This window comes from Achromobacter sp. MFA1 R4, assembly GCF_900156745.1.
GTDB lineage: Bacteria > Pseudomonadota > Gammaproteobacteria > Burkholderiales > Burkholderiaceae_B > Achromobacter.
This window is the reverse complement of sequence record NZ_LT707065.1, coordinates 3692072-3803759: the sequence shown is the minus strand read 5'-3', so window position 1 is coordinate 3803759 and position 111688 is coordinate 3692072. Positions and strand designations below refer to the sequence as shown.

The following is a 111688-nucleotide window of genomic DNA, read 5'->3' as shown; positions in this document are numbered from 1 at the left end:
GCTTTTCGATCTGCGAAAGCGCCGCGGCAAGCGCCTTGGCCTTTTCCGAAGCGGCGGCCTTGGTGGTTTTGTCGTCCATGAGGAGTCCTGTCTGTAACGTATCTGGAAGTCGGGAAAATGCGGTTCTGACAGCGAAGTCAGACGGTCGAATCTGGCGGCCGGAGCGGACGGTTCCGTCGGCGCCTTGAGCTACGGGTCAGATTATGGCATCGGATTGTACTGGACAAAAACCCAGTGTGCCAGTCTTTTGCACGTATACCCTGAGTGGCAAGCCCCGCGCCATATGACAGAATCCAGAGCGATCCCGGTATTTTCCCCTTTTTCCGCCGCCGGGCCGCCCCAGGCGGAAAGCGCGCCGCCCAGCGGCGGAAGGCGCGGCGGGTTTCATTCTTGCAGCAGCCCATGCGTATCCTGATCGCCGAAGACGACAGCATCCTGGCCGACGGCCTGTCCCGCTCGTTGCGCCACAACGGCTATGCCGTCGACGCCGTGCGCGACGGGCTGGCCGCGGACTCCGCGCTGGCCGCCCAGGCCTTCGACCTGCTCATCCTGGACCTCGGGCTGCCGCAACTGGCGGGTCTGGAAGTGCTGCGCCGCCTGCGCGCCCGCAATTCCGCCCTGCCCGTTCTCATCCTGACCGCCGCCGACAGCATCGAGCAGCGCGTCAAGGGCCTGGACCTGGGCGCGGACGACTACATGGCCAAACCCTTTGCGCTGTCCGAGCTCGAAGCCCGAGTCCGGGCGTTGACCCGGCGCGGCGCGGGCGGCGGCGCCACCATGATCAAGCACGGCCGGCTGCTGTTCGACCAGACCGGCCGCGTCGCCATCGTGGACGACCAGACGCTGGACCTGTCGGCGCGCGAGGTCAGCCTGCTCGAAATCCTCCTGACCCGCAGCGGTCGCATGGTCAGCAAGACCCAGCTCGTGGACCACCTCTGCGAGTGGGGAGAGGAAGTCAGCACCAATGCCATCGAGGTCTACGTGCATCGCCTGCGCAAGAAGCTCGAACCCAGCGGCGTGAAGATCGTCACCGTGCGCGGCCTGGGCTACTGTCTTGAGCGGGACCAGGGTGCGGCGTACCTCGCAAGCTGAGCCCTCGCCGGAGCCGCTCAACCAGGAAGCCCTGGATATCATGCAAGCCGGGTCCAAGGGCCCGAGCTTCGCGCCCCCGCAGCGTTCGCTGCTGGGCGAGATCCTGGACTGGATGCTGGCGCCCCTGTTTCTCCTTTGGCCGATGAGCGTCGCCATCACGTACGTGGTCGCGCAGAACATCGCCAATGTCCCGTATGACCGCGCGCTGGCCAACAACCTGCACGTCCTGACCCGGCAGGTCCACGCCCAGGACGGGCGCGCGGTGCTGAAGATGACCGATGCCGCGCGCGACGTGTTGCGCGCCGACGAGACCGACAGCGTGTTCTGGCTGGCGCTGGGCAGCCGGGGCGAATACCTGGGCGGCGACCGCGCGCTGCCCCTGCCGACCACCGTGGGACAGCCCCGGCCCGGCGAGGTGCAGTACGAAGACGACACGCTGCGCGGCTTCGGCATCCGGCTCGCGTTCACGTGGGTGGACCTGCACCTGCCCGGCACGCAACCCGCGCTGCTGATCGTGGCCGAGACCGTCGAAAAGCGCACGCAGCTGGCCAACGACATCATCAAGGGCGTGATCATTCCGCAGTTCGTGGTGCTGCCCATCGCCGTGCTGCTGGTCTGGTTCGGCCTGTCGCGCGGAGTCGCGCCGCTGAATGCGCTGCAGCAGCGGCTGCGGGCGCGGCGGCCCGACGACCTCTCGCCCATCGACGAGCGCGCCGCGCCGTCCGAGATCGCGCCGCTGGTCGCGGCCATGAACGACCTGCTGGACCGCCTGTCCGCCAACGTGCAGGCGCAGCGCCGCTTCGTGGCCGACGCCGCGCACCAACTGAAAACGCCGCTGGCCGGATTGCGCACGCAGGCCGAACTGGCGCTGCGCGATGCCAGCCCCGAGGAAATGCAATCCAGCCTGCGCCAACTGGTGACCGGCTCGGAACGCGCGACGCGGCTCGTCAACCAGTTGCTGCTGCTGGCGCGCGCCGAGAATCCCAGCGCCATCGGCCTGACGCGCACCGACATCAACGCCATCGCCTACGAACAGACCATGCACTGGGTCCCGCTGGCGCTGTCGCTCAGCACCGACCTGGGCTTCGAGGGCTCGGATACCCCGGTCGAAATCAATGGCAACCCCCTGCTGCTCGCCGAACTGCTCAACAACCTGGTGGACAACGCCTTGCGCTACACGCCCAGCGGCGGCCACATCACCGTGCGCGTACTGCAGGCGGACGGCCAGGGCGTGCTCGAAGTCGAGGACTCGGGCCCGGGCATCCCGCCCGACGAGCGCGAGCGCGTGTTCGACCGCTTCTATCGCGTATTGGGCACGTCGTCCGATGGCAGCGGCCTGGGCCTGGCCATCGTGCGCGAGATCTCCCAGAAGCACCGGGCGACGGTTGTGATCGGCGACCACCCCACCGAATATTCCGACCTGCCCGGGACCCGGATCCGCGTCGCTTTCCCCCTGTATTCCCCGGCTTCCGAGCCGCTGGAAAGCTAAGGACTATCCCTAGCCTCCCCAGGAGCGATTACTATTTGTTTCAATTTTAAGATTCAAGTAAGGGTCACGTCAGAACCTCGTCAGCGTCGCCCCGCAATGTGACGCATAGCTCGATGTCGGCCCCGCCGGCGGAGGGTGATGCACGGCGGAAAACCGCCGGCCAAAAACGAGGAGACATCATGAGCACAACTACCATGGCAGGCCGCGGTCCATCCGCGGAACCGCGTCCGATGACCAAGGAGGAGCGCAAGGTCATCTTCGCGTCATCGCTCGGCACGGTGTTCGAGTGGTATGACTTTTATCTGTATGGCTCGCTCGCGGCCATCATTGCCCAACACTTTTTCTCTGGCGTAAATCCCACCGCGGGGTTCATCTTCGCGCTGCTGGCCTTCGCAGCCGGTTTCGCGGTGCGTCCTTTCGGCGCGCTGGTGTTCGGCCGGCTAGGCGACCTGGTCGGACGTAAGTACACCTTCCTGGTCACGATCGTGATCATGGGCCTGTCCACGTTCCTCGTGGGCATCCTGCCCAGCTACGCCAGCATCGGCCTGGCGGCCCCCGCCATCCTGATCGTCCTGCGCCTGCTGCAAGGCCTGGCGCTGGGCGGCGAATACGGCGGCGCGGCCACCTACGTCGCCGAGCACGCCCCGCACGGACGCCGCGGTTTCTACACGTCGTGGATCCAGACCACCGCAACGCTGGGCCTGTTCCTGTCGCTGCTGGTCATCCTGGGCATCCGCACGTTCATGGGCGAAGACGAGTTCAAGGCCTGGGGCTGGCGCATTCCGTTCCTGATCTCGGTGGTGCTCCTGGGCATCTCGGTGTGGATCCGGCTGCAACTGAACGAATCCCCCACCTTCAAGCGCATGAAAGAAGAAGGCAAGGGCTCCAAGGCGCCGATCGCCGAATCGTTCGGCCAATGGAAGAACCTGAAGGTCGTGCTGCTGGCGCTGCTTGGCCTGACCGCCGGCCAGGCCGTGGTCTGGTACACGGGCCAGTTCTATGCCCTGTTCTTCCTGACGCAGACGCTGAAGGTCGACGCCAACACCGCCAACATCATGATCGCCATTGCGCTCCTGATCGGCACGCCGTTCTTCGTGGTGTTCGGCGCGCTGTCCGACAGGATCGGCCGCAAGCCCATCATCATGGCGGGCTGCCTGATCGCCGCAGCGACCTACTTCCCGATCTTCCAGGGCCTCACGCACTTCGCCAATCCGGCGCTGGCAAAGGCGCAAGCCACCGCGCCGGTCACGGTGATCGCCGATCCCAGCACCTGCTCGTTCCAGTTCAACCCGGTGGGCACGGCGTCGTTCACCAGCTCGTGCGACGTGGTCAAGTCGTTCATGGCCCGCAACTCGGTGAACTACCGCAACGAAGCGGCCCCCGCCGGCTCGGTGGCCCGCGTGAAGATCGGCAACGATGAGTTCGCGTCGTTCGACGGCAAGTCGATGGCCCCGGCCGAATTCAAGGCCAAGGCCGCTGAACTCGACAAGGCGCTGACGGCAGCCATCCGCAGCCACGGTTACCCGGCCAAGGCCGACCCCGCCCAGACCAACAGCGTCATGGTCGTGGTGCTGCTGACCATCCTGGTCCTGTTCGTGACCATGGTGTACGGCCCCATCGCCGCCATGCTGGTCGAAATGTTCCCGACGCGCATCCGCTACACGTCGATGAGCCTGCCGTACCACATCGGCAACGGCTGGTTCGGCGGCTTCCTGCCTCCCGTCGCATTCGCGGTGGTGGCGGCCACCGGCAACATCTACGATGGCCTGTGGTACCCGATCATCATCGCGGTCATGACCCTGGTCATCGGCACGCTCTTCGTGCGCGAATCCAAGGACAACGACATCAACGCCTGATAGACCATCCCCCGCCGGGCGGGACTGCTGCGCCTGCCCGGCCTTTCAAAAGCTCCTTATGGAGCTTTTTTTTTGCGCCCCACTTTCAGGACCATGTCAGACCGGCGCCGGTAGACTGAGCGCTCAGATTACGGCCTTGCGCAAGATTGCCTGACGATTGATCCCCCTGTCAGACGATTGCAGGGCTGGTGTTCTGACACCGATACCGCGTTCCCCGCGAGCCTTTTATGACGCGGTATTGCGTGCTCCCGTACCGGCCCGACTCTTCACTGAGCCGGGCCGCTTTTTTGGGCCCGCGCAAAAGAATGGCGGCCGCAAACGCAGCCGCCACCATCTCGCCTCGATCCTCGCAGCCGGCCTGGGGGCCGGCGTCGATCATCGACGCATGCCCACGCCGATCGCCACCACGCCCGCCACGATGGCGGCAATGCCTGCCCAGGTCGGGATCGGCACCGACTTCTCGGTTTCCGCGGTTGCCTTCACGGAACCGATCTGCAGGACCGTTTCCTCGGACTTGTAGCTGAAGCCCTTGTACGCCAGGGCGGCCACGCCCAGGACGATCAGGATCGCGCCAATGATTTTCATGTTTTCTCTCCAAGTGCACGCTGGTGCGCCGGACATTACCGGATAGGCCGACCCGTGTCAGTGACAGAACGTGTCGCCTGTTGCCGGTGCGTCAAGCCGCTTCGGCAAAGCGGCCGCGTCGTATAGAATCAACCCTTTTGGCCGACGCTCATGTGGTTCAAGAATCTCAAGATTTATCGCCTCTCCTCGCCCTGGACTCTGACGGGCGAACAGCTTGAAGAAACGCTGGCGCGGCATGCCTACCAAGCCGGCAACAACCTGGAAATGCAAAGCCTCGGATGGGTTCCTCCGCGCGAAAACGGCGGGCTTGCCCACGAGGTCAACGGCCAGATACTGCTTAGCCTGCGCGCGGAAAAGAAGCTGCTGCCCGGCACCGTGATCAACCAGGTCGCCAAAGCGCGCGCCCAGGAGATCGAAGAGCAGCAAGGCTACAAGCCGGGCCGCAAGCAGATGAAGGAAATCAAGGAACGCGTCACGGACGAGCTCCTGCCGCGCGCCTTCAGCGTGTATCGCGACACGCGCGTGTGGATCGACCCGAAGAACAACTGGCTGGTCATCGACGCGGCCGCCTCGGCCAAGGCCGACGAAGTCATCGGCCTGCTGGCCAAGTGCGTCGATCCCTTCCCGCTGGAAAACCTGTACGTGGCCCAATCGCCCGCCTCGGCCATGACCGGCTGGTTGGCCGAAGACGAGGCCCCGACCAACTTCACCATCGACCAGGACACCGAACTGCGCTCGTCCGGAGAAAGCGGCGCGGCGATCCGCTACGTCAAGCACTCCATCGATGCCGATGACGTGCGCCGTCACATCCAGTCGGGCAAGCAGTGCACCCGCCTGGCCATGACCTGGGCCGACCGCGTGTCGTTCGTGCTGACCGAGGGGCTGGACGTCAAGCGCGTTGCGCCGCTGGACGTGCTGAAGGAAGGCAACGAAGGCATCGCCGCGAACGACGACGAGAAGTTCGATTCCGACATGATGCTCATGACCGGCGAGCTGGCCAAGATGATGGCCGAGCTGGTCGAAGCGCTGGGCGGCGAAAAGAAGGTCTGATCCTTCCCCCCGCGTGGACATGCACAGGGCCGCCCCTTTCGGGGCGGCCTTTTTCATGCGGCGACGCTGCGGTCGCGACCAGCCTGCTTGGCGCGGTACAGCGCCTGGTCGGCGCGATCGATCAGATAGGCGTAGTCGGGATGCCCATCGAAAGTCGCCACGCCGATGCTGGCCGTCACGGGCAGCGCGCCGGACTCGGCAATCGTGAAGCGGTGCCGACGGATCTCGGCGTTGAGCTTTTTGGCGGCGGCGAGCGCCGCCTCTCCTCCGGTGTCCACCAGCACCACGAGAAACTCTTCGCCGCCATATCGGAACACGAAGTCGCTCGAGCGACAGGTCTGGTGCACCAGCTCGGCGAACTGGCGCAGAATCTGGTCGCCGCCCGAATGGCCGTACTCGTCATTGATGGCCTTGAAGTGATCGATGTCCAGCAACAGCACCGAAAAGTCCGAGCGCTGGCGCCGCGCAATCGAGATCTCGCGCCCGATGACCGACGGCAGGAAACGCCGGTTGAGCACGTTGGTGAGCGGATCGCTGCCGCTTTCGATCTCGGCCACCATGTCGAACAGACCGTTGAGCAGATGCTTGATGCGCGCCACCAGCTCCTGCAGTTCCCGCACCTGGTCCGGCAGCGAGCCTTGCCCCGGCGCATCGCCGTGCATCATCCGGGGCAGCACCGTGTCGTCCAGGCGCGCCACGGCGTCCATGATCTGGCGCAGGGCCGGGGCGCTCTCGAAGAGCACCGCGCCCTTGTGCTGCAGCCACAGGCCGAATTCGGATGCGGCCAGGCGCGGCAGCGCCTGCTCGGGCGTCCGGTAGTGCAGGCCGATAAGCACCGCCTGGCTCCATTCGAGCAGCGCGGCCCGTTGCCGTTCCCGCTCGGTGGATATGTTCTGCCCCAACGCGAAGAGACGATAGGCCTCGTCGTTGCGGGCCCCGCGGTTGATGTCGCGCATGAAGGCGCGGCTCATCTGCTCGATCGCGAGGTCGAAGAGATTGCAGACATATTGCGTCGCCACGGATGCGGCCTTGCCGTCCAGGTCGCTGGCGCGCAGGCGCTGAGCGATCTCGTTCTTCAGGACGCGGGCGCCGGCCATCACCAGATGGATCGGAATGTGGACGCGCGCATGGACCTCGCCGACCTTCTTCTGCGTGGCCATCAGGACGTCGATATCGCCCTGGTCGCGCACACAGAGCAGGCCGTGCAGCCAGTGCTTCATGCCGCTGTGCAGGCGGGTCGAGACGATTTCATGGGAGAGCCGCGGCCCCGCCTCGGCATCGGCGAGCAAGGTGGAATAAAAGGCGTCCACCAGTTGCGTCGCGCTGTCGGCCACCACCGCCGCGACCTGCCCGCGCGTATAAGGATCGACCGACTGATAGACGGCTTCCCAGGCTTGCGCGTTGGATGCGCTCAGGTAGCAATCCTGGCCGCTGGGCGCAGCGACGCCGGCCGGAGAAGGAGGAACATCGGTACTGCTCGAAGACATAAGCTCATCCGCCCAAGAACTGCCTGCGCGCGCGGTTGGGGCACGCGCCTGAAAACCAGGGCGGATTATGCTTGAATTCTCCGTGGCAAGGCCGCTGGCGCGGCCTCGCCACGGGCGGACCCCGTCAATCCAGGCCGTGGAAGACGGAATCGTCCGGGCCGATGTGCGACGGATGTTGCCAGGTCACGTCGCGCAGCGAATGCTGCACCAGGCCCTCCACGCCCAGCAGCACCGCGAAGATCGCCATGCGGATGGGAATGCCGTTGTCGGTCTGGCGGAAGATCGCCAGGCGGGGGTCATGGTTCAGGTCCACGCTCAGGTCGTTGGCGCCCGGCCGGCTGTCGCGCGGCAGCGGGTGCATCACGATCGTCTCGGGGCTGCAATAGGCGTCGATGATGGCGCGGTTGATCTGGAAGTCCGGCGTGTAGCCTTCGTTCTCTTCGTTGGCGAAGCGCTCTTTCTGCACGCGCGTCGCGTAGATCACGTCGGCGCCCGCCAGGCCTTCGGCCAGCGAGGACTTCTGTTCGATGATGTTGCCGTTGCGGCTCGCCTGCTCGACGACGTAGGTCGGCATCTCCAGGCCCTTGGGCGACACCAGCGAGAATTTCACGTTCTTGTACAGCGCCATCAGCTTGATGAGCGAGTGCACGGTGCGGCCGTACTTCAGGTCGCCGACCATGGCAATGTGCGCGCCGTCCAGCAACTTACCCAGGCGCGAAAACTCGGTCAGGATGGTGTAGAGATCCAGCAGGGCCTGGCTGGGGTGCTCGCCGGGGCCGTCGCCGCCGTTGACCACGGGAATGTTCGTGGCCCGAGCGAATTCGGCGACCGAACCCTGGTCGGGGTGGCGGATCACCATGGCGTCGACGTAGCCGCTCATGACGCGGCTGGTGTCGTAAATGGACTCGCCCTTGGCCATCGAGGAAAACGTGAAGCCGGTCGTGTCGCAGACCGAACCGCCCAGGCGGCAGAACGCGGATCCGAAGCTCACGCGCGTGCGGGTGCTGGCCTCGAAGAACAGGTTGCCCAGCACGGCGCCTTCCAGGACGCGCGACACCTTCTGGCGGCGCGCGATGGGCTGCATCATGTCGGCCACGCGGAACAGGTCTTCCACGGAATCGCGCGTGAACTGGTCCACCGACAGCAATTGGTGCTTGCCTTCGACGGCAATGCGGTCACGCAGGGGACCGTCTTGTACGCTTTGCGTATATTTTTCCAGCAAAACGCCGTTCTGCACGATCTCACTGACGAATCGCTGCACCACTTCCGGCATGGCGCGGAATTCCTGCGAGCCTTCTGGCAACAGCCAGGTATCGAGGGCGCGGCGCTTGACGCCGATGCGGGTCGCGAACACGTCGCGGGTGAGGTTGAGGCGGCGCATGGCGTCGCGCAGAAAGGCTTGCTGGGAGATGCTCATGACGGGCCCCAAGAAGAGGAGTTATATACGCAGTGCGCATATTATTCCGTGCAACTACACAAGTCCAACAATTTTGCGCACTCGGGTTAACCCGAGTATTTTCAGCGTTGCGCGTACACCGCAGCCTGCGGCGCATCCGTGACCGCCTGCCCGGCCGCAAGCCAGCACGCGCCACAGAACGCCAGCGCGCTGGCCAGGTAACACAGCACGGCCAACAGCTGCGCAGGCCAATGGCCGCGCGTCAGGTGTCCGGTGTAGCCCTGACGCAACAGGCTGACCTGCGCCAGATAGGCGAACACCACGCCCAGGCAGGCCAGCAGCAGGCCGGCCAGAAAGAGCACCAGGGGAATCTGCAGGTCGGGCGCGGCGATGTCGGCGCCCACGATCCCCAATGAAAATCCGACCAGGATCAGGGCTGCGCCCCCGTTCAGCCACCCGAGAAACCGGAACGCACCCGAAAACAGCGCAAAAGCCATGCCGCTGGCGCGGATCTGCTGGGTGCGAGGATCCATGGGTCAGCCGCCGCGGGCGCTACGGCAAACCGGCGTGGCGCTCTGGATCGACTTGCGCGCCGCTTCGATCTCGGCCTCATCCCAGCGCCCTTCGCCCAGCACCGTCACCGTGACCTTGGCATTGGCGGGCCCATCGGCCTCCGCCGAAATCAGCTCCAGCACCGTGGCGGGCTGGCCGACCTTGTAGAGCTGGATTTCGTCCGGCGCGCCTTTCTCGCCCAGGGTGTGGCGCCATGCATAGGACACGCCATAGGGGTGCTGGACCTGCGTGTGGCACGCGCGCACGTATTCACCGGCGCGGCGGAAGGCCGCCTGGTAATTGGTGTCGACGCTGAAGGTTTCCTTCTTTGCGGTTTCGGACTCGTAGACCCCGGTGCTGGCGCAGCCGGCCAGCATGGCCGCCAACGTTACACCCACCCACACAGACTTGCGCATGATTCTTCCCGCCATTGCTATTCGGACTTTCGCGATTATGCCAGCGGCTGCAAAAAGGCCACGCCCGAAATGCCGTTTACATTTCTCGCGTGGCCTGGGGGCCGTCATGGCGGCAGCGGCGTGCGCCGCCCTACTTCTTTTCAGCAGCCTGTTCGATCTTTTCGCCGCCACGCTGGATATCTTTTCCGGCGCCGGCGACGGTGTTGCATCCCGCCGAAAGCGCAGCAATCGAAAGCAACATGACGAGAAAGACTCTGTTCTTCATGGACTTCTCCTGTCTGGGCATGGAACCGAAGCCCAGCATACCTCAAGGGCCGCGATTTGCGCAGATGCCGGGTCGGGGCGAAACCTGTAACAACGCCGAAGGAAAACCGTCACCACCCTTACGCGCCGGTCACACAAAACTGGCATTTCCGCCTGTCGCGCATTTGCCGCCAATGGATTAGGATGCGCACATGACGAAGACACACGCATCGCAAACCGCCGGCGCCGGCCCGCAACGCTGGGGCTGGGAGCAGCCGCAATGTCGCGGACAGGCCGCATTGGCGCTGTTCATCGACGACCTGCATCGCATTCTGCAGGCGCATGCCGCGGGCAAGCTGGCTGACAGCAGCACCCTCGAGGACGCGCAGGAACAGGTCAATGAATTGTTGGCGCGGTATAACGAAACCGCCGCCGCGCCGGATATTTTCCTTGGGCAGTCAGTCCAACTCAAAGAAGGCGTCGACCGCAGCGGCGTCGCGCATACGGTGCCGATATTTTCGCCGCGCCTGAAGCAATCGCTGGTGTCGATGCTGGGACAAGGTCCCGGTTGAACACCAGGCAATCAGCCCCCCCCACCGGCGATCGATCAGAACAGCCCCCGAAGGAGACCACAAGATGAGCACGGATAACGTCGTAGAGTTTCTCCGCCTGCTGTCCCTGGACGTTACGCTGGGCACCGCCGCGCAGCACGCCGCCAGTCAGGCTGACGCGCCGCTGGCTCTCGCGCGCCTGGCCACGTCCCATGGACTGCCGTGTAGCGCCTCGGATTGGTCGTCCTTTGCGCGCAACTGCCTGGACAACCTCGATCTCACCGAGGGCGATACCGGCATGGCCAACGCCACGATCTGGCAATTGGTGCAGGATCCCGCGCACGGCACAGCCGTTCCGGCCAGCGCCATCACCCGCGTCATCGGCATCATCTCCCAGCCGGAGGGCACGCCCCCGGTCGTAGGCCACGTCGTCGGCGACCTCGCGCCGCGGGCGCCGATGGTCACCATGGCGCCGCATCCGTCAGGTTCGTGACGCCCCCAGTGCGGCGGCCCGCGTAGGGCGGCCCGCGCAGGGTCTCCGATTACGGGCGCCCGTTCAGGAAATCGATGACGCCGGCCGCGCCAAAGGCGCCGCTGGCCATGCAGGCCGTCAACAGGTAGCCGCCCGTCGGCGCCTCCCAATCCAGCATCTCCCCGACACAGAAAACGCCCGGCACGGCCGTGAGCATCAAGCCGGCGGTCAGCCCGTCGAACGACACCCCGCCGGCAGTGCTGATCGCCTCATCGATCGGCCGGGGCCGCCGCAGCGTCAGCGGCAGCGCCTTGATCCGCCGGCCCAGGCGCGCCGGGTCTTTGAAGTCGTCGGCGCTGGCGCATTCGCGCAGCAGGCCCGCCTTGACACCCGTAAGTCCCAGCCTGCTCTGCAGATGGCTGGACATGGACCGCGCGCCGCGCGGATGCGTCACCGCGGCCATCACCTTCTCGTCGGACCAATCCGGCGCAAGATCGAGCATCGCCACTGCGCTGCCGTCGGCGTCGATGCGGTCCCGCACGACCGCGGACAGCGCATAGACGAGGCTGCCTTCGATGCCGGTCTCGGAAACGACGAACTCGCCCTGCCGCGCCGGTCCGCCGCAGGCCATGGACACGGACTTGACCGGCTGCCCGGCAAAGCGGCTGCGAAAGTGATCCGACCAGTCCACGTCGAAACCGCAATTGGCCGGCCGCAGCGGCGCGACGGGCACGCCGAGCGCCTGCAATCCCGGCGCCCAGGCGCCATCCGACCCCAGCTTGGCCCAACTGCCGCCTCCCAAGGCAAGGACGACGGCGTCGGCGGCGTGGCAGACCGGACCGGCGGGCGTGTCGAATCGCAGCGCCTGCGCGCCCGGCGCGTCATCGCGCCAGCCCAGCCACCGGTGCCGCATGTGAAAGCGCACGCCCTGCCCGCGCAGCCGGGCCAGCCAGGCCCGCAACAGCGGCGCCGCCTTCATTTCCTGTGGAAACACCCGGCCCGACGAGCCGACGAATGTCTGGATGCCCAATTCATGCGCCCAGTCCCGCAGGCGGGTGGCGTCCATCATGCGCAGCCACGGCGCCACGGCCGCGGCCCGGTCGCCGTAGCGGGCGAGGAACGGCCCCGCTGGCTCGCTATGCGTCAGGTTCAGGCCACCTCGCCCGGCCATCAGGAATTTCCTGCCGACCGAAGGCATGGCGTCGAACACGTCCACCTGCGCCCCCGCCTCGCTCAACTTTTCCGCCGCCATCAGGCCGGCGGGGCCGCCGCCGATGACGGCAACACGTCGGGCCGCCAGGCTCATGGCGCCTTCGCCTTGATGGCGGGACAAGGAACGGGTGAAGCGAAATGCATGGGGAGGAATCGGGACAAGAAGGGACGAACAGGCGCTCGGGCCACAAGACGCTGATTGTCTCACGGCGGCCCCGGCCGGGCGGCGGCAGGGATACGCGGGGCGTGGTCACGAGGTGGGGGTAACAGGGACGTGGATACTCTGGTGCGGACGCCAGGATGCGGACCCAAAAAAGACCGGCGCCGGCCAATTGTTGACCGCAGGCGCCAAGTCTTTGTATTTACAGGGGAAATCGAATATACGCAGCAACTATCCCAAGGCTTTTCCACAATCCCTGTGGGTAACTGCCCTTCCCCTTGCCGAGCGCCTCAGGCGCGCTCGGCGGCCTGCATCGGCCCGGACCAGGGTTCGGCGTCGAGCTGGAAGCGCAGCTCCTGGTACTCGCCATCGACCGCGACGGTGCGCAGCAGCCCGGCATTGAGCGCCTGCCCCAGCGCACGGCGGCACAGGGTTTCGGGATCGTCCGGCAGGGACTGGAACACGCCGTCCGGGATACGCAGCCGCAACAGGGCATGGGGATCACCGCGGTCAGCCGGTCGGCCGATATGGATATGGGCAGGATAGCCGTGCGGACACCAGATGCCCACGTGGTACTGGCCGTCGGCGCCCGTGTCGGCAACATAGCCGGGATGATCGTATTTTGCGGTTCCCATGGACACTCCTTCGGTGCGGCAACGTAGCGCGCGTGACCCATGGTAGCGCAGCGTTGCGCACGTGTGCGTCCGCCGCACCCCGGGAAACTCCGGACGACGGGGCGGGATGACCCAGCGCAACCGACGGACGAAAAAAAGCCGCGACAGTGTCGCGGCTTTTTTGGCGGGACCTGCCCGGCTGCGCTTGAAACACATGCGCCGGCAGATCCGGTACTGCTTGAAACTGGTTGCGGGGGCAGGATTTGAACCTACGACCTTCGGGTTATGAGCCCGACGAGCTGCCAGACTGCTCCACCCCGCGTCTGATGTGTGAATCATACATCATTTTGAAATCTTGTGCAGCGCACCCACGCGGATGTTTCCGGTTTTCGACAAAATTCGATGAAAAAAGGCGCCGCCGCGGCGCAGGAATGAGGTCACCGGGCCGGCCGCGTCCAGGCATATCACCTGCGCGCCGCCGATCGCCGTGAGACGCACCGCGCCGCCGTACGACACCCCGTGGGCTTCCCCCGCATTGAGACGGACCGACACCACGCGATGCAGTCCTCCTGCGGCCTCGCAGCCATTGGCAGCTTCTTCGACGCGCATGCTGCCTGAGGTGCAGATCAAGGTGGCGCCGGCACGCAGGGCGAACAGGCGGCTGGCGCCGGACGGAAGATCCAGGCGCAGTCCAGGGGTGTCGGGGGCGGTGTGGGGGGTCATGGTCATCTCCAAACGGACCCTCACAGGCTACGCGCGCCCTGCTTTGCGCAACAGCCACACAAGCCGGCTTTCTGTACCGATGCAGAGACTCGATTTTGCCGCTGTTATGGTGTACTTTGCCTACATCTGTGCCTACCCACAGCCCAACCCCGGGGAGCAAGATCGGCGCATGGAAGCACAACCCCTGTACCTACGCCTGGCCAATCACTATCGGCGGGCGATCCAGACCGGCGTCCTTGCCCCGGCCCAGCGCATGCCTTCGGTCCGCACGCTGGTGCGCACGCATCACGTCAGCCTGTCCACCGCGTTGCAGGCCTGCCGCCAACTGGAGGACGACGGCCTGATCGAGGCCCGGCCCCGCTCGGGATACTTCGTCCTCAAGCCCCGGCGCAACAGCATTCCGCCCGTCGGCGAGCCCGACATCCGCCAGACGCTCGGAGCCGCGCAGTACGTGGGCATCCACGACCGCGTCTCGGACTTCATCGCGAAGTGCGGGGCGCACCCGGTCAGCGCCAACTTCGCCCTGGCGGCGGCCGTGCCGCAGGCCTATCCGATGGACGCGCTCAAGCAGGCGATGACGCGCGCCTTGCGGCAGGCCCCCGAGGTGCTGGTGAGCCCGGTGCCGCCTCAAGGACATCCCGACCTGCGCGGCGTGCTGGCCCGCCGCGCGCTCGCCAACGGCATCAACGCCACGCCCGACGACGTGATCGTCACGCATGGCTGCATCGAGGCCCTGAATCTGGCGCTGCGCGCGGTCGCGCGGCCCGGCGACACCATCGCCGTGGAATCGCCCGCGTATTTCGGCCTGCTGCAGATCCTGGAAAGCCTGGGCATGCGCGCGCTCGAGATTCCCACCAGCCCTCAGCATGGACTGTCGATCGAAGCCCTGGACCTGGCTTTCCAGACCCACGGCAACATCCGCGCCGTGGTCGTGGTGCCGAACTTCCACAATCCGCTGGGGTGCGTCATGCCCGATGGCCACAAGGCGCGGCTCGTGGCGCTGTGCGAACGCCAGCAGGTGCCGCTCATCGAGGACGACACCTACGGCGCCCTGACCGACGACGACGCGCCCCTGGCGGCCGCCAAGTCCTGGGACGCCACCGGCAACGTCATCTACTGCTCATCCATGCACAAGACGCTGGCGCCCGGGATGCGGCTGGGCTGGCTGCTGGGCGGCCGCTGGAAGGCCCGCATTGCCATGCTCAAGTTCGCGCAGAGCCGCCCCAATGAACCGCTGGCGCAGATCGCCGTGGCCGAATTCATGGGCTCGCGCGCCTATGACCGTCACCTGACGCGGCTGCGGCGGGAACTGAAGACGCAGCGCGACCTGACCGCGGAGGCGATCGCCGCGCATTTTCCACGGGGCACGCGCCTGAGCGTGCCGCAAGGCGGCATGCTGCTCTGGGTGGAGATGCCCGAAGGTGTGTCGGGAATGGAGGTCTTCGAGGCCGGGCTGCGGCAAGGGATACGCGTGGCGCCCGGGGCCATGTTTTCGAATGGCACGCGGTACGACCATTTCCTGCGCATCAGTTGCGGGCAACGCATCACGCCCGAGGTCTCGCGCGCGCTGGTGACGCTGGCGCGTATCGTGGAAGAACGGACAGCATGAATCCGGCCCTGCATCAGTTCATCGCCGACTACGGCTTGTGGGCCGTACTGGGCGGCACCTTCCTGGAAGGCGAGAGCGTGGTGGTATTCGCCGGCTTCCTGGCGCACCAGGGGCTGTTTCTCCTGCCCCACGTCATGCTCTGCGCGTTCGCCGGGTCGTTCCTGGCGGACCAGTTGCTGTTTTATGTGGGCCGTCGCTACCGCGATCATCGCTACGTGCGGCGCATCCGCGAAAAGCCCGCCTTCGACAAGGCGCTGGCCGCCATCGACCGCTATCCGAACGGCTTCATCCTGACTCTGCGCTTTTTGTACGGCTTGCGCACGGTCGGGCCCGCGGCCCTGGGCGTATCCAGGGTGTCGCCACTGCGCTATCTGGTACTGAATGCCGTGGCCGCGGCGATCTGGGCGGCGTGCTTCAGCCTGCTGGGCTATGTGTTCGGGCGGACGATCGAGGCGTTGCTCGGACGCATCCAAGGCGTGGAAATCAAACTGGCCATCGCGGCCGCGCTGGGCATCCTGGTCTGGCTGGCCTACTGGTTCCACGCGCGCCGGCGCCGCTAGCGCAGACCGCGCTTTCAGAAGACCAGCTTGCCGCTCGCCCGCAGTACGTGCCGCCGGCGCGCCTTGCGATACAGGGCGCCAATGAACGGCAGCCGCGCGAAGCGACGCAGGATCGGGTGCCGCTGGTCGAAGTCGTGCCACGCCTTGAAGCCATGCCCCATGCGCTCCCAGCTCTCGCGCGCCTTGGGCGAGAGCCTGCCGGGGTCGAACGCCGCCAGCTTTGCCGCTTCCGAAACACGCGCCTTCAAGACGAGGTTCCGGCCTTCCAATGAATACTGATTCCGCATGGGGGCGCATATTACCCGGGCTTGGCGTCCCGTGGCGCCGCGCGGCATGCGTTCGCCGGGGAGCTCAGGGAGCGGCCTTTGACCGCTCCGCCCAAGCCCTTGTAATCAAAGGGATTTGTGCATCTATGCCCGGACTATCCCAAGGCTTGTCCACAGAAGCTGTGGGTAACTGGGAGCGCCCACGTCACGTTGGGCCGCCCCCATCACTTCAGGGCGGCCACGATCATGTCGCGCACGCTTTCGAAACCCGCGACGTATTGCGGATTCTCGGAACGCGCCAGCAGGCTGGAATAGTTTTGCTCCAACTGCGCTTCGATGGCTTCGCGCAGGCCCGGCGAGCCCTTCACCAGATGCAGCATCGATACCAGCGTGGAATTGAGCGCATCGATGCGGCCGCCCTGGTGCGAGATGGTGTGCACGACGACGGCGATTTGTTCCTGGATATCCATGATGTAAGCCTCCTGGCATTGAATGACGGCGCAAATCCTAGCATGGCGCTCCCGCGCTGCCGGGCCTGCCCGCCCGGCAGCGATCGGCCCCGGGCGGCTAGGCAAGCGCCGGGGGCGGCGCTAGCATGAAGCGTAGCCGCACGGGCACCGCGGCGCATGCCGCCGGCGCTGCTTCGGGGCGCCCGGCACAACCGGAGCGCAGTCATGAAAACGATCCAGAACTACGTCCCGCCCAACGCCCAGTCGCTGCGGCGTCTCCAGGACAGACTGGGCTTCAGTGACGCCAGGATGGCCGAGCTGGCCGGGCTGGACGCATCGACCCCTTGGCCCAGCTTCGTGGGCGGCCCGGAGCCGCGCACGCTGGGGCGGCAGCGTCTCTTCTACATGATGGCCCGCCTGACGCTGGAGGATCAGGAATGGCAGCGGGTGTTGGACGCGATGCGCGAAGCCGGCGCGCACTTCGACTGCAAGGACGCGCAGGCGAACGACGCCCCGCCGCCGCCGGAGCCGATGGCGGACGAAGAGCGCAAGTTCGGCATGCTGCTGGTCAGCCGCAACGGCTCGTTCCACGAGATGGAGCAATTGCGCGAGTTCGCGCATTTCGCGCACGAGGCGGACGTGAGCCGCTTCGTGCACAGCGCGTTCTACGACAGCGACATCGACCTGTGCCGCTTCAGCTTCGCGGACCACGACGGCCTGGACGACGCCAGCCGCGACCGCATCTTCGATGCCGCGCACAAGACCATCACGCGCTTCGAGTTCGACGGCCGCATCTATCACGGCGGCATCCCGCCCGAGTCGGACGGCTAGCCGACGCATTGACGCCGGCACGCCGACGCCTGTACCGTCGCCACTTCGCCCTTCGGCCCAACGCCACCGCCTGCGCGCATGAACGAACGACTCGACGACATCGACCGGCAATTGCTCAGCCTGCTGCAGGCCAATGCGCGCGAACCCGCCGCCATCCTGGCGCGCAAGCTGGGCCTGGCGCGCACGACGGTGGTCGCGCGCATCGCGCGGCTGGAGCGCGAGAGCATCGTGGCGGGCTATGGCGTGCGCCTGGGACGGCGGCTGGAAGAGGCCGCGGTGCGCGCTTATTGCTTCATCAGCGTGCTGCCCAAGACGCCGGCGGCGGTGATCCGGGAGCTGGAAAAGATGCCCGAGGTCGAGGAAGTGTCGTCGGTCAGCGGCCCCTACGATTACCTGATCTTCCTGCGCTGCGAAACGCACGAACAACTGGATGCGCTGCTGGACCGCATCGGCCTGATCGACGGCGTCAAGCAAACGCAGACATCCATCGTGCTCAGCCGCAAGGTCGACCGCCGCAGCGCGGTCGGCGCGCCCTGAAACGGCGGTCTACGGCCCGGCCCGCCTTTCCCGCTGGCGCGACATGGTGGTGTAATGGGGCCTGTCGCGAATCCTGGACTTTTCATGCTTGCACGCCTTGCCCCCGCCGCCGCCCTCCTCGCCCTGCTGACCGCTTGTTCCAGCATGAGCGAAGTCACGTCCGTCGACAAGGACCTCTACAGCGTCACCTACAGCTCGGGCACGCAATTGCTGAGCTGGGTCGAAATCAAGAACCAGGCTTTGCAACGCGCCGACCAATACTGCCAGTCGCTGGGCCGCAAGCTGGTCAAGCCCAAGGTGACGTCCAATCACGCGACGGGCCTGGGCTCCAAGCGCGCCACGGTCACGTTCGAATGCGCCGCCATCGATCCGCCCAAGAACGCGGCCCAGTAAGCGCGCGCGGCCCTGCCCGGGATCGGGTGTAGCATTGTCCGCATCCCTTTAGCCCTCTTGCCTGCACCGTGAACACTCCCCAACCCGTGGGCGTCACCATGGGCGATGCCGCCGGCATCGGTCCCGAAATTGTCGTCAAGGCCTACGCGCATGGCTTGAATGCGCCCTGTGTGGTGTACGGCGATGCCGGCGCGTTGCGACGGGCGGCGGCCCAGCTCGGCGCCCGGCTGAACATCGCCGAGATCGCCAGCATCGACCAGGCGCGGCCCGATCCGGGCTGCATCCAGGTGGTGGCCTGCAGCCCTGCCCTGCCCGCCGACCTGGCCCTGGGCAAGGTCAGCGCCCTGGCGGGGCGCGCCGCCTACGACTACGTCTGCGCCGCCATCGACGACGCGCAGGCCGGACGCATCCGCGCCATCGTGACCGCGCCGCTGAACAAGAAATCCATGCACGAGGCCGGCATCGACTTTCCGGGCCACACCGAAATCCTGGCGGACCGCTCGGCCACGCAGGACTTCGCCATGATGCTGGCCAACGATGAACTGCGCGTGCTGCTGGTGACCATCCACGTCGCGCTGGCCGACGTCATCGCGCGCATCACGCCCCAGGCCGAACTGACCGCGATGCGCCTTGCCGACCGGGCCTGCCGGCAGATGGGCATCGCGCGCCCGCGCGTCGCCGTCGCGGGCCTGAATCCGCACGCGGGCGAAGGCGGCAAGTTCGGCCGCGAAGACGTCGACATCATCGAACCGGCCATCGCCGCCGCGCGCGCCGAAGGCATCGACGCCAGCGGCCCCTGGCCGGGAGACACCGTCTTCATGCGCGCCCGCCGCGGCGAATTCGACATCGTCGTCGCCCAGTACCATGACCAGGGCCTCATCCCCGTGAAGTACCTGGGCCTGGACCACGGCGTGAACGTGACCGTCGGGCTGCCCTTCGTGCGCACCAGCGTGGACCACGGCACCGCGTTCGACATCGCCGGCAAGGGACTGGCGGACCACGCCTCGCTGGTCGCGGCGTTCGACCTGGCGCTGGCGATGACGCCCTGACCCGACACATCTGCTGCCTGCCTCGGCGCCTGGACGCTCGAGGGCCGCCGCAGCGCGGGCCGCGCCGTACCGGGTCTACAATACGCCCCGTTTCCGGCGCCCCGCGCCGCCGCTTTCTGTCTTCCCTTCCATCCTCATGTCCCGCCTCGTTCGACTCCTGCCCGACCGCTTCACCCTCTATCTGATCTGCACCGTCATCATCGCCAGCATCGTGCCCGCGCACGGGCAAGGCGTGGTCGTCTTCGGCTGGATCACCAACGTCGCCGTCGGCCTCCTGTTCTTCCTGCACGGCGCGCGCCTGTCCCGCGAGGCCATCATTGCGGGTCTGACGCACTGGAAGCTGCACCTGACCATTTTCTCGGCCACGTTCCTGATGTTCCCGCTGCTGGGCCTGGCGCTCAAGCCGGTGCTGGAACCGCTGGTCACGCCCGAGCTCTATCTGGGCATCCTGTTCCTGTGCTGCCTGCCGGCCACCGTGCAGTCGGCCATCGCGTTCACCTCGATGGCGCGCGGCAATGTCCCCGCCGCGGTATGCAGCGCCTCGGCCTCCAGCCTGCTGGGCATCTTCATCACGCCGCTTCTGGTCGGCACCGTCGTGGCCAATGCCGGCAGTGCGCCGATCTCGTTCGACGCGGTCGGCAAGATCATGCTGCAGTTGCTCCTGCCCTTCGTGCTGGGCCAGTTCGCGCGCCGCTGGATTGGCGCCTGGGTGCACAAGCGCAAGGCGATGCTGAAATTCGTGGACCAGGGTTCCATCCTGCTGGTGGTCTACACGGCCTTCTCCGAAGCCATCAACGAGGGGCTGTGGAGCAGCACGCCCATCCCCGCGCTGGTCGGCCTGGTCGTGAGCTGCTGCGTCATCCTGGCGCTGGCGCTGGGCCTGTCGGCCCTGGCGGGCAGGGTCTTCGGGTTCAAGATCGAGGACCGCATCACGCTGCTGTTCTGCGGCTCGAAAAAGAGCCTGGCCAGCGGCATTCCCATGGCCCAGGTGCTGTTCGCCGGCCACGCCGTGGGCGCGGTGGTGCTGCCGCTGATGCTGTTCCACCAGATCCAGCTCATGGTCTGCGGCGTCCTCGCCGCGCGCTATGGCAAGCGGCCGGAAACCACCCACTGACCGGGTCAGCAATAAAAAAACCGCGCTTCACACATGAAGCGCGGTTTTTTATTTGGGCGCCGCCGAGGCAGGATCAGTACATGTCCCGCGGCTGCGCGCCGGAGAAGTTCAAGAAGCGCGTGCTGGACCCCTGGAACGTCAGGCGCACGGTTCCGATGGGGCCGTTACGCTGCTTGCCGATGATGATCTCGGCCGTGCCCTTGTCCGGCGAATCGGGGTTGTAGACCTCGTCGCGGTAGATGAACAGGATCACGTCCGCGTCCTGTTCGATGGCGCCGGATTCGCGCAGGTCGCTCATCACGGGACGCTTGTTGGGACGTTGTTCCAGGCTTCGGTTGAGCTGGGACAGCGCGATCAGCGGGCAGTTCAGCTCCTTGGCCAGACCCTTGAGCGAACGGCTGATTTCAGACACTTCGGTGGCCCGGTTTTCGCCGGAACCGTTGCCTGACATGAGCTGCAGGTAGTCGATGATGATGAGCCCGAGCTGGCCGCACTGGCGCGCCAGACGGCGCGCGCGGGCGCGCACTTCCATGGGACTGAGCGCCGGCGATTCGTCGATGTAGACCTGGGCGTCCTGCATGAGCTGCACGGCGTGCGTGACGCGCGGCCAGTCTTCGGCGATGAGCTTGCCGGTACGCATCCGGTGCTGGTCCAGCAGGCCCACGGAACCCAGCATACGCATGGCAAGCTGCACGGCGCCCATTTCCATGGAGAACACCGCCACGGGCAAGCCTTCTTCGATGGCGACGTGCTCGCCGATGTTCATGGAGAACGAGGTCTTGCCCATGGACGGGCGGCCGGCCACGATGATCAGGTCGCCGCCCTGCATGCCGGACGTCATCTTGTCCAGGTCCGTGAAGCCCGTGGGCACGCCCGTCACATCGGAGGTGCCCTCGCGGTGATAGAGCTCGTCGATACGCTCGACCACCTGGGTCAGGAGCGGCTGGATCTCCTGGAAGCCCGCGGCGCCGCGCGCGCCTTCCTGCGCGATCTGGAAGACCTTGGATTCGGCCTCGTCCAGCAGTTGCCGCGCCTCCTTGCCCTGCGGGTTCATGGCCGCCGAGGAGATTTCGTCGGCGATGGACACCAGCTTGCGCAGCATGGCGCGCTCTCGCACGATCTCGCCGTAGCGCCGGATGTTGGCCGCCGACGGCGTGTTGTGCGCCAGCGCATTCAGATAGGCCAGCCCGCCGGCGTCGTCGGCCTTGCCCGCGCTGACCAGCGACTCGTGCACGGTAATCACGTCGGCCGGCCGCGCCAGGCCGATCAAGCGAGCGATGTGGTGCCAGATCAGCCGATGGTCGTGGCGGTAGAAATCCTCTTCGATCAGCACGTCCGCGATGCGGTCCCATGCCGCATTGTCCAGCAGCAGTCCGCCGAGGACCGACTGTTCCGCCTCGATGGAATGGGGAGGGACGCGCAGGTATTCGAGCTGGGAATCGGCGGGTGTGGTCATGGCTTCAATAGTAACGGCTGCAGGATATCCGCGACGCGGAAAAACCCTTGGATATCGCGCGAGGGGAAGCGGCTCAGGATGGGGCGCAACGGCATCGCAAAGGCGCAGAGCACGCGCGCCAGGCGCCTGAGGCACGCCCTGACCTCGGGATCGGGGTTGCTGTCCAGGTAGACGTCCAGCGCCAGCTTGCCCAGCGTCCTGGCGTCGCGGTCGCCCAGCTTGCGCAGGGACACCAGCGAGGCAAGCATCTGGAACATGTCATAGGCCTGCGCCAGCGGGCGCGACAGCGTCGCGCCGATGTTTTCCTCGAAGTCGATACGCCAGATCTCGCCATCGCGCAGCGTCAGGTTTCGGATCTGCGCACCGCCGTGCCACATGCCGCGCCCATGAAAGGCCGCCAGGTCGGCCGCGGCCGCGCGCGTCAGCCACAGGCGCGAGGTGGAGTCTTCTTTGCGGATCAGGTCCGCCAGGTCTTCGCCTACGAACTCCAGCACGAGCAGGTTCTGCTCCTGCCACCAGACCTCGGGGACACGGCAGCCGGCCTCCAGCAATTGCGACAGGCGCCGGGCTTCATGGGCCAGGCCATTGCGCAGCAGTACGCCGGGCCGCGGAAACTCGCCCAGGAAAATCTTGCATCCCACGGCGAGGAACAAGGCGCGCACGTAGCGCAGCACGTAGCTCACGCCTCGCAGGATGCCGGGCCGGCGCCGCTTGATGATGCAGCGCACGCCGTCTATCTTCACATCCCGCACCGAAGGTTCACGCGACGCATCCACGCTGTCGAGCCAGGCTCGCAGGCCGGGCGGCGCGTTGTGATGGACAGGCGGATGAGTCAAGAGGTCCTCTGGATGACAGCGTGAAACGGGCGGCGGGCGTCGCCGGGTCGGGGCGGACCGGGCGCGGCGCCCCAAAAAAGAAAAAAAGCCGGCGCGCGGGCCGGCTTCTTTTTACCGCGACTGCCGGATCAGGACAGTTCGCCTTCGACCACGACCGTGACGTCAACGACGACATCGGCGTGCAGGGCGACCTGGACCGGGTACTCGCCGATGGCCTTCAGTTGGCCATTGGGCAGACGCACCTGGGCCTTTTCGACGGCTTCGAACGAAGCCTTCTTCAGACCTTCGGCGATGTCGGCGTTGGTGACCGAACCGAACAGGCGACCGTCGACGCCAGCCTTCTGGCTGATCTTCAACTGGTAGCCGTTCATGCGCTCGCCCAGGGCTTGGGCGGCAGCCAGCTTTTCAGCCTGGGCCTTTTCCAGCTCGGCGCGGCGGGCTTCGAATTCCTTCAGGGCGGCGTCGGTTGCGCGACGGGCCTTCTTCTGGGGAATCAGGAAGTTGCGGGCGTAGCCATCGCGCACGCGCACGACTTCACCCAGGTTGCCCAGATTCAGGACTTTTTCGAGCAGAATAACTTGCATTTCAGTGCCCCGGATTAGTTGTGGTTGTCGGTGTAAGGCAACAGGGCCAGGAAGCGCGCGCGCTTGATGGCGGTGTCCAGCTGGCGCTGGTAGATTGCCTTGGTGCCGGTCAGGCGAGCCGGGATGATCTTGCCGTTTTCTTGCACGAAGTCGCGCAGGGTGTCCAGATCCTTGTAGTCGATCTCTTCGACGCCGGCTGCGGTGAAGCGGCAGAACTTGCGACGCTTGAAGAGCGGGTTCTGCTGCGTGAATTTGCGTTTTTCTTTGCGTTTTCCGAAGAAAGCCATGATATGTGCCTTTATGTTTGAGGGGACTGGGTCATAACCGGGTTCTTCAATGACCGGGCCCAACTCCCCGTAACCTATCCGTATTCAGAAGGCGCTCTCGCACCCTTGGACTCATTCCCTTCAAGCTACCTGCGGATCGCTTCCAGCGCTTCCGCCAATCTTGCGCGCCTGCTGCAAATGCAGCTTGATCTTCACCGAGTCCTTGCGGGCGGGAGCCAGAAACCCCTGCACCAGCAATTCGGACCCCAAAGCGGTGTTCCTCAAGAGCAGCGCCAGATCTCCCAGTGCCACGGCGGCGATCGTCAATTCGACACGGCGCGGGTGGCCGGCTTCGATGACCTCCGACTCGTGCGCCAGCAGCATTTCCAGCGCTGGCAAACCGGCGGGCGTGTGGCGCAAAGGCTCGCATTCGAGAACGCGGGCGCTGAGTTCCAGCTTGTTCATCCTGCCAGGCACCGAGGGGACTTGAGACAATGAGCTCTGCGTGAGCCCTGCTTACTCGGCCTGAGCCGGGGCAGCTTCCGCCGAAGCCTTGCGGGCTTCTTCGCGTTCGACCGACTTCATCATGATCGACGGAGCGGTCTGGGCCTTCTTGGTCTTGATGACCAGGTGACGCAGAACGGCGTCGTTGTAGCGGAACGAGTGTTCCAGCTCATCCAGCGTGGCTTGGCCGCACTCGATGTTCAGGCACACGTAGTGAGCCTTGACGAGCTTCTGGATCGGGTAGGCCAGTTGACGGCGACCCCAGTCTTCCAGGCGGTGGACCGAGCCGCCTTGGCCCGTGACCAGCGCTTGGTAACGCTCGACCATGGCGGGCACTTGCTCGCTCTGGTCGGGGTGAACGATAAACACTACTTCGTAGTGACGCATGGATAAAACTCCTTGAGGATGTCTTGCCGGCCGGCCGTCTTGCACCCGCGCTTTCCATCATGGGTGGATTTTCATCTTGGAGACGATCGCCGCAAGGGGCAGCCCGCTACCCAAAAAACCATGGGTGGTCGAGCAAGAAAGCTCTCGATTATCGCCGATTGGGCAAACGCTTGCAAGCAGCAAAAAATGGCGCGTCAGGAAATGAGGGACGCGTTATTTGCGGGCACGGCGGCTGGCGCGGCCGGCAGATCGGCCGCCTCGATGGCGCGCGGCCGGTTGACGGCGCTCACCATGACATAGCTGATGATCATCAGCAGGAACCAGGAACCCAGCTTGGCGATGGACACGAGTTGCCAGACCTGCGACTGGTTGGGATAGCGCCAGGCATTGGCGAAGGTGCCGATGTTCTCGGCGAACCAGATGAAGAGCGCCACCAGCACGAAGCCCAGCAACAGCGGCATGCGGCGGTAGACCTGCCAGATGCGGAAGTACACCCAGGTGCGCGCGAACAGCAGCGCCGTCATCGCGAACAACGCCCAGCGCAAATCCATGACGTAATGGTGCGCGAAGAAGTTCAGGTAGATCAGCACCGAAAGCGCCGCCGTGGCGGCAAGCGGCGGATGCGCCCGGAAGCGGAAATCGAAGAGGCGCCACACGCGGGCAAGGTAGCTGCCCACCGCGGCATACATGAAGCCGGTGAATAGCGGCACCCCGCCGATGCGCAGCACGCTCGGCTCGGGGTAGATCCACGAACCGGCGGCGGTCTTGAAGATTTCCATGCAGGTGCCGACGACATGGAACATCAGGATCACGCGCGCCTCGCCCCAGGTTTCCATGCGCAGCGCGAGCAGCGCGGCCTGGATGCCCAGCGCGGCCAGCGTCAGGAAGTCGTAGCGCGCCAGGAACGCGTCCTTGGGATACCACCAGTGCGTGCCCAGCAGCAGCGCGCACATCAGGCCGCCAAAAAGGCATGCCCAGGCCTGCTTTACGCCAAAGCGGAAGAACTCGTAGAGCGCGACGCCGAAACGCCCGCGGCTGGCCAGGTTGCCGGCCAGCCGCGTTTCCCACTGCTGCAGGCCGGCGATGAGCGGCCAGTCGCTGGCCGCCGGATGGCGCATGGGCGCTCAGCCTTCGACGACGGCGTAGGCCGAGTGGTTGTGGATGGATTCGAAGTTTTCGGCTTCGACGCGATAGCGCGCAATGCCGGGATGCGCGTTCAGGCGGGCGGCCACGTCTCGCACCAGGTCCTCGACGAACTTGGGATTGTCGTAGGCGCGTTCGGTCACGAACTTTTCGTCGGGGCGCTTGAGCAGCCCCCACAATTCGCAGGAGCCCTCGTCCTCGACCAGGCGGATCACGCCGTCCATCGAGATATCTTCATCGAGGATGGCCGAGACGGTGACGTGCGAGCGCTGGTTGTGCGCGCCGTATTCGGAAATGGCCTTGGAACACGGGCACAGGCTGGTGACAGGCACCTGCACGACGAGTTCGAACTCGACGTGGCCGGCCTGCGCGCGGGCGATCCACTGGACCTCGTAGTCCAGCAGGCTCTGCACGCCGGAGATCGGCGCGGACTTGTTGATGAAGTACGGGAACGTCGCGGTGAGGTCGCCGCGCTCGGCATGCAGCAGCGGCAGCATGTCGCCCGCCATGGCGCGAAACGCCGCCGGCGTCATGGGCGTGCTGCGATACCGCTCGAGCAGGGCCACGAAGCGGGACATGTGCGTGCCCTTTTCCTCGGGCGGCAGGGCCACGGTCAACGTCCAGTTGGCCACGGTGCCCTGGACCGAGCCATCGCCGCTCTGGACCAGCATGGGATGACGCACGCCGCGGATGCCGACGCGCTGGATCGGGATGTGCCGCGTATCCGTGGCGCTCTGCACGTCGGGCATCACGATGGCGGGGTCGATCGGAGAATTCATTTCGGCTTACCTGTCCGGGCCAGTCTGCCGCACGAACACGGGCAGGCCCAGTAGTCTAGAAAGGCGCTCATTATCGCCCACGCTTGCGCGATCGGACGAGGTACCCCTTCGGATCACATGCCGGCGCGGCCGGAACAGTGTGTTTCATCCTTGCGGCCGAAAGCGTGCGCCCTCGGCCTCAAGGATGAACCCGAAGTCACTTCAGCAGCGCGGCATAGCGCGTGCGGATCGACTGCTCGATGCCGGCCGCGTCCAGCCCCAGTCCGGCCAGCAGGGCCGATTGCTCGCCATGGTCGATGAACTCGTCCGGCAGGCCCAGTTGCAACACGGGGATCAGCACACCGGCGGCGCTCAGGACTTCCAGCACGGCGCTGCCCGCGCCGCCCATGATGCAGGCGTCTTCCAGGGTGACGAGCGCATCGTGGCGGCTCGCCAGGTCGAGGATCAGGTCGCGGTCGATCGGCTTGACGAAGCGCATGTCCGCCACGGTGGCGTCCAGCTTGTCGGCGGCGCCCAGCGCCGCCTGGACCAGCGTACCGAAGCCCACGATGGCGATCTTCTTGCCTTCGCGCCGGATCACGCCCTTGCCCAGTTCGACGGTATCCAGGCCCTCGCCTTCCGCCGCGCCGCAGCCCGCGCCGCGCGGATAGCGCACCGATGCGGGGCCGGGATGCTGATAACAGGTCGACAGCAGCAGACGGGTTTCGTTTTCGTCGGATGGCGTGGCGACCACCATGTTCGGCACGCAGCGCAGGAAGGCGATGTCGTAGTTGCCCGCGTGCGTGGCGCCGTCCGCGCCCACGATGCCGGCGCGGTCCAGCGCGAACGTGACGTCCAGGTTCTGCAACGCGACGTCATGGATGAACTGGTCGTAACCACGCTGCAGGAACGTGGAGTAGATGGCGACAACCGGCTTCTGGCCTTCGCACGCCACGCCAGCGGCGAACGTGACGGCATGCTGTTCGGCGATGCCCACGTCGAAGTACCGCTGCGCAAAGCGCTGCTCAAACTCCACCAGCCCGCTGCCCTCGCGCATGGCCGGCGTGACGGCGACCAGGCGCGTGTCCTGCTGGGCCGTGTCGCAAAGCCACTTGCCGAACACCTGGGTGAACGTGCGCTTGCCCGGCGCCTTGGACTGCTGGATGCCGACCGCCGGATCGAATTTGCCGGGTCCGTGGTAGAGCACCGGATCGGCCTCGGCGAGCTTGTAGCCCTGCCCCTTGCGCGTGACCACATGCAGGAACTGCAGCCCTTCGAGGGCCTTCAGGTTCTGCAGCGTGGGCACCAGCGCATCCAGATCGTGGCCGTCGATGGGACCGACGTAATTGAAGCCGAATTCCTCGAACAGCGTGGCCGGCGTGACCATGCCCTTGGCATGTTCCTCGAAGCGGCGGGCCAGTTCGAGCACGGGCGGCACGTGCTGCAGGACGGCGCGGCCCACGTTCTTGGCCGCGGCATAGAAGCGACCCGACATCAGGCGCGCCAGGTAGCGGTTCAGCGCCCCGACCGGCGGCGAGATCGACATGTCGTTGTCGTTCAGGATCACCAGCAGGTTGATGTTGGGCGTGACGCCCGCGTTGTTCATGGCCTCGAAGGCCATGCCGGCCGACATGGCGCCGTCGCCGATCACGGCGATGTGCTGGCGCTGCACGCCCGCATTGCGCGACGCGACCGCCATGCCCAGGGCCGCGGAGATCGACGTGGACGAATGCGCGGTGCCGAACGCGTCGTACTCGGATTCGCTGCGCTTGGGGAACCCGGAAATGCCGCCCTGCTGGCGCAGCTTGGCCATGCCGGCACGGCGCCCCGTCAGGATCTTGTGCGGATAGGACTGGTGCCCCACGTCCCAGACGATGCGATCGTGCGGCGTATCGAACACCTGGTGCAGCGCCAGCGTGAGCTCGACGGTGCCCAGGTTGGACGACAGGTGTCCGCCCGTTTTGGATACCGACTCCAGCACGAAGCCGCGCAGTTCGTCGGCGAGCTTTTTAAGCTCGCGACGATCCAGGCGCTTGAGGTCAGCCGGCGATTGAATGCGGTCCAGTAAATCTGTCGTCATGCTTTTATGTGGTTCGTTGGCCCGGCCTGCGCGGGCCGGGCTGATCACGGATCAGCGGTCTCGAAGAACGATGAAGTCGGCAAGCTGGGCCAGGCGCGCGCCCGCGTCGCCCAGCGGCGCCAGCGCAGCCAGGGCCGCCACGCGCAGTTCCTCGGCGAAGGCCCGGGCGTCGGCCAGCCCCAGCAAAGACACGTAGGTGGGCTTGTTTTCGGCGGCATCCTTGCCTGGCGTCTTGCCCAGGCTGGCGCTGTCGGCGGTGACATCGAGTATGTCGTCGACCACCTGGAACGCCAACCCCATGGCCTGCGCGTAGGCATCGAGCGCCTGGCGCGACGCCGAGCTTGCGCCCGCCACGATGCCGCCCAGGGCCACGCTGCAAGCCAGCATGGCGCCGGTCTTCATGCCATGCATCATCTGCAGCTCGTCGCGCGACAACGCGCGGCCGACGCTGAAGAGGTCGATAGCCTGGCCCCCCGCCATGCCCTGGCTGCCGGCGGCGCGCGCCAGCGACTGGGTGGCCTGCACGATCAGCGCCGGCGCGATCGGCATGGACGCCACCAGTTCGAAGGCAAGCGGCTGCAGGGCGTCGCCCGCCAGCATGGCCGTGGCCTCGTCGAACTGCACATGCGTGGTGGGCCGGCCTCGGCGCAGGGTGTCGTCGTCCATGCAGGGCAGGTCGTCGTGCACCAGCGAATAGGCATGGATCAGTTCGACGGCCGCGGCGGCGCGGTCGAGCGAGGCTTCGATGGCCAGTACGCTGCCGCTCACGGGGCAGGCCTGTCCTGCGGCATAGACCAGGGCGGCGCGCACGCGCTTGCCGCCGCCGAGCACGGCGTATCGCATGGCCTCATGCAAGCGGGCTGGCGCCTGGTCCGCCGGCGGCAGGAGGTCGTCGAGCACGTCTTCGACGTGCCGCGCACGGCCTTGCAGCCACTCGGGAAAAGCGAGTTGAATTTGCTTCATCGGATGTTTATTCGTCGTCCAGCGCCGCGGGATCCAGGGGCCGGAGCAGGTCGCCCTCGAGCACCTTCACCTGCTGTTCGGCCTGCGCCAGGCGCTCCTGGCAGACCCGCGTGAGCGCCACGCCACGCTTGTAGGCGGCCAGCGATTGCTCAAGCGGCAGCGAGCCGTCTTCCATGGCCGCCACGAGCGATTCCAGTTCGGCCAGCGCCGTTTCGAAATCCTGGGGCAAGGGACGATCGTCGTTCTGCGGATCAGCGGGGATGGGATTGGCCAAACGGGGCCTCCGGGGGCACTAGGGGTGGATTAATCCGTGAATTGTACGAGATAGCCATGCGCGGACCGGATGCGCCCCGCGCCTCAGGCTGGCGCCCCCGCCAGGCCTGCCACCGCGGCCAGCAGCGCCGGCGCCACGCGAGCCCGCAGATGCGACGCTTCGAGCAGGCTGGCCGGTCCGCCGCAGCTCATGACGAAGACGCCCTCGCCCGTGATGGACGTGAAAGGCACCGCCACGGCATTGATGCCGGACTGCCATTCCCCGATGGCGAAGCAGCAGCCTTCCTGGGCCAGTTCCGCACGGGCCCGCGCGATGGCCTCGGGCGCCGGCGCCCCCTCTCCCAGGCGCGCCAGCACGGCCTCGCATTCCTGCTCGGGCAGGCTGGCCAGGTAGGCCCGGCCCATGGCGCTGTCCAGCGTGGCGCGGTAGCCGACCGGCAGCCGCAGATACAGCGCGGACGAGCCGTGAATGGCCTCGACATAGGTCATGGCATCGCCGTCGAACGCCCCCAGCGCGACGGCGCCCCCGGTCTCGCGGGCCAGGTCGGTCATCGAAGCCTTGGCCAGCTCGCGGACCTCCAGCCCGGCCAGCAGCCCGAACCCCAGGGCCAGGACGCCGTATCCGGGCGAGTACTTGCCGGTGTCCGGGTGATAACGCAGGTAGCCCAGTTCGGTCAGCGTGTAGGTGATGCGGCTGATGGTGGGCTTGGGCAGGCCGGTCAGGCGCGCCAGGTCCAGGTTGCCCAGGGCGGTCACGCCGTGCCGAAAGCACCGCAGCACATCCAGCCCGCGCGCCAGGGCGGTGATGAAATCCGGCGACTGGGCGCCGCCCCCCGCGCCCGCGCCCCGTTTGCGGCGCGCGGGCAGGCTCAGTTCGAGCTTCTCGTCGGGCTTGGAGGGGGGATGGGCGGTGCGCCTGGGGTCAGAAAATGATTGCATTTCTATTCGCTTCGTTTTTATAGTTTATTTCGAATGACAAAATTAAATTCCATATAACGGAATTTAAACCATCCAAGGAGACCTGGCAAGCGACGCGACGCGCGGCATCGCACCCGCCAAGCCAGGCCCGGCGATCCACTCCGACCATGCGATTTCAAGGGGAAAACATGATTCGCAACAGCTTCAAACTGCTCGCCACCCTGATGCTCAGCGCCGCCGCGCTGGGAGCCCAGGCCGATACCTATCCCTCACGGCCGATCAAGGTGATTTCGCCCTTCCCGGCCGGCGGCGCCACCGACGTGCTGACGCGCGTGCTGGCCGAGCGGATGGCCAAGAACCTGGGCCAGCCCATGATCGTCGAAAACAAGGCCGGCGCGGGCACCTCCATTGGCGCGGCCTACGTTTCGCGTGAAAACCCCGACGGCTACACCATCCTGATGGCCACCAACTCGACGCTGGTGACCAACCGTTATCTGTATAAGGAACTGCCCTACGACCCGGACAGCTTCGCCAGGATCGGCATGGTGGGCATTGGTCCGCTCGTCCTGTTGTCCTCGCCCAAGCGGCCCTTCAACAGCACGCAGGACGTCGTGGCCTACGCCAAGCAGAATCCGGGCAAGCTGACCTTTGCCACCTTCGGCCCCGGCACGTCTTCGCACCTGGCCGGCGAACTGTTCAAGTCACGCGCGGGCATCGACATCCTGCACGTGCCGTTCAAGGGAGCCACCCAGGCCCTGCCGGCCCTGATCAGCGGCGACGTGGACCTGTTCTTCGACATGGTCGCCACCGGCATGCCGCAGGCAGACGCCGGCAAGGTGAAGGTGTTCGCGATCACCAGCCCCACGCGCCTGGCGACGCAGCCCAACGTGAGCACGCTGGCCGAACAAGGCTATCCCTCGTTCGACATGACCGCCTGGTTCAGTTTCGTGGCCCCCAAGGGCACCCCCGCTCCGGTCGTGGAGCGCCTGCAGGCCGCGCTGACCGAGACCCTGCAGGACGAAGCCGTGAAGAAGCGCCTGCTGGACATGGGCATCGATCCGCGTTCCGGCACGGCGGCGGAACTGGACAAGCAGATCAAGACCGAACAGCCCATCGTGTCGCAGCTCATCAAGCAGGCCAACATCGTCCTGCAATGAGCGTGCACGACCGCCCGGTTTCGTGACAAAACGTTCGCGGACCGCCGGCCCGCGATCGGCCTGTCCGCAGCCCCGGCGCGAACAGGCCTTTTCCCCGACAGCGCCGCCTTGGCCCTGTCGGTTTTTTACGCGCGGCCTAACCCCTGGATACAGAAATCGTCTCGCCCCCGCTGATAAGGTAAGGCCGGAAAAGCCGACCAATCCGCCGACATCCCCGGGAGCCCGATGCCTCAATCCGAAGACCGATATGCCCGCCTGGACTCAGCCCGATGGCTGGCTGCGCTGGCCGTCGTTCTGCTGCACAGCGCCGCCCTCGTCGTGAGCGATCCCGGCGCGCATGGCCGCGGCGCATGGCTGGCCGCCAATCTCTACGATTCCGCCGCGCGCTGGTGCGTGCCCGTCTTCGTGATGGTGAGCGGCGCGCTGCTCCTCGATCCCGGCAAGCCGCAGGACGCCAGGCGCTTCTACAGCCGCCGCATGGCGCGGATCTGCGCGCCGCTGCTGTTCTGGACGATCTTCTACCTGACGTGGCGCACGGGCCTGGACTGGTGGGACGACGGCCGCATCGATTTTTCGTTCTGGCCGCGCAAGGTCGTCCAGGGGGAGCCCTACTATCACCTGTGGTACCTGTACATGATCGTGGGCCTGTACCTGTTCGCGCCGCTGGTCCGCGTGCTCTATTCGCGCAGCACGCCGCGGGCGCGCGCGCTGTGGGTCGTCGGCATCCTGGGCGTGGCGATCCTGGACGCCCTGTACCGCCGCGCGCTGGGCGCGCCGCATGGTTTCTTTTTGACCTGGTTCCTGCCCTACCTGGGCTACTTCGTGGCGGGACGGCTCATTTTCGACGGCGAGATGCGGATTCCGCGCCCCGGCCTGATGCTGGCCGCGACCGTGGCCGCGACCGCGCTGGGCGTGACGATCATGTCCAACGGCCACGTGCTGGACACCTACTTCTACGATTACTTCAGCCTGACGGTGCCGTTCATGTCGCTGGCCGCATTCCAGTGGATCGTGTCCTCGCCCCGATTGCCCAGGCTGGCGGCGCTGGCGCCGCTGACGTTTGGCGTATACCTCATTCATCCGGTGTTCCTGGACATCGCGCGCCGCGCCGGCGCCTTTTCCGGCGACGACCGCGACGCGTGGACCTTGCCCTTGCTCACGATGGCGGTGTTCGCGCTGTCGGCCGCCAGCAGTTGGTTGCTCAGGCGCCATCCGGCCACGCGCCGCCTCGTCTGAAGGGTCTACGGCGCCAAGGTTGATCGCGGTTTACGCCAGCGCAGGACGGCCGGGGGATTTTCCAAAGCAGGCGCGCCGATCCGGACGGGCGGCGCACAAGCCCTTGGGGTACAATTCACGGCTTATTTGATCGGCCAGACACCGATTTTTCTTCGCGCCAGAACGGATTTAGCCAGGCTCGAATTCATGAACAGGCCTTCGCACGCCAGCGGAGGAATACCTGGACTTGAACAAAAGCGCCTGGCAAGGCTCAAACCGTCCTGGCTTTTTCATCCGAGCGGAGGGAATCATGACCGACATCGGTCGGATGGCACATGTCGTGCCAGCTCGCACCCAGCTACCCGTCAGCGCATATTTTGACGAAGCCCTCTTTGCCCGCGAGCAAGAACTCATTTTCAAGCAATCCTCGCTCTACGTCGGCCACCAGAAATTGGTGCCCGAAATCGGGGATTGGCGTACGTTGGTCCAGGAAAACGGAGGGCGCACGCTGGTTCGCAACCAGCACGGCGTCGATCTCATCTCAAATGTCTGCCGCCACCGTCAGGCATTGATGCTTGGCGGCGAAGCCGGCAACGTGGCCGGCAACTGCAACACGCACGGCAACCTGAAGGCCACGGGCGGCAACATCGTCTGCCCGCTGCACCGCTGGACGTACAACAACCGGGGTGAGTTGCTGGGCGCGCCGCAGTTCGAGACCACGCCCTGCATGAACCTGCAGAAGTACCGCCTGCGCGATTGCCATGGGCTGCTCTTCGAAGGCCCGCGCGATCCCGCCGCCGACATGGCGCCGCTGTTCGCGCGACCCGAGTTCGACTTCGGCGATTACGTGCTGGACCATGTCGAGGTCCATCAGTGCAACTACAACTGGAAGACCTTCATCGAGGTCTACCTCGAGGACTACCACGTCGGCCCGTTCCATCCGGGACTGGGGCGCTTCGTCACGTGCGACGACCTGACCTGGGAGTTCAACGACTGGTACAGCCTGCAGAAGGTGGGCGTGCACAATGCGCTGGCGCAGCCGGGTTCCGACGTGTACAAGCAGTGGCACGACCGCCTGCTGTCGTTCCGCGAAGGCGACGCGCCGGACTTCGGCGCCGTGTGGGTCACGTATTTCCCGACGCACATGATCGAGCTCTACCCGCACGTGCTGGTGCTGTCCACGCTGTACCCGAAGGGTCCGCAGGAAACGGTCAACGTCGTCGAGTTCTACTACCCCGAGGAAATCGCCGCCTTCGAGCGCGAGTTCGTCGAGGCGCAGCGCGCGGCCTACATGGAAACGGCCATCGAGGACGACGAGATCGCCGAACGCATGGATGCGGGCCGCAAGGCCCTGATGCTGCGCGGCGTGAACGAGACCGGCCCCTACCAGTCGCCCATGGAAGACGGCATGCAGCATTTCCATGAGTGGTACCGCCGCATCATGCAAGAGGTGTAGGTTCCCTGCTCCCCGCATGCATGACAAAGGGCCTCGCGAAATCCGTTCGGATTCGCGAGGCCCTTTTTTCATCCGGAAGCGGCGGGGCGCTTCAGCGCCCGATCACGCCGGCGACGGTCCGTTCGCCGATCGCCAGGCCCACCGTCATGCCGACGCCGGAATGCATGACCGCCACGGTCGTCGCCGCATCGACCGGCATGACCGAGAACGGCGCCGGCCCATGCGCGCCGTAGACGCCCTGCCACCGCTCAAGCACCCGCAGCCGCGCGCCCAGCGCCTGGGACGCGAGATCCAGCATGGCGTTGTCGACGGCCTCGTCGTTGAACGGCAACGCGTCCTCGCCATACCGGTGCGAGTCGCCGATGATCAGTTCGCCGTAGGGCGTGGGGCTGATCAGCAGGTGAATGCCGTTTTCCAGCAGCATGGGCGTGCGCGCCTGGATCACGTCGCGCAGCGCCTGTGCGGACGGCAGGTCCGAAAATGCGCCGTAGTGCACGCAAGAAAGACCCGTCAGCAGCGGGCGGTCCAGCGCGATGGGATGGGTGTCGAAGGCCGCGCGCAGCATCTGCAGGCGGGTGACCTCCAGGTTCAGCGGCGCGAAGCGTTCGGGCAGCAAGGTGAGGTAGTCGTGGCCGGGGCAGACGAACACATGCGATGCCTTGAAGTCGCCCGCCGTGGTGCTGACTTCGCCGTTCTCCACCGCGCGCGCCAGCGTTCCCGTGATGAAGGCCACGCCCAGCGTGGATTGCAGGTAATGCGTGATGGCCGGCAGCGCCTCGCGCGAATAGATCTGCAGGTCGTCGAGGCCGCGCAGCGCCATGCAGTGGTGCGCGAGCTGTCCGCCGTACAGGCCCGCCACCTCGCGCCCGGACATCAGCTCGGCGCGATACCCTTCCTGCCGCAGCCGCGTGTCCGCGAATTCCTGCAGCACGTCGGCCTCGTCGGCGTTGCGGGCCAGCACCAGCGCACCGTTGGCGCGCACATGAAAGCCCGCCTTGCCGGCCAGGTCGAGCCATAGCTCGCGCGACTGCTGGGCGTGCGACAACATGGTGCCGGGCGCCTGGCCCGTCACGATGACCTGGCCGAAATTGCGGATCGTGGCGCCATGCGCCTGGCGGCTGCGCTCGATGACGGCCACGGACTGGCCGCGCTTGGCGGCGGCCCAGGCATGCGCGATGCCGAGCATGCCCGCGCCCACCACGATTACGTCGAATGTTCTCATCTTCGGAATACTGCAAGAGGGATGACGGGAAGCCCGTCGCGGGCCTCCCGGTGCGCGGCGGCACGTCGCCGCCGCGTGGGTCACGGACTTACTTCTTCTTGGGCTCGGACTTGCCGTCGTAGCGCTTGGTCCACTCGGCGATGATGCGGTCGCGGTTCGTGGCGGCCCAGGTGAAGTCGTTCTTGATCATGCGCGAGGTCAGGTCGGCCGGCAGGTTGGGGTTCGCCGTCGCGATCGACGGAATCGCCAGCACCGCGAAGTTCGCCTTGTACAGCTCGTTGGCCTCGCGGCTGGCCGAAAAGTCGGCCAGCTTGCGGGCGGCGTCCAGGTTCTTGGTGCCCTTCATGATGGCGGTGGCTTCCACTTCCCAGCCCAGGCCCTCGGACGGGAACACGGCCTCGACGGGCGCGCCGTCGGCCTTCAGCTTGGCCGCGCGGTAGTCGAACGAGATGCCGATGGGGAATTCACCCGCGGCGGCCATGTTGCAGGGCTTGGAGCCCGAGTGCGTGTACGAGCCCACGTTCTTGTGCAGGGCGTCCATGTAGGCCCAGCCCTTCTCTTCGCCGAACATCTGCAGCCAGGCGCTCACGTCCAGGAAACCCGTGCCCGAGGACGCCGGGTTCGGCATGACGATCTTGCCGGCGTACACCGGCTTGGTCAGGTCCTGCCACGACGTGGGCTTGGGCAGCTTCTGCTTGTCGGCTTCGATCGTGTTAAAGCAAATGGCGGCGGCGTAGCCGTCCATGCCGACCCACGCGGGTACGGCCTTGGCGTCACGCATGTTGGCGGCGATCTGGTCCAGTCCCTTCGGGGCGTAAGGCTGCAGCATGCCTTCCTTGTCCATCAGGCCCAGCGCGGTGCCGGCCAGGCCCCAGATCACGTCGGCCTTGGGATTGTTTTTCTCGGCCAGCAGCTTGGCGGCGATGATGCCGGTGGAGTCGCGCACCCACTGGATCTTGATGTCGGGATTGGCCTTTTCAAACGCGGCCTGGTAGGCCTTGATCTGGTCGGCTTCCAGCGCGGTGTAGACGGTCAGCGTGGTCTCGGCCGAGGCGGCGCCCATCACGCCCGTCAGGGCGGCGGCCAGTGCAAGCAGCTTGTAGCGATTCATGAACAACTCCGTGGGTGAGCGGAAAACAGGGTGAACGAGGTCCCCACGGCCGGCGGGTGCCGGCTGCGGAGCAGGGAATCAGGGGTGGCCCGGTGCGCCGGGCGGCGGGCGTCTAGATCAAGGGCGTTCGCCTCGCGCCAGACGGGCTTCGATAGCGTCGACCACGGCCGGCAGGTCGGCCACCGTGTCGATCAGGTAGTGCGGAGAAACGGGCGCCAGCGCTTCGCGGGCGGCGGCGCGCGCCGCGGCGCGGGCCGGCTCGTCCAGGGCAAGGTACTCGTCCAGCGTCAGGCCGGCGGCGTTGCCCGACAGGAGCAGGCCCACGGTCCACATGCCGGCGCGGCGGCCCTCTTCGATGCCCGGCGCGGTGTCGTCGACCTTGATGCAGCCGGCCACGTCGGACAGGCCTAGCTCCACCACGTTCTTCAGGGCCATGGCGGGCGCGGGACGCGCGCGCGGCACCTCGTCGCTGGCGACGATGCAGTCCGGGGTCAGCCCCTCGGCGGCGGCGCGCTCGACAACGCGCTGCATGACGCTGCCCGGATAGCCGGAGCACGAGCCAATCTTCAGGCCGCGCTGGCGCAAGGCGTGCAACACGTCGGCGGCGCCCGGAATGGCCGCGGAGTACTGCGCGACCTTTTCCAGCTGCATCGGCAGGAAGCGTTCATAGATGGCGGTCACATCGTCATCGCTCGGCAGGCGGCCGAAGCGGGCCTGGTACTGGGCGGCGATGGCCGGCTGGTCGCACAGGGTCCGGATGTGGTCCCACTTGCCCATGCCCATCGGGCCGCGGGCTTCCTGCAGGGACACGTCCATGCCGAACTGCGCGAACGCATCCACGAACACCTTGGTGGGCGCGAAGGAGCCAAAATCGACCAGCGTGCCGGCCCAGTCGAATATCACCGCCTCGAGACGGACGGGCAAGGGTTGAACAGTCATGGAAATCATCCTGAAAAAAGGGGTCGATCAACGGGCCGCAGGCTGTCGCCAGGCCTGGCTGCGCGCCACCAGGGCGCGGCTTGCCAGGTACAGCAGCAGCGCGGCGGCGGCCGAGCTGGCCATGATGACCGTGCACATGGCGGCGGCCGGTCCGATGAAACCGGCGTCGTCCATGTTGAGCACGGCGACGGCGGCCAGCACCGTGGACGGGCTGTACAGGAACACCACGGCGGACACGGTGGTCATCGCGGAAACGAAGAGATAGCGGGCCACGTCCAGCGCCGCGGGCAGGCACATGGGCAGGGTCACGCGCAGGAAGGTCGTCAGGCGCGGCACCTTCAGGGACGCGGAGGCGGCCTCGAATTCCGGATCCAGCGCATTGAGCGCGGTGGCGGTGGTCAGGTGGGCGCTGGTGTAGAAATGCACGACCGTGCACAGCACCAGCAGCGGCATCGTTCCGTACAGCACGTTCAGCGGATTCGCGGGGCTGTTGAAGAAGAAGATGTAGCCCAGGCCCAGCACCAGTCCCGGCACGGCCATCGGCATCAGCGCCAGCATGCCTGCCATGCCGCGCAGGCCGCGGGCCGTCGCGCCGCGGGCGGGCACTTTCTCCATCATCCATGCGCCGGCGAAGACCACGACGGTGCCCACGAGCGCCGTGCAGAACGCAAGCTGCAGACTGTTGCGCCACGCGAGCCAGCCGCCGCCGTCCATGTTGTCGAAATCGTACGAGCGCAGCGACATCGACAGGTTGTACGGCCACATTTTCACGAACGAGGCCCAGACCGCCACGCCGATGATGACCAGCAGGAAGGCAGCCATCACCCCGGCCAGCGCCAGAAACGCCGCATCACGCCGGCCGTTCGGGGCGGCCGCGTAAGCCTGCGCGCGCCCGCTCATCTGCGCGCCCTGCCGGGCACGCAGGCGCCGGTCCAGCACGAAGGTCAGCAGCGCCGGCAGGAGCAACAGGATGCCGATCGCCGCCCCCTTGGGAAAGTTCTGCTGGCCGACCACCGCCTTGTAGGCTTCCATGGCCAGCACGTTGTAGTCGCCGCCCACCACCTTGGGCACGCCGAAATCGGTGACGGTCAGGGTGAACACCACGCAGCAGGCCGAGAACACCGCGTAGCGCGTGCCCGGCAGCGTGACGGTCAGGAAAGTGCGCCACGGTCCCGCGCCCATGGCGCGCGCCGCGTCGTAGAGGCGGCCGTCCGCCAGCGCCAGGCCGGTCAGCAGGATCATGAGCGCGTGGGGAAACGTGTAGAACGCTTCGCCCACGACGATGCCCCAGAAGCCGTAGATGGTGGCGCCGCCGGTCAGCCCCTTGAGCAGGCCCTGGTTGCCCAGCAGATAGACCAGCGCGATACCGGGCAACAGCGAAGGCGCCAGCAACGGCAGCAGCGCGATCGTGCGCAGCATGCCCTTGCCGGGCAGCCGGGTGCGGGTCAGCGCATAGGCAAACGCATAGGCGCAGGGCACGACCAGCAAGGTCGTCACCACGCCCACGGCAAGGCTGCGTCCCACCATGGCCAGGAAGCCGTCGGCGCCGATGATGCCCGCGATGACCGACAGGCCCGCCCAGCCGCCTTCGGCATCGGTGACGGATTTGACCAGGATCGCCGCCAGCGGCAGCGCCAGGAATATGAGCAGGCCGAGCGCCAGGCCGCCCTGCCCCAGCGTCAGGCCCAGCGCGCCGATCCAGGCGGGCAGCGGGCGCCGTCCCAGCGCGGGCAGCGGCGCGGACGCGGCCAGGGTGGCGGGCCGGGCGGCGGAGGCGGAAATCGGGGCCGGCTGGGCCATGGCGCGGGAATCGTTCATGGCCGGATCAAGCGTAGGCGCGTATCGCATGGCGCGGCAGCTCCACCCAGCAGCGGCTGGCGGCGTGAGGGCCCAACAGGGCGTCTCCGGTTTCAGGGGGCACGATGGAGTGGATGGTGGCGCCGGGCACGCCCTCCAGGCGCAAGGCCAGGCGATAGCTGCGGCCCAGGAACACGCCGTCCAGCACGTCGGCCAGCATGGCGTTGGACGCTTCGGGCCTGGCCATGCTGACGCGCACCGCCTCGGGCCGCACGAAAAGCTTGCCGGCGCCTGCCTCCAGCGCGGCGTCCACCGCCAGTTCCTGGCGGCCCACGCGCGCCCGGTGCGCGTCGATGCGTTCGAACGGCAGCCAGTTGGCCTCGCCCACGAAATCGGCGATGAACGCCGAACCCGGCTGGCGATACAGCTCGCGCGGCGTGCCGTACTGTTCGATGACGCCGCCATTCATGACCGCGATGCGGTCGGCCATCACCATGGCTTCTTCCTGGTCATGCGTCACCATCAGCGTGGTGATGGACAGGCGCTTCTGCAGCGCGCGCAGCTCGATCCGCAGGTGTTCGCGCACCCGCGCATCCAGCGCCGACATGGGCTCATCCAGCAACAGCAGAGACGGCGACGGCGCCAGGGCGCGCGCCAACGCCACGCGCTGCTGCTGGCCGCCGGAGATCTGCCCGGGGTATTTCTGCGCCGCGCCGGCCAGGCCGACCAGCGTCAGCATTTCCTCGACGCGGCTGGCGACGTGGCTGCGATGCGCGCGCTTGCCGCTCAACCCGTAGGCCACGTTCTGGGCCACCGTCAGGTTCGGGAACAGCGCGTAGGACTGGAACAGGATGCCGTAGTCGCGCGCCTGCGGCTCGGCATGGGAGATGTCGCGGCCCGACAGCACGATGGTTCCGCTGTCCTGCCGCTCCAGCCCCGCGATCGCCCGCAGCAGCGTCGTCTTGCCGCAGCCCGAGGGCCCCAGCAGGCACACCAGCTCTCCGGCACGGATATCCAGGGAAACGTCGGCCAGCGCCGTGTGGCTGCCGAATCGCTTCACGAGATTCTGCACGGATAGAAAGGCGGTATCGCGTTGGGCCATGGGGCCTCCGGTCTGGGAACGAAGGCAGTATGGAAGCCGCGTATTGAGCGTTTATGACACTTCGCGCAAATGCAGTAATAAAAACATCAAATTATTTTGGTGTACTGGCGGTCTTGCGCATTGCGTCCAACCATCGCTCCGACCGTGCTTGTCGCCGAACTCAAATCCTTCTACGCCGTGGCCCGCTGCGGCACCGTCACCAAGGCCGCCGCCCAGTTGGGCGTCAGCCAGCCCACCGTGACGGGGCAACTGCGCCAGCTCGAATCGCGCTACGGCATCGAACTGTTCCACCGGCAGGGACGGGGCATGCGGTTGTCGGACGCGGGGCAAAACCTGATGCCCATGGTGGAAAAGCTGGTGCAGCAGGAGACCGAAATCGATTTCCGGCTGCGCGACGCCAGCGACCTGCGCGAAGGCAACCTGCGCATCGGGGCGACGGGCCCCTACTACATCATGGATACCGTGCGCCGCTACAACCAGCGCTATCCCGGCATCGACCTGACCGTCACGATCGGCAACTCGCAATCGATGCTCCAGGCGCTGCAGGATTACCGCATCGAGATTGCCACGTCTTCCTTTCTGATGGATGACAAGCACGTGTACCGGCGCAAGATCGCGGCGGACCCGATCCGCGTCGTGGCGCATCGCGCCCATCCGCTGGCCCGGCGGGGACAGGTCCGGCTGGCCGACCTGGCCGAGCACGCCCTGCTGCTGCGCGAGCCCGGCTCGATGACGCGCCAGCTCACCGAAGAGGCGCTGGCCGCGGCCGGCGTCACCGTGCGCCGCACGCTGGAAATCGGCAGCCGCGAATCGATCCGGCAGGCCATCCTGTGCGAGCTCGGGATCAGCCTGATCCCCTCCCGCGAAATCCCGTCCCATCCCGACCTGGCCGCCCTGGACATCCAGGACGCCGACATCGTGATGAATGAATACCTGTACTGCCTGCGCGAGCGCCAACCGGTGCAGCTCATCGCGCGCTTTCTGGAGATGGCGCCGGCAGCCGGCTGACCTTTCGCGGTCACTGCCCGCCTCTTCCCCTTGCGGCCACTCAGGAGACAACCATGGCCTTGACCCTGCAGGATATCGAACAGATCTTCCTGGAACGCGGACACCGTTCCTATGACGGCGAATCCGTCAGCCATCTGCGCCACGCGCTGCAGACGGCGACCCTGGCCGAGCGGCACGGCGCCAATGCCCATCTCATCACGGCCTGCCTGCTGCACGACCTGGGCCACCTGATCGCCGACCGGCCCGGCACGCCCACGTTGCGCGGCCTCGACGACAAGCACCAGTATTTCGTGCTGCCCTTCCTGCGCGGCCTGTTCAGCGCCGCCGTGCTGGATCCGATCCGGCTGCACGTGGAAGCCAAGCGCTACCTCTGCTACGTCGAGCCGCAGTACGAGGCCACGCTGTCGGAGGACTCGCGGCGCAGCCTGGCGCTGCAGGGCGGCAGTTTCGATGCCGGCCAGGCGGTCGATTTCGCCAGCATGCCCGGGGCGCCCGATGCAATCCGCCTGCGGCGCTGGGACGACATGGCCAAGGTGCCGGGCCTGGCCACGCCGCCGCTGGATCACTTCCTGGAGATCGCCGAAAGCGTGTCCGGACGGGTCAAGCTGGCCGCCGTCTGGTAGCGGCTGACCGGCGTCCATGAAAAAAGCCAGGGCGCGATGCCCTGGCCTGTGCTTTCGCTCACTCGCCCTTGGCCACCGGCCGGGCGGGATCGCTGCACCATTCGCTCCAGGATCCCGGATAGAGGCGCGATCCCGGCAGGCCCGCAATTTCCATGGCCAGCAGGTTGTGGCAGGCCGTAATGCCCGAGCCGCACTGGTGGACGATGGAAGCCGGCTCGCGCCCCGCCAGCAGGCGGGAAAATTCCTCGCGCAGCTGCTCGGCCGTCTTGAATCGGCCGTCCTGCTGGAGGTTTTCGCCGTTCGGCCGGTTCAGCGCGCCCGGGATATGGCCCGCCACCGGGTCCATGGGTTCGACTTCGCCGCGATAGCGGTTGGCCGCGCGCGCATCGATCACGGTAAAGGACGGCTGCGAGAGGTTGGCCAGCACCGCCTGGGCATCCACGGCGCCGGCCAGCGCGGCGCCCGGCTCGACCGGCTGGCCCGGCTGCACGGCCGGCGCGGGTTCGTGGCTGACCGGCAGGCCGGCGGCCGCCCAGGCCTGCCAGCCGCCGTCCAGCACGGCGACACGGTCGTGGCCCAGCCAGCGCAGCATCCACCACAGGTGCGCGGCGTACATGCCGCCGCTTGCGTCGTAGGCCACCACCAGCGTTTGCGGGGTGACGCCGTGCGCGGCCATCAGGGCGCCGAATTGCGCCCGGTCCGGCAGCGGATGCCGGCCGTTCTTGCCCGTGCGGGCGGCGGCCAGCTCGGTTTCGTGGTCCAGGTAGCGGGCGCCGGGAATGTGGCCCGCGTCGTAGGCCTGCCGGCCCGCCGAATGATTGGTCAGGTCATGGCGCACGTCGAACACGCGCACGTCGGACGTGTCGAGGCGAGCGGCCAGATCGGCGGCGGAAATCAGTGTCGTCGTCATTCAGAGGGGCTCCTGGTCGGGATGGCGGCGGGCGCCGGCTTTCAGGCCGGCTTGGGGTCGCGCATGGTGCGCCACACCGACAGCAGGCCCGCGAAGATGATGAGGCCCATGCCGGCCCAGGCCAGGGCGTCCAGATGGTCGCCCCAGAAGCCCATGCCCAGCAGCGCCGCGAAGATGATGGTGCTGTATTGCAAGGCGGCGGTCAGCAGCGCCGATCCCATGCCGAACGCCCGGGTCATGGCGAGCTGGCCGAACAGCCCGGCCAGCCCAACGCCCAGCAGCGACAAGTACCCGGTCCAGTCGGCCGTGCCCCAGCCTTCGACAGCCAGGCCCGCGCCGCTGGACGCGCACACGGCCACCGAAAAGAACAGCACGGTGCGCCATTCGGGTTCGCCGATGCGACCGAGTTCGCGGATCTGCATCATGGCGATCGCGGACATGGCGCCGGCGCCCATGCCCAGCAGGGCCGCGAGCCACTGGTCTTCGGTGATGCTGGGCCGCAGGACGGCGATCACGCCCAGGAATCCCAGCGCCACCGCCAGGATCCGCACGGGATCGCGCTGCGCCCCGCCCCACCCCAGCATCCAACAGGCAATGAAGAGCGGCGCGGTGTAGTTCAGGCTGGTGGCGGTGGCCAGCGGCAGGTGGGAGATGGCGAAAAAACCCAGCCACATCGACGTCACGCCGGACAGGTTGCGCCAGACGTGCAGTTTCCAGCTCGTGGGAATGATGGACTGGCGGCCGGCGCGCGCCCAGATCAGCAACAGGATCACCGAGGGCAGGCCGCGAAAGAGCACGATCTGGGGCAGCGAGGCGCCGTGCTCGGTGCCGAGCTTCACGAACGACCCCATGATGGCGAACATGGCGGACGCCAGCAACATCCAAAGAGCCTGCATGCGGGTCTACGCTAAGGGAAAAGTGGGGGGAGGAATAAGGGAAAGCGATACTATACTCTCCGTCACCGGTAGCGGAGCCGGCGAGTCGGGGAACTGGCGAGGCCCCGCCATGTCGAATTCCGCGTATTTGCCGCTCGCAGAGGAATAAAAAAACATGAAACGCATTGTTCTGTTCGTCATTACCAACCTGGCCGTCATGCTCGTGCTGTCGGCCACGCTGCGCATCCTGGGCGTGGACCGCATCATCACGGCCAACGGGATCAACTTCAACGCCCTCCTGATCTTCTCGGTCGTGGTGGGCTTTACCGGCGCCATCATCTCGCTCCTCATGAGCAAGCCGATGGCCAAATGGAGCACCGGCGCCCAGGTGCTGGACCCCAACGCGCCGCGCAACCAGCGCGAGGCCTGGCTGGTGGACACGGTCCACCAACTGGCCGATCGCGCCGGCATCGGCCGCCCCGAAGTCGCCATCTACGAAGGCGCGCCCAACGCGTTCGCCACGGGCGCCTTCAAGAACGACTCCCTGGTCGCCGTCTCCACGGGCCTGCTCGAAAGCATGACCGAGGAAGAAGTCGCCGCCGTGCTGGCGCACGAGGTCGCGCACATCGCCAACGGCGACATGGTCACCCTGACCCTGATCCAGGGCGTGGTGAACACGTTCGTCATCTTCTTGGCGCGCGTGGTCGGCTACTTCATCGACCGCGTGGTGTTCAAGAACGAGCGCGGCATCGGCCCGGGCTACTTCGTCACCGTGCTGGTCTGTGAAATCATCTTCGGCGTCCTGGCCTCCATCATCGTGGCCTGGTTCTCGCGCCAGCGCGAATACCGCGCCGACGCGGGCTCGGCGCACCTGATGGGCGCGCGCGAACCGATGATCCGTGCCCTGGCCCGCCTGGGCGGCCTGGAGCCGGGCGAACTGCCCAAGTCGTTCGAAGCGTCCGGCATCACCGGCAAGGGCGGCCTGGCGGCCATGTTCGCCTCGCACCCGCCGATCCCGGCCCGCATCGCCGCTCTGCAAAACGCCCGCGTGATCTGATCCGCCCGCCGGCCGCAGTAAAAAAGCCCCGCGAGGGGCTTTTTCATTGGCGGCCGCAAAGCGCGTTCAGCATTCGACGATGTTCACCGCCAGGCCGCCGCGGGCCGTTTCCTTGTATTTGGTCTTCATGTCGGCGCCGGTTTCGCGCATGGTCTTGATGACCGAATCCAGCGACACATAGTGCTGCCCGTCGCCGCGCAGCGCCATGCGGGCGGCATTGACCGCCTTGACCGACGCCATCGCATTGCGCTCGATACAGGGGATCTGCACCAGGCCGCCCACGGGGTCGCAGGTCAGGCCCAGGTTGTGTTCCATGCCGATCTCGGCCGCGTTTTCCACCTGCTCGACCGAGCCGCCCAGGGCGGCGGCCAGTCCGCCGGCGGCCATCGAACAGGCCACGCCCACCTCGCCCTGGCAGCCCACCTCGGCGCCGGACAACGAGGCGTTGTACTTGTAGAGCAGGCCGATGGCCCCGGCGGTCAGCAGGAATTCGCGCACGCCCTCGCGGTTGGCGCCGGGCACGAAGCGGTCGTAGTAATGCAGCACGGCCGGGATGATGCCCGCCGCGCCGTTGGTCGGCGCCGTGACCACGCGGCCACCGGCGGCGTTCTCTTCGTTGACGGCCATCGCGTACAGGTTGACCCAGTCCATGACCGACAGCGGGTCGGACAGCGTGCGTTCCGCGCGCTGCGTCAGGTTGCGGTACAGCTCGGGCGCGCGGCGGCGCACCCGCAGCGGACCGGGCAGTTCGCCATCGGCCTCGGGGTAGTTGATGCCGCAACCGCGCGCCACGCAGTCCTGCATGACCTGCCAAATGCGGTCCAGGCCCGCATTCACTTCGGACGCCTCGCGCCAGGTCAGCTCGTTCTGCATCATGATGCCGGCGACGGTCATGCCGTTTTCCTGGCACATGGCCAGCAATTCGCGGCCCATGCGGAACGGATACGGCAACTGGTCGTGCGCCGCGATGACCTGGCTGTTGGATGCGCCCGCGGTGACCACGAAGCCGCCGCCCACCGACAGGTAACGCGATTCGCGCAGCGTCTGGCCGTCGGCGTCAAACGCGTGGAATTTCATGCCGTTGGGGTGTTCAGCCATCGCTTCGCGGCGGTAGAACATCAGGTGGTCCTTCTCCACGAAGGGCAGCGGGTACTTGCCCAGCAGGGGCAATTGGCGGCTGGCGCGCACGGACGCGATCATGCCGGCGATGGCGGCGGGATCGACGGTGTCTGGCGCCTCGCCCATCAGGCCCAGCAGCACGCCCTTGTCGGTGCCGTGCCCCTTGCCGGTGGCGCCCAGCGACCCGTAGAGTTCGGCCCGCACGCTGGCGACGCGCGGAATCAGGCCGTCACGCTCCAGCCCCTGGGCGAACAGCAGCGCCGCGCGCATCGGGCCCACCGTGTGGGAACTGGATGGGCCTATGCCTACCTTGAACAGATCGAAAACGGAAACGGCCACGCAAAACTCCAGTACATCCACGGTGATGAGGCAATGATACGCGCAGCCCAGGGCGCGCGCAGCAAAGCCCCCCGGGCGTATCCTGTCTCTTCCCGCCGGGTGTCAAAGGCCGCCGGGGCGTGCGATCATTACAGAATTATTACTTGTCATAAAAAGAACGGAACTACGCCTGGATGTCTGGACTCATTATTCTGCTTGACTTCGCCGGCTACGTGGCGCTGCTCCTCTGGGGCGTGCATATGGTCCAAACGGGCGTGCAGCGCGCTTTCGGGGCGGCGCTCGGCGCCGCGCTCGGACGCGCCCTGGGCACGCGGCTGCGCGCATTCGGGGCGGGCCTGGGAATCACGGCCGCCCTGCAGAGCAGCACCGCCACCGGGCTCATGATCACCGGCTTCGCCGCTGGCGGGGTCGTCGGCCTGGCACCGGCCCTGGCGGCCATGCTGGGCGCCAACGTGGGCACCACGCTGATCGTCCAGCTCCTGTCCTTCGACCTGACCGAACTGGCGCCCATCCTGATTCTCGCCGGCGTCTGGATGTTCCGGCGCTATCCGCCAGGCCGCACGCGCGACCTGGGCCGGGTATTCATCGGGCTGGGCCTGTTGCTGTTGTCGCTGCACCAGTTGGTGGAGCTGTTCGCCCCGTTCCAGACCGCCCCGATGCTGGGGGTGATGCTGGATGCCCTGGCCACCCAGCCCGTGGCGGCGGTGCTGCTGTCCGCGGCGTTCACGTGGGCGGCCCACTCCAGCGTGGCCGTGGTGGTGCTGGTGATGTCCCTGGCCAGCCACAACATGGTGGCGCCGCACGTGGCGTTCGCGCTGGTGCTGGGCGCCAACCTGGGCACCGCGATCAACCCGATGATCGAAGGCGTGACGGGAGACGACCCGGCGGCCCGCCGCCTGCCGCTGGGCAACCTGCTGACGCGGGTACTGGGCGTGCTGGCCGGGCTGATGCTGCTGCCTTTCCTGCAACCGTGGATGACCGGGATGGCGAACGATCCCGCGCGCGCGGTCGCCAACTTCCACACCTTGTTCAACGCGGTCATCGCCCTGGTCTTTTTGCCGATCCTGACGCCCTACGCCGCCCTGCTCACCCGCTGGCTGCCCAAGCGCGCCGATCCGAACGACCCGTCCCGCCCCCAATACCTGGACGAATGGGCCCACGATGTGCCCGCCGTGGCCTTGGGCAACGCCGCGCGCGAAGCCTTGCGCATGGCCGACATGCTGCAGACGCTGCTGCTCTACGCGCGGGCCGGCTTCAAGCGCGACAACCGCCACCGCATGGTGCAGGCGCGCCAGCTCGACGGCGCGCTGGACAAGCTGGAGAACGCCATCACGACCTACCTGGCCACGCTGGACCAGGAAAACATGACGCGCGAAGACATTCAACGGCTGGACGACATCCTGGCCTTCACCAGCAACATCGGGCATGCGGGCGACATCGCCCACCACGGGCTTCTCAGCCACGTCGCCAAGCTGCGCAAGCAGGGCTGGGTCTTGTCGCCCGAGCAGCGCGCCAGCCTGGACGACACGCTGGGCCAGCTCATCGCGAACCAGCGCACGGCCGCCGCGCTCTTCGTCAACGACGACCTGCGCCAGGCCCGCGCGCTGGCCGGCGAGAAGGCGCGGTTCCGCAGCATCGAGACGCAGGCTGCCGACACGCACCTGCAGAAGATCAAGGCCGGCGAAGTCGACGCCGCCGAAGTCGGCGCGCTGTACCTGGACATCCTGCGGGACATGAAGGGCATCAATTCCCATCTGGTGGGCGCCGCCGCCTATCCCTTGCTGGCGCGTCACGGCGAGCTGCTGCCGAGCCGGCTGCGCGAAGCCGGCAACTGACAGCCCTAGCCTTCACGCAGAAAAAAGCCGATCCCAGGATCGGCTTTTTGTTTCCGGGCTCAGGATTGCCGGCTCAGAATAGTTGGCTCAGCATTGCCGCCTCACCCCGCCTGGCTCACACATACCGCTTGAACCACTCCAGCATCCGCTTCCAGCCATCCTGGGCAGCTTCGGCGTGGTAGCTGGCGCGGTAGTCCGCCAGGAAAGCATGGTCGGCCTCGGGGTAGACGACGATCTCGGACAGCTTTGCCGCGGCGTTGCCGGCGGCCAGCTTGGCCTTCATGGTTTCGACGTCGGACAGCGGGATGCTGGCATCGCGGCCGCCATAAAGGCCCAGGACGGGGCCCTGCAACTCGTCGACCACGTCGAACGCCACGCGCTTGATGAGGGGGCCATGGCCCACGCTGAGCTTGCCATACCAGGCCACGCCGGCCTTCACGTCGGGATTGTGCGCCGCGTACATCCAGGTCAGCCTTCCGCCCCAGCAAAAGCCCGTCACGGCCACACGGCGCGCGTCTCCGCCATTGGCCGCGGCCCATGCCACGCTGGCGTCCAGGTCGCCGAACACCTGTTCGTCCGGCACCTTGCTGACCAGTTCCGCGATGAGCTTGGGAATGTCGGTATACGCCGACGCGTCGCCCTGGCGCTGGTAAAGATTGGCAGCGACCGCCAGATAGCCCGCCTTGGCAAGGCGGCGGCAGATGTCCTTGATGTGTTCGTGAACGCCGAAGATTTCCTGGATCACCAGCACGATCGGCAGATCGCGCTGGCCCTGCGGCGCGGCATAGTAGGCGTCGATCGGGCCGTCCGTCACGGGAAGCTGGAAATCCCCGTGGACTAGTCCCTGCGTATCGGTGTGGATGACGGTGGCGGCGACATTGCCGGCGGCGGCGGAAAAACTCATGGAGAACTCCTTTGAGGGGTGGACGAAACCGGCCATCCCCCACCGCCCCGTCGGCGCTAGTGCGAGTGGCCGTGCTCCGCATGGGGCGCGCCATGGTCCTCATGCGCGCCATGTTCGTGCCCGTGATGCATCAGGGTCGTGACGCTGTAGATCAGCGCCACGCCGATGCCGACCAGCAGCAGTTGCGGAACGGCATCGGAAAGGGATACCCGCTCGTGCATTTGCGGCATCAGGTCAGCCACCGAGATATACAGGAAGCTGCTTGCGGCCACCACCAGAATGTACGGCACCCAGCCCTGCGCCTGCTGCAGCACGAAGTACCCTATTATGCCGCCCACCGCTGAACACAAGCTGGTGAAGAGCATCAGCGCAAAGGCGCGGCGGCGGCGCAGCCCGGCATTCAGCAGCACCACGAAATCGCCCAGCTTGTGCGGCACCTCGTGGATGATGATCGATGCGGCCGTCAACACGCCCAACAGCGGATCCGTCAGGAACGCCGCGGCGATCAGGACGCCATCGCACAGGTTGTGCAGCGAGCTGCCGATCAGGATCAGCACGCCGCCCCGCCCTGCCTCGTGACGGTCATGCCCCTTGTGGTGGTGATGGCCGTCTCCTTCGTGGTGATGGCTGTGGCGCAGCAGCGCGATCTTCTCCAGCACGAAAAAGCCGATCAGCGACGCCAGCATCAGCCCGAACAGCACATGGGCATTGCCGACGCCGGTTTCGAAGGCCTCGGGCAGCAGATGCAGCAAGGCCACCGACAGCAGCACGCCCACCGACAGGCTCACCATGTGATGCAGGTATTTGGCAAAAACCTTGTACGCGAGCCAGCTCGCGATGAGGACGGCAATCAGGCCGCCGGTGATGGTGGCAAGCAGGACCCAGAGCAGCAACATGAGTGAGGGGGGACGAAAAAAGGGCGGGGAAAGCGCAACATTATATTGTTGCAAACTGAAAAGCGGAAATGGGCCGCTCGAAGGCAGCCCATCGGTGCGCGCAGGCCAAACCCGCAACGGCCATGCGCCCCGACAGGCCCCGCCCGGGGCGGCGTGCCGCCCGCCAGGACGGTGGCGCCGCCACGTTCCGGCCCTATTAGTGCGCCTGCTCCCAGTTCTTGCCGACGCCCACCTCGGCCACGAGCGGCACGCGCAGCGTCGCCACGTTGCACATCAGGCGCGGCAGGGCTTCCCTGACCACCTCCAGCTCGTCGTCAGGCGCTTCCAGCACCAGTTCATCGTGCACCTGCATGATCATGCGCGTCTTCAGGTTCTCGGCATCGAGCCAATTCTGCACCGCCACCATGGCCATCTTGATCAGGTCGGCCGCGGTGCCCTGCATGGGCGCATTGATGGCTGCCCGCTCGGCGCCCTGCCGGCGCGGGCCCGAAGCGCCCCGGATTTCCGGCAACTGCAGCCGCCGCCCGAAGACCGTTTCCACGTACCCCTGCTCGCGCGCGAGACGCCGCGTGTTGTCCATGTACATGGCCACGCCCGGATAGCGCGCGAAGTAGCGGTCGATGTAGGCCTGCGCGGCGTCGCGCGTAATGCCCAGGTTGGACGCCAGGCCAAACACCCCCATGCCGTAGATCAACCCGAAGTTGATGGCCTTGGCGGCACGCCGCTGTTCCGTGGTGACGCCTTCCAGCGGCACGCCGAACACCTCGGATGCGGTGGCGCGGTGGATGTCCTCGCCAGCCGCGAAGGCGCGTTGCAGGTTGGCGTCGTCCGACACGTGCGCCATGATGCGCAGCTCGATCTGCGAATAGTCGGCCGACAGCAGCATGCCCTGCTCGGCGATGAACGCCTCGCGCACGCGCCGGCCGGCCTCGGTGCGGACCGGGATGTTCTGCAGGTTCGGATCCGACGAGGCAAGACGCCCCGTGATCACGGCCGCCTGCGAATAGTGCGTATGCACGCGGCCGGTCGCCGGATTGATCATGCGCGGCAGCTTGTCGGTGTAGGTCGACTTCAGCTTGGACAGGCCGCGGTATTCCAGCAGCACCTGCGGCAGCGGATAGTCCAGCGCCAGCTTGCTGAGCACTTCCTCGTCGGTCGACGGCGCGCCGCTCGCGGTCTTGCGCACCACGGGAAGCTGCATGCGGCCGAACAGGATCTCGCCCAGCTGCTTGGGGGAATTCAGGTTGAACGGCTGGCCCGCAAGCTCGTAGGCCTTCTGTTCAAGTTGCAGCATCTCCTGACCCAGCTTGTTGCTCTGGCGGCCCAGTTCCGCGGCGTCGACCTTCACCCCGTTGCGTTCGATGGTGGTCAGCACGGCCGACACCTGCATTTCCAGGCGGTAGATGCGTTCCAGCCCGGCATCGGCGGCGACCATCGGGCGCAGCACCTGGTGCAGTTGCAGCGTGAAATCGGCGTCCTCGGCGGCGTAATGCCCCGCCTTGTCCACCGCCACTTCGTCAAAGCCGATCTGCTTGGCGCCCTTGCCGCAGAGGTCTTCGTAGGAAACGCCGCTGCGGCCCAGGTAGCGTTGCGCCAGGTCGTTCAGGCCCACGCCGCGATGGGACTCCAGCACGTAGGCCTGCAGCATGGTGTCCTCGGCTACGCCGGCCAGGCGGATGCCTTCATTGGCGAACACATGCGTGTCGTACTTGGCGTGGTGCAGCAGCTTGGCGCGCGCCGGGTCTTCCAGCCAGGGCTTGAGCCGCGCCAGCACCTCGTCCTTGGGCAATTGAACGGCGCCATCCGGACCGCGGTGCGCGACCGGGATGTAGCAGGCCACGCCCGGCGCGACCGACATCGACAGGCCCACCAGCCGGGCCTGCATCTCGTCCAGCGACGTCGTCTCGGTGTCCAGCGCCACGATCGATGCCTCGCCCATCGCCGTCATCCACGCGTCAAAGGCGGCCCAGTCGGAGATGATGCGGTAATCGGTGGTGGCAGGCGCGGCCGGCGCTTCGTGCGCGATGCGCGCATCGCCCGTGGGCACGCGCTCGGCATCGCCGGTCAGGTCGCGCAGCCACGTGCGGAACCCGTAGCGTTCATACAGTTCGGTGAGCGTGGCATCGTCGCGCGGACGCGGCGCCAGGTCATCCACGCTGTCCACGTGTCCGGTCAGGTCGCAATCGCACTTGACCGTGAGGAGCTGTCGCGTCAGCGGAAACTTGGGAATGGCTTCGCGCAGGTTGTTGCCGGCCACGCCCTTGATGCCGTCGGCGCCTTCGACCAGCTTGTCGATCGAGCCGAATTCCGTAATCCATTTGGCGGCCGTCTTGGGTCCCACCTTGGTGACGCCGGGCACATTGTCCACGGTATCGCCCACCAGCATGAGGTAGTCCACGATACGGTCGGGCGGCACGCCGAACTTGTTGACAACGCCGGCCTCGTCCAGGACTTCGCCGCTCATGGTGTTGACCAGCGTGACGTGGCTGTTCACAAGCTGCGCCAGGTCCTTGTCGCCGGTGGAGACGATGGTGTGCACGTCTTGCTGGGCGGCGCGATGCGCCAGCGTGCCAATCACGTCATCCGCCTCGACGCCTTCGATCGCCAGCACCGGCCAGCCCAGCGCGCGCACGGCGCGGTGGATGGGCTCGATCTGGGCCGCCAGGTCCTCGGGCATCGGGGGTCGGTGCGATTTGTAGTCCGGGTACAGGTCGTCCCGGAACGTCTTGCCGCGAGCATCGAAAATACATGCGGCATACTCTGCCTTATGGTCAGATACAAGCTTGCGCAGCATATTGACCACGCCATAGAGCGCACCCGTAGGTTCGCCTTGCGCGTTGCGCAAATCAGGCATAGCGTGGAAAGCGCGGTACAAGTAACTTGAACCGTCGACCAGTAATAAGGTTTTTTTCATGGTTACAAAGGCAGATATGGATACACCCGCCGGCAAACAAATTCCGCTGATTATGTCAGAGATACGGACGGCGGCAGACAAGCTCGCCCACATCGGGCCCGCGGTCAGCGTTTTCGGCAGCGCACGAGTCAGCCGCAATTCTCCGTACTATGAAACCACCATCGCAATTTCCGCAGCCCTGGCCGAAGCCGGTTTCGCCATCATCGCGGGCGGCGGCCCCGGCATCATGGAGGCCGCGAACAAGGGCGCGTTTGAAGCAGGAGGCACGAGCGTCGGGTTGAACATCAGCCTGCCTCACGAAGCGCACAACAACGAATACCAGACCATCAGCCTGTCCTTCGAATACTTCTTTCCCCGGAAGGCGGCGTTCTTCATGCACAGCTTCGCCTATGTGGCGATGCCGGGCGGATTCGGCACCCTGGATGAACTTTTCGAAGCCCTGACGCTGATCCAGACGGGCAAGGTCCCGCCTGCCCCGATCGTGCTGGTCGGCAGCGAATACTGGTCGGGACTGGCCGAATGGCTGGGCGACCAGGTGCTCGGAAACGGCATGATCGCCGCGCACGACCTGGATCTTTTCATCATCGAAGACGATCCGGTCAAGGTGGTGCGCAAGGTTGTTGAATTCCACGAACGGGTCACGTCGGACGAACAGTACGCCCCGTCCATGCCCGCCTGAACGGCCCTGGCCGCGGCGGGCGCGAACGTCCCTCAACGCCCGCCTGCGCGCCGCCTCCGGCCACGCGCCTACGACATCGCCGTCACGATGGCCTGGCGCGCCAGCCCCACGAATTCGCTTTCGCCGGGGCGGGCGGCGAGCAGCCGGAATTCCACTGACGGCAGCGCCGGCAGGCCGGGCGCGTGCAACCTCGCCATCCCTGCCCCCAGCGCGGATTCGTTCAGGCAGGCGACGCCCAGGCCGGCCGCCACGGCAAGCTGCAGGCCCGCCACGCCTGAGGCCACGTGCGCCACCGAATACGCCTGGCCGCGCCGCGACAGCAGCCGCTCCACATATTGGCGCAGCGCGCAGGTCTCCGGCAGCACCAGCAGCGGCAGCGGATCGGCCGTAGGAGCCGCCGCGCGTTGCGCCGCCATCCACAGCAGCGGCTCGCGGCGCAGCAACGCGCCTTGCGCCCGGCCACGCGTCCCCCCGCGCTCCTGGATGACCATCGAAATGCCCACGTCGATCTCGCCGCGCTCATAGGCGGCCTCGATCGCCCCGCTCTTCATGATGGTGACGTGCAGGCGCACCCGCGGATACTGCTCGTTCAGGCGCCGCAACATGCGCGCCACGTCCCCGGGCCGATAGTAGTCGGTGATGCACAGCCTCAGTTCGCCCTGCAGCGCCACGCCGCGCAGGTCGCGCCAGGCTTCGTCGCTCAGCGCCAGGATGCGGCGCGCGTGCGCCAGCAGGCGCTCGCCCGCCGGCGTGGCGCGCACGCCGGCCTTGCCGCGCACCAGCAGCGGCTGGCCGGCGCGTTCCTCCAGCTTGCGCATCTGTTCGCTGACCGACGACTGGGACAGGAACACTTTGGGCGCGGCCGCCGTCAGGCTGCCTGCATCCAGCACCGCCACCAGCGTCCGCAGCAGATCCAGGTCAAATCCCGACACGATTCATCCAACGGTTATATCGATGGGTGAAATCGTAAAATCCCGCTTTTCCGATGTCAACGGCTTCCCTAGACTGGTTGCGTGCCATTCAACCAGGAGCCCCCTCATGCCGCACATCGTCATCCACCTCTCCGGCGCGCCGGACGCCGCCACTGACCGCCGCATCGTCGATGCGGTAGCCGGGCTGACCCAATCGGAGCTGGGCAAGAAGCTGCCCGTCATCGCGATCACCCTCCAGCACATTGCGCACGACCAGTGGTACATCGGCGGCGAACCGCTGTCGGCGCTTGGCAAGAACGCGTTCCACCTCGACATCAGCGTGACTGACGAAACCAATACCAAGGCCGAGAAGGCGCGCTTCATCAAGGCGATCTACAGCGCATTCCAGGACATCCTGGGCGAACTGCACGAGTGCTCGTACGTGCACGTCATCGACGCGCGCGCGGCCGCCTATGGCTATGGCGGACTGACGCAGGAGCATCGCCACCAGCACGGCGCCGCGTAAGCCGCGCCTCCAAAGAAAAAGCCGCGCATCCTTCAGGATGCGCGGCTTTTTGTCTGTCGGCCGGGATGTCCCCGGCCCGACGCCATCAGGCTCAGACCGCGGCTTCGCGCGCGGCGCGCTTGCGCTCGTTTTCGAGCAGGTAGCGCTTGCGCAGGCGGATCGACTTCGGGGTGATTTCCACCAGTTCGTCGTCGTCGATGAATTCCACGGCGTATTCCAGCGACATCTGGATCGGCGGAACCAGGCGCACGGCCTCGTCGGTGCCCGAGGCGCGCACGTTGGTCAACTGCTTGCCCTTGATCGGGTTCACGACCAGGTCGTTGTCGCGGCTGTGGATGCCGATGATCATGCCTTCGTACAGCGCATCGCCCGGATTGACGAACATGCGGCCGCGATCCTGCAGCTTCCAGAGCGCGTAGGCCACGGCATCGCCGTTGTCCTGGCTGATCAGCACGCCGTTGCGGCGTTCGCCGATCGAGCCTTCCTTGATGGGCGCGTACTCGTGGAAGATGTGGCTCATCAGGCCCGTGCCGCGCGTCAGCGTCAGGAATTCGTTCTGGAAGCCGATCAGGCCGCGGGCCGGGATCAGGTATTCCAGGCGGGTACGGCCACGGCCGTCCGGCTGCATGTCCTGCAGGTCGCCCTTGCGGCGGCCCAGCTCTTCCATGACGCCGCCCTGGTGGGCGTCTTCCACGTCGACGGTCAGGGACTCGAACGGCTCGCACTTCACGCCGTCGACTTCCTTGAACACGACACGCGGGCGCGACACGGCCAGCTCGTAGCCTTCACGACGCATCGTTTCCAGCAGGATGGTCAGGTGCAGTTCACCGCGGCCCGACACTTCGAACACGGTGTCGTCGCCCGTGTCGCGCACGCGCAGCGCCACGTTGGACTTCAGTTCGCGATCAAGGCGGTCACGAAGCTGGCGGCTGGTGACGAATTTGCCTTCGCGGCCGGCCAGCGGCGAGGTGTTCACCATGAAGTTCATGGTCAGCGTCGGCTCGTCGATGCGCAGCATCGGCAGCGGATCCTGGGTGACCGGGTCGGTCACCGTGCAACCGATACCCAGTTCTTCGATGCCGTTGATCAGCACGATGTCGCCGGCTTCGGCTTCGTTCACGACGACGCGCTCCAGGCCGTGGAACTTCAGGACCTGGTTGATGCGGCCGCGGCCGCCCTGGCCTTCGGGACCGAACTTGTAGGCCACTTCCATGCCCGGGCGCATGCGGCCACGGTTGATGCGGCCCACGCCGATCTTGCCGACGTAGCTGTTGTAGTCCAGCGAGATGATCTGCATCTGCAGCGGACCATTGGGATCGTCGTCGCGCTGCGGCACGTGCTGCAGGATGGCTTCAAACAGCGGACGCATGTCGCCTTCGCGCACGTCCGGGGTAAGGCCAGCGTAGCCCGACAGGCCCGAGGCGTACACCACCGGGAAGTCCAGCTGCTCGTCGGTAGCGCCCAGCTTGTCGAACAGGTCGAACGTGGCGTTGATGACGAAGTCCGGGCGAGCGCCGGGACGGTCGACCTTGTTGACCACGACGATCGGCTTCAGGCCCAGGGCCAGCGCCTTGCGGGTCACGAAAATCGTCTGCGGCATCGGGCCTTCGACGGCGTCCACCAGCAGCAGCACGCCGTCGACCATGGACAGCACGCGCTCGACTTCACCGCCGAAGTCCGCGTGTCCCGGGGTGTCGACGATGTTGATGTGGGTGCCTTCGTATTCCACGGCACAGTTCTTGGCCAGAATCGTGATGCCGCGTTCTTTTTCCAGGTCGTTCGAGTCCATGACCCGTTCGGTCAGCGCCTGGTTTTCGCGGAAGGTGCCGGATTGGCGCAGCAGCTGGTCGACCAGGGTGGTTTTACCGTGGTCAACGTGGGCGATGATGGCGACGTTGCGCAAGGCGCGAGTCATAGCGAGTCCTTTAAGGTCAGGGTGGAGGGCAGCAAGCCCTCCGGCAATTCGTTCAGTGCAAGCAATGCCTGCTTGGGATCTGGCATGGCCTGCAAGGCTTCCAGTTCAACGGCGCGATCCAGAGAAAATGGCCCGACGTGCGTGCGCCGCAGCGCCGTCAGGTGGGCGAAACAGCCCAGCACGCGCCCGATGTCCTGGGCCAGTGTCCGGATGTATGTGCCTTTACTGCAAGCCACATCGATCTCTGCCTGCGTCCCGCTCAGGGACAACAGCTCGATGCGGTAAATCGTGATCTGGCGCGGCGGCCGTTCAAGTTCAATGCCGGCGCGCGCGTACTCGTACAGGGGCTTGCCGTCGCGCTTGAGCGCGGAATACATCGGCGGAATCTGCTCGATGGTGCCCGAGAAACGTGACAGCGCATCGCGCAGCGCCTGTTCCTCGACGACGAAACCCGGTTCGGCGGTCGCCGTGACGTTGCCCGTCAGGTCGCCGGAATCGGTTTCCGATCCAAATTGCAGCGTAGCGCGATACGCCTTGTCGGCGTCAAGCATCGCGCCGGAAATTTTGGTCGCACGTCCCATGCAGCACACCAGCAGGCCGGTGGCAAAAGGGTCCAGCGTGCCGGTATGGCCGGCTTTCGCCGCGTCCATGGCGCGTTTGGCGCGCTGCAAGGCGTGATTGCTCGACAAACCCACAGGTTTGTCGAGCAACAGCACACCGTCGAGCGCAAGCCCGCGTCGTTTAGCCATCGTCGAAATCCGGAAAATGAAGCAGTGACGACAGCCCGGTCAGGACTGGTCTTCTGGCTCGTCGGGAACGCCCGAATGCGGGCCGGGGCGGTTTGCGCGGTCGATGAGGATCGACATCTCGATGCCACGGGCGACTTGCTCGTCGTGGAAAAAGCGCAAAGTGGGGACGGTGTGAATGTGCAACAGCTTGTAGAGCTGCGAATGCAGCCAGCCGGCCTTCTCGTTCAGCAAGGTGGTGGCGGCTTCGGGCTCGGCGCCCAAAACCGTGAACCACACCTTGGCATGCGCGTAGTCGGTCGACAGTTCCACACCTGAGATCGTGATCAGTCCAGCGCGACTCATGTCGATTTCGCGCTGGATGATCCCGGCCAGATCCTTCTGGATCTGGTCGGCCAGCCGCAGATTGCGGCCAGGAATGGCTTTGGACTTGTGACGGCTCATTAGAAATAATGCCTGGCGCCTGCTTTACAGCGTGCGCGCGATTTCCTTGATTTCAAAGACTTCCAGCTGGTCGCCCACCTGGATGTCGTTGTTGCCGCGCAGCGTCAGACCGCAATCGAAGCCCGACTTGACTTCCTTGACGTCGTCCTTGAACCGGCGCAGGGAATCGAGATGCCCCGTCCAGTGAACCACGTTGTTGCGCAGCAGGCGGACCTGGGAATCGCGCCGCACGATGCCATCGAGCACCATGCAACCCGCGATGTTGCCGAGGCGGGAGATGCTGTACACCTCGCGGATCTCGACCAGGCCGATGATTTCTTCCTTCTTCTCGGGCGCCAGCATGCCCGACATGGCGGCCTTCACCTCATCCACGGCGTCGTAGATGATGTTGTAGTAGCGCACGTCGATGCCGTTGTTCTCGGCCAGCTTCTTGGCGCTGGCGTCGGCGCGCACGTTGAAGCCGATGACGACGGCGTGCGAGGCGATGGCCAGGTTGATGTCGGTTTCCGAGATGCCGCCCACGGCCGCATGCACGACCTGGACGCGGACTTCGTCGGTGGACAGCTTGACCAGCGACTGCACCAGCGCTTCCTGCGAACCCTGCACATCGGTCTTGACGATGAGCGTGAGGGTCTGGGTGCCTTCGCCCAGGTTGTCGAACATCGATTCCAGCTTGGCGGCCTGTTGGCGCGCCAGCTTGACGTCGCGGAACTTGCCCTGGCGGAACAGCGCGATTTCGCGCGCCTTGCGCTCGTCGGACAGCGCCATCAGCTCGTCGCCGGCGGCCGGCACTTCGGTCAGGCCCTGGATTTCGACGGGGATGGAGGGACCGGCCGACTGGATCGGCTTGCCGTTTTCGTCCAGCATGGCGCGCACGCGGCCAAAGCTTGCGCCGGCCAGCACGACGTCGCCGCGCTTGAGCGTGCCGCTCTGCACCAGGATCGTCGCGACCGGGCCGCGGCCCTTGTCCAGACGGGCTTCGATGACCAGGCCCTTGGCGGGCGCGTCTTCCGGCGCCTTGAGTTCCAGCACTTCGGCTTGCAGCAGCACGTTTTCGAGGAGATCGTCGATGCCCTGGCCGGTCTTGGCGGACACGCCCACGAACGGCACGTCGCCACCGTATTCTTCCGGCACGACCTCTTCGGCAACCAGTTCCTGCTTCACGCGGTCCGGGTTGGCGGCGGGCTTGTCGATCTTGGTCACGGCCACGACGATGGGCACGCCCGCGGCCTTGGCATGGTGGATGGCTTCGCGCGTCTGCGGCATCACGCCGTCGTCGGCGGCAACCACCAGGATCACGATGTCGGTCGCCTTGGCGCCGCGGGCACGCATGGCGGTGAACGCCTCGTGGCCCGGGGTGTCAAGGAAGGTCACCATGCCGCGCTCGGTGCGGACATGATAGGCGCCGATGTGCTGCGTAATGCCGCCGGCTTCGCCCGCGGCGACCTTGGCGCGGCGGATGTAGTCCAGCAGCGAGGTCTTGCCGTGGTCGACGTGGCCCATGACGGTCACGACCGGCGCGCGCGGCAGCTGCTCGGCTTCGGATTGCGTGGCGGATTCGTCCAGGAACGCTTCCGGATCGTCCAGCTTGGCGGCGATGGCCACGTGGCCCAGTTCCTCGACCACGATCATGGCCGTTTCCTGGTCCAGCACCTGGTTGATGGTGACCATCTGGCCAAGCTTCATCAGTTGCTTGATGACTTCAGCGGCCTTGACGGACATCTTGTGGGCCAGGTCGGCCACGCTGATGGTTTCAGGCACGTGGACTTCGCGTGCGATGAATTCCTGCGGCGCCGGCTCGTTGCGGCGGTCGTTCTGCTGGTTGCGGCCGCCTCGGCCGCCGGACTTGCCACCGCCCTTGCCGCCTGCGCGCCAGCCATCGCGGCTGGCCGGGGTTGCCGGCTTGTCAGCGGGCTTCTTGCGCGACGAATCATCGGACCAGGTCGACGACACTTCGGCCGTCTTAATGGTCTTCTTGGCGCCGGGCGCGGCCGGCTTGGCGTCCTTCTTGGCCGCAGGCGCGGCGCCGGGCTTGCCTGCCGGCTTGTGCAGCGTGCCGGAGATCGGCGCGGCGGCAGGCGCCTCCGGCTCGGGCGCGCGCAGCACCTTGCGGGGACGGTTCAGCATTTCACGCAGCGCGGCGGCTTCAGCCTCGGCGGCCCGGCGGGCCTCGTCGCGGGCGGCCGGCGCGGCGGATGCGGCGAGCGGCGGACCAGCACGGCGGTTGTCGGCGCGGTTGCCCACCCTGGGGGCGGCCACCGGCGCGGCAGCCTCGGGCTTCGCTGCGGGCTTCACGGGTTCGGACTTCGCGCCAGGCTGGGCCTGGGCGGCAGGCGCGGCGGCCTGGGAGGAAGATGTTTCGGACTTATTGGCTAGCACAGCAGGTTCCGGCTTGGCTTCTTCAGCCTTGGGCTCGGTGGGTTCAGTCTTGATTTCGGGCTTGGCCTCTTCGGCCACGGGCTCGGCAGGAGCAGGCGCCGGCGTCGGTTCGGGTTCAGGCTGTGCCTGGACTTCAGGCACTTGGGCCTCGACGGGGGCGGACGCTTCGGCCGCGACGGATTCGGTTGCCGCGGGCGCTTCGACCGGCGCAGCAGCCTCTACGGCAGGCTCTTGGGCCGGCGCGGCTGCGGGAGCAGGCGCTTCGGCGGTCACAGGTGCCGCTTCGCGGGGCTCGGCGGCGGCAGGCGCCTCCGGGGCTGCCGGCTCGGCCGGAGCCGAGACCTGCGCCGCGGCTTCCGCCGCCACGTCTTCTTCGGGACGGGCGGAGGCAGCCTGCTCCAGGGCGAGTTCGGACGGGTCGCGCTTGACGAACACGCGCTTTTTGCGCACTTCGACCTGGATCGTGCGCGAGCGGCCCGTGGCATCGGCCTGCCGGATCTCGGAAGTCTGGCGGCGCGTCAGCGTGATCTTCTTGCCTTCGGTTGCGCCGTGTGCGCGACGCAGCGATTCGAGCAATTTCGCCTTGTCGCTGTCGGTGACGGAGTCGTCGACCGATTTGAGGTCAACGCCAGCCGAGCGCAGCTGATCCAGCAGCACATTGGCAGGCATTTTCAGCTCGGTAGCGAACTGGGCGACGGTATTACTCGACATTAGGCTCTCTCTTCCCTATAGGCAGCTATTACAAACAACGTGAACTTGCGGTGGACGATGCAAGGCTTCCCCCACCGCAGATCCGTGTCCTTATGGTTATTCTTCGTCGAACCAATGGGCACGGGCACGCATGATGAGATCGCTGGCTTCCTCTTCGGTCAGACCGGCGATTTCCGCCAGTTCGTCCGTGGCCAATTCGGCCAGATCATCACGCGTATGCACTTGACGCTCGGCCAGCTTGGCGGCCAGTTCCGGCGTCATGCCTTCGAGTTCAAGCAAATCCTGTGCGGTCTCAAGGCGCTCTTCCTGGGCAATTGCCTCGGTCAGCAGCGCATTGCGGGCACGGGCGCGCAACTCGTTGATGGTGTCTTCGTCAAACGCCTCGATTTCCAGCAATTCCTGCATGGGAACGTAGGCGATTTCCTCGATACCGGTGAAACCTTCATCGATCAGGATGTCAGCGACTTCCTCATCGACGTCCAGCTTGCTCATGAACGTGGTGCGCAGGCCCGAACGCTCGACTTCCTGGCGGTTCAGGCTTTCTTCCGGCGTCATGATGTTGATCTGCCAGCCGGTCAATTCCGATGCCAGGCGCACGTTCTGACCCTTGGCGCCAATCGCCTTGGGCAGGTTTTCCTCGTCCACCACGACGTCCATGGCGTGCTTGTCTTCGTCGACGACGATGGACTCGACATTGGCCGGCGCCAGGGCGCCGATGACGAACTGCGCGGGGTCTTCCGACCACAGCACGATATCGACCTGCTCGCCGCCGAGTTCATTGCGCACGGCGGTCACGCGCGAACCGCGCATGCCCACGCACGTCCCGATGGGATCGATACGCTTATCGTATGCCACGACGGCGATCTTCGCACGCACGCCGGCGTCGCGGGCGGCAGCCTTGATCTCAAGGAGACCTTGTTCGATCTCGGGCACTTCGTTCTCGAAGAGCTGGCGGATGAATTCGGGCGAGGTGCGCGAAAGAATCACCTGCTGGCCACGCGCGGCGTGGTCCACACGCAACACGAAGGCGCGCACGCGGTCGGCCACCCGCAGGTTTTCCTTGGGGATCATTTCGGAACGCGGCAAGCGCGCTTCGATCTTGCCCGTTTCGACGATGGCGTCGCCCTTGTCCATGCGCTTGATCGTTCCGGACACGATGGTTTCACCACGGTCCAGGAAGTCGTTCAGCACCTGCTCGCGCTCGGCATCGCGGATCTTCTGCAGGATGGCCTGCTTGGCCGCCTGCGCGCCGATACGGCCGAACTCGATGGGTTCGAGGGGCTCTTCGATGTACTCGCCTTCCTTGATGCCGGGAACGATTTCGACCGCGTCCGACAGCATTTCCTGCTTGTCGGGCTCTTGCAGGCCAGCCTCGTCGGGCACGACCAGCCAACGGCGGAAGCCTTCGTGGTCACCGGTTTCCCTATCGATGGAAACACGAATGTCCGCATCATCCTTGAAGCGCTTTTTCATGGCCGAGGCCAGCGCACTTTCGAGAGCGCCGAACACGACGTCACGCGTGACGTTCTTTTCACGCGCCAAGGCATCGACCAACAGAAGAATTTCGCGACTCATCGCTTTTTGCCCTTGAAATCCAGAACGGGATCCAGTTTTGCACGCTCGATGTCATCGACCGAGAAGTTCAACACCTGGACTTCGTTCTTTTTTGCCTCAAATTCGAGACCGAACACGGTCTTGTGCATTCCTGCAGCGTCGGAGGCTGCGGCGCCGTCTTCCGGCACGGTCAGCGTGCCCGAAAAGACCTTGCGGCCGTCCAATGCCTCGCGCAGCTTGATTTCGATGCGCTCACCTGCGAAGCGGCGAAATTCAGCCTCATTGCGCAGCGGGCGGTCCACGCCCGGCGAACCGACTTCCAGCCGCTTGTAGTCGATGTTCTCGACCTCATAGACCCGCGACAACTGGCGGGAAACCTGCTCGCAGTCTTCGATGCGCACACCGCCGACCCGATCGATCGTGACGCGCAAAAGGCCCAGGGCGGCACGCTCGACGTCGACAAGTTCGACGTCCATGCCAGCCAGAGCCTCTTCGGTCAATGCGAATAAATCAGCCATATACTCAAAAAAAATGGGCTGCACGCCCAGCCCACCGATATTGCACAGAGCCCAGCCGCTTCCCTACTGCACGTAAGGAGCAATGCTGGGCAGCGCCCTATATTGCGACCTAATTTTTGGCTTGCGCCGCCCTGCCTGCCCGACGTAAGTCCGGGGTGCCGCGGAGCCTGTGCGCCGCCCGCAGATTGCGGCCGCGCCAAGGAGACTGCTGCATACAGCGCCCGGCAAACATGCCAGCACAACAGCGATGCGCCCGGCCGGCAGAAACGCCGCCGATGTGCCTTTTGCGGTAAAGCGCACTGCAAAAACCCGTGCATCCGGCAAAAAGCAAATGACGCGAAGCCATGAAAACCATTGATTTTACCAGATAAACTGGAAAAACGCCTGATTCGTCACGGGCTTACGTTTATATGGGACGCATCCACGGGGATGCGTCCGATGCGGCAGCGCGTTTGCACTGCCGCCCCACAGGGATCAGCGTCCCTGACGCCCCCGGCCGCCGCCCACGACGCCCAGGCGGGACTCGTGCGCGGAAGCGCTGCGGGGCTGCCAGTCGTCGCCACGTTGCGACCCCTCGCCACGGGAGGAACCGCCGCCGCGCGGCGTGCGCGGCTTGCCGCCCGCACCCGGTCCCTTGTTGCCACCCGTGCGCGCGCCCTCGGCCTTGCCGCCGCCACGGCCGCCCGCCGCCGGCTTGGCGCCGCGGCCGACATTGCCGCCGCGTGCGCCCGCCGGCTTACCACCAGCGGGCTTGCCGCCCGACTTACCGCCGGGCCGGCGCCCTGCGCCGGCAGGAGCCTCGGCCGGGCTGCCGGCCGCCACGTTGCCCGACGCCACATTGCCGGCCGGCGCGTTGGCTGCGGCCCGCGGGCCGCGCGGCTTGCCGCCGGAACGTCCGCCCGTTTTTCCACCGGACTTGCCGCCGCCCGCGGCGCGGGGTCCGGCCTTGCCCTTGCGATTACCCAGGCCGCCTTCGCCCGAGATGGGATGGCCGTTGGCATAACCGCCGGCGATCATCAGGCCCGTACCAAAGGGATCGGACGGACACGCGAGCGTCTGGCCCGCGCTGCCCGGCCCGCCGCCCTGCAGCTTGCCGCGGCGGCCGATACGGGCGCCGTTCATGCCATTGCGGTCCAGCGTGCCGAAGCCCGGAGGCAGGGCGCTGTCGTGCGACTGCGGCTGCTTGGAGCGGCGGCGGTTGCCCGACGCGTCGTCGTCTTCACGCAACAATCCCAACTGGACCATCAGCGCCGTCACCAGCGAGGCGTCCAATTCGTCCCAGCGGCCCCGGCGCAGCGTGCGCGGCAGGACCACATCGCCGAAGCGGGTGCGGATCAGGCGGCTGACCGTGACGCCGACCGCTTCGAACATGCGGCGGACTTCGCGATTGCGGCCCTCCTGCAGCGTGACGCGATACCAGCGGTTGCTGCCGTCGCCGCCCAGGTAGTCCAGCGAACCGAACGCGGCCAGGCCGTCTTCGAGTTCGATGCCGTCCACCAGCGACTGGCGCGTCGCCTCGTCCATTTCGCCCAGGACGCGGACCGCGTATTCGCGCTCGGTGCCGTAGCGCGGATGCATGATCCGGTTGGCCATGTCGCCCGAGGTCGTGAAGATCAACAGGCCCTCGGTGTTCAGGTCCAGGCGACCGACGGACAGCCACTTGCCCGTGCGCAGCTTGGGCAGGCGCGCGAAGACGCTGGCGCGGCCGCCTGGGTCGTCGTGACTGACGATTTCGCCGGCGGGCTTGTGATACAGGATCACACGCGGCGGCTTCTTGGTGTTCGTGCGCATGATGGGCTTGCCATTGACGCGCACCTGATCGTTCGGACCGACGCGCTGGCCGATATGCGCCGGCTCGCCGTTGACCGACACCCGGCCGGCGACGATCAGTTCTTCCATTTCGCGGCGCGAACCAATGCCCGCATCGGCCAGCACCTTGTGCAGCTTGGGCATGACCGCTTCGCTGTTCAGGTACTTGCCCAGCCGCTGCTCCATGCGATCGGCCGTGTCCAGGTAGGCCAGGGCCTGCTCGGCTTCCTGCTCACCACCACGTGAGTCCGCGGACTCGGCCGGGGCTGCCGGCGCGGCGGCTTGCCCTTCGGCGCCGGGAGCCTGCTCGGCGGCGGCATCGCCCCGACGGCGGCGGAACGGCGTCCTCAGCTTGCGTCCGCGGCCGCGGCCGCCGGCATCGCCTTCGACGGCCGGTTCGCGCGCGGCGGAGGATTCCGGCTGCGCGCCGGCAACGGCGTCATCCGAGCGGGGGGTGTCGTCCTGAATTGCTGTATTCGTTGTCACTGGGACAGCTCCGAATTTCAAACTTGGGTAGGCCTGCCGGGAGCAGGCACGTCATCATCTGGGGACGCCGAATCGTGACCCGACCCGGACCGCTCGGGGTCCGCCTCTTCCGAGGCCGCGGTTGCGGTATCGGGGTCAGGCTGAACGGGATTGCCAAGACCGTGAACGGGCTCACGCCTGGCGTCGCCAGGGGCCACGGTATCGGTCTTGTCAGTCGGGTCAGTCGGTTCCGCGTGTTTTGCGTTCTCGACTCTTTCCTCTGCAGCACCTGCCTCAAAGGCATCGGCGGCCATATTGGAAATGTCGTTGCCAGCCCTGTCGTCAGGAAGATCGGACGAGGGCGGCGTATCGGACAAGCCTTCGGCTTGCTCCCGGACGGTGAATTCGTCTGCGGGATCCGCGCCTTCTTCTGTGCGCGAAAGCAGCGATTCTACGCTATCGATGGCAGCTATGGGGGCATCATCTTCCGAAACAGACAATTCCGCAACGGAGAAGTTTTCGCCGCTTTCCGCGCCCGGGGCCTCGGAAGGCGCATTTTCGCCGTCCTGGAGGGCCGGTTGCGGCTCGCCGTCCGGACCTTGCCCGGCCGCGTCGAGATCGGGAACGCTTGAATCAGGGGCGGCGGCGTCCTGCTCGCCGGCCTCGCCCTGCCCCGGCGCCGGCGTCTCGCCCAGGACCTGCTGCACTTCGCCCAGATCCAGGCCTGCCAGCGCCGCGGCGGCGTGGGCGGTTTCCAGCGGCGGCAACTCATCCAGCGCGCGCAATCCCAAATCATCCAGGAACTGGCGCGTCGTGCCAAACAGCGCCGGTCGCCCCGGCGCGTCGCGGTGGCCGATGACTTCGATCCAGCCCCGGTCCTCGAGCGCCTTCACGATCTGTGACGAAACCGTCACGCCGCGAATGTCTTCGATGTCGCCGCGCGTCACGGGCTGGCGCCACGCCACGATGGCCAGCGTTTCCATGACTGCGCGCGAATACTTGGGCGGCTTTTCGGGGCTCAACCGCTCCAGGTAACGCTGCATGGCGGGACGGCTTTGGAAACGCCAGCCGGAGGCGAGCTGCACGAGCTCCAGCCCGGCATCGGCCCAATTGCCCTGCAGCGTCTCCAGAAGCCTGCGCACGGTGGCATGGTCGAATTGTTCATCATCCCCGAACAGCTTGCGCATATCGGAAATCTGCATCGGCTGCACCGCGCAAAGCAGCGCGGTTTCCAGCACGAGTATTGCCTCGCTATCGTTCATCGACATCCAAATTCAAAAAGGGGCTAACTTGCGCTAGGTTGGAAATAGGGTTAATATTCTTTTCTCAGACGCGGGGTGGAGCAGTCTGGCAGCTCGTCGGGCTCATAACCCGAAGGTCGTAGGTTCAAATCCTGCCCCCGCAACCAAATTGATGAAGGCCTGGCGATTCGCCGGGCCTTTTTCATTTGCGCCGGCGCAGAGTCGATGCATGGCGAGAACACGGGCGGCGAGAACACGGGCAGCGCGAACGCCCGTGAAGCAGCAACCGCAGCGACGGCGACCAGCATCGATGCCGCCGGCAGCGCCATGCGACAAAATACAAGCCCCCGAGGGGCGCTCAGTTTCGAAAGAAATCCCGCGTTCGCCTCGGACCGCACCGACATCCGCCCCACCCTGCCCGAGGCGCGGGCCATCCCGCCGCCCGTCCGCATACAACCCACCCGCAAACACCGCAGCCACCGCATGAGCGGTGCCGCAACAATCGATGTTGGTTTGCGTACTTATCACTGGGTTCCTGTTTCACCGACGCGCCCGCCCCATGCAGCGGCCATGCGCGAACCTGCCGCTCCGACGCCCGTGAGGCGGAACGCCTGCCGCGGCAGCGCTGCTGCGGCAAACGCCTGAGCAAATTCTGGAAAAGCTGGCGCCAGCAATGCTGACGCGAATTGCCAATATGGCTGCGGAACGCGCCGGAACCTCCGGCGCCAATTCAATTCCGCGGAAATTGATCGCAAAGACTAGAACCAACAGGCATCGGCCACCGCGGCGCGGCGGAAAACGCCGCCTGCAAGACCGACACGCCCCCTCGCACAGGCGGAGCCCGGCTCCGCGTTGCGCCGGCCTGCCAGCAGGCCGGAACGTTTGTTAGGTTTTTCTAAGGTCGAATGCTGGCGCGAAACGGCCTGCCGCACTGCGCCTTCAAAGAAACCGCCTTCAAAGCAAAACCCTTGAAAGGAATTTCCCGAGCGCCCGGCCTGGCCAGACACGCCAAAAACTGCGGCAAATTATACCGCCTTATATTCCCCCCTCAAGCCGCGCCGAGCCGGGAAACCTAGCCCGCCGGCTTGTCCCACGGCGCGGATCCAAGCCGGTCCACCAGAAAATCCAGCATCGACCGCAGAATCAGCGGCATCTGGCGGCGCGAGACGTAGACGCCATAAATACCAAGTTCCGGCGGCTTGCACTGGGGCAGAATCACCTGCAGCTTGCCGGACGCGATGTATTGCGCCGCATAGTAGGTGGGCAGCATGGCAATGCCGGCACCCTCCACCGCGGCGCTGCACAATACCGACACCTCGTTCGCACTGATGCTTCCGCTTACGGGCACATCGACCGGCTCGCCGTCGCGCTCGAAACGCCACAGGCTTTTGCCAAAATAAGAATGGGTGAGACAGTTGCGCAACGACAGGTCTTCGATGCGCGCCGGCACGCCTTCGCGCGCCAGGTACTCCGGCGACGCGCAAACGACCGATCGGCAGACCGCCAGCTTGCGGGCGATCAGGTTGGGATCCAGGTCGTTCGTGATGCGCACTGCCAGGTCGACGCGCTCTTCCACCAGATTGACCGCACGCTCGACCAGCATCAGGTCGACCGACGTGCCCGGATGCCGCTTGACGTAGTCCGTCACGGCGGGAGCCAGAAGACGCGCACCGAACGACATGCTCGTGGTGATGCGAAGCAGGCCGCGCGGCGTGTCTTCGGGAGTGGCCACGGCGCTGTGCAGATCGCCGACCATATCGAGCATCTGGCGGCAACGGGGCAAGGTTTCGGCACCGGCCGGCGTCAGACTCAAGCGCCGGGTGGTGCGATGCAATAGACGCACGCCGACCCATTGCTCCATCTCGGCCAGGTAGCGGGACACCATGGCGCGCGACATGTCCAGATGGACGGCAGCCGCCGACAGGCTACCCCGGTCGGCAACCTCGACGAACACCTGCATGGCTTTCAGACGGTCCATGATTGTCTCGGTACGTGCATCAGACCGTACCGGTTATACCGTATTTCAGCGGCGCATCAGCAACGGAATATCGGCCAATGAAACGGGGTCCTTCGGAATGGATCAGTCAGCCGACTGACCCAGCGCGCTGCGCACGGCGGCAGCCACTTCCGGCGCTGGCAGTCCGCGAACAATAAACACCAGCCGCGAGGCGCGCTCATCATCCGGCCACTCGCTCAAGGGTCGCAGCGGGTAGAGCTCGCCATGCACCCCGTGCACCTCGCAAGGCAGCGGTTCGCCTTCGAAGCAGACCAGACCCTTGATCCGAAGCACACCCTGCCCGTAACGCTCCTGGATGCGAGCAATTCCCGCAAGAAACGCAGACCGGCGCAGCGCGGTCTCCAGTTCGACCGAAAAACTGCTGACGTCCGCATGCCGCACCGCGGTGCGCGTGGAAAAGGCACGCAGCCATTGCGACGTGCCCGCCCCATCCCGCCGCGCAAAAAGGTCCGGGCCGTCGCGCAGCGGGGCGGCCAGCGGCGCATCCGGACGCTGCATGCAGCGCCAGGCGCCAGGATTGACCGCAGCCACCGCCGCCTGGACATCATGCAATTGCGCCGCATCGACCAGGTCGGACTTGCTGACCACCACGATGTCGGCAAGCGCAAGCTGCCGAGCCGCCTCGGGCTGCGCATCGAGTTGCGCGGCACCATGCGAAGCCGACACCACGACGATCGCGCCCCGGTAGGCGTACCGTTCGGCAAGGAACCTGTCATGTTTCAGGGTGAAGAGGATGGGCGCGGGATCGGCCAGCCCGCTCGTCTCGATGATCACATGCCGGAACGGCTTGATCTTGCGACCGAGGGCCTGCATGAAAAGGTCGCGCAGGGTGTCGACGACCGACCCGCTGACCACGCAGCACAGGCAGCCGCCCTCGACCAGCACCACACTGTCGGGCGCGAGCCGCACCAGATGATGGTCGACGCCGACATCGCCGTATTCGTTGACGATGACCACCGCATCGGCATAGGCCGGCTCTTGCAGCAGGCGGTTAAGGAGCGAGGTCTTGCCGCTGCCCAGGAATCCGGAGATCACCGTGACGCCGATGCGCTTGTCCTGCGCGGCCGCCTTCTGGCCGGACCCGCCCTCATTGCGCCGATCCGGGACACCCTTGTCGTCATCGTCGTTCATGCCGATCGATCCCATCGATGCCGCGCAAAGGCGCGGGCGCATGTAAAAAAGCGCAAAAACGCCAAAAACCCCAAAAACCCCAAAAACCAAAAGGGCCACTCACTTGCGTGAGCGGCCCAAAAATTCTTTGGCTCCCCGAGCTGGGCTCGAACCAGCGACCTGCGGATTAACAGTCCGTCGCTCTACCGACTGAGCTATCGGGGATCTGCCAAGACCGAAATTATGAACGAAAATTCTGGCGGATGCAAATCCGATATTTTTCCAACTTTTTTCAGGCGCGCTTTGCCCATCGCCAAAAAATTCTGATATGATTTCGGTCGTTCCAGATCGGGCCCCAAAAAAGGCAACGAACCGGGAAAGAAAAAGATGTTTTGCTTAGCGCTTTCCGGCCTGGTCCAGAAACAAAAGCAAATGGTCTTGCCGGCATAGCTCAGTTGGTAGAGCAGCGCATTCGTAATGCGAAGGTCGTAGGTTCGACTCCTATTGCCGGCACCAGAATTCCAAAAAAGCAGCCTTCGGGCTGCTTTTTTTCGTTTCCGCGAACCACCGCAGGCGGGGAACTCGCGCCGATCGCCGCGCGTCCAACCATCTGGACCACCCCTGCGGAAACCACCATGCGCATTCTTCTCGTGGAAGACGACATCATGATCGGCGAAAGCGTATTGGACTGCCTGCGCGCGGAACACTACGCCGTCGACTGGGTGAAGGACGGCAGCGCGGCGGATTCGGCGCTGCGCACCGATCCCTACGACCTCGTCCTGCTCGACCTGGGCCTGCCCAAACGTGATGGCCTGACCCTGCTGCGCGACCTGCGCGCGCGCAAGGACCGCACGCCGGTGCTCATCGCCACGGCGCGCGACGCGGTCAGCGACCGTATTGCCGGGCTGGACGCGGGCGCGGACGACTACATCGTCAAACCCTATGACGTGGACGAACTGCTGGCCCGCATGCGCGCCCTGATCCGCCGCAGCGCGGGCCGGGCCGAACCCATCTTCGAGCACGACGGCATCACGATCGACCCGCAGTCCCATGCCGCCATGGTCGATGGCGCGCCCGTGGCGCTGACCGCCCGCGAATGGGCCGTGCTCGAGCCCTTGATCGCACGCCCCGGCATGATTTTTTCGCGCGCCCAGCTCGAGGAAAAGCTCTATAGCTGGAAAGACAGCATCAGCAGCAATGCGGTTGAGGTTTATATTCATGGCCTGCGCAAGAAACTGGGTCCGAACCTGATCCAGAACGTCAGAGGCGTCGGCTATGTCATTCCCAAAGCATGAGCATTCCGCTTAGCTACTCACTGAGAGCCAGGCTGCTTTTCTTTCTGTTGGCGGCAATCGCGGTCGGCGCACTGGTGCAGGGCACGATTGCCTACCGCAGCACCTTGGCGCAAGCCGACGACATCTTCGATTCGCTGCTGCAACGCACGGCGCTGTCGCTGGGCACTGGCGACGGCCTGCTCAGTACCGGGCCGACCCACGCGCGCGGGTCGGCCTCGCCGGTCGCCGATGACCTCATCATCCAGATCTGGACGCCGGACGGCCTGCGCGTCTTCAATTCGCGCTCGCGCCTGCGCCTGCCCAGCCAGATCGTGCTGGGTTTCTCCGACGCCCGCCTCGAAGGCGAAACCTACCGCGTGTATTCGCTGGCCACGCCCTTCCAGGTGATCCAGGTCGCGCAGGACATGCGCGTGCGCAAGAACATGGCAAGCGCCCTGGCGCTGCGCACCGTCGCGCCGATTGCCGCGGCGGCCCCGCTGCTGATGCTGATCATCTGGTGCGTCGTGAGCTGGTCGCTGCGCCCGGTCAAGCGGGCGCGCGCGCAATTGGCCGCACGCCAGCCCGAAGACCTCTCGCCCGTGAGCGTGCAAGGGCTGCCCGATGAAATCCGCCCGCTGGTGCAGGAGCTGAACCTGCTGCTCGAGCGCATGCGGGGCGCGTTTGCGCAACAAAAGCAGTTCGTGGGCGACGCGGCGCACGAACTGCGCTCCCCGCTGGCGGCTTTGCGCCTGCAGATGCAGGCGCTGCAACGCGCGGCCGACCCCGATGCCCGCCAGCTTGCCGAACAGCGCCTGACGGCTGGCATCGACCGCGCCACGCGCCTGGTCGAGCAACTGCTGTCGATGGCCCGTCAGGAAGGCGCGCAGGAGCGGACACCGCTCGCGCCCGTGGAACTGACCGACGTACTGCGCCAGGCCCTGTCCGAAACCCTGCCGCAGGCGAACGCCAGGTCGATCGACATCGAACTCGAGGACGATGCGCATGCGCAAGTGCAGGGCGATCGCGATGCGCTGGTGCTGCTGGTGCGCAACCTGCTGGATAACGCCATCAAGCACTCGCCTGCCGGCGGGCGCATCGCCATGCGCGTGGACCACAAGGCGAACCGGGCTTCGCTGCTGATCGACGATGAGGGGCCTGGCATCCCCGCCCACGAGCGGGAACGCGTGTTCGACCGGTTCTACCGCGCCGAGGGCAACACCGAGCATGGCAGCGGCCTGGGGCTGGCCATTGCACGCACCATCGCCGACCGCCATGGCGCGACCATCACCCTTGAAAGCGCGCCCGCCGGCCATGGCCTGCGCGCCCGGGTGGATTTTCCCGCTTAAGTTTCACCTAAGTGTCAGGCCCGAAGATAGCGCCATGTTCCCAACATGATCGCAGGAGCCGACATGAAGACCACGCAAATCAAACCCTCGCGCCTCGTCCTGGCGCTGCTGGCCGCCGGCGCCATTGGCGGCGCAGGCGCAACCGCCCTGACCGGCGGCGTCTCGATGGCCGCCGACGCCCCCGCCGCTGTTTCCCAGCCGATCAGCGCCTCCGTGCCGCCCAACTTCGCGCAGATCACGCGCGATTTCGGCCCGGCCGTCGTCAACATCAGCGTGAGCGGCACGCGCAAGGTGTCCGCCGAGGACAGCGACGATCCGTTCGCGCAATTCTTCGGGCAGATCCCCGGTTACCAAGGCCGCGCGCCGGCCCGTGAAGTGCCCATGCGCGGCGAAGGTTCGGGCTTTATCGTCAGCCCGGACGGCATCATTCTGACCAATGCGCACGTGGTCCAGGACGCCAAGGAAGTGACCGTGAAGATGACCGACCGCCGCGAGTACAAGGCCAAGGTCCTGGGCGCCGATCCGCAGACCGACGTCGCCGTGATCAAGATCGAGGCGAAGAACCTGCCGGTGGTCAAGGTGGGCGACGTCAACCGGCTGCAGGTGGGCGAATGGGTCCTGGCCATCGGCTCGCCCTACGGCCTGGAAAACACGGCCACCGCGGGCATCGTCAGCGCCAAGGGCCGCTCGCTGCCGGACGACACCTCCGTCCCCTTCATCCAGACCGACGTGGCCGTGAACCCCGGCAACTCGGGCGGTCCGCTGTTCAATGACCGCGGCGAAGTGGTGGGCATCAACTCGCAGATCTACAGCCGCACCGGCGGCTTCCAGGGCCTGTCGTTCTCGATCCCCATCGACCTGGCCTACAAGATCAAGGACCAGATCCTGGAGCACGGCAAGGTGCAGCATGCCCGCCTGGGCGTGACGGTGCAGGAAGTGAACCAGGACCTGGCCGATTCGTTCAAGCTGGATTCGCCGTCGGGCGCGCTGGTGTCCAGCGTCGAGAAGGGCAGCGCGGCCGCCAAGGCCGGCTTGCAGCCGGGCGACGTGGTGCGCAAGATCGACGGCAAGACCATCGTGTCATCGGGCGACCTGGCTTCGACCATCACCATGGCCGTCCCCGGCGAGAAGATCAAGCTGGACGTGTGGCGCAATGGCGGACAGAAGGAGCTCGTCGCCACGCTGGGCGGAATGCCCAAGGACAAGTCGGAAGCGTCGGCGGACGGCCAGGAAGTGCAACGCGGCCAGCTCGGCCTGGCGCTGCGCCCCCTGAGCCCGCAGGAACAGCAGGCGTCCGGCTCGGAAGGACTGCTGATCGAGCGGTCGGTCGGCCCCGCCGCCAAGGCCGGCATTCAGCCCGGCGACGTGCTGCTGTCGCTCAATGGCGTACCGGTGCACAACATCGGCCAGGTCAAGGCCGAACTGTCGAAGGCGGGCAAGACCGTTGCCCTGCTGGTGCAGCGCGGCGAAGACAAGATCTTCGTGCCGGTGCAGGTCGGCTGATCCGCCCTTCGGCTCACTCCGCGTCGGGCTGCTTGCCCGGCGCGGCCGCTTCGAACGCCGGCAGGGCCCGGCACGCCGCATCGATGCGCAGCACATTGGGCATGGCCGAAAGGTCGCACTCAAAACGCTGCGCATTGGCCACTTGCGGCACCAGGCACAGGTCGGCGATGGTGGGCGTGTCGCCATGGCAGAACTTGCCGGTGGCGCTGGAGTTTGCCAACTGGGCCTCCAGGGCCTCGAGCCCCTGATGCACCCAGTGCTTGTACCAGGCGGTCTTGGCGGCTTCGTCCACGCCCAGCGTGTGCTTCAGATACTTCAGCACGCGCAGGTTGTTCAGCGGATGCGTGTCGCAGGCAATGCCCAGCGCCAGGTCGCGCACCCGCGCGCGGCCGATGGCGTCGGCCGGCAGCAGCGGCGTCTCGGGATGCGTTTCTTCCAGGTATTCGATGATCGCCAGCGATTGGCCGATCACCGCATCGCCATCGACCAGGGTGGGCACCAGCGCAGTCGGGTTCACCTTGCGGTAGTCGACGGAGAGTTGCTGGCCGCCGTCCTTCAGCAGATGCACCGGCACATAGTCGTACGGCAGGCCCTTGAGATTCAGGGCAATGCGCACCCGGTACGCGGCCGAGCTGCGGAAGTAGCTGTAAAGCTGCATGGAGTCTCCTCGGAGTTTTTCTGGCGCCGCCCCAACGGGCGGCGCTTGTTCATTCCAGCGATTCGGTCTTGGCCGCCTTGCGCGACAGGCCCTTGGGCAGCGGGAACGCCACGTTCTCTTCGAGCCCGGGCATCTTGCGCACCGAGACGGCGCCCAGTTCCTTGACGCGCGAGATCACCTGCTGCACCAGGACCTCGGGCGCGGAGGCGCCGGCGGTCACGCCGATGCGCTTGCGGCCGGCCAGCCAGGCCGGATCGATCGAGTCCGCGCCATCGATGAGATACGACGCCACGCCCTTGCGCTCGGCGACTTCGCGCAGGCGATTGGAGTTCGAGCTGTTCGGACTGCCCACGACCAGCACCAGATCACATTCGGGCGCCATGACCTTGACCGCGTCCTGACGGTTCTGCGTGGCATAGCAGATGTCGCTTTTCTTGGGTTCGGCGATGCTGGGAAACCGCGCCTTGAGCGCCTGCGCCACCGCGGCCGCGTCGTCCACGGACAGCGTGGTCTGCGTCACGTAGGCCAGATTTTCGGGATCCGTAACCGCAAGGCTGGCCACGTCGTCGACGGTTTCAACGAGGTACATGCCGCCCTGCGCCTGGCCCAGGGTGCCCTCGACCTCGGGATGCCCCTTGTGGCCGATCATGATGATCTCGCGGCCGGCGGCGCGCATGCGCGCGACTTCGATATGCACCTTGGTGACCAGGGGGCAGGTGGCGTCGAACACCTGCAGGCCGCGCGACTCCGCTTCGGCGCGCACGGCCTTGGACACGCCGTGCGCCGAAAACACCACGATGGCGCCCGCCGGCGCGTCCTCGAGCTCGTCGATGAAGATGGCGCCCTTGGCGCGCAGGTCTTCCACGACATAGCGGTTGTGGACGATCTCGTGGCGCACGTAGATGGGCGCGCCGTGCAGTTCGATGGCCCGCTCGACGATGTCGATGGCGCGATCCACGCCGGCACAGAAGCCGCGCGGTTGCGCCAACAGGACTTCGGCGTCGGACGCGGTGACGACCTGGCTCATCAAAGAACCCCCAGCAGCGCCACATCCACCTTCAGGCTGATGCCCGCCAGCGGGTGGTTGAAATCGAACAGCGCGGAGTCGTCGTTGATTTCCTTGAGGACGCCCGAATAGCGTCCGCCATTGGGCGCGGTGAATTCCACCAGGTCGCCGGGTTCGAACGTGGCGTCCGCGCCCGCGTGTTCGGCGAGCATGGCGCGCGTCACGCGCTGGATGAGTTCGGGATTGCGGTCGCCATAGGCGTCGGCCGGCGCGATGGTGACGCTGAACTTCTCGCCTTCCGCCCGGCCCACCAAGGCCGCTTCCAGGCCGGGCGCCCACTGGCCGCCGCCCATCTGCAGCGTGCCGGGCCGGCCGTCGAAGGTGTCGGCAAACACCGAACCTTCGCCGGGGCCGGAGGCCAGCGTGATCCGGTAATGCAGCGTCAGGTAGGAATCCGGACGGACCAAAACGTTCACTTCATTAGAGGCGATGCTCACGATCTGCCACCGTATGGAATTTGAGTAAACCCTGATTTTAGAGCCTCTTATGAAATTGTCCGCCCGGCTGTCGAAACAAGAGCGTCCCCGAGAGCGCCTCATGCGCCACGGGCCGGCCTCGATCCAGGACGCGGAACTGCTGGCCATCGCCCTGCGCACGGGGGTGCCGGGCCTGAATGTGGTCGATCTGTGCCGCCAGTTGCTGGACCGGTTCGGGGGCCTGCGCGGCCTGCTCGGCACGCCGCCCGAAGAGCTGATGACCGTCACCGGGCTGGGGGCGGCCAAGGCCTGCACCCTGGCCGCCCTGCTGGAACTGGCCCGCCGGGCCCTCGAAGAGGACCTCACGCGGGAAAGCCCGATGAACCATCCCGCCCGGGTGAAACAATATTGCAAGGCGGCCCTGGCGCATCGCCAGGTGGAATACTGCATCGCGCTCTACCTGGACGCGCAGTTGCGCCTGATCGCCACCGGCGAACTGGCGCGCGGCACCCTGTCGCAGGCCGCCGTCTATCCCCGGGAGGTCGTGCGCGAGGCCTTGCGCCACCACGCGGCCGCCCTGATCGTCGCCCACAACCATCCGTCCGGCGTGGCGGCGCCCAGCGCCGCCGACCACGGCTTCACCCGGCACCTGAAGGAAGCGCTGGCGCTGGTGGACATCCGGCTGGTGGATCACCTGATCGTGGCCGGCGGCACGGCCGTGTCGCTCGCCGAGCTGGGCTGCCTCTGACGGCGGCAGGCGCCAGAATTCCGTTAGACTACCGGCCAATATTGCTTTAGGCTTAACCTAATTCCGGCCCTCGCGACCCCGCTTTGCCCGCCATGAAACGCCTGTGGGACATTTCCCCGCCCGTCTCGACGGCTTCGCCCGTCTTTCCGGGCGACACGCCGTACCGCCAGCAATGGAAGTGGTCGCTCGCGCCCGGCTGTCCGGTCAATGTGAGCGAGATTACGCTGTCGCCCCACATCGGCGCGCATGCCGACGCCCCGCTGCACTACGAAAACGGCGCCGCGGCCATCGGCGCGGTCTCGCTGGAACCCTTTCTCGGCCCCTGTCGCGTCATCCACGCGATCGACTGCGGCCCGCTCATCACGCCCGAACACCTGGCCCACGCGGCGGCGAACCTGCCGCCTCGCGTCCTGGTGCGCACCGCCAAGCATGCCGCGCAGGAATGGTGGACGGACGACTTCTCCGCCTACGCGCCGCAGACGATCGAATGGCTGGCTGAACGCGGCGTCATGCTGATCGGTCTGGATACCGCCAGCATCGACCCCGCTTCCAGCAAGACCCTGGACAGCCACCATACGATCTTGCGGCACGACATGCGGGTACTGGAGAACCTGGTGCTCGACGACGTGCCCGAAGGCGATTACGAGTTGATCGCCTTGCCGTTGGCGCTGGTCCAGGCCGATGCCAGCCCGGTCCGCGCGGTCCTGCGCGAACTGTAGGCTGTTTCGCCGGCCCGGGCGCGGCCGACCCGTTTCGGCCGCCCCCGCTTAGAGAAACGACCATGGAATACTCCATTGCGCCCCATTGGCGCGCCCTGCCTGCCTCCGCCCGCCGCGCCGCCCCGCCCTGCCTGGGAGACCGCGCATGAGCCAGTCCGAACGCCCCGAAGACATCGTCCGCCAGGAAAAAGCGCAGCTCGACTTCACGCGCGACATGACCTACGGCGACTACCTGCACCTGGACGAACTGCTCGGCGCCCAGCACCCGCTGTCGCCCGAGCACAACGAAATGCTATTCATCATCCAGCACCAGACCAGCGAACTCTGGATGAAGCTGATGTTGCATGAACTGCGCGCGGCGATCGCCAGCGTGGCGGCCGACCGCCTGCAGCCCGCCTTCAAGATGCTGGCGCGCGTCAGCAAGATCATGGAGCAGCTCGTGCACGCCTGGGACGTGCTGGCGACCATGACCCCGCCCGAATACTCCGCGCTGCGGCCGTACCTGGCGCGCTCGAGCGGGTTCCAGAGCTATCAGTACCGCCAGATCGAATTCCTGCTGGGCAACAAGAACGCAGCCATGCTCAAGCCCCACTCGCACCGCGCCGACCTGCTGGCCCAGGTGCAGAGCGCCTACGAGGCCCCGTCGCTGTATGACGAGGCGCTGCGCCTGCTGGCCCGCCATGGCCTGGACATCCCCGCCGACCACCTGGAGCGCGACTGGACGCTGCCCTACTCGTCCTCGGCCGCCGTCGAAGCCGCCTGGCTGACGGTCTACCGCGACACGGACCGCTACTGGGAGCTCTACCAGCTGGGCGAAAAGCTCACCGACCTGGAGGACGCCTTCCGACTGTGGCGCTTCCGCCACGTCACGACGGTCGAACGGGTCATCGGCTTCAAGCGCGGCACGGGCGGCACGTCGGGGGTGGATTACCTGCGGCGCATGCTGGAAGTGGTGCTTTTCCCGGAAATCTGGAAGCTGCGCACGGATCTCTGAATCCCGTCCCGCTGTAAAACCCGGGCTGCCTCGCGGCCCGGGGGCCGATTTCCGGCTGGCCTGACGGCTTGATCGCATGCTAGAATGCGGGGTTACTTTTTGGATACGTGGCTAGCGCCTTTCGCCCCACCCCCTGGCGGCGATCCCTGGCAGCTTGGCTGGCGACCCTAACAACCTGAAAGAGGCTCGATCGAGCCCTAGGAAAGCACCATGAAAGAAGGCATTCACCCCGAATACCGCGAAGTCGTCTTCGCCGACCTGCAAACGGGCAGCAAGTTCATCACCCGTTCGACCGTCCAGACTCGCGAATCCATCGAACTCGATGGCAAGACGTACCCGCTCTTCAAGTGCGACGTGACCTCCGAATCGCACCCGTTCTACACGGGCGCCCAGACCCGCATCGTCGAAACCGGCCGCGTGGAAAAGTTCCGCGCCCGTTTCGCCCGCACGGCTGGCACGGTCAAGTCCGCTTCCTGATCCTGTCGCTCCTGCGGGAGTCACAGCAAAAAGGCAGCCTTCGGGCTGCTTTTTTTTCCCTCCTCGGCAGTCGTTTTTTCCCCGCGAGGGGGTGGCGCATTCCGACCACTCGGTTACATTAACGCCCGTGTCCCCACTTTCCATTTCCACCCCGGCCCGGCTGACGTCGGTGGCCACCGCAAAACTGCCCCGCCTCATCCTGCTGGGGCTGTCCCTGGCCTATATCGTGGCCGGGCTGTTCATGCGCGACCCGTGGAAAACCGACGACGCCGTCGGACTGGCGACCATGATCACCGCCATCCGCGAAGGCGGCCTGACCTGGCTGCTGCCGCAGGTGGGGCATCTGGCCCACGCCGAGGAAGGACCGCTGATCACGTGGGTGGGCGCGATCAGTATCTGGCTGTTCGGCCCCTTCATCGGCGACATCACGGCGGGGCGGCTGCCCAATCTGCTGTGGTTCGGCATCACGGCGTCCAGCGTGTGGTACGGCACCTACCTGCTGGGCCGCCGCGCCGAAGCCCAGCCGCTCGCGCTGCCCTTCGGCGGCGAGCCTGAACCGCGCGACTACGGCCGCATGCTGGCCGATGCCGCCCTTCTGCTGCTGCTCGCCACGGTCGGCATCCTGCAGCGCACGCATGAAACGACGGTCGTGCCCGCGATCATGGCCTGCCAGGCATTGGCTTTCTACTCGCTGGCGCGCACGGTGGACCGGCCCGTCACGGGCGCCACCACGTTGGGCATCGCGCTGGCCGCCAGCTTCCTGACGCGCGGCTGGGTGGGCGCCCTGCCCATCATGGCCGGCGCCGCGCTTGCCTTCTACCCCCGCAGCCAGCTATGGAAATGCAAGCGCTGGATGCTCTGGGCCGCCGTCCTGGCCGCCGGCCTGATCCTGGCCTGGTGGATTCCCGCGACCCAGGGCAGCGAATACTGGGTCCGCAACTGGAAGGCCTGGAATCTGTCCTCGTTCGCCATGCCCACCCTGCACGATGCGGGGCGCACGCTGCGCGACCTTCCCTGGTATCTGTGGCCGACCTGGCCGCTGGCGCTGCTGGCCATCTGGCGCTGGCGCGCATGGATCTACGCCCCGCACATCTGGCTGCCCTTGATGCTGCTGAGCTGCTCGGCACTGATCCTCTTTTTCCTGGATGAAGCCTCGGACTCCGAATTCGTGCTGTTGGCCGTGCCATGCGCCGTGCTGGGCGCGTTCTCGCTGCCGACCCTGCGCCGCGGCGTCGTGAACACGCTGGACTGGTTCGCCGTCATGTGCTTTTCGCTGACCGCCGCCACAGCATGGCTCGGCTGGGTAGCCCTGCACTTCCAGTGGCCCGCGCAGATCTCCCGCAACATCGGCCGCCAGACTACCGGCTACGAGCCCGTCATCTCCTGGGTGGCCTTTGCCCTGGCCGTCGTTTTCACGCTGGCCTGGATTGCCCTGGTCGTGTGGCGCCTGCGCGTGCGCCCCCAGGCGCTCTGGCGCGGCACGGTGCTGTCCGCCGGCGGGCTGACCGTGACCTGGATCCTGCTGGTTCTGCTGTGGCAGCCCGCGGTCGACTACGCCCGCAGCTATCGCACCATGTCGGGCCAGCTGGCCCAGGCGATCGCGCAGCACAAGCGTCCCGGCGAGTGCGTCCGCGGCCTGAGTTTGGGTAGCGGCCAGCGCGCGTCGTTCCTCATCTTCAACAACCTGTCGTTCCCGTTCGACACGCGTTGCACGCTGGTCCTGCAACAGACCACCAACCAGAGCCTGCGCGACGGCACCGCCGCCTACAGCGAAGGGGTGCAGGTCCTGTGGCAGGGCGGCCGCCGCGCCGACCGTTCCGAAGTCTTCCGCCTGTTGCGCACCAGCCCCAAGCCATGATGGCAGCTTCCCCGGCGCCGACGAGTTTCGGCGCCACCCTGCGCGGCATCACCAAGCAAGCCTGGCCCGTGCTGATCAGCCAGTGGGCCGGCATTTCGTTCGGCGTGCTGGATACCGCCATGACCGGCCACTCCAGCCCGGACGACCTGGCGGCGATGGCGCTGTCCGCCTCTATCTACATCACCATCTTCGTAGGCCTGATGGGCGTGGTGCATGCCCTCATTCCGATCCTGGCGCAGCAGTTCGGCGCCGGCAACAACCTCGAAGTCGGCAAGAGCTGGGGCCAGGGCGTGTGGCTGGCGCTGGGACTGTCGCTCGTGGGCGCGGTGTTGATGCTGTTTCCGGACATGTGGCTTTTCATGTCCGGGGACGTCGCCCCGGCCGTGCGCGACCGCATCGCGTCCTACCTCCAGGCGCTGGTGGTGGCCCTGCCCGCCGCGCTGGTGTTCCGCACCATCTACGCGCTGGGCACCGCCGTGTCGCGGCCCAAGCTCGTCATGGCCATCAACCTGTCGATCATCGGCTTCAAGGCGCTGTTCAACTGGATCTTCATCTACGGCAAGCTGGGCCTGCCCGCGATGGGCGCGGCCGGCGCGGGCCTGGCGACCGCCGTCGTGTCATGGATGAGCCTGGGGCTGGGGCTGTGGGTCATCACGCATGACCGCTACTACCGGCGCTTCCAGCTTCGCATCGGCAAGCCCGACTGGCAGGCGCTGAAAGAGCTGCTGCGCCTGGGCATTCCCATGGGCGGTTCGTACCTCGTGGAGGTGTCGGCGTTCACGTTCATGGCACTGCTGGTCGCGCGCGAGGGCACCTTTGTGACCGGGGGACACCAGATCATGTCGAACCTGGCGGCCCTCTGCTACATGATGCCGATGGCGCTGGGCGTGGCCACCGCGTCGCTGACGGCGCAGGCCATTGGCGCGGGCGACTACGCGCGCGCCCACCGCACCGGCATGGCGGGACTGGCGTTGGGCCTGATGGGCGCGCTGCTGACGGCGGCGGTGCTGCTGGCCGGCCGTCCGCTGATCCTGGCGGCCTACACGGATGACGCCGCGGTCGCCGCGGTGGCGACCACGCTGCTGGCCGTCCTGCCGCTGTTCCATCTGTTCGACTGCATGCAGTGCATCAATTCGTACCTGCTGCGCGCCTACAAGATCGCCGTGGTGCCGCTGATCCTGCAGACGGTCGCGCTGGCCGGCGTGGGCCTGGTCGGCGGCTGGTGGTTCGGCTTTGGTCCCGGCAAAGGCGGCCTGGACGGATTACGCGACCTGCTCGTGCCGGGCTCGCCGCAGGGCGCGGGCAGCATGTGGCTGATGGCCATGCTTGGCCTGGCGCTGTCGGCCGCCCTGCTCCATTACTGGTACCGGCGCATCCTGCGGACGGTGGGGCGCTAGCGGCGCGTGAAACAAACAAAAGGCAGCCCGCAGGCTGCCTTTTTTACGCGCCGCGCACGTCGCGCGTGGGGCTTCAGGACTTCGGCCGCTTGTCGATCACACGGCGCGCCTTGCCGGTCAGCGTGCGCTCGACATGGCCCGCATCCGACACCTGGATACGCGCGCTGACGCCGATGTGCGTCTTGACCGCGTGCTGCAACTGCTTGCCCAGGTTGGCGCGTTCGGCATCGGACAGGCCCGAGAACTCCGCGCGCACTTCGGTCAGGATCTCCAGCTCGTCCATGTTGCCCGTGCGGGACAGCACCAACTGGTAGTGCGGCGCCAACTGCGCGATCTTCAGGACCAGCTCTTCGACCTGCGTGGGGAACATGTTCACGCCGCGCACGATCAGCATGTCGTCGCTGCGGCCGGTGATCTTGCCGATGCGGCGCATGCTGCGCGCGGTGGGCGGCAGCAGGCGGGTCAGGTCGCGCGTGCGGTAGCGCACGATGGGCATCGCTTCCTTGGTCAGCGACGTGAAGACCAGCTCGCCGGGTTCGCCGTCGGCCACGGGTTCGCCGGTATCCGGGTTGATGATCTCTGCGTAGAAGTGATCCTCCCACACCACCGGGCCGTCCTTGGTCTCGACGCATTCACTCGCCACGCCCGGGCCCATCACTTCGGACAGGCCATAGATGTCGACGGCGTCGATGCCGGCTTCGGCCTCGATGTCGGCGCGCATCTGGCCCGTCCAGGGCTCGGCGCCGAAAATGCCGATGCGCAGCGAACTTTGACGCGGATCAATGCCCTGGCGGCGCTGCTCCTCCAGAATGTTGCAGAAGTAGGACGGCGTGACCATGATGATGTCCGGCCGGAAATCGCTGATCAGCTGAACCTGTTTTTCCGTCTGTCCGCCCGACATCGGAATGACCGTGCACCCCAGGCGCTCGGCCCCGTAATGCGCGCCCAGGCCGCCCGTGAAGAGGCCGTAGCCATAGGCCACGTGCACCGTGTCGCCGGGCTTGCCGCCCGCCGCACGGATGGAGCGCGCCACCAGGTTGGCCCAGTTGTCCAAGTCGCCCTTGGTGTAGCCCACCACGGTCGGCTTGCCCGTCGTGCCGCTGGACGCGTGAATGCGCGAAATGCGCTCGCGCGGCACGGCGAACATGCCGAACGGATAGTTTTCGCGCAGTTCCTTCTTGGTCGTGAACGGGAACTTCGCAATATCGGACAACTGCTTCAGGTCGTCCGGATGCACGCCAGCCTCGTCGAACGCCTTCTTGTAGTGCGGGACGTTTTCGTAGGCGTGCTTGAGGGTCCACTTCAAGCGTTCGAGCTGCAAGGCCCGCAGTTCGTCCTGGCTGGCATGCTCGATGGGATCCAGTCCCGGCTTGCTCATGGTGTTGGGCATGATGATGTCTCTCCTGAAATTCTCTGCGCCCCGGCTCGGGCGGCGCGCCGCGTGCGGCGCATGCTCCGGCCCGGGTCCTGCTCTTTGGTTCGGCTGTGTGGTCAGGCGTCCGTGGGCACCCCGACGATCTGGCCTTTGATGCGATAGGAACGGCCCCTGAACAAGGCCACGTTGCGGCCGTCCTGGTTGGTGACGGTGACGTCGTAGACGCCCGTGCGTCCGGCAAGCGATCGCTCTTGCGCCACGGCGGTCAGCAGGTCGCCTTCGAATCCCGGCGCCAGATAATCGATCGTGCAGCCCGAGGCCACGGTACTGACGTTGCGGGAGTTGCAGGAGAACGCGAACGCGCTGTCGGCCAGGGCGAAGATGAAGCCGCCATGGCAGGTCTTGTGGCCGTTCAGCATGTCGGGCCGCACGCGCATGGTCAGCCGCGCATAGCCCGGGGCCATTTCCTCGACCTTCATGTCCAGGCCTTGCGAGGCCGCGTCGCCGGCATACATCACCGAGCCCACGGCCTGCGCCAGCTCCTGGGGATCGGACGGCGCTTCAACGGGGGGAACGTGCACGCTCATCATTGCCCCTTGAATTGCGGTTCACGCTTGCCCAGGAAGGCGGCGACGCCTTCCGCGTAATCCGCGCTGCGGCCCAGTTCGCGCATCATGTCGCGTTCCAGGTCGAGTTGCGTGGACAGGTCATTGCCCAGGCTGGCCTGCAGGGCCCGCTTGGTGAAGGCCAGGCCCTTGGTGGGCGCGGCCGCGAAATGCGTGGCCAGGCGCTCCAGCGTGGCGTCGAATTCCTCGTCGGCCACGCATTGCCAGATCAGGCCCCACTCTTCGGCCTGCTTGGCGCTCAGCTTGTCGCCCAGCATGGCCAGGCCCATGGCCCGGGCGCGGCCCACCAGACGGGGCAGCGCGAACGTGCCCCCCGTGTCGGGGATGAGGCCCAGGCGGCAGAACGACTGGATGAAGCTGGCCGAGGCCTTGGCGATGACGATGTCGCCCGCGAAGGCCAGATTGGCCCCCGCCCCCGCGGCCACGCCGTTCACGCCCACCACCACCGGCATGGGCAAGGCGTTGAGCCGGCGCACCAGCGGCGCGTAGAACTTGTCGACGGTCTCGCCCAGGTCGGGCGGCGTGCCGTCCGGCGCGGGCTTGCGCTCGCTCAGGTCCTGGCCGGCGCAGAAGCCGCGCCCTGCCCCGGTCAGCACCAGCACGCGCGCGCCTTCGGTCTCGATGCGGGTCAGCGCATCGGCCACTTCGGCATGCATGTTGGCCGTGAAGCTGTTCAGCTTGTCCGGGCGGTTCAGCGTCAGACGCGCGATGCCGCCGGACAGGTCGAATTGGATATCCTGATAGCTCATGTGCGATCGCCCGGGCTTAGATGTGACGGCGGGTTTGCACCACGCGGAAGCGGTTCGAGACGAACGCCGTGTCCGACAGCGCCGCATTGGCCGCCGGGTTGGCGCCGGTGCCGTGGAAGTCGCTGAAGGCGGCGGTCTGGTTGACGAACACCGCGCCCGTCAGGTTGAGCGAGAGCGACACGCCCGACACTTCCGCGGCGTCCTGGATCTGCTCGGCCACGCGGTCGTCCGTCGTGTAGGCGGACAGGGACAGCGCGCCATGCTGGATGACGCTGTCGCGCGCGAGCTGGATGCTGTGGGCGGTGGAATCGGTGGCCACGACAAAGGCGATGGGGCCGAACCATTCCTGGCCGAGGGCCGCATTGCCGGCCTCGGTGCGCAGCAGCAGCGGCGTGCGCACGCGGGCGTTCTCGAATTGGGGATGGGCCAGCGCCTTGCTGTCCGCCACGACGGGCAGACCGAGGGCGCGCGCTTTTTCAATGCGCTCGACGATGCCGTCGTTCTGGATGGCGCCCGTCAGTTCGACGGCCTTGGCGGCATCCGCGCCGAGCTTTTCCAGCGCCACGCCCAGCGCGGCGGCCACGTCATCGAAGCTGACACGGCCTTCCGGCGTGTTGATGCCGTCGCGGGGCACGTAGATGTTCTGCGGCGCCGTGCACATCTGGCCCGAATACAGGGCCAGCGAGAACGCCAGGTTGCGCGCCACGCCCTTCAGGTCGTTGGTCGAATCGATGATGACCTGGTTCACGCCGGCCTTCTCGGTGTAGACCTGGGCCTGGCGGGCATTCTCTTCGAGCCAGTTGCCGTTGGCGGTGCTGCCGGTGAAGTCGACGATCTTGACGGCCGGGTCCAGCGCCAGTTTCTGCGCGGTGTCGTCGCCCGCTTCGTGCGCGGCCAGTTGCACCACGTCGGGATCAAAGCCCGCTTCCTGCAGCACCTCGCGCGCCACCTTTACGGTGATGGCCAGCGGCAGGATCGCGCCCGGATGCGGTTTGACGATGACGGTGTTGCCCGTCGCCAGGCTGGCAAACAGGCCGGGATAGCCGTTCCAGGTGGGGAAGGTCGAGCAGCCGATCACCAGCGCGACGCCGCGCGGCACGATCGTGAAATGCTTTTCCATGCGGATGGGATCGTTCTTGCCCTGCGGCTTTTCCCAGACGGCGATGCCCGGAATGCGCGACATTTCCTGCCACGCATAGGTGACGGCTTCAAAGCCGCGATCCTGCGCGTGCGGGCCGCCCGCCTGGAAGGCCATCATGAAGCCCTGGCCGGTGGTGTGCTGGACCGCGTAGGCGATCTGGAAGCTCAGCTTGTTCAGGCGCGCCAGGATTTCCAGCGACACGCCGACCCAGGCGCGCGGACCGGCGCGGCGCCAGTCTTCGAGCGCACGCTTGGACGCGGCGATCAGCTTGTCGGCCGGTACACGCGGGTACGTGATGCCCAGGTCGAAACCATAGGGCGACTTCTCGCCGCCCACGACGCCGTCGGCGTCATGCAGGTTCAACGGAAAAGGCTTGCCCTTGAGCGCTTCAAAGGCGGCGCGGCCTTCGTCGTTGGCGGTCTCGCCATAGTTGCGCGGGCTGGGCGACTCGGCAAACGGGCTCCAGTAGCCGCGCAGCGCGGCGGCTGCCAGGGATTGTTCCAGCAGGGGCTGGTGGCGTTCGAAGAATTTCTGGGACACGCTCGTCTCTCCAATAAGATTTGAATGCTTGCCTGGCGCGCGCCGGGTCAGGTTTCCTGGTCGAAGTCGATGACCAGCCGGTCGCTGACCGGGAAGCTCTGGCAGCTCAGGATGAATCCGCGCGCCACTTCGTAGTCTTCGAGGGCGAAGTTGGCATCCATGTCCACTTCGCCTTCGATCACCTTGCAACGGCAGGTGGAACACACCCCGCCCTTGCACGAGTACGGCAGTTCGATGCCCTGCGCCAGCGCGGAATCCAGCACGCTGTCTTTGTTCTTGTCGATGACGAACATGCGGCTATGTCCGTCCTGCACCACGGTGACCTCGCACTGCCCCTTGCCGGGCGCCTGCCGCGCGTCCTGGCCGGTGCGCAACGCGCGCGGGCCCTTGGGCGCGCCGAAGAGTTCGAACTTGATGTTCGCCTTCGGGATGCCGCGGGCCTGCAGCCGTTCGACCACGCTTTCTGTCATGGTCTGGGGACCACAGACAAAAGCGTAATCGATATCCTCCGGGCTCATCCAGGCCGACATGAGCTGGTCGACCTTGTCGCCGTCCAGGCGGCCGTTGAAGAGCTCGATGTCCTGGGTTTCGCGGCTCATGACATAGACCAGCGAAAACCGGTCCATGTAGAGGTTCTTCAGGTCTTCGATTTCTTCGCGGAACAGCACCGCGGACGAGGCGCGGTTGCCGAAGAACAGCGTGAATTTGCTGCGCGGCTCGGTGGACAGGGCGGTCTTGACCAGGGAAAACACGGGGGTGATGCCGCTGCCCACGGCGAAGGCGACGTAATGGCGCGCGTTCTCGGGCGAAAAATCCACCGTGAAATTGCCCGCGGGCGCCATCACCTCGAGGGTCTGGCCGGGCTGCAGTTCGTGGTTGGCCCAACTGGAAAAAGCGCCCTCGTCGACCTTCTTGATCGCCACGCGCAAGAGCTTGTCGTGCGGCGCCGAACAGATGGAATACGACCGGCGCAGTTCTTCGCCGTTGAGCTGCGTGCGCAGCGTCAGGTACTGGCCCGGCAGGAAGGCGAATTCATCCGCCAACGCCTCGGGCAGGTCGAAGGTCACGACCACGGCGTCGCGCGTATTGCGCGCGACCGACGCCACCTTCAATGCATGGAATTGGTTCTGGCTCATCTCGAAACCACGCTTTAGTGAGTCTTGAAATAATCGAAGGGCTCGTGGCAGGACACGCAGCGGTACAGCGCCTTGCACGAGGTCGATCCAAAATTGCTGACCAGGCGCGTGTCGCGCGAGCCGCAGCGCGGACACGCGATGGCCGGGCCGGCCGCACGGCGGCTGATGCCGGAGATATCGATGGCGCGTTCGGCGGGCGCGGCGATGCCGTAGCCCTTGAGCGCCTCTCGGCCCTTCTCGCTCATCCAGTCGGTCGTCCAGGCCGGCGCCAGGCGCGTTTCCACGCGGACCTGGGCGACGCCGTGGCGTTCCAGCGTCTGGCGGATATCCTGGGTGATTTCGCGCATGGCCGGGCAGCCCGAATAGGTGGGCGTGATCACGACCACACAGGCGTCGCCGTCCCACGAGACGTCCCGCACCACGCCCAGGTCCACCACGGACAGCACGGGAATCTCCGGATCGGGGACCTCCTGCAGCCAGGCGTAGACCTGGTCGGCGGCAATGGGCGCGTGGGCGTTCACCACGTCGCTCCCGGATAGGCGCGAGGCAGGTACTGCATTTCGGCCAGCACGTAACCCAGGGCCTCGGTGTGCCTACCCTGGCGGCCGCCCCGGTGCGCCAGATGATTCGCGGCGGCTTCGTCGGGGACGGTCAGCGTGGCTTCTTCCAGCACTTCCCGCACGTGCGCGAGCCAGGGCTGGCGCAGCGCGGACAATTCACAGCCGATGCCGCGCGAGGCGATGTCCAGGTCGATGGCGTCGTCGGCGAACAGCTCGCCCGTGAAGCGCCAGGCGTCGTCGATGGCGGCCTGCATCTTGGCATGGCTCTCGGCCGTGCCGTCGCCCAGGCGCACCACCATGTCGGAAGAACGGCGCACGTGGTAGGTCACTTCCTTGAGCGACTTGGCCGCGATGGCGGCGATGCGCTCGTCGGCGGATTTTTCCAGGCGCTGCAGCAGGAAGTAATGCCAGACGTCGAACAGGAACTGCCGCGCCATGGTGTCGGCATAGTTGCCGTTGTCGCGCTCGACCAGCAGCACGTTGCGGAACTCGTGCGCGTCGCGCAGATAGGCCAGCGCGTCCTCGTCGCGCCCGGCGCCCTCGACCTCGCCGGCCAGCGTCAGCCACATGCGGGCCTGGCCCAGCAGGTCCAGCGCGGTGTTGGTCAGCGCCAGGTCCTCTTCCAGGATGGGACCGTGGCCGGTCCATTCGCCCAGGCGCTGCGACAGGATGAGCGACGTATCGCCCAGGCGCAGCAGGTATTCAAAGAGTGCTTTGTCCATGTCTCCCCCGCCCGCCTTACATGTGCTTGATTTCTTCGGGCATCGGGAAGAAGGTCGGATGCCGGTAGACCTTGCTGTTGGCCGGTTCGAACAGCGGGTCCTTGTCGCCCGGGCTGCTGGCCGAGATATCGGAGGCGCGCACAACCCAGATGCTCAGGCCCTCATTGCGGCGCGTGTAGACGTCGCGGGCATGGTTGATCGCCATTTCGGCGTCCGGGGCGTGCAGGCTGCCCACATGCTTGTGCGCCAGGCCGTGCTGGCTGCGGATGAAGACTTCCCACAGAGGCCAGTCTTTGCTCATGATGGATTTCCTCAAGTGCCGGGCGCGCGGGGCGCGACCGGTCTGCAATAAATGAATAGTTAGAAGTCGCTCAAAAAATCGTCATCCCCCGACGCGCCAGCGAGGGCCAGCGGGGCCGCGCGGATCCGGGCTCCGCCGGTCCGCTGCGGCGCCCCCCTGGGGGGGAAGCGCGCAGCGCTCCGGGGGGGGGCCTCTCCTCTACGCCGCCTTCCGCGCGGACTGTTTATCGGCGTGGGCGACCAGCGCGTCGCGCACCCAGGCGCCTTCCTCGTGCGCCTTGACGCGCGCCGCGAGGCGCTCGCGGTTGCACGGACCATTGCCCTTGAGCACGGCGTAGAACTCGCTCCAGTCGATTTCGCCGAAGTCGTAGTGCCCGCGCTCGGCGTTCCACTTCAACTCGGGATCGGGAATGGTCAGGCCCAGATATTCGGCCTGGGGCACGGTCTGGTCGACCATCTTCTGGCGCAGTTCGTCGTTGGAGAAGAGCTTGATCTTCCAGGCCATGGACTGGGCGCTGTTGGGCGAATCGGCGTCCGACGGGCCGAACATCATCAGCGCCGGCCACCACCAGCGGTTGAGCGAGTCCTGGACCATCGCCTTCTGTTCGGGCGTGCCGTGCAGGCACATCTGCATGAGCAGGTCATAGCCCTGGCGCTGGTGGAAGGACTCTTCCTTACAGACGCGCACCATGGCCCGCGCGTACGGGCCATAGGAACAGCGGCACAGCGGGATCTGGTTGATGATGGCCGAGCCGTCGACCAGCCAGCCGATCATGCCGATGTCGGCCCAGCTGAGCGTGGGGTAATTGAAGATGCTGGAGTACTTGGCGCGCCCGGCGTGCAGATCGTCGATCAAGTCGTCGCGGGACACGCCCAGGGTTTCGGCGGCGCTGTACAGATAGAGCCCGTGGCCTGCTTCGTCCTGCACCTTGGCCAGCAGGATGGCCTTGCGCTTGAGCGACGGCGCGCGGGTGATCCAGTTGCCTTCGGGCAGCATGCCCACGATTTCGGAGTGCGCGTGCTGCGAGATCTGGCGCACGAGCGTCTTGCGGTAGGCCTCCGGCATCCAGTCCTTGGCCTCGATGCGAACGCCGTCGTCGATGCGCCGCTGGAACGTCTGTTCCAGGCCTTCGAGCTGGTCCGCGGTCTTGACCTGCTTGACGCCGGTTTCGACGAGTTGAGCGTACATGGTTGTCTCCTTGAGACGGTTTGCGAAAACGCAAGGCAAACGCTGCGCAGTGCCGTCATGTCATAGGCGGATTATTTAATACAAAAAATTCATTGTCAAACTCAAATCTGTATCACATTGGATTTATGTATCATATCCAGGATCCCGATATCGGCCGTCTCCGGCCCCTCTTATGGCAAACCCTCAGTCGCCCCTGGAACGCACGCTGTCCCGCTTATTGAAAAGCGATCCGCCTCGCGCAAAATCGCTGTGTGTCAGTGTGCTGGGCGATGCGCTGGCCCCGCATGGCGGCGCCATCTGGCTGGGCAGCCTGATCGAGCTGCTGGCGCCCCTGGGCATCAATGAACGCCTGCTGCGCACCAGCGTCTTTCGACTGGTGGCGCAGAACTGGCTGCAATCCGAACGCCACGGCCGGCGCAGCCTGTACCTGATTTCGGAACAGGGCGCGCGCCATACCTCGCACGCGTCGCAGCGCATCTACGAAGGGGCGGCGCAGGACTGGAACGGGGAATGGACGCTGGTCGCGCTGCCGCGCACGGGCAACGGCCTGGCCGAGCGCGGCGAACTGCGCCGCGAACTCACGTGGGAAGGTTTCGGGATGATCGCGCCCGGCCTCTTCGCGCATCCGCACACCGAGGCGCGCGCCGCGCACGACATCCTCGAAAAGCTGGGCATTCCGGACCGCGCCCTGGTGCTGTCGGCCCGCGACCTGGCCGGCGCGGGCGGGCTGCCCATCGCCAGCCTGGCCAGCCAATGCTGGAACCTGGACGACGTGGCCGAGCAGTACCGGCTGTTCTCGCGCAATTTCGGCCCGCTGGAAAAGCTGCTGGAAGAGGCGCCCTCGCCCGCCGAGGCCTTCATGGTGCGGGTCATGGTGCTGCACAACTGGCGCCGGATCGTGCTGCACGATCCGCAACTGCCCGCCCCCATGCTGCCCGACAACTGGCCCGGCCACGCCGCGCGCGACCTGTGCGGGCGGCTTTACTGGAAAGTATTCACGCATTCCGAAATCCACCTGGATGCGCTGGCCGGGCAGGACAACGAACGCTATACGCCCCTGACGGCCGAGGTCGAGTCGCGGTTCGGCGGACGGCCGGCCTGACGCGGCCCCCGCGCGGGTCATCCGCGGCGCGGCTTCAGGACTGAGGATCTGGCTCGGCGGGCATGGCCACGCCCAGGGTGTCGACGTGGCATTCCCCCGCCGCGTCGCGCCCGGGTCCCGGGCGCGCCAGTCCGCGGCTGGCCGCGATGAAAGACAGCGTCCACCGGGCCCGGATCGGCCGGCCCAGCGCCGCGCCGGAATCGGCGTCGATGCCGCTGGGCACGTCCAGGGCCAGCACCGGCGTGTGCATGGCGTTGACGGCATCGATCAGCGATTGCCAGGAAGCATCAAGGGGACGGTTCAGACCGATGCCGAAGAGGCCGTCGATGACCAGGTCTGGCGGCGGTCCAGGCGGTAGCGCGGCGTGGGTGCGGGCTTGCCCGCCAGCGGCCAGCCAGCCGGTCCAGGCGCGGGCGGCGTCTGCGGGCAGCCTGGCCGGCCCGGAAGGCAGCACCACGTGGACGTCAAAGCCCTGCCGCAGCAACAAAGCCGCGGCTTCCAGCGCGTCCCCGCCATTGTTGCCGGGACCGGCCAGCGCCAGGATGGATGCCGTGGCGGGAAACCGGGCCGTGACGAAAGCCGCCGCCGCCGCGCCGGCCAGCGGCATCAGGGCGCGCCCCGACGCCAGGGCGCGCTGTTCGGCCAAGCGGATTTGCGGGACGGAATAGGACGGCATGAGGATTGGGGCGGCCACTCGCCCAGGACACGGTCTGATGCCGAGTGTACGCCGCGACGCTCAGGCGTTCACTCAGACCTTCAGGAAGTGCTCGCGGTAATACTTGAGCTCATCGATGGACTCGTAGATGTCGGCCAGCGCTTCGTGGCGGCTCTTTTTCTCGAAGCCCTTGTAGACCGCGGGCGCCCAGCGGCGCGCCAGTTCCTTGAGCGTGCTGACGTCCAGGTTGCGGTAATGGAAGAATTGCTCCAGGCGCGGCATGTACGCAAACATGAAACGCCGATCCTGGCTGATGGTGTTTCCGCACATCGGCGACTTGCCGGCCGGCACATGCTGCGCCAGAAACGCCAACAGCGTATCCTCTGCCTGCGCCTCGGTCACCGTGGACGCCTTGACCTTGTCGATCAGGCCGCTCTTGCCGTGGGTGGACTTGTTCCAGCTATCCATGGCGTCGAGCAGGCTGTCGGGCTGGTGCACCACGATCACCGGCCCCTCGGCCACGACCGTCAGGTCAGGCTCGGTCACCACGACGGCGACTTCGATGATCCGTTCTTTTTCAGGGTCCAGCCCGGTCATTTCCATGTCGAGCCAGATCAGGCGATTTTCGTTCGCAGCCATATAATTTGCCTATAAAACACGCGATTTTCGCACATCCCTTCTTGAGCAGACGCATTGCCCATGTTCACACTGCTGTTCGTTGCCTTCCTGCTGACCGATATTGCCGTGCGCATGTGGCTGGCGTCCCGGCAGATCCGCCACGTCGCCCGCCATCGCGACCAGGTGCCTGCGGAATTCTCCCATCGCATCGGGCTGACCAGCCATCAGCGGGCGGCCGACTACACCGTGGCGCGAGTCAGGCTGGGCATGCTGGAGCGGACCTATGACGCCCTGGTGCTGGTGGCGCTGACGCTGCTGGGCGGACTGCAATGGATCGATCTGACGGTCAGCCAGCTTACCAGCAACGACTTCGTGCGCCAGATGCTGCTGCTGGTCGTGGTGGCGCTGGTGCTGGGCCTCTTGGGCCTGCCCTTTACCCTGTGGCGCCAGTTCAAGCTGGAGGCGCGCTTTGGCTTTAACCGCATGACGCCGGGCCTGTTCGTGGCCGACGCCGCCAAGGGCCTGCTGGTGGCGGCAGTGCTGGGCTTGCCGCTGGCAGCCGCGGTCTTGTGGCTGATGGGCAGCGCCGGCGCCTACTGGTGGGTCTGGGCATGGGCGCTGTGGACGGCGTTCAATCTGGCGCTGCTGATCATCTACCCGATGTTCATCGCGCCCCTATTCAACAAATTCACGCCGCTGTCCGATCCCGAACTGGCCGGCCGCATCCAGCGCCTGGCGCAGCGCTGCGGCTTTGCCTTGAATGGCCTCTTCGTGATGGACGGCTCGCGCCGCTCGGCCCATGGCAACGCCTATTTCACGGGCTTTGGAAAGTCGCGCCGCATCGTGTTCTTCGACACCCTGCTGGCCCGCCTGAACCCCGACGAGATCGAGGCGGTGCTGGCGCACGAGCTGGGGCATTTCGCCAAGCGCCACATCATCAAGCGCGTCATCTTCAGCTTTGGCGCCGCGCTGGCGTTCTTTGCGATCCTGGGCTGGATCGCCCAACAGCCGTGGTTCTATGTGGGCCTGGGCGTGCTGCCGCAATTGGGCGGGCGCAACGACGCCATGGCGCTGCTGCTGTTCTTCCTGGTCATCCCCGTATTTACCTTCATGTTGACCCCGCTGGCCAGCTGGTATTCGCGCCGCGACGAGTTCGAAGCGGATCGCTATGCCGCCGAACAGAGTTCGCCGGACCGCCTGGTCTCCGCGCTGGTCAAGCTTTACGACGACAACGCTGCAACCCTGACACCCGACCCCGTGCATTCCGCCTTTTACGACAGCCATCCCCCCGCCGCCGTGCGCATTCGCCACTTGATGGCGGCCGCCGCATGAGCGCCCCCTTGGAAGGCCGCATCATTGCCGCCCATGGCCGCCACTACACGGTGGAACTGGCGGACGGCGCCCTGCGCAAGTGCTTTCCGCGCGGCAAGAAAGCCGGGGCCGCGGTGGGCGACCGCGTCAGGATCACGCCGCAGGGCAAGGACGAAGGCGCCATCGACGCCATCCTGCCGCGCAGCAATCTGCTGTATCGGTCCGATGAGATGCGGTCCAAGCAGTTCGCATCCAATGTAGACCAGTTGCTGATCGTCATCGCGGTGCGGCCCACCTTTTCGGACGATCTCACCGGCCGCGCGCTGGCAGGCGCGTGGAGCGCGGGCATCTCGCCGCTCATCATCCTGAACAAGACCGACCTGACCGACGACCTGCCGGCCGCCCGCGCGCGCCTGGCCCCGATCGCCGCGCTGGGGGTGGACGTAATAGAACTGAGCGCGCTGGAGCCCCAGAACGTGCAGACGCTGCTGGCTCCGCGCCTGGCCGGACGCACGAGCCTGCTGCTTGGCCAGAGCGGCATGGGCAAGTCCACGCTGCTCAACGCACTGGTGCCCGACGCCGCCGCGGCCACGCGCGAGCATTCAACGGCGCTGGACATGGGCAAGCACACCACGACCAGCACCCGCCTCTATCACCTGCCCGCTCCCGGCGGTGACCTGATCGACTCGCCCGGATTCCAGGCCTTCGGGCTGCAGCACCTTACCCGCGAAGACATCATCCGCGGGTTCCCGGAGTTCACCCAGCCCATCGAGCAATGCCGCTTCTACAACTGCACGCATCGCCACGAACCCGGCTGCGGCGTGGTGGCGGCCTTGCAGGCGGGCACCATCGATCCGGCGCGCTACGCGCTGTACCAGCGCATCCTGGAAGAAAACCTGGCTGGCCAGCAGCGTTATTGACGCCTAGCGCGGCGTGAACCCGTGGCGCAGCAGGTGATACAGATTGCGCAACATGCCGGCGGTCGCGCCCCAGATGAAGTACTTGCCATACGGCATGCCGTAATACTGGCGCACGCGGCCGTCATCGAGCCTGGCTTCATAGAGGCGATGATTGGCCGGATCCATCAGGAAAGACAGCGGCACCTCGAAGACCTCGGCCACCTCGAACGCATCGGGCGCCAGCTCGAAACCCGGACGCACCAGCGACACCACGGGAATGATGGAAAAGCCGGTGGCCGTCAGATACGGCGGCATGCTGCCCAGCACTTCCACGTGGTTGGCCGGCAGGCCGGTTTCTTCCTGTGCTTCGCGCAGCGCCGCCGCGACGGGGGTGGCGTCGCTGGTCTCGATGCGGCCGCCCGGAAAGCTGATCTGGCCGGCGTGATCATGCAGGTGCGCGGCGCGCTGCGTCAGCATGATGTGTACGCCCTCGTCTCGCGTCACCAGCGGAATCAGCACGGCGGCCGGCACCGGCGTGCCTTCGCGGCCGGGATAGCGCAGATCGTTGTCGCGTGAAAGCTCCAGCGTCCACGTGGAGGGCTGGCTCAGCGTGCCCCGCAGCGAATCCGGCGTGAGCAGACTGGTGGGCACGGGAGGCAGCGATTCGTTGGCCACCACCCACGGCTGCGTCGCCGGGTCGAATCCGGGACGTGCCAGCGGCCTTCGAGGCCGCGCGGAAGACGAGGTATCAGACATTCGGCTCAGAAAATAGAAAAAGGCACCCTCGCAGGTGCCTTTTTAACCCGGAAACCCGTGCCGGACGGAAACGCGGATTGGCGTGAACGTCCGACACTGGCAGGGCCGTGTACCGATAAGCGATCAAGCCGCGGAGGCTTGCTTGCTGACCAGCTTTTCCTTGATGCGAGCCGACTTGCCCGAGCGCGAGCGCAGGTAGTACAGCTTGGCGCGGCGCACGTCGCCGCGGCGCTTCACTTCGATGCTGGCGATTTGCGGCGAGTAGAGCTGGAAAGTACGTTCCACGGCTTCACCCGACGAAATCTTGCGCACGGTGAACGCGGAGTTCAGGCCGCGATTGCGCTTGGCGATCACAACGCCTTCGAAAGCCTGCACGCGCTTGCGGGTGCCTTCAACGACGTTGACGCTCACGATGACGGTGTCACCAGGAGCAAATTCAGGCTTGGCTTGACCGCCGGTCAGACGGGCAATTTCTTCCTGTTCCAGGATAGCGATGAGGTTCATGAGAACTCCTAGATCATCATGCCTTTGCGGGCTAAGACTTTTGCCGTTCGATGTTGTTCACGCGTAGCTGTCATGCGGCCCAGGCGACGATATCGAATCCGATATCAGCATCCAGGTCGATTCCAGCCAAATGCGTGCGCATTGCAACCGGCTTTCAGGAAGATCCGACAGGCGGATTTCCGGCTTGCTCGGGTTGCGTTGCCATGCCGCAAGCAGAGGATGAGATTTGGCAAACCGATGATTCTACACCAAAAATTCCGCGCCGCCTCGGGTAACATGTGCGGCGCGAGCCAGCTTTGCGGTACCCTTCCACCTTCCTGTAACAAACACGTCATCTGACGCTGTTCCCCCCATGTCGTACTCGTCCCTGATATTGGTCGTCCTGGCGGCAATGGCCCACGCCACGTGGAACCTCATTGCCAAGCGCGCGGCCATGGTGGGCGCGCCCTTCGTCTTTGCCTACGGCCTCTGTGCCTCGGTGCTCTATGCGCCGTGGGTAATCTGGGTGCTGGCGCACGACGGCATGACGTGGACCTGGCCCGTCGTCGGGGCGATCCTGGCATCCAGCCTGTTGCATCTAGGCTACAGCCTGTGCCTGCAGCGCGGCTATCAGGTGGCCGATCTGTCGGTGGTGTATCCGATTGCCCGGGGCACCGGCCCCCTGCTTTCCACCACGGGCGCCTTCCTGCTGCTGGGTGAGCCCGCCACCAGCACCGGCATCGCCGGCATGTTGTGCGTGGTGGCCGGGGTGCTGCTCATTGCCACCCAGGGACGGCTTGCCATCTTTCAGCAGGCCCAGGCGTGGGTGGGCGTGCGCTGGGGCGTGGTGATCGGTTTGTTCATTGCGGCGTACACGGTGGTGGACGCCTACGGCGTGAAAGTGCTGCTGATCAGCCCGGTGCTGTTCGACTGGTTCACCTGTGTGACCCGCACCGCGATGATGACGCCGCACATGCTGCGCCGCCCCGCGCACTCATGGGAATCCATGCGCGGCCACTGGCATCTGGCCCTGGCCGTGGGATTTCTGTCGCCGCTGGGGTACATCCTTGTGCTGTATGCGCTGCGCAACGGCGCGCCGCTCAGCCTGGTCGCGCCAGCCCGGGAAATGTCCATGATGCTGGGCACCCTGGCGGGCATGTTCCTGCTTCGGGAAAAGGTGGGCATCGGCCGGCTGGCCGGCTGCGTGTCGATCCTGGCGGGGGTGATTTTGCTCGGCGCCAGTTGACGGCGCACGGCGGTCGCAGACAACCAATCAGAATCCGCCCGCAACGCCCAACCACATCAAGCCGGGGATCATCGCGCCCCAGGCCAGCACCAGCAACACGTCGGTGACCATGGCTTTCATGGTCAGCTGGTTGGCCACCGGCTGAACCTTGGCGTCCCCAATACTGTGGTCGCGCGCCGTTGCCGCGGGCGCGGCGGCCGCGCTCGGACTGTGGTCGCGCGCCGTTGCCGCAGGCACGGCAGGCGCGCTCGGCGCGATGGCGGGCGCGGGAGTGCGCGTCGGCATGGCGGTCGAGGCTTCATCCGGCGTCGGCGCGGGCGGAAACGGCCAGCGGGCGGCGCTCGAGCGCGGGCTCGACGCGGTGGCGCCCCAGGGCATGGCCAATCCGCTCAAGCGGGCGTAAAACGCGCGGGCGCGGTTGGAGCCGCGGCGCAGCGGGTTCAGGGAGACGGCAAGCTCATCCTGCAGGACGGAAATATCAGCGGTGTTCATGGGAACTCCTTGGAGTAACGTTCCAACGCCGAGGCGGATCGCCCTGGCATGCACCCGAGGCAACGGCAGCCTGCGGTCAATCGAACAAGGACAATTGGCCGGCCGCCATGGCGCGCAATTGGCGCTCGCCGCGCCCGTATGCGCCGCTGACCGCAGGCAAACCACCAGGAAAAGGGACCCCTGAAGACGCTTTCGCGCCAACCGGGGATGGGAAATCGGAAGCGGCATTGCCACGGACAGCGCCAGATGAACCGGCAGCCCCGCCGTCGAACAAGGAGGCCGAGGCGCCGGGCCCGGCGGGCGGCTGGAAGCGACTGCAATCGAGCGACAGGCGCGTACGGTTGAGCCCGAGCTTGCGCGTGGCGACCTCGAAGCGCTGACGCAGCAGGTCTGCCCAGATACCGGTTCCGCGCATGCGCGAGCCGAAATTCGGATCGTTGCGGCGGCCGTTGCGCAGGTCTTCGATGCGGTGCAGGACACGCTGCGCGCGGTCCGGGTAGTGGGCGTTGAGCCAGTCTTCGAACAGGGTCTTGACCTCCCAGGGCAGGCGCAGGACGGTGTAGCTGGCGTAGTGGGCGCCGGCGGCCTTGGCCTCGTGGAGGATGTGTTCCAGGGATTCGTCGTTGATGAAGGGAATGACCGGCGCCACCAGCACGCCCACCGGCACGCCGGCGTCGGTGAGGCTGCGCACGGCTTCCAGGCGACGCCACGGGGCGGCCGCCCGGGGCTCCAGCGTGCGCGCCATGCCGGCATCCAGCGTGGTGATGCTGACGTAGACCACCACGAGGTTCTGCTGGGCCAGCGCCGCCAGCAAATCCAGGTCGCGGGCGACCAGGGCGTTCTTGGTGACGATGGTGACCGGATGCCGGGTTTCAAGCATGAGTTCAAGCATGCCGCGGGTCAGGCGCCAGTCGCGCTCGATGGGCTGGTAGGCGTCGGTGGCCGACCCGATATTGATCGGTGACGGCTTGTAGCCGGGCCGGGCAAGCTCCGTGCGCAGCGCCTGCACGGCATTGGCCTTGGCGACCAGGCGCGTTTCGAAGTCCAGCCCGGGGGAATAGCCCAGGTAGGAATGCGTGGGCCGCGCATAGCAATACACGCAGCCATGCTCGCAGCCGCGATAGGGGTTGGCGGCCACGTCAAAGGGGATATCGGGCGAATCGTTGCGCGACAGCATTTTGCGCGCCTCTTCTGCGGTGACCGTGGTCTTGGGCGCAGGCGGCGCGCAACGGGTGTCGGGCAGGATGGGAATGACCGGAGAGCCGGCAACGGCGCCGGCAGCCGGGGAAATATCGTGGAAAGAATCGGGGGCAGAATCGGGGACAGAATCCACGAAATCGGCAGGCAGGCCGGAAGCGGACCAGCCATCGTCGACCTGCACACGGTCATCGCGTTGGAAGCGATGCCGAACATTAGTAACCGCACCCCGACCGCGCAAGGCGGCGGGGGCGGCAGCCGGGGACCCAGAACCGGCGGGAAAAGAATGATCGGTGCGTGCCATAAAAACTACTGTACAAAAACACAGTGGTTTTGACAAGCACCAAAAGCCCTTTTCGTAAGACAGTCCAACTTTACCGCAAGAAGAAGACATCGTCTGAACAATTCGATTTCATCTTGCGATATCGCCCGCAAACCCTTGCCAGCATTGGGTTTGGACGAAAAACAACACGAAATTCCCGGGCTGGAAGGGCGATTTCCAGCCCGTTTGCGGCCTACCGAAGCATGCCTGCGGCAGCCGTCTGATGCGTGGCTTCATCGATCAGGATGAAGGCGCCGGTCGCCGCGACATCGTCGTACCGATCGACCGCGAGCGACTCGCGCGTGGTGAGCGTCACGCGGCCGATGTCGTTCATGCGCAAGGTGCCTTCGGTGTTCTCGACCTCTTGCAACTCATGGATGTCCCGATGCGACAACACCGCGCGCACCTTCGCGGACGTGAGCCGCGTGCCGGACTTGAGCAGATACTTGCGTGCGGGATTCAACGCCTGCGCGTCCAGCCAGCACAGCTCGGCTTCGAACTCGCGCGACACCTGGGCCGGCGCGGCCGTGTGCACGATCACGTCGCCGCGCGAGACGTCGACGTCGCGGTCCAGCACCAGCGTGATCGAATCGCCAGCCACCGCTTCATCCAGCGCGCGATCGAAGGCGCGGACCTCCTGCACCACCGCGCTTACGCCCGACGGCTGCACCGTCACCGCGTCGCCCGGGCGCACCACGCCGCTGGCCACCCGGCCGGCGTAACCGCGGAAGTCGTCCGTGCGATCGCCGCCGTGGCGCGCCACCCATTGCACCGGAAAGCGCAGCGGCGTGGCGCGGCCATCGCCCGACAGGTCCAGCGATTCCAGCAGCGCCAGCAGCGGCTGGCCCTCGTACCACGGCGTCTTGCCGGAGAGCGTGACGACGTTCTCGCCGCCCAGCGCCGACAAGGGCAGCGCGTCGAAATGCGCGATGCCCAGCTTGCCCGCCAGGTCCGCGTACGCATCGCGGATGCGCTCGAACACCGCGCGGTCCCAGTCGACCAGGTCCATCTTGTTCACCGCGACGACGATGTGGCGTATGCCCAGCAGGCGCGCGATGGTGCTGTGCCGCTTGGTCTGCGGCAGCAGCTTGCCGTCGGCCGCGCGGGTCGCATCGATCAGGATGACGGCGACATCGGCCGTCGACGCCCCGGTCACCATGTTGCGCGTGTACTGCTCGTGGCCGGGCGCATCGGCAATGATGAACTTGCGCGTGGGCGTGGAAAAGTAGCGGTAGGCGACATCGATGGTGATGCCCTGCTCCCGCTCGGCCTCCAGGCCATCGGTCAGCAGCGAGAAGTCGATGCCGTCGCCAGCCACCCGTTTGTGCTTGGCGCGCGAGATTGCGTCCAGCTGGTCGGCGAAGACCCCCTTGCTGTCATACAGCAGGCGGCCGATCAGCGTGGACTTGCCGTCGTCGACGGAGCCCGCCGTGATGAGGCGCAGCACGCCGTTGTCGGCGCCGGAAAGAAAGGAATCGTTCAGTGCGTTCATGTGGTTCCCCAGGCGCCGGCTTGGGCCGGCGCGTCTTGCATTCAGAAATAGCCTTCCTTCTTGCGGCGCTCCATCGAGGCCTCGGAAGTCTGGTCGTCCATGCGCGTGGCGCCGCGCTCGGTGATGTCGGTCACCGCCGTCTCGGCGATGATGGCCAGCGTGTCGGCGGCATCGGATGCGACCGGGCAGGTGCAGGAAATGTCGCCCACCGTGCGGAACCGCACGGACAGGCGCTCGACCTGTTCGCCGTCCGCCGGCGGCGTCAGGCGCGTGACCGGCACCAGCAGCCCCTTGCGGCGCACGACCTCGCGCTCATGGGCGTAGTAGATCGACGGCAGCGCCAGCTGCTCGCGCTGGATGTACTGCCAGACGTCCAGTTCGGTCCAGTTCGAGATCGGGAAGACGCGCATGTTCTCGCCGCGGTGCACGCGGGTGTTGAACAGGTTCCAGAGCTCGGGCCGCTGGGCCTTGGGATCCCACTGGCCGAACTCGTCGCGGAACGAAAAGATGCGCTCCTTGGCGCGCGCCTTTTCCTCGTCGCGGCGGGCGCCCCCGATGCAGGCATCGAAGCCGAACTCCTCGATGGCCTCCAGCAGCGTCACCGCCTGCGCCGCGTTGCGCGAGTCGGTCTCGCGGCGCAGCACGACGCTGCCGCGCTTGATCGAGTCTTCGACGCTGCGCACGATCAGGGTTTCGCCCAGTTCGGCCGCGCGCGCATCGCGAAAGGCGATGACTTCGTCGAAGTTGTGGGCGGTGTCGATGTGCATCAGCGGGAACGGAAAGCGTCCCGGCCGGAAAGCCTTTTCGGCCAGGCGCAGCAGCACCACGGAGTCCTTGCCGCCCGAAAACAGCAGGACGGGCTTTTCGCATTCGGCGGCCACTTCGCGCAGGATGAAGATCGCTTCCGATTCCAGCCAATCCAGGTGGCTGCGTTGGATCACAGCAGACATAGGTATTCCCCTAAAACGATTTTGAATTCATGGCCGCGTCAGTCGGCGCGCGCCGCAATGTTGATGACCCGGTTGCCCGCATGCAGTCCGCATTCCTTGGAATCGGACGACTCCCACCACCAGCGCCCTGCCCGCAGGTCCTCGCCGGGCCGGATCGCGCGCGTACAGGGTTCGCAACCGATGGACGGATAGCCCTGGTCGTGCAGCGGGTTGTAGGGAATGCCGAGCGTCCGGATGACGGCCCAGACGTCTTCCTCGCTCCATTCGGCCAGCGGGTTGAACTTGTAGAGGCCGAAGGTCTTGTCGTCTTCTTCGAACGGCAATTCCCCGCGCGTGGTCGACTGCGCGCGGCGCTGACCGGTGATCCAGGCGCCGCGCCCCGCCAGTGCGCGCTTGAGCGGCTCGACCTTGCGGATCTGGCAACAGGCCTTTCGCAGTTCCACGCTTTCGTAGAAGGCGTAGGCGCCGTGCGCCGCCACATGCGCGTCGACCGCCGCCGCGACCGGGCGGTACACCGTGACCTCGCGCCCGTAGCGCGCGCTCACCGCGTCCAGCACGCCCAGCGTTTCGGCGTGCAGCCGGCCTGTGTCCAGCGTGAAGACTTCCAGGTCCAGGCCCGAGTCGTAGATGGCGTGGGTCAGCACCATGTCTTCGGCCGCCAGCGAAGACGCCAGCGCGGCATCCGGGTAGCGCCGCCGGACATCCTGCAGCCGCGAGATCAGCTCGCGCCAGCGCGCCGCCAGGGCAGGTTCGAGTTCAGTAGATTCGGTAGAGAGAGTCGTCATGGTTGCACCGCGAAAATACGAGCGCGCCGGGGACGCGCCAGCAGGATCTCGCCATCCTGCAGGTTCAGTTCCTGATAGAGCGATTCCGGCACCTCGGCCTCGATGATGGCGTCCGAGTCCTGGCGCGCCAGTTCGAGATAGGCGCTGGGGCCGGCCAGATAGGCGTGCGACAGGCGCACCGGAATGCCGTCGGCGCCGGCGCGATAACGCTCGACCTCGAATTCGTGCGGCCGCACATATGCGGTGGCGCGCTGCGCATCGGGCTGCGCCAGGTCCGGGGCCGGCAGCGACAGCCCGGCGCCTTCCCACACACCGCGCGCGGCCGTGCCCTGCAGCTGGTTCACGTCGCCCAGGAAGCCATAGACGAACGGCGTGGCCGGGCCTTCCCAGACTTCGAGCGGCGTGCCCACCTGTTCGATGCGGCCAGCGTTCATCAGCACCACCCGGTCGGACACTTCCAGCGCCTCTTCCTGGTCATGCGTCACGAACACGCTGGCCACGTGCAGTTCGTCGTGCAGCCGCCGCAACCAGCGGCGCAGTTCCTTGCGCACCTTGGCGTCCAGCGCGCCGAAGGGTTCGTCCAGCAACAGCACGCGCGGCTCGACCGCCAGCGCGCGCGCCAGGGCGATGCGCTGGCGCTGCCCGCCCGACAGTTGCGCCGGATAGCGGTCGGCCAGCCAGTCCAGTTGCACCAGCCCCAGCAGGTCGTGCACCTTGCGCCGGATCTGGTCCTCGGACGGGCGCTGCGAACGATGCTTGACGCGCAGGCCGAAGGCCACGTTCTCGAACACCGTCATGTGCTTGAAGAGCGCGTAGTGCTGGAACACGAACCCGACCTGGCGCTGGCGCACGTCCACCGCGGTGGCGTCCTCGCCCGCGAACAGCACGCTGCCGGAATCGGCCGACTCCAGCCCCGCGATGATGCGCAGCAGCGTCGTCTTGCCACAGCCCGACGGTCCCAGCAGCGCCACCAGCTCGCCGGTCTCGATGTGCAGCGACACATCGTTCAGCGCGCGGAACTGGCCGAACCGCTTGGATAGATTGCGTACTTCGATACTCATGCCTGTCTCCTTGGCCAGTGCGTCGCGTCAGGCGACCGCCGGCTTGATGGATGCCGCGGGGCCGGGATACTCCACCGGCTGGTCCGCGCCCTGCAGAAGGCGCGCGTTGCGCCACTCGACCACGTTCTTCGCCACCAGGGTCACCAGCGCCAGCAGGGCCAGCAGCGAGGCGACGGCGAACGCCGCGGAATACTGGTACTCGTTGTAGAGAATCTCGACGTGCAGCGTCATCGTGTTGGTCAGCCCGCGGATCTGGCCCGACACCACCGACACCGCGCCGAATTCACCCATGGCCCGCGCATTGCACAGGATGGCCCCGTACAGAAGGCCCCACTTGATGTTGGGCAGCGTGACGCGCCAGAAAATCTGCCAGCCGCTGGCGCCCAGCGTCAGCGCCGCCTGCTCTTCCTCGCTGCCCTGCGCCTGCATCAGCGGAATGAGCTCGCGCGCCACGAACGGAAAGGTCACGAACAGCGTCGCCAGGATGATGCCGGGCACCGCATAGACGATCTTGATGTCGTGCGCCTGCAGCCATTCGCCGAACCAGCCCTGCGAACCGAACAGCAGCACGAACACCAGCCCCGCCACCACGGGCGACACCGAGAAAGGCAGGTCGATCAGCGTGATGAGGAATTGCTTGCCACGGAACTGGAACTTGGTGATGGCCCAGGCGGCGGCAACGCCAAACACCAGGTTCACGGGCAAGGCAATCGCCGCGACCAGCAGCGTCAGCCGGATGGCGGCCCAGGCGTCGGGCTCGACGATGGCGTCCAGATACAGCGCCCATCCCTTGCGGAACGCCTCGGCGAACACCGCCGCCAGCGGCACCAGCAGAAAGAGCGCCAGGAATCCCAAGGCGATGAACAGCAGGACGCCGCGCACCCAGCGCGGCTCGGTCAGGTGAGCCGGATAATCCGCTGCGCTCATGACAGCCTCCCCAGGCCGCGGCGCGCCTGCCAGCCCTGCAACAGATTGATGATGAGGAGCAGCACGAACGACAGGACCAGCATCACGGTCGCAATGGCGGCCGCGCCGGCGTAGTCGAACTGCTCCAGTTTGGAAATGATCAGGAGCGGCGTGATCTCGGACACCATCGGCATGTTGCCGGCAATGAACACCACCGACCCGTACTCGCCCACCGCGCGGGCGAACGCCAGCGCAAACCCCGTCATCAGGGCGGGCATGATCGTGGGCAGCAGCACGCGGCGAAAGGTCTGCCAGCGGTCGGCGCCCAGGCTGGCGGCGGCTTCTTCGATTTCGCGCTCCACGTCTTCGAGCACCGGCTGCACCGTGCGCACCACGAACGGCACGCCGATGAAGATGAGCGCGATGACAATGCCCAGCGGCGTGAACGCCACCTTCAGGCCGAACCATTCGGACAGCGGCCCGCCCAGCCAGCCCTTTTGCGAGTACAGCGCGGTCAGGGCGATGCCCGCCACGGCCGTCGGCAACGCGAACGGCAGGTCGACCAACGCATCCAGGATCTTCTTGCCGGGAAAGCGGTAGCGCACCAGGACCCACGCGACGACGGTGCCGAACACCAGGTTCACCAGCGCCGCAATGAACGACGCGCCGAACGTCAGTTGGTACGAGGCGAGCACGCGTGGCGCGGTCACCGCGTCCCAGAAGCCCTGCCATCCCAGCCCCGCGCTCTTGATGGGCAAGGCGGCCAGCGGGATCAGCACGAGCACGCTGAGATACAGCACCGCATAGCCCATGGAAATGCCGAATCCGGGTAGCACGCCCGGGCTGTTGCGCCGCACGGCAAAAGGCGCTTGCGCGCCGTTTGCCGCCGGGTTCGAGGCTGAAGTCATGGCCGTCGTCCGAACGTTATGCAATTACTTTTTCTGAGGCTGGTAGATCTGGTCGAACGTGCCGCCGTCGCTGAAGTGGTCCTTCTGCGCCTTGCGCCAGCCGCCGAAGATCTTGTCGTCGATGGTGACGAGCTTGACCTTGGGGAACTTGGCCTCGTATTTGGCGGCGACCGTCTTGTCCAGGGGCCGGTAGTAGTTCTTGGCGATGATTTCCTGCGCGGCCGGGGTGTACAGGAACTCAAGGTAGGCCTGCGCGGCGGCGCGGGTGCCCTTCTTGTCCACGACCTTGTCGACGACGGCCACCGGCGGCTCGGCCAGGATGGACAGCGACGGCACCACGATGTCGAACTTGTCCGGACCCAGCTCTTCCAGCGCCAGGAAGGCCTCGTTCTCCCAGGCGAGCAGCACGTCGCCCACGCCGCGCTCCACGAACGTGGTGGTGGCGCCGCGCGCGCCGGTGTCCAGCACCGGCACATGCTTGAGCAGGTCGCCAACGAAGGCGCGCGCCTTTTCCTCGCTGCCGCCGTTCTTGTCCAGCGCATAGGCCCAGGCGGCCAGGTAGTTCCAGCGGGCGCCGCCCGAGGTCTTGGGATTGGGGGTGATGACCTGCACGCCGTCCTTGACCAGGTCGTCCCAGTCCTTGATCTGCTTGGGATTGCCCTTGCGCACCAGGAACACGATGGTGGACGTGTAGGGCGCGCTGTTCTGCGGCAGGCGGGCCTGCCAGTTCTCGGGCAGCAGGCCGCGGTCGGCGATGGCGTCGATGTCGTAGGCCAGCGCCAGGGTCACCACGTCGGCTTCCAGCCCGTCGATGACCGAGCGCGCCTGGCGGCCAGAACCGCCGTGCGACTGGCGGATCGTCAAGTCGACGTTGGCCTTTTCCTTGTAGTGCTTGACGAAGGCGTCATCGATGGCGCGGTAGAGCTCGCGCGTCGGGTCGTAGGACACGTTCAGCAGCGTCTGCTTCTGCGGCGCCTGCGCGTGCGCGGGCGACAACGCGGCAAACGACACCGTCACTGCGGCCAACGCGGCCGTCGCGGCCAACCAACCGGCTTTCCTGAAAGACATCCCTTGCTCCCTGAATTCTGCAATGTGGAGGCAAGTGTGCGGGCTGGCCGATCTGAACGGAACGAATCATTTTTTGATTGCTCATCGCTGGCAGGCATATAGGACGGGCGTCCCAACAACGAAAAACCGCCGCAATCCTCTATGGGAATTGCGGCGGTCCTGGCGGCCTGGAGCCGCTTGGAAACCGGGGGAACACCCCCCTGTTTTTGGAATTTACTTATTCGGTTGCGGCGTGATGCGCAGGTACGGACGCACGGCCTTGTAGCCCTTCGGGAACTTCTCTTTGATGACCGCCTCGTCCTGCAGGGACGGAACGATGATCACGTCGTCGCCGTCTTCCCAGTTCACCGGCGTGGCCACGCTGTGGCTGTCGGTAAGTTGCAGGGAATCGATGACGCGCAGGATTTCGTTGAAGTTGCGTCCGGTGCTGGCCGGATACGTGATGGTCAGGCGCACCTTCTTGTTCGGATCGATGACGAACACCGAGCGCACGGTCGCCGTGGCGCTGGCATTCGGGTGGATCATGTCGTAAAGCTCGGAAACCTTGCGGTCCTTGTCGGCGATGATCGGGAAGTTGACCGTCGTCGACTGCGTATCGTTGATGTCCTCGATCCACTTGGTATGCGAGTCGGTCCCGTCAACCGACAGGGCCAGGACCTTCACATTGCGCTTGGCGAATTCGTCGGCCAGCTTGGCCGTATAGCCCAGCTCGGTCGTGCAGACGGGCGTGAAGTCGGCCGGATGCGAAAACAGCACCCCCCAGCTGTTGCCCAGGTACTCATGGAAGCGGATGGGGCCAGCCGAGGATTCCTGCTCGAAATCAGGGGCGGTATCGCCCAGGCGTAGTTGACTCATGGTGTCTCCTGTACGGGATTCAGTTGATGGGGCTAGCAGGCGGACCGGCTGGGACCGCCGCGCAGCGGTAGCGTTTCCTGGCGCAGTTTGCCGCGCATGAAACGATTCTTCCATCAAACCTTTACGTGAGGAAATACGCAAGTCATATAACCTTATGCAATATTCGAAGAGGCTTTGCCAACCCGCCGGACTCAGCTCAAGTGGTAGGCCAGCGACACGATGATCGGCCCCAGCACCGGGAGCAGCACGTTGGCAATGGCGTACGTCACCGTGTAACCCAGCAGCGGCACGGAGCTGCCGCTGGCCGTCAGGATGGCGCTGATGGCCGGGGTGCTGACGTGCTGGCCGGCGATGGCGCCCACCAGCAGCGGGCCTTCGATCTTCAGCAGTTTGTGGCCCACCCACAGCGACAGGCAGGCCGGTCCCAGCGACACCAGCAGTCCGATCAGCGGCAGCACCGCGCCGTGCTCGCGGATCAGCGACAGCGCGTCGGGCCCGGCCGACAGCCCCACGCAGGCCACGAAGATCGCCAGCCCCAGGTCCTTGAGCAATTGCACCGCATGGGCCGGCATATGGCCGATCGACGGCCGCTTGGCATTGATCCAGCCGCAGACCAGGCCGCTGACCAGCGCCCCGCCCCCGCTGCCCAGCGACACCGGGATCCCCCAGAGCCTTGCCCCCAGGCTGCCCAGCATCAGGCCGGCAAGAATGCCGAACGCCAGGAAGACCAGGTCGGTCACGCCGCTGCGGCGCAGTTCGGAACCCAGCGCGGCCATCGCCTCCGACAGCTCGGGTTCCGCGCCCACCAGCGTGACCAGGTCGCCATACTGCACCACGGTCGCGGGCGTGATCGGCAGCACGTGCCCGGACCGTGAAATGGATTGCAGGAATACGCCCCGCGCGCGCCGGGCGTTGGGCCGCTGGGCCAGCTCGCCCACGGTATGGCCGTTAACGGACTTCTGGCTGACGACGACCTGCCGCTCGCTGAGCTGCAGGTCGTCCGCGTGCGCCTCGGGGAGCTGGATTTCCGGGCCGATGACCGATCCGGCCCGCAGCGCAAAGCGTCGCGGGCCCAGCACGACCACGACGTCGCCGGTGGCGAGCACGTACTCGGGCATGGCGTCGACCGCTTCGCCGTCGCGCAGGACACGACTGATCACGGTTCGGCCGCCCAACTGCGCCTCCACGTCGCCCACGCGCCAACCGTCCACGTCCTTGACCACATGGGCGCGCCCCACCAGGCGCGGCAGCGTCGGCAGGCTGGCTTCATCGTTGTCGCCCGGCGAAGCGCCCAGCTTCGCCTCCAGCGCCTTGGACGCCTCGCGCAGATTGATCCGCAGCAGCGCGGGCGCCACCTGGCTGGTGAAAAAGACGATGCTGATGAGGCCGACCAGGTAGGTCAGTGTGTAGGCCGTGGCGATGTTGGCCTCCATGCGCTGGACTTCCGCGTCCGGCAGGCCCAGGTGCTTGAGGGCCTCGGCCGCCGTGCCCACCACGGCCGATTCCGTGGCCGCGCCCGCCGCCAGGCCTGCGGCGGTACCGGCATCCAGCCCGAACAGCGGCACGGCCGCCAGCACGATGCCAAGCACCAGCGCCGCCTCGATGATCGGCAGCACGACATAGCGCAGGCTGGACCGGTTGAGATTGGCGAAGAACTGCGGGCCGCCGGAGTAACCCATGGCGAAGATAAACAGGGCGAACGCCACCTCCTTCAGGTCGCCGCGCATCTGGCAGCCCGTCTGGCCGATCAGCAGGGCGACGATGAGCGTTCCGCACACCCCGCCCAGCTGTATCGGCCCGACCTTCAGCTTGCCGATCAGATATCCCAGCCCCACCGTGACGAACAGCACCGCGATGGGGACGCTAGCGAAAAACCCGACCGTACACGTCATGAGTGCGCGCCGCCCTGTGATGGCCTATTTTGCCGATGCCTTCTTGGCCGCATGGGCCGACTTGGCCGCCGTGTCCGCCTTCTTCACGGCCTTTTTCACCGCCTTCTTCACGGCCTTCTTGGCCGCCGTCTTGCCGGCGGCCGTGCGCTTCTTGGCGGCCGATGCCTTGACCGTCTGGCCCTTGCCGGCGGTCGGGCCGGAAAGCACCAGTTCGGACGCCTTCCACGCCTCGACGTACTCGGTCGCGGATTCGACCATGTACTTGCCGATCTTGGCGTAGTCTCCGTCGTCCAGATTGGCCAGCGAGATGCGGATCGACCAGGGCGGGCCGCCGAAGCCTCCGCCGTCCATCAGCACCACCCCGGTCTTTTCCGCCAGCCGGAACAGGAAGTCCACCGGCTCGTAGTTATCGATCATGTACTTGCAAAAGGCGTCGCCGTACATGACCTTGGCCCAGACCATGAAGTCCAGTTCCACGTAGTACCAGGCCCGCATCGGGTCTTCGGGCGGCATGGGGATGCCCAGGCCGCGCCACAGCGCGTCGCGGCGGCCGCGCACGATCTGCATGGTCAGGTGCTTGTAGGCGTCCTTCAGGTCCAGCAGGTGGGACAGCGCGAAAAGTCCCATCTGCACCTGTTGCGGCAATGACAGCCCCGCCGTGTGGTTCAGCGCGACGTCGCGGCTGTCGGCGACCAGGCGGTCGATGAACTTCAGCTTCTCGGGCTCCATCGTCATGGCGCCGTATCGCTTGTCCAGCCGCTTCTTCCACGCGGCCGGCAGTTCGGCGATGCGCCGGTCCATCGTGTTGGTCTCGTGCGTGGCGATCACGCCCAGGCGCCATCCCGTGCAGCCGAAGTTCTTCGAGAACGAGTACACGCAGATCGTGTTCTGCGGCACTTCCGCCATCAGCGACCGGAAGTTCGGCACAAAGGTGCCGTAGACGTCATCGGTCACCAGCACCAGGTCGGGATTCTTGCGGATCAGGCGCACGATCTGCTTCATTTCGACCGGGCTGAACGCCACCGACGGCGGGTTGCTGGGATTGACCGTGACCGCCAGCTTGATCTTGGGATCCTCCAACTTGGCGATTTCCGACGCGGGATAGTGCCAGTCGTGCGTGCCGTCAGCGCGCATGCTGTTGGCGTTGATCGCGACGATGTTGAACTGGAAGCGCTCCAGATGCGCGATCTCGATATAGGGCGTGAACGTGGGCAGGAACAGCGCGATGGTGTCGCCCTGCTTCAGGAGGCCATTGGTCATCAGCGAGTCGAAGATGTAGCACATGGCCGCCGTGCCGCCTTCCACCGGAAAGAGGTCGAACTTGCCCTTGGGCGGGCGCCCGTCGCACATTTCCTTGACCAGGTAGTCGTGGACGATCTGCTCGATATGCACCAGCGCGCGCGGCGGCACGGGGTAGTGGTCGCCGATGATGCTGTCGGTCAGTTCGTGGATCCACTCGTCCGGGTCGAAGCCCTTGATCTTCACGCCGTATTCCAGCACGCCGACCAGGAAGTCGTA

109 protein-coding genes and 4 tRNA genes (2 of these 113 cut by a window edge) are annotated in these 111688 nt (G+C 66.2%); 37 read left to right on the top strand and 76 right to left on the bottom strand.

The window, feature by feature from the left end; translation table 11 throughout:
• On the bottom strand, window positions 1-79 hold the 5' portion of the coding sequence (recA, locus tag BXA00_RS17350) for a recombinase RecA (RefSeq protein WP_063952854.1). Its footprint begins 983 nt before the window's first position; only the first 79 of its 1062 coding nucleotides appear in the window; it begins with the start codon at window positions 77-79; its stop codon lies beyond the left edge, outside the window.
• A gap of 323 nt (window positions 80-402) precedes the next feature.
• Between recA and BXA00_RS17345 the strand changes: the two genes are divergently transcribed.
• The 3 genes from BXA00_RS17345 (at window position 403) to BXA00_RS17335 (ending at window position 4437) form a co-directional block, all read left to right on the top strand.
• On the top strand, window positions 403-1092 hold the full coding sequence (locus BXA00_RS17345) for a response regulator transcription factor (protein WP_006225021.1): 690 nt from the start codon (window positions 403-405) through the stop codon (window positions 1090-1092).
• A 112-nt stretch (window positions 1093-1204) separates the two neighbouring features.
• Window positions 1205-2581, top strand: coding sequence for a sensor histidine kinase (locus tag BXA00_RS17340; RefSeq protein WP_156902925.1), 1377 nt, complete (start codon window positions 1205-1207; stop codon window positions 2579-2581).
• A 194-nt stretch (window positions 2582-2775) separates the two neighbouring features.
• Window positions 2776-4437: an MFS transporter gene (locus BXA00_RS17335; protein ID WP_076519738.1), complete on the top strand. Its 1662-nt coding sequence runs from the start codon at window positions 2776-2778 to the stop codon at window positions 4435-4437.
• A 375-nt stretch (window positions 4438-4812) separates the two neighbouring features.
• Here the strand turns inward: BXA00_RS17335 and BXA00_RS17325 are convergent, their stop codons facing one another.
• Complete coding sequence (locus BXA00_RS17325; protein ID WP_008164281.1) at window positions 4813-5022, bottom strand: hypothetical protein; 210 nt, start codon at window positions 5020-5022, stop codon at window positions 4813-4815.
• Window positions 5023-5172: 150 nt separating this feature from the next.
• Here BXA00_RS17325 and BXA00_RS17320 point away from each other — a divergent pair, with 150 nt between their 5' ends.
• On the top strand, window positions 5173-6072 hold the full coding sequence (locus BXA00_RS17320) for a recombination-associated protein RdgC (protein WP_076519736.1): 900 nt from the start codon (window positions 5173-5175) through the stop codon (window positions 6070-6072).
• Window positions 6073-6125: 53 nt separating this feature from the next.
• Here BXA00_RS17320 and BXA00_RS17315 read toward each other — a convergent pair whose 3' ends face one another.
• The 5 genes from BXA00_RS17315 to BXA00_RS17295 all read right to left on the bottom strand — a co-directional run bounded on the left by BXA00_RS17315 (window position 6126) and on the right by BXA00_RS17295 (window position 10188).
• The gene (locus tag BXA00_RS17315; RefSeq protein WP_076519735.1) at window positions 6126-7559 is read right to left on the bottom strand and encodes a diguanylate cyclase; all 1434 of its coding nucleotides are present in this window, start codon (window positions 7557-7559) and stop codon (window positions 6126-6128) included.
• A gap of 124 nt (window positions 7560-7683) precedes the next feature.
• Complete coding sequence (locus BXA00_RS17310) at window positions 7684-8976, bottom strand: aspartate carbamoyltransferase (protein WP_076519734.1); 1293 nt, start codon at window positions 8974-8976, stop codon at window positions 7684-7686.
• A 101-nt stretch (window positions 8977-9077) separates the two neighbouring features.
• Window positions 9078-9488, bottom strand: a complete 411-nt coding sequence (locus BXA00_RS17305) for a hypothetical protein (protein WP_076519733.1) — start codon at window positions 9486-9488, stop codon at window positions 9078-9080.
• A 3-nt stretch (window positions 9489-9491) separates the two neighbouring features.
• On the bottom strand, window positions 9492-9923 hold the full coding sequence (locus BXA00_RS17300; protein ID WP_076519732.1) for a BPTD_2524 family lipoprotein: 432 nt from the start codon (window positions 9921-9923) through the stop codon (window positions 9492-9494).
• Between the two features lie 130 nt (window positions 9924-10053).
• Entirely contained in the window at window positions 10054-10188 is a 135-nt protein-coding gene (locus BXA00_RS17295) for an entericidin A/B family lipoprotein (RefSeq protein WP_076521982.1), read from the bottom strand.
• A 190-nt stretch (window positions 10189-10378) separates the two neighbouring features.
• Between BXA00_RS17295 and BXA00_RS17290 the strand changes: the two genes are divergently transcribed.
• Together BXA00_RS17290 and BXA00_RS17285 are read left to right on the top strand one after the other, a co-directional pair.
• Window positions 10379-10738, top strand: a complete 360-nt coding sequence (locus BXA00_RS17290; RefSeq protein ID WP_076519731.1) for a hypothetical protein — start codon at window positions 10379-10381, stop codon at window positions 10736-10738.
• 64 nt (window positions 10739-10802) lie between these two features.
• Window positions 10803-11210, top strand: coding sequence for a hypothetical protein (locus BXA00_RS17285; RefSeq protein ID WP_076519730.1), 408 nt, complete (start codon window positions 10803-10805; stop codon window positions 11208-11210).
• Between the two features lie 49 nt (window positions 11211-11259).
• Here the strand turns inward: BXA00_RS17285 and BXA00_RS17280 are convergent, their stop codons facing one another.
• The 4 genes from BXA00_RS17280 to BXA00_RS17265 all read right to left on the bottom strand — a co-directional run bounded on the left by BXA00_RS17280 (window position 11260) and on the right by BXA00_RS17265 (window position 13898).
• Complete coding sequence (locus BXA00_RS17280; protein ID WP_076519729.1) at window positions 11260-12495, bottom strand: TIGR03862 family flavoprotein; 1236 nt, start codon at window positions 12493-12495, stop codon at window positions 11260-11262.
• Window positions 12496-12851: 356 nt separating this feature from the next.
• Window positions 12852-13196 (bottom strand): hypothetical protein, encoded by a 345-nt coding sequence (locus BXA00_RS17275; protein WP_076519728.1) that lies wholly within the window; start codon window positions 13194-13196, stop codon window positions 12852-12854.
• A gap of 224 nt (window positions 13197-13420) precedes the next feature.
• A tRNA-Met gene (locus BXA00_RS17270) sits at window positions 13421-13497 on the bottom strand.
• 20 nt (window positions 13498-13517) lie between these two features.
• The gene (locus BXA00_RS17265; protein ID WP_076519727.1) at window positions 13518-13898 is read right to left on the bottom strand and encodes a hypothetical protein; all 381 of its coding nucleotides are present in this window, start codon (window positions 13896-13898) and stop codon (window positions 13518-13520) included.
• Between the two features lie 169 nt (window positions 13899-14067).
• Between BXA00_RS17265 and BXA00_RS17260 the strand changes: the two genes are divergently transcribed.
• The gene (locus tag BXA00_RS17260; protein WP_076519726.1) at window positions 14068-15507 is read left to right on the top strand and encodes a PLP-dependent aminotransferase family protein; all 1440 of its coding nucleotides are present in this window, start codon (window positions 14068-14070) and stop codon (window positions 15505-15507) included.
• Entirely contained in the window at window positions 15504-16067 is a 564-nt protein-coding gene (locus BXA00_RS17255) for a DedA family protein (RefSeq protein ID WP_076519725.1), read from the top strand. Before BXA00_RS17260 ends, BXA00_RS17255 begins: the two co-directional genes overlap by 4 nt.
• 14 nt (window positions 16068-16081) lie before the next feature.
• On the opposite strand, the gene BXA00_RS17250 is transcribed toward BXA00_RS17255, so the two are convergent.
• Window positions 16082-16315, bottom strand: a complete 234-nt coding sequence (locus tag BXA00_RS17250) for a hypothetical protein (protein ID WP_076519723.1) — start codon at window positions 16313-16315, stop codon at window positions 16082-16084.
• Window positions 16316-16557: 242 nt separating this feature from the next.
• On the bottom strand, window positions 16558-16803 hold the full coding sequence (locus BXA00_RS17245) for a hypothetical protein (protein ID WP_076519722.1): 246 nt from the start codon (window positions 16801-16803) through the stop codon (window positions 16558-16560).
• A gap of 204 nt (window positions 16804-17007) precedes the next feature.
• On the opposite strand from BXA00_RS17245, the gene BXA00_RS17240 reads away from it, so the two are divergent.
• The 5 genes from BXA00_RS17240 to BXA00_RS17220 all read left to right on the top strand — a co-directional run bounded on the left by BXA00_RS17240 (window position 17008) and on the right by BXA00_RS17220 (window position 20706).
• The gene (locus BXA00_RS17240) at window positions 17008-17613 is read left to right on the top strand and encodes a hypothetical protein (protein WP_076519720.1); all 606 of its coding nucleotides are present in this window, start codon (window positions 17008-17010) and stop codon (window positions 17611-17613) included.
• A 78-nt stretch (window positions 17614-17691) separates the two neighbouring features.
• A complete protein-coding gene (locus BXA00_RS17235) occupies window positions 17692-18150 on the top strand; it encodes an Lrp/AsnC family transcriptional regulator (RefSeq protein WP_076519719.1) in 459 nt (152 codons plus the stop codon).
• Between the two features lie 84 nt (window positions 18151-18234).
• Window positions 18235-18543 carry a hypothetical protein gene (locus tag BXA00_RS17230; RefSeq protein ID WP_083714273.1) on the top strand — a complete coding sequence of 103 codons (309 nt, stop codon included), beginning with the start codon at window positions 18235-18237 and terminating at the stop codon, window positions 18541-18543.
• 68 nt (window positions 18544-18611) lie between these two features.
• The gene (gene pdxA / locus BXA00_RS17225; protein ID WP_083714272.1) at window positions 18612-19592 is read left to right on the top strand and encodes a 4-hydroxythreonine-4-phosphate dehydrogenase PdxA; all 981 of its coding nucleotides are present in this window, start codon (window positions 18612-18614) and stop codon (window positions 19590-19592) included.
• Between the two features lie 136 nt (window positions 19593-19728).
• On the top strand, window positions 19729-20706 hold the full coding sequence (locus BXA00_RS17220; protein WP_076519714.1) for a bile acid:sodium symporter family protein: 978 nt from the start codon (window positions 19729-19731) through the stop codon (window positions 20704-20706).
• A gap of 73 nt (window positions 20707-20779) precedes the next feature.
• On the opposite strand, the gene BXA00_RS17215 is transcribed toward BXA00_RS17220, so the two are convergent.
• The 12 genes from BXA00_RS17215 to BXA00_RS17160 form a co-directional block, all read right to left on the bottom strand.
• A complete protein-coding gene (locus BXA00_RS17215) occupies window positions 20780-22162 on the bottom strand; it encodes a replicative DNA helicase (RefSeq protein ID WP_076519712.1) in 1383 nt (460 codons plus the stop codon).
• A complete protein-coding gene (locus tag BXA00_RS17210) occupies window positions 22159-22998 on the bottom strand; it encodes an RIO1 family regulatory kinase/ATPase (RefSeq protein WP_076519709.1) in 840 nt (279 codons plus the stop codon). Before BXA00_RS17210 ends, BXA00_RS17215 begins: the two co-directional genes overlap by 4 nt.
• 128 nt (window positions 22999-23126) lie before the next feature.
• Entirely contained in the window at window positions 23127-23582 is a 456-nt protein-coding gene (gene rplI, locus BXA00_RS17205) for a 50S ribosomal protein L9 (protein ID WP_076519707.1), read from the bottom strand.
• A gap of 14 nt (window positions 23583-23596) precedes the next feature.
• On the bottom strand, window positions 23597-23869 hold the full coding sequence (rpsR, locus tag BXA00_RS17200; protein WP_006218308.1) for a 30S ribosomal protein S18: 273 nt from the start codon (window positions 23867-23869) through the stop codon (window positions 23597-23599).
• Between the two features lie 120 nt (window positions 23870-23989).
• The gene (priB, locus tag BXA00_RS17195) at window positions 23990-24313 is read right to left on the bottom strand and encodes a primosomal replication protein N (RefSeq protein WP_076519706.1); all 324 of its coding nucleotides are present in this window, start codon (window positions 24311-24313) and stop codon (window positions 23990-23992) included.
• A 51-nt stretch (window positions 24314-24364) separates the two neighbouring features.
• Complete coding sequence (gene rpsF, locus BXA00_RS17190) at window positions 24365-24739, bottom strand: 30S ribosomal protein S6 (RefSeq protein ID WP_076519704.1); 375 nt, start codon at window positions 24737-24739, stop codon at window positions 24365-24367.
• A 194-nt stretch (window positions 24740-24933) separates the two neighbouring features.
• A complete protein-coding gene (locus tag BXA00_RS17185; protein WP_076519703.1) occupies window positions 24934-25857 on the bottom strand; it encodes a DUF817 domain-containing protein in 924 nt (307 codons plus the stop codon).
• Window positions 25858-25863: 6 nt separating this feature from the next.
• Window positions 25864-26661 (bottom strand): GTP cyclohydrolase FolE2, encoded by a 798-nt coding sequence (gene folE2 / locus BXA00_RS17180; RefSeq protein ID WP_076519701.1) that lies wholly within the window; start codon window positions 26659-26661, stop codon window positions 25864-25866.
• A 196-nt stretch (window positions 26662-26857) separates the two neighbouring features.
• Window positions 26858-28720 carry a 1-deoxy-D-xylulose-5-phosphate synthase gene (dxs, locus tag BXA00_RS17175; protein WP_076519700.1) on the bottom strand — a complete coding sequence of 621 codons (1863 nt, stop codon included), beginning with the start codon at window positions 28718-28720 and terminating at the stop codon, window positions 26858-26860.
• Window positions 28721-28771: 51 nt separating this feature from the next.
• Window positions 28772-29683, bottom strand: a complete 912-nt coding sequence (locus BXA00_RS17170) for a polyprenyl synthetase family protein (protein WP_076519698.1) — start codon at window positions 29681-29683, stop codon at window positions 28772-28774.
• Window positions 29684-29690: 7 nt separating this feature from the next.
• Window positions 29691-29957, bottom strand: a complete 267-nt coding sequence (locus BXA00_RS17165; RefSeq protein WP_076519697.1) for an exodeoxyribonuclease VII small subunit — start codon at window positions 29955-29957, stop codon at window positions 29691-29693.
• 83 nt (window positions 29958-30040) lie between these two features.
• Window positions 30041-30895 (bottom strand): IclR family transcriptional regulator, encoded by an 855-nt coding sequence (locus BXA00_RS17160; RefSeq protein ID WP_076519695.1) that lies wholly within the window; start codon window positions 30893-30895, stop codon window positions 30041-30043.
• Window positions 30896-31062: 167 nt separating this feature from the next.
• Here BXA00_RS17160 and BXA00_RS17155 point away from each other — a divergent pair, with 167 nt between their 5' ends.
• From BXA00_RS17155 to BXA00_RS17145, 3 genes are all read left to right on the top strand, one after another.
• Window positions 31063-32031 (top strand): tripartite tricarboxylate transporter substrate binding protein, encoded by a 969-nt coding sequence (locus BXA00_RS17155; protein ID WP_076519694.1) that lies wholly within the window; start codon window positions 31063-31065, stop codon window positions 32029-32031.
• Between the two features lie 225 nt (window positions 32032-32256).
• Window positions 32257-33267, top strand: a complete 1011-nt coding sequence (locus BXA00_RS17150; protein ID WP_076519692.1) for an acyltransferase — start codon at window positions 32257-32259, stop codon at window positions 33265-33267.
• A 289-nt stretch (window positions 33268-33556) separates the two neighbouring features.
• Window positions 33557-34702: an aromatic ring-hydroxylating dioxygenase subunit alpha gene (locus BXA00_RS17145; protein WP_076519691.1), complete on the top strand. Its 1146-nt coding sequence runs from the start codon at window positions 33557-33559 to the stop codon at window positions 34700-34702.
• A 91-nt stretch (window positions 34703-34793) separates the two neighbouring features.
• On the opposite strand, the gene BXA00_RS17140 is transcribed toward BXA00_RS17145, so the two are convergent.
• The 5 genes from BXA00_RS17140 to BXA00_RS17120 form a co-directional block, all read right to left on the bottom strand.
• Window positions 34794-35924: a TIGR03364 family FAD-dependent oxidoreductase gene (locus tag BXA00_RS17140; RefSeq protein WP_076519689.1), complete on the bottom strand. Its 1131-nt coding sequence runs from the start codon at window positions 35922-35924 to the stop codon at window positions 34794-34796.
• Between the two features lie 88 nt (window positions 35925-36012).
• A complete protein-coding gene (locus BXA00_RS17135) occupies window positions 36013-37035 on the bottom strand; it encodes a putative 2-aminoethylphosphonate ABC transporter substrate-binding protein (RefSeq protein WP_076519687.1) in 1023 nt (340 codons plus the stop codon).
• Window positions 37036-37152: 117 nt separating this feature from the next.
• Window positions 37153-37983: a phosphonoacetaldehyde hydrolase gene (gene phnX / locus BXA00_RS17130; protein ID WP_156902819.1), complete on the bottom strand. Its 831-nt coding sequence runs from the start codon at window positions 37981-37983 to the stop codon at window positions 37153-37155.
• An 18-nt stretch (window positions 37984-38001) separates the two neighbouring features.
• Window positions 38002-39822 carry a putative 2-aminoethylphosphonate ABC transporter permease subunit gene (locus BXA00_RS17125; protein WP_076519684.1) on the bottom strand — a complete coding sequence of 607 codons (1821 nt, stop codon included), beginning with the start codon at window positions 39820-39822 and terminating at the stop codon, window positions 38002-38004.
• Window positions 39800-40873, bottom strand: coding sequence for a putative 2-aminoethylphosphonate ABC transporter ATP-binding protein (locus BXA00_RS17120; RefSeq protein ID WP_076519683.1), 1074 nt, complete (start codon window positions 40871-40873; stop codon window positions 39800-39802). The genes BXA00_RS17125 and BXA00_RS17120 overlap by 23 nt, the downstream gene beginning before the upstream one ends.
• Before the next feature lie 144 nt (window positions 40874-41017).
• On the opposite strand from BXA00_RS17120, the gene BXA00_RS17115 reads away from it, so the two are divergent.
• Window positions 41018-41881: a LysR family transcriptional regulator gene (locus BXA00_RS17115; protein WP_076519682.1), complete on the top strand. Its 864-nt coding sequence runs from the start codon at window positions 41018-41020 to the stop codon at window positions 41879-41881.
• A gap of 53 nt (window positions 41882-41934) precedes the next feature.
• Entirely contained in the window at window positions 41935-42504 is a 570-nt protein-coding gene (locus BXA00_RS17110; RefSeq protein WP_076519680.1) for a phosphonate degradation HD-domain oxygenase, read from the top strand.
• Between the two features lie 58 nt (window positions 42505-42562).
• On the opposite strand, the gene BXA00_RS17105 is transcribed toward BXA00_RS17110, so the two are convergent.
• Window positions 42563-43414, bottom strand: coding sequence for a sulfurtransferase (locus tag BXA00_RS17105; protein WP_076519679.1), 852 nt, complete (start codon window positions 43412-43414; stop codon window positions 42563-42565).
• A 41-nt stretch (window positions 43415-43455) separates the two neighbouring features.
• A complete protein-coding gene (locus BXA00_RS17100; protein WP_076519677.1) occupies window positions 43456-44310 on the bottom strand; it encodes a DMT family transporter in 855 nt (284 codons plus the stop codon).
• A gap of 154 nt (window positions 44311-44464) precedes the next feature.
• On the opposite strand from BXA00_RS17100, the gene htpX reads away from it, so the two are divergent.
• Window positions 44465-45346: a protease HtpX gene (gene htpX / locus BXA00_RS17095; RefSeq protein ID WP_076519676.1), complete on the top strand. Its 882-nt coding sequence runs from the start codon at window positions 44465-44467 to the stop codon at window positions 45344-45346.
• A 66-nt stretch (window positions 45347-45412) separates the two neighbouring features.
• Here the strand turns inward: htpX and BXA00_RS17090 are convergent, their stop codons facing one another.
• On the bottom strand, window positions 45413-46804 hold the full coding sequence (locus tag BXA00_RS17090; protein WP_076519674.1) for an L-serine ammonia-lyase: 1392 nt from the start codon (window positions 46802-46804) through the stop codon (window positions 45413-45415).
• 173 nt (window positions 46805-46977) lie between these two features.
• Between BXA00_RS17090 and BXA00_RS17085 the strand changes: the two genes are divergently transcribed.
• Entirely contained in the window at window positions 46978-48639 is a 1662-nt protein-coding gene (locus BXA00_RS17085) for a Na/Pi cotransporter family protein (RefSeq protein WP_076519673.1), read from the top strand.
• Between the two features lie 115 nt (window positions 48640-48754).
• Here BXA00_RS17085 and BXA00_RS17080 read toward each other — a convergent pair whose 3' ends face one another.
• The 3 genes from BXA00_RS17080 to polA form a co-directional block, all read right to left on the bottom strand.
• On the bottom strand, window positions 48755-49543 hold the full coding sequence (locus BXA00_RS17080) for a dienelactone hydrolase family protein (protein WP_076519671.1): 789 nt from the start codon (window positions 49541-49543) through the stop codon (window positions 48755-48757).
• 56 nt (window positions 49544-49599) lie between these two features.
• Window positions 49600-50439 (bottom strand): ZIP family metal transporter, encoded by an 840-nt coding sequence (locus BXA00_RS17075; RefSeq protein ID WP_076519670.1) that lies wholly within the window; start codon window positions 50437-50439, stop codon window positions 49600-49602.
• A gap of 196 nt (window positions 50440-50635) precedes the next feature.
• Window positions 50636-53353 carry a DNA polymerase I gene (gene polA, locus BXA00_RS17070; protein WP_076519669.1) on the bottom strand — a complete coding sequence of 906 codons (2718 nt, stop codon included), beginning with the start codon at window positions 53351-53353 and terminating at the stop codon, window positions 50636-50638.
• A 52-nt stretch (window positions 53354-53405) separates the two neighbouring features.
• Between polA and BXA00_RS17065 the strand changes: the two genes are divergently transcribed.
• Complete coding sequence (locus tag BXA00_RS17065) at window positions 53406-54032, top strand: TIGR00730 family Rossman fold protein (protein WP_076519667.1); 627 nt, start codon at window positions 53406-53408, stop codon at window positions 54030-54032.
• 68 nt (window positions 54033-54100) lie between these two features.
• On the opposite strand, the gene BXA00_RS17060 is transcribed toward BXA00_RS17065, so the two are convergent.
• Window positions 54101-54964, bottom strand: a complete 864-nt coding sequence (locus BXA00_RS17060; RefSeq protein ID WP_076519666.1) for a LysR substrate-binding domain-containing protein — start codon at window positions 54962-54964, stop codon at window positions 54101-54103.
• Between the two features lie 106 nt (window positions 54965-55070).
• Between BXA00_RS17060 and BXA00_RS17055 the strand changes: the two genes are divergently transcribed.
• Window positions 55071-55469 carry a 4-oxalocrotonate tautomerase gene (locus BXA00_RS17055; protein WP_076519664.1) on the top strand — a complete coding sequence of 133 codons (399 nt, stop codon included), beginning with the start codon at window positions 55071-55073 and terminating at the stop codon, window positions 55467-55469.
• A 91-nt stretch (window positions 55470-55560) separates the two neighbouring features.
• Here BXA00_RS17055 and typA read toward each other — a convergent pair whose 3' ends face one another.
• The 8 genes from typA to scpB all read right to left on the bottom strand — a co-directional run bounded on the left by typA (window position 55561) and on the right by scpB (window position 67272).
• Window positions 55561-57384, bottom strand: a complete 1824-nt coding sequence (gene typA, locus BXA00_RS17050) for a translational GTPase TypA (protein ID WP_076519662.1) — start codon at window positions 57382-57384, stop codon at window positions 55561-55563.
• Window positions 57381-58133 (bottom strand): tRNA pseudouridine(55) synthase TruB, encoded by a 753-nt coding sequence (truB, locus tag BXA00_RS17045; protein ID WP_076519660.1) that lies wholly within the window; start codon window positions 58131-58133, stop codon window positions 57381-57383. The genes typA and truB overlap by 4 nt, the downstream gene beginning before the upstream one ends.
• A gap of 39 nt (window positions 58134-58172) precedes the next feature.
• Window positions 58173-58574 (bottom strand): 30S ribosome-binding factor RbfA, encoded by a 402-nt coding sequence (gene rbfA, locus BXA00_RS17040; RefSeq protein ID WP_076519658.1) that lies wholly within the window; start codon window positions 58572-58574, stop codon window positions 58173-58175.
• Between the two features lie 24 nt (window positions 58575-58598).
• Window positions 58599-61664 carry a translation initiation factor IF-2 gene (gene infB / locus BXA00_RS17035; RefSeq protein ID WP_076519657.1) on the bottom strand — a complete coding sequence of 1022 codons (3066 nt, stop codon included), beginning with the start codon at window positions 61662-61664 and terminating at the stop codon, window positions 58599-58601.
• A gap of 96 nt (window positions 61665-61760) precedes the next feature.
• On the bottom strand, window positions 61761-63239 hold the full coding sequence (gene nusA / locus BXA00_RS17030; RefSeq protein ID WP_076519655.1) for a transcription termination factor NusA: 1479 nt from the start codon (window positions 63237-63239) through the stop codon (window positions 61761-61763).
• Window positions 63236-63736, bottom strand: coding sequence for a ribosome maturation factor RimP (gene rimP / locus BXA00_RS17025; RefSeq protein WP_076519653.1), 501 nt, complete (start codon window positions 63734-63736; stop codon window positions 63236-63238). The genes nusA and rimP overlap by 4 nt, the downstream gene beginning before the upstream one ends.
• Window positions 63737-64210: 474 nt before the next feature.
• A complete protein-coding gene (rluB, locus tag BXA00_RS17020) occupies window positions 64211-66031 on the bottom strand; it encodes a 23S rRNA pseudouridine(2605) synthase RluB (RefSeq protein WP_231952099.1) in 1821 nt (606 codons plus the stop codon).
• A gap of 17 nt (window positions 66032-66048) precedes the next feature.
• Complete coding sequence (scpB, locus tag BXA00_RS17015; protein ID WP_369825615.1) at window positions 66049-67272, bottom strand: SMC-Scp complex subunit ScpB; 1224 nt, start codon at window positions 67270-67272, stop codon at window positions 66049-66051.
• A 69-nt stretch (window positions 67273-67341) separates the two neighbouring features.
• Here scpB and BXA00_RS17010 point away from each other — a divergent pair.
• Window positions 67342-67418 (top strand) — tRNA-Met (locus tag BXA00_RS17010).
• Between the two features lie 905 nt (window positions 67419-68323).
• On the opposite strand, the gene BXA00_RS17005 is transcribed toward BXA00_RS17010, so the two are convergent.
• From BXA00_RS17005 to BXA00_RS16995, 3 genes are all read right to left on the bottom strand, one after another.
• Window positions 68324-69229 carry a LysR family transcriptional regulator gene (locus BXA00_RS17005; RefSeq protein WP_156902818.1) on the bottom strand — a complete coding sequence of 302 codons (906 nt, stop codon included), beginning with the start codon at window positions 69227-69229 and terminating at the stop codon, window positions 68324-68326.
• 102 nt (window positions 69230-69331) lie between these two features.
• Window positions 69332-70399, bottom strand: coding sequence for a GTP-binding protein (locus BXA00_RS17000; RefSeq protein ID WP_083714437.1), 1068 nt, complete (start codon window positions 70397-70399; stop codon window positions 69332-69334).
• Between the two features lie 128 nt (window positions 70400-70527).
• Window positions 70528-70603: transfer RNA gene (locus tag BXA00_RS16995), tRNA-Asn, on the bottom strand.
• A gap of 215 nt (window positions 70604-70818) precedes the next feature.
• Here BXA00_RS16995 and BXA00_RS16990 point away from each other — a divergent pair.
• The 4 genes from BXA00_RS16990 (at window position 70819) to BXA00_RS16975 (ending at window position 74501) form a co-directional block, all read left to right on the top strand.
• Window positions 70819-70894: transfer RNA gene (locus BXA00_RS16990), tRNA-Thr, on the top strand.
• A 119-nt stretch (window positions 70895-71013) separates the two neighbouring features.
• The gene (locus BXA00_RS16985) at window positions 71014-71673 is read left to right on the top strand and encodes a response regulator (RefSeq protein WP_076519648.1); all 660 of its coding nucleotides are present in this window, start codon (window positions 71014-71016) and stop codon (window positions 71671-71673) included.
• The gene (locus BXA00_RS16980) at window positions 71670-72998 is read left to right on the top strand and encodes an ATP-binding protein (protein ID WP_076519646.1); all 1329 of its coding nucleotides are present in this window, start codon (window positions 71670-71672) and stop codon (window positions 72996-72998) included. Before BXA00_RS16985 ends, BXA00_RS16980 begins: the two co-directional genes overlap by 4 nt.
• A 63-nt stretch (window positions 72999-73061) precedes the next feature.
• Window positions 73062-74501: a DegQ family serine endoprotease gene (locus BXA00_RS16975; protein WP_076519644.1), complete on the top strand. Its 1440-nt coding sequence runs from the start codon at window positions 73062-73064 to the stop codon at window positions 74499-74501.
• Between the two features lie 13 nt (window positions 74502-74514).
• Here the strand turns inward: BXA00_RS16975 and maiA are convergent, their stop codons facing one another.
• The 3 genes from maiA to BXA00_RS16960 are packed head-to-tail and all read right to left on the bottom strand — an operon-like array spanning window position 74515 to window position 76662.
• Window positions 74515-75159 carry a maleylacetoacetate isomerase gene (gene maiA / locus BXA00_RS16970; protein ID WP_076519642.1) on the bottom strand — a complete coding sequence of 215 codons (645 nt, stop codon included), beginning with the start codon at window positions 75157-75159 and terminating at the stop codon, window positions 74515-74517.
• Between the two features lie 49 nt (window positions 75160-75208).
• Window positions 75209-76186, bottom strand: a complete 978-nt coding sequence (ispH, locus tag BXA00_RS16965; protein WP_076519640.1) for a 4-hydroxy-3-methylbut-2-enyl diphosphate reductase — start codon at window positions 76184-76186, stop codon at window positions 75209-75211.
• Window positions 76186-76662 carry a peptidylprolyl isomerase gene (locus BXA00_RS16960; protein WP_092578030.1) on the bottom strand — a complete coding sequence of 159 codons (477 nt, stop codon included), beginning with the start codon at window positions 76660-76662 and terminating at the stop codon, window positions 76186-76188. Before BXA00_RS16960 ends, ispH begins: the two co-directional genes overlap by 1 nt.
• Before the next feature lie 49 nt (window positions 76663-76711).
• Here BXA00_RS16960 and radC point away from each other — a divergent pair, with 49 nt between their 5' ends.
• The 6 genes from radC (at window position 76712) to BXA00_RS16930 (ending at window position 82834) form a co-directional block, all read left to right on the top strand.
• Entirely contained in the window at window positions 76712-77389 is a 678-nt protein-coding gene (radC, locus tag BXA00_RS16955) for a DNA repair protein RadC (RefSeq protein ID WP_076519635.1), read from the top strand.
• Between the two features lie 92 nt (window positions 77390-77481).
• On the top strand, window positions 77482-78108 hold the full coding sequence (gene kynB, locus BXA00_RS16950; RefSeq protein ID WP_076521980.1) for an arylformamidase: 627 nt from the start codon (window positions 77482-77484) through the stop codon (window positions 78106-78108).
• A 145-nt stretch (window positions 78109-78253) separates the two neighbouring features.
• Complete coding sequence (gene kynA / locus BXA00_RS16945) at window positions 78254-79102, top strand: tryptophan 2,3-dioxygenase (RefSeq protein ID WP_076519634.1); 849 nt, start codon at window positions 78254-78256, stop codon at window positions 79100-79102.
• 210 nt (window positions 79103-79312) lie between these two features.
• Window positions 79313-79579: a type B 50S ribosomal protein L31 gene (locus BXA00_RS16940; RefSeq protein ID WP_076519632.1), complete on the top strand. Its 267-nt coding sequence runs from the start codon at window positions 79313-79315 to the stop codon at window positions 79577-79579.
• Between the two features lie 127 nt (window positions 79580-79706).
• Window positions 79707-81437: a glycosyltransferase family 39 protein gene (locus tag BXA00_RS16935; protein WP_076519630.1), complete on the top strand. Its 1731-nt coding sequence runs from the start codon at window positions 79707-79709 to the stop codon at window positions 81435-81437.
• Entirely contained in the window at window positions 81434-82834 is a 1401-nt protein-coding gene (locus tag BXA00_RS16930; protein WP_076519628.1) for an MATE family efflux transporter, read from the top strand. Before BXA00_RS16935 ends, BXA00_RS16930 begins: the two co-directional genes overlap by 4 nt.
• A 73-nt stretch (window positions 82835-82907) precedes the next feature.
• On the opposite strand, the gene paaK is transcribed toward BXA00_RS16930, so the two are convergent.
• The 9 genes from paaK to paaA all read right to left on the bottom strand — a co-directional run bounded on the left by paaK (window position 82908) and on the right by paaA (window position 91172).
• Window positions 82908-84224, bottom strand: coding sequence for a phenylacetate--CoA ligase PaaK (gene paaK / locus BXA00_RS16925; RefSeq protein WP_076519626.1), 1317 nt, complete (start codon window positions 84222-84224; stop codon window positions 82908-82910).
• 101 nt (window positions 84225-84325) lie between these two features.
• Window positions 84326-84796 (bottom strand): hydroxyphenylacetyl-CoA thioesterase PaaI, encoded by a 471-nt coding sequence (paaI, locus tag BXA00_RS16920; RefSeq protein WP_076519624.1) that lies wholly within the window; start codon window positions 84794-84796, stop codon window positions 84326-84328.
• A complete protein-coding gene (gene paaG, locus BXA00_RS16915) occupies window positions 84796-85584 on the bottom strand; it encodes a 2-(1,2-epoxy-1,2-dihydrophenyl)acetyl-CoA isomerase PaaG (RefSeq protein ID WP_076519623.1) in 789 nt (262 codons plus the stop codon). Before paaG ends, paaI begins: the two co-directional genes overlap by 1 nt.
• Window positions 85585-85600: 16 nt before the next feature.
• On the bottom strand, window positions 85601-87265 hold the full coding sequence (gene paaN / locus BXA00_RS16910; RefSeq protein ID WP_076519621.1) for a phenylacetic acid degradation protein PaaN: 1665 nt from the start codon (window positions 87263-87265) through the stop codon (window positions 85601-85603).
• 47 nt (window positions 87266-87312) lie between these two features.
• Window positions 87313-88401, bottom strand: coding sequence for a 1,2-phenylacetyl-CoA epoxidase subunit PaaE (gene paaE, locus BXA00_RS16905; RefSeq protein ID WP_076519619.1), 1089 nt, complete (start codon window positions 88399-88401; stop codon window positions 87313-87315).
• 14 nt (window positions 88402-88415) lie between these two features.
• A complete protein-coding gene (gene paaD / locus BXA00_RS16900; protein WP_076519617.1) occupies window positions 88416-88922 on the bottom strand; it encodes a 1,2-phenylacetyl-CoA epoxidase subunit PaaD in 507 nt (168 codons plus the stop codon).
• Window positions 88919-89683 carry a 1,2-phenylacetyl-CoA epoxidase subunit PaaC gene (paaC, locus tag BXA00_RS16895; protein ID WP_076519616.1) on the bottom strand — a complete coding sequence of 255 codons (765 nt, stop codon included), beginning with the start codon at window positions 89681-89683 and terminating at the stop codon, window positions 88919-88921. The genes paaD and paaC overlap by 4 nt, the downstream gene beginning before the upstream one ends.
• Window positions 89684-89699: 16 nt before the next feature.
• On the bottom strand, window positions 89700-89984 hold the full coding sequence (gene paaB, locus BXA00_RS16890; RefSeq protein WP_006388300.1) for a 1,2-phenylacetyl-CoA epoxidase subunit PaaB: 285 nt from the start codon (window positions 89982-89984) through the stop codon (window positions 89700-89702).
• 198 nt (window positions 89985-90182) lie between these two features.
• Window positions 90183-91172: a 1,2-phenylacetyl-CoA epoxidase subunit PaaA gene (paaA, locus tag BXA00_RS16885; RefSeq protein ID WP_076519614.1), complete on the bottom strand. Its 990-nt coding sequence runs from the start codon at window positions 91170-91172 to the stop codon at window positions 90183-90185.
• 172 nt (window positions 91173-91344) lie between these two features.
• Here paaA and paaX point away from each other — a divergent pair, with 172 nt between their 5' ends.
• Window positions 91345-92274: a phenylacetic acid degradation operon negative regulatory protein PaaX gene (gene paaX, locus BXA00_RS16880; protein ID WP_076519612.1), complete on the top strand. Its 930-nt coding sequence runs from the start codon at window positions 91345-91347 to the stop codon at window positions 92272-92274.
• 34 nt (window positions 92275-92308) lie between these two features.
• Here the strand turns inward: paaX and BXA00_RS16875 are convergent, their stop codons facing one another.
• Both BXA00_RS16875 and orn read right to left on the bottom strand, forming a co-directional pair.
• On the bottom strand, window positions 92309-92950 hold the full coding sequence (locus BXA00_RS16875) for an NAD(P)H-hydrate epimerase (protein ID WP_076519611.1): 642 nt from the start codon (window positions 92948-92950) through the stop codon (window positions 92309-92311).
• A gap of 72 nt (window positions 92951-93022) precedes the next feature.
• A complete protein-coding gene (gene orn, locus BXA00_RS16870) occupies window positions 93023-93568 on the bottom strand; it encodes an oligoribonuclease (protein ID WP_076519609.1) in 546 nt (181 codons plus the stop codon).
• A gap of 60 nt (window positions 93569-93628) precedes the next feature.
• On the opposite strand from orn, the gene BXA00_RS16865 reads away from it, so the two are divergent.
• Window positions 93629-94879 carry a M48 family metallopeptidase gene (locus BXA00_RS16865; protein ID WP_076519607.1) on the top strand — a complete coding sequence of 417 codons (1251 nt, stop codon included), beginning with the start codon at window positions 93629-93631 and terminating at the stop codon, window positions 94877-94879.
• Entirely contained in the window at window positions 94876-95778 is a 903-nt protein-coding gene (gene rsgA, locus BXA00_RS16860; RefSeq protein ID WP_076519605.1) for a ribosome small subunit-dependent GTPase A, read from the top strand. The genes BXA00_RS16865 and rsgA overlap by 4 nt, the downstream gene beginning before the upstream one ends.
• A gap of 3 nt (window positions 95779-95781) precedes the next feature.
• Here rsgA and BXA00_RS16855 read toward each other — a convergent pair whose 3' ends face one another.
• Window positions 95782-96513 (bottom strand): CoA pyrophosphatase, encoded by a 732-nt coding sequence (locus tag BXA00_RS16855; RefSeq protein WP_076519603.1) that lies wholly within the window; start codon window positions 96511-96513, stop codon window positions 95782-95784.
• Window positions 96514-96636: 123 nt separating this feature from the next.
• Entirely contained in the window at window positions 96637-97017 is a 381-nt protein-coding gene (gene rplS, locus BXA00_RS16850) for a 50S ribosomal protein L19 (protein ID WP_056567581.1), read from the bottom strand.
• 352 nt (window positions 97018-97369) lie between these two features.
• Here rplS and BXA00_RS16845 point away from each other — a divergent pair, with 352 nt between their 5' ends.
• On the top strand, window positions 97370-98242 hold the full coding sequence (locus tag BXA00_RS16845; protein WP_076519601.1) for a DMT family transporter: 873 nt from the start codon (window positions 97370-97372) through the stop codon (window positions 98240-98242).
• A 27-nt stretch (window positions 98243-98269) separates the two neighbouring features.
• Here the strand turns inward: BXA00_RS16845 and BXA00_RS16840 are convergent, their stop codons facing one another.
• From BXA00_RS16840 to BXA00_RS16785, 12 genes are all read right to left on the bottom strand, one after another.
• A complete protein-coding gene (locus BXA00_RS16840; RefSeq protein ID WP_076519599.1) occupies window positions 98270-98734 on the bottom strand; it encodes a hypothetical protein in 465 nt (154 codons plus the stop codon).
• A 76-nt stretch (window positions 98735-98810) separates the two neighbouring features.
• The gene (locus BXA00_RS16835) at window positions 98811-100235 is read right to left on the bottom strand and encodes a PA0069 family radical SAM protein (protein WP_076519597.1); all 1425 of its coding nucleotides are present in this window, start codon (window positions 100233-100235) and stop codon (window positions 98811-98813) included.
• Between the two features lie 211 nt (window positions 100236-100446).
• Window positions 100447-101745 (bottom strand): sulfate adenylyltransferase subunit 1, encoded by a 1299-nt coding sequence (locus BXA00_RS16830; RefSeq protein WP_076519595.1) that lies wholly within the window; start codon window positions 101743-101745, stop codon window positions 100447-100449.
• Window positions 101746-101786: 41 nt separating this feature from the next.
• Window positions 101787-102695, bottom strand: coding sequence for a sulfate adenylyltransferase subunit CysD (cysD, locus tag BXA00_RS16825; protein WP_076519593.1), 909 nt, complete (start codon window positions 102693-102695; stop codon window positions 101787-101789).
• 38 nt (window positions 102696-102733) lie between these two features.
• A complete protein-coding gene (locus BXA00_RS16820) occupies window positions 102734-103480 on the bottom strand; it encodes a phosphoadenylyl-sulfate reductase (RefSeq protein WP_076519591.1) in 747 nt (248 codons plus the stop codon).
• Window positions 103477-104541 (bottom strand): sulfate/molybdate ABC transporter ATP-binding protein, encoded by a 1065-nt coding sequence (locus BXA00_RS16815; protein ID WP_076519589.1) that lies wholly within the window; start codon window positions 104539-104541, stop codon window positions 103477-103479. The genes BXA00_RS16820 and BXA00_RS16815 overlap by 4 nt, the downstream gene beginning before the upstream one ends.
• Before the next feature lie 27 nt (window positions 104542-104568).
• Window positions 104569-105468: a sulfate ABC transporter permease subunit CysW gene (cysW, locus tag BXA00_RS16810; protein WP_076519587.1), complete on the bottom strand. Its 900-nt coding sequence runs from the start codon at window positions 105466-105468 to the stop codon at window positions 104569-104571.
• Window positions 105465-106355 (bottom strand): sulfate ABC transporter permease subunit CysT, encoded by an 891-nt coding sequence (cysT, locus tag BXA00_RS16805; protein WP_076519585.1) that lies wholly within the window; start codon window positions 106353-106355, stop codon window positions 105465-105467. Before cysT ends, cysW begins: the two co-directional genes overlap by 4 nt.
• A 24-nt stretch (window positions 106356-106379) precedes the next feature.
• Window positions 106380-107423 (bottom strand): sulfate ABC transporter substrate-binding protein, encoded by a 1044-nt coding sequence (locus BXA00_RS16800; protein WP_076519583.1) that lies wholly within the window; start codon window positions 107421-107423, stop codon window positions 106380-106382.
• A 213-nt stretch (window positions 107424-107636) separates the two neighbouring features.
• Window positions 107637-108278 carry a peroxiredoxin gene (locus BXA00_RS16795; RefSeq protein WP_076519581.1) on the bottom strand — a complete coding sequence of 214 codons (642 nt, stop codon included), beginning with the start codon at window positions 108276-108278 and terminating at the stop codon, window positions 107637-107639.
• 191 nt (window positions 108279-108469) lie between these two features.
• A complete protein-coding gene (gene aspT, locus BXA00_RS16790; RefSeq protein WP_076519579.1) occupies window positions 108470-110170 on the bottom strand; it encodes an aspartate-alanine antiporter in 1701 nt (566 codons plus the stop codon).
• Between the two features lie 24 nt (window positions 110171-110194).
• A protein-coding gene (locus BXA00_RS16785) for a bifunctional aspartate transaminase/aspartate 4-decarboxylase (protein ID WP_076519578.1) crosses the window boundary here: on the bottom strand, window positions 110195-111688 show its 3' portion. 360 nt of this gene lie beyond the right edge of the window; only the last 1494 of its 1854 coding nucleotides appear in the window; the start codon falls outside the window, past its right edge; the stop codon is at window positions 110195-110197.

What these genes read in the sequence shown, in the direction of transcription:
- BXA00_RS17345 (WP_006225021.1), top strand. Translation starts at nt 403, where the DNA reads ATGCGTATCCTGATCGCCGAAGACGACAGCATCCTGGCCGACGGCCTG.
- BXA00_RS17340 (WP_156902925.1), top strand. Translation starts at nt 1,205, where the DNA reads ATGCTGGCGCCCCTGTTTCTCCTTTGGCCGATGAGCGTCGCCATCACG.
- BXA00_RS17335 (WP_076519738.1), top strand. Translation starts at nt 2,776, where the DNA reads ATGGCAGGCCGCGGTCCATCCGCGGAACCGCGTCCGATGACCAAGGAG.
- BXA00_RS17325 (WP_008164281.1), bottom strand. Translation starts at nt 5,022, where the DNA reads ATGAAAATCATTGGCGCGATCCTGATCGTCCTGGGCGTGGCCGCCCTG.
- BXA00_RS17320 (WP_076519736.1), top strand. Translation starts at nt 5,173, where the DNA reads ATGTGGTTCAAGAATCTCAAGATTTATCGCCTCTCCTCGCCCTGGACT.
- BXA00_RS17315 (WP_076519735.1), bottom strand. Translation starts at nt 7,559, where the DNA reads ATGTCTTCGAGCAGTACCGATGTTCCTCCTTCTCCGGCCGGCGTCGCT.
- BXA00_RS17310 (WP_076519734.1), bottom strand. Translation starts at nt 8,976, where the DNA reads ATGAGCATCTCCCAGCAAGCCTTTCTGCGCGACGCCATGCGCCGCCTC.
- BXA00_RS17305 (WP_076519733.1), bottom strand. Translation starts at nt 9,488, where the DNA reads ATGGATCCTCGCACCCAGCAGATCCGCGCCAGCGGCATGGCTTTTGCG.
- BXA00_RS17300 (WP_076519732.1), bottom strand. Translation starts at nt 9,923, where the DNA reads ATGCGCAAGTCTGTGTGGGTGGGTGTAACGTTGGCGGCCATGCTGGCC.
- BXA00_RS17295 (WP_076521982.1), bottom strand. Translation starts at nt 10,188, where the DNA reads ATGAAGAACAGAGTCTTTCTCGTCATGTTGCTTTCGATTGCTGCGCTT.
- BXA00_RS17290 (WP_076519731.1), top strand. Translation starts at nt 10,379, where the DNA reads ATGACGAAGACACACGCATCGCAAACCGCCGGCGCCGGCCCGCAACGC.
- BXA00_RS17285 (WP_076519730.1), top strand. Translation starts at nt 10,803, where the DNA reads ATGAGCACGGATAACGTCGTAGAGTTTCTCCGCCTGCTGTCCCTGGAC.
- BXA00_RS17280 (WP_076519729.1), bottom strand. Translation starts at nt 12,495, where the DNA reads ATGAGCCTGGCGGCCCGACGTGTTGCCGTCATCGGCGGCGGCCCCGCC.
- BXA00_RS17275 (WP_076519728.1), bottom strand. Translation starts at nt 13,196, where the DNA reads ATGGGAACCGCAAAATACGATCATCCCGGCTATGTTGCCGACACGGGC.
- BXA00_RS17265 (WP_076519727.1), bottom strand. Translation starts at nt 13,898, where the DNA reads ATGACCCCCCACACCGCCCCCGACACCCCTGGACTGCGCCTGGATCTT.
- BXA00_RS17260 (WP_076519726.1), top strand. Translation starts at nt 14,068, where the DNA reads ATGGAAGCACAACCCCTGTACCTACGCCTGGCCAATCACTATCGGCGG.
- BXA00_RS17255 (WP_076519725.1), top strand. Translation starts at nt 15,504, where the DNA reads ATGAATCCGGCCCTGCATCAGTTCATCGCCGACTACGGCTTGTGGGCC.
- BXA00_RS17245 (WP_076519722.1), bottom strand. Translation starts at nt 16,803, where the DNA reads ATGGATATCCAGGAACAAATCGCCGTCGTCGTGCACACCATCTCGCAC.
- BXA00_RS17240 (WP_076519720.1), top strand. Translation starts at nt 17,008, where the DNA reads ATGAAAACGATCCAGAACTACGTCCCGCCCAACGCCCAGTCGCTGCGG.
- BXA00_RS17235 (WP_076519719.1), top strand. Translation starts at nt 17,692, where the DNA reads ATGAACGAACGACTCGACGACATCGACCGGCAATTGCTCAGCCTGCTG.
- BXA00_RS17230 (WP_083714273.1), top strand. Translation starts at nt 18,235, where the DNA reads ATGCTTGCACGCCTTGCCCCCGCCGCCGCCCTCCTCGCCCTGCTGACC.
- BXA00_RS17220 (WP_076519714.1), top strand. Translation starts at nt 19,729, where the DNA reads ATGTCCCGCCTCGTTCGACTCCTGCCCGACCGCTTCACCCTCTATCTG.
- BXA00_RS17215 (WP_076519712.1), bottom strand. Translation starts at nt 22,162, where the DNA reads ATGACCACACCCGCCGATTCCCAGCTCGAATACCTGCGCGTCCCTCCC.
- rplI (WP_076519707.1), bottom strand. Translation starts at nt 23,582, where the DNA reads ATGCAAGTTATTCTGCTCGAAAAAGTCCTGAATCTGGGCAACCTGGGT.
- rpsR (WP_006218308.1), bottom strand. Translation starts at nt 23,869, where the DNA reads ATGGCTTTCTTCGGAAAACGCAAAGAAAAACGCAAATTCACGCAGCAG.
- priB (WP_076519706.1), bottom strand. Translation starts at nt 24,313, where the DNA reads ATGAACAAGCTGGAACTCAGCGCCCGCGTTCTCGAATGCGAGCCTTTG.
- rpsF (WP_076519704.1), bottom strand. Translation starts at nt 24,739, where the DNA reads ATGCGTCACTACGAAGTAGTGTTTATCGTTCACCCCGACCAGAGCGAG.
- BXA00_RS17185 (WP_076519703.1), bottom strand. Translation starts at nt 25,857, where the DNA reads ATGCGCCATCCGGCGGCCAGCGACTGGCCGCTCATCGCCGGCCTGCAG.
- folE2 (WP_076519701.1), bottom strand. Translation starts at nt 26,661, where the DNA reads ATGAATTCTCCGATCGACCCCGCCATCGTGATGCCCGACGTGCAGAGC.
- dxs (WP_076519700.1), bottom strand. Translation starts at nt 28,720, where the DNA reads ATGACGACAGATTTACTGGACCGCATTCAATCGCCGGCTGACCTCAAG.
- BXA00_RS17170 (WP_076519698.1), bottom strand. Translation starts at nt 29,683, where the DNA reads ATGAAGCAAATTCAACTCGCTTTTCCCGAGTGGCTGCAAGGCCGTGCG.
- BXA00_RS17160 (WP_076519695.1), bottom strand. Translation starts at nt 30,895, where the DNA reads ATGCAATCATTTTCTGACCCCAGGCGCACCGCCCATCCCCCCTCCAAG.
- BXA00_RS17155 (WP_076519694.1), top strand. Translation starts at nt 31,063, where the DNA reads ATGATTCGCAACAGCTTCAAACTGCTCGCCACCCTGATGCTCAGCGCC.
- BXA00_RS17150 (WP_076519692.1), top strand. Translation starts at nt 32,257, where the DNA reads ATGCCTCAATCCGAAGACCGATATGCCCGCCTGGACTCAGCCCGATGG.
- BXA00_RS17145 (WP_076519691.1), top strand. Translation starts at nt 33,557, where the DNA reads ATGACCGACATCGGTCGGATGGCACATGTCGTGCCAGCTCGCACCCAG.
- BXA00_RS17140 (WP_076519689.1), bottom strand. Translation starts at nt 35,924, where the DNA reads ATGAGAACATTCGACGTAATCGTGGTGGGCGCGGGCATGCTCGGCATC.
- BXA00_RS17135 (WP_076519687.1), bottom strand. Translation starts at nt 37,035, where the DNA reads ATGAATCGCTACAAGCTGCTTGCACTGGCCGCCGCCCTGACGGGCGTG.
- phnX (WP_156902819.1), bottom strand. Translation starts at nt 37,983, where the DNA reads ATGATTTCCATGACTGTTCAACCCTTGCCCGTCCGTCTCGAGGCGGTG.
- BXA00_RS17125 (WP_076519684.1), bottom strand. Translation starts at nt 39,822, where the DNA reads ATGCGATACGCGCCTACGCTTGATCCGGCCATGAACGATTCCCGCGCC.
- BXA00_RS17120 (WP_076519683.1), bottom strand. Translation starts at nt 40,873, where the DNA reads ATGGCCCAACGCGATACCGCCTTTCTATCCGTGCAGAATCTCGTGAAG.
- BXA00_RS17110 (WP_076519680.1), top strand. Translation starts at nt 41,935, where the DNA reads ATGGCCTTGACCCTGCAGGATATCGAACAGATCTTCCTGGAACGCGGA.
- BXA00_RS17105 (WP_076519679.1), bottom strand. Translation starts at nt 43,414, where the DNA reads ATGACGACGACACTGATTTCCGCCGCCGATCTGGCCGCTCGCCTCGAC.
- BXA00_RS17100 (WP_076519677.1), bottom strand. Translation starts at nt 44,310, where the DNA reads ATGCAGGCTCTTTGGATGTTGCTGGCGTCCGCCATGTTCGCCATCATG.
- htpX (WP_076519676.1), top strand. Translation starts at nt 44,465, where the DNA reads ATGAAACGCATTGTTCTGTTCGTCATTACCAACCTGGCCGTCATGCTC.
- BXA00_RS17085 (WP_076519673.1), top strand. Translation starts at nt 46,978, where the DNA reads ATGTCTGGACTCATTATTCTGCTTGACTTCGCCGGCTACGTGGCGCTG.
- BXA00_RS17080 (WP_076519671.1), bottom strand. Translation starts at nt 49,543, where the DNA reads ATGAGTTTTTCCGCCGCCGCCGGCAATGTCGCCGCCACCGTCATCCAC.
- BXA00_RS17075 (WP_076519670.1), bottom strand. Translation starts at nt 50,439, where the DNA reads ATGTTGCTGCTCTGGGTCCTGCTTGCCACCATCACCGGCGGCCTGATT.
- polA (WP_076519669.1), bottom strand. Translation starts at nt 53,353, where the DNA reads ATGAAAAAAACCTTATTACTGGTCGACGGTTCAAGTTACTTGTACCGC.
- BXA00_RS17065 (WP_076519667.1), top strand. Translation starts at nt 53,406, where the DNA reads ATGTCAGAGATACGGACGGCGGCAGACAAGCTCGCCCACATCGGGCCC.
- BXA00_RS17055 (WP_076519664.1), top strand. Translation starts at nt 55,071, where the DNA reads ATGCCGCACATCGTCATCCACCTCTCCGGCGCGCCGGACGCCGCCACT.
- typA (WP_076519662.1), bottom strand. Translation starts at nt 57,384, where the DNA reads ATGACTCGCGCCTTGCGCAACGTCGCCATCATCGCCCACGTTGACCAC.
- truB (WP_076519660.1), bottom strand. Translation starts at nt 58,133, where the DNA reads ATGGCTAAACGACGCGGGCTTGCGCTCGACGGTGTGCTGTTGCTCGAC.
- rbfA (WP_076519658.1), bottom strand. Translation starts at nt 58,574, where the DNA reads ATGAGCCGTCACAAGTCCAAAGCCATTCCTGGCCGCAATCTGCGGCTG.
- infB (WP_076519657.1), bottom strand. Translation starts at nt 61,664, where the DNA reads ATGTCGAGTAATACCGTCGCCCAGTTCGCTACCGAGCTGAAAATGCCT.
- nusA (WP_076519655.1), bottom strand. Translation starts at nt 63,239, where the DNA reads ATGAGTCGCGAAATTCTTCTGTTGGTCGATGCCTTGGCGCGTGAAAAG.
- rimP (WP_076519653.1), bottom strand. Translation starts at nt 63,736, where the DNA reads ATGGCTGATTTATTCGCATTGACCGAAGAGGCTCTGGCTGGCATGGAC.
- scpB (WP_369825615.1), bottom strand. Translation starts at nt 67,272, where the DNA reads ATGAACGATAGCGAGGCAATACTCGTGCTGGAAACCGCGCTGCTTTGC.
- BXA00_RS17005 (WP_156902818.1), bottom strand. Translation starts at nt 69,229, where the DNA reads ATGGACCGTCTGAAAGCCATGCAGGTGTTCGTCGAGGTTGCCGACCGG.
- BXA00_RS17000 (WP_083714437.1), bottom strand. Translation starts at nt 70,399, where the DNA reads ATGAACGACGATGACGACAAGGGTGTCCCGGATCGGCGCAATGAGGGC.
- BXA00_RS16985 (WP_076519648.1), top strand. Translation starts at nt 71,014, where the DNA reads ATGCGCATTCTTCTCGTGGAAGACGACATCATGATCGGCGAAAGCGTA.
- BXA00_RS16980 (WP_076519646.1), top strand. Translation starts at nt 71,670, where the DNA reads ATGAGCATTCCGCTTAGCTACTCACTGAGAGCCAGGCTGCTTTTCTTT.
- BXA00_RS16975 (WP_076519644.1), top strand. Translation starts at nt 73,062, where the DNA reads ATGAAGACCACGCAAATCAAACCCTCGCGCCTCGTCCTGGCGCTGCTG.
- maiA (WP_076519642.1), bottom strand. Translation starts at nt 75,159, where the DNA reads ATGCAGCTTTACAGCTACTTCCGCAGCTCGGCCGCGTACCGGGTGCGC.
- ispH (WP_076519640.1), bottom strand. Translation starts at nt 76,186, where the DNA reads ATGAGCCAGGTCGTCACCGCGTCCGACGCCGAAGTCCTGTTGGCGCAA.
- radC (WP_076519635.1), top strand. Translation starts at nt 76,712, where the DNA reads ATGAAATTGTCCGCCCGGCTGTCGAAACAAGAGCGTCCCCGAGAGCGC.
- kynB (WP_076521980.1), top strand. Translation starts at nt 77,482, where the DNA reads ATGAAACGCCTGTGGGACATTTCCCCGCCCGTCTCGACGGCTTCGCCC.
- kynA (WP_076519634.1), top strand. Translation starts at nt 78,254, where the DNA reads ATGAGCCAGTCCGAACGCCCCGAAGACATCGTCCGCCAGGAAAAAGCG.
- BXA00_RS16940 (WP_076519632.1), top strand. Translation starts at nt 79,313, where the DNA reads ATGAAAGAAGGCATTCACCCCGAATACCGCGAAGTCGTCTTCGCCGAC.
- BXA00_RS16930 (WP_076519628.1), top strand. Translation starts at nt 81,434, where the DNA reads ATGATGGCAGCTTCCCCGGCGCCGACGAGTTTCGGCGCCACCCTGCGC.
- paaK (WP_076519626.1), bottom strand. Translation starts at nt 84,224, where the DNA reads ATGCCCAACACCATGAGCAAGCCGGGACTGGATCCCATCGAGCATGCC.
- paaI (WP_076519624.1), bottom strand. Translation starts at nt 84,796, where the DNA reads ATGAGCGTGCACGTTCCCCCCGTTGAAGCGCCGTCCGATCCCCAGGAG.
- paaG (WP_076519623.1), bottom strand. Translation starts at nt 85,584, where the DNA reads ATGAGCTATCAGGATATCCAATTCGACCTGTCCGGCGGCATCGCGCGT.
- paaE (WP_076519619.1), bottom strand. Translation starts at nt 88,401, where the DNA reads ATGAGCCAGAACCAATTCCATGCATTGAAGGTGGCGTCGGTCGCGCGC.
- paaC (WP_076519616.1), bottom strand. Translation starts at nt 89,683, where the DNA reads ATGGACAAAGCACTCTTTGAATACCTGCTGCGCCTGGGCGATACGTCG.
- paaB (WP_006388300.1), bottom strand. Translation starts at nt 89,984, where the DNA reads ATGAGCAAAGACTGGCCTCTGTGGGAAGTCTTCATCCGCAGCCAGCAC.
- paaA (WP_076519614.1), bottom strand. Translation starts at nt 91,172, where the DNA reads ATGTACGCTCAACTCGTCGAAACCGGCGTCAAGCAGGTCAAGACCGCG.
- paaX (WP_076519612.1), top strand. Translation starts at nt 91,345, where the DNA reads ATGGCAAACCCTCAGTCGCCCCTGGAACGCACGCTGTCCCGCTTATTG.
- BXA00_RS16875 (WP_076519611.1), bottom strand. Translation starts at nt 92,950, where the DNA reads ATGCCGTCCTATTCCGTCCCGCAAATCCGCTTGGCCGAACAGCGCGCC.
- orn (WP_076519609.1), bottom strand. Translation starts at nt 93,568, where the DNA reads ATGGCTGCGAACGAAAATCGCCTGATCTGGCTCGACATGGAAATGACC.
- BXA00_RS16865 (WP_076519607.1), top strand. Translation starts at nt 93,629, where the DNA reads ATGTTCACACTGCTGTTCGTTGCCTTCCTGCTGACCGATATTGCCGTG.
- rsgA (WP_076519605.1), top strand. Translation starts at nt 94,876, where the DNA reads ATGAGCGCCCCCTTGGAAGGCCGCATCATTGCCGCCCATGGCCGCCAC.
- BXA00_RS16855 (WP_076519603.1), bottom strand. Translation starts at nt 96,513, where the DNA reads ATGTCTGATACCTCGTCTTCCGCGCGGCCTCGAAGGCCGCTGGCACGT.
- rplS (WP_056567581.1), bottom strand. Translation starts at nt 97,017, where the DNA reads ATGAACCTCATCGCTATCCTGGAACAGGAAGAAATTGCCCGTCTGACC.
- BXA00_RS16845 (WP_076519601.1), top strand. Translation starts at nt 97,370, where the DNA reads ATGTCGTACTCGTCCCTGATATTGGTCGTCCTGGCGGCAATGGCCCAC.
- BXA00_RS16840 (WP_076519599.1), bottom strand. Translation starts at nt 98,734, where the DNA reads ATGAACACCGCTGATATTTCCGTCCTGCAGGATGAGCTTGCCGTCTCC.
- BXA00_RS16835 (WP_076519597.1), bottom strand. Translation starts at nt 100,235, where the DNA reads ATGGCACGCACCGATCATTCTTTTCCCGCCGGTTCTGGGTCCCCGGCT.
- BXA00_RS16830 (WP_076519595.1), bottom strand. Translation starts at nt 101,745, where the DNA reads ATGAACGCACTGAACGATTCCTTTCTTTCCGGCGCCGACAACGGCGTG.
- cysD (WP_076519593.1), bottom strand. Translation starts at nt 102,695, where the DNA reads ATGTCTGCTGTGATCCAACGCAGCCACCTGGATTGGCTGGAATCGGAA.
- BXA00_RS16820 (WP_076519591.1), bottom strand. Translation starts at nt 103,480, where the DNA reads ATGACGACTCTCTCTACCGAATCTACTGAACTCGAACCTGCCCTGGCG.
- BXA00_RS16815 (WP_076519589.1), bottom strand. Translation starts at nt 104,541, where the DNA reads ATGAGTATCGAAGTACGCAATCTATCCAAGCGGTTCGGCCAGTTCCGC.
- cysW (WP_076519587.1), bottom strand. Translation starts at nt 105,468, where the DNA reads ATGAGCGCAGCGGATTATCCGGCTCACCTGACCGAGCCGCGCTGGGTG.
- cysT (WP_076519585.1), bottom strand. Translation starts at nt 106,355, where the DNA reads ATGACTTCAGCCTCGAACCCGGCGGCAAACGGCGCGCAAGCGCCTTTT.
- BXA00_RS16800 (WP_076519583.1), bottom strand. Translation starts at nt 107,423, where the DNA reads ATGTCTTTCAGGAAAGCCGGTTGGTTGGCCGCGACGGCCGCGTTGGCC.
- BXA00_RS16795 (WP_076519581.1), bottom strand. Translation starts at nt 108,278, where the DNA reads ATGAGTCAACTACGCCTGGGCGATACCGCCCCTGATTTCGAGCAGGAA.
- aspT (WP_076519579.1), bottom strand. Translation starts at nt 110,170, where the DNA reads ATGACGTGTACGGTCGGGTTTTTCGCTAGCGTCCCCATCGCGGTGCTG.